Origin of the sequence: Rhizobium sp. RM, from assembly GCF_013390595.1 — a bacterium.
In the GTDB taxonomy this organism is placed as follows: Bacteria; Pseudomonadota; Alphaproteobacteria; order Rhizobiales; family Rhizobiaceae; genus Agrobacterium.
On record NZ_JACAWV010000008.1, the window covers coordinates 565,848 to 680,436 of the forward strand.

Annotated in this window: 107 protein-coding genes and 1 pseudogene (2 of these 108 only partly in view); 62 read left to right on the plus strand and 46 right to left on the minus strand. The window is 57.8% G+C overall.

The window, feature by feature from the left end; all coding sequences use genetic code 11:
• Positions 1-978, plus strand: the 3' portion of a protein-coding gene (gene glcF / locus HWX89_RS11695) for a glycolate oxidase subunit GlcF (protein ID WP_138794637.1). It extends 324 nt beyond the left edge of the window; the window shows 978 of its 1,302 coding nt (coding positions 325-1,302); its start codon lies off the left edge, out of view; the stop codon is at positions 976-978.
• A 229-nt stretch (positions 979-1,207) separates the two neighbouring features.
• Here glcF and HWX89_RS11700 read toward each other — a convergent pair whose 3' ends face one another.
• Positions 1,208-1,981 (minus strand): L,D-transpeptidase, encoded by a 774-nt coding sequence (locus HWX89_RS11700; RefSeq protein WP_138794638.1) that lies wholly within the window; start codon positions 1,979-1,981, stop codon positions 1,208-1,210.
• A 230-nt stretch (positions 1,982-2,211) separates the two neighbouring features.
• Here HWX89_RS11700 and HWX89_RS11705 point away from each other — a divergent pair, with 230 nt between their 5' ends.
• A complete protein-coding gene (locus HWX89_RS11705; RefSeq protein WP_138794639.1) occupies positions 2,212-2,841 on the plus strand; it encodes a DNA-3-methyladenine glycosylase I in 630 nt (209 codons plus the stop codon).
• A complete protein-coding gene (locus HWX89_RS11710; protein ID WP_138794640.1) occupies positions 2,838-3,281 on the plus strand; it encodes a hypothetical protein in 444 nt (147 codons plus the stop codon). The genes HWX89_RS11705 and HWX89_RS11710 overlap by 4 nt, the downstream gene beginning before the upstream one ends.
• A gap of 75 nt (positions 3,282-3,356) precedes the next feature.
• Here the strand turns inward: HWX89_RS11710 and HWX89_RS11715 are convergent, their stop codons facing one another.
• Positions 3,357-4,400 carry a YeiH family protein gene (locus tag HWX89_RS11715; RefSeq protein WP_138794641.1) on the minus strand — a complete coding sequence of 348 codons (1,044 nt, stop codon included), beginning with the start codon at positions 4,398-4,400 and terminating at the stop codon, positions 3,357-3,359.
• Between the two features lie 81 nt (positions 4,401-4,481).
• On the opposite strand from HWX89_RS11715, the gene HWX89_RS11720 reads away from it, so the two are divergent.
• A complete protein-coding gene (locus tag HWX89_RS11720) occupies positions 4,482-5,399 on the plus strand; it encodes a LysR substrate-binding domain-containing protein (RefSeq protein WP_138794642.1) in 918 nt (305 codons plus the stop codon).
• A gap of 42 nt (positions 5,400-5,441) precedes the next feature.
• On the opposite strand, the gene copM is transcribed toward HWX89_RS11720, so the two are convergent.
• The 4 genes from copM to HWX89_RS11740 all read right to left on the minus strand — a co-directional run bounded on the left by copM (position 5,442) and on the right by HWX89_RS11740 (position 7,386).
• On the minus strand, positions 5,442-5,819 hold the full coding sequence (copM, locus tag HWX89_RS11725) for a CopM family metallochaperone (protein WP_138794643.1): 378 nt from the start codon (positions 5,817-5,819) through the stop codon (positions 5,442-5,444).
• Positions 5,820-5,879: 60 nt separating this feature from the next.
• Positions 5,880-6,254, minus strand: coding sequence for a hypothetical protein (locus HWX89_RS11730; protein ID WP_138794644.1), 375 nt, complete (start codon positions 6,252-6,254; stop codon positions 5,880-5,882).
• A 42-nt stretch (positions 6,255-6,296) separates the two neighbouring features.
• Positions 6,297-7,061, minus strand: a complete 765-nt coding sequence (locus HWX89_RS11735) for a hypothetical protein (RefSeq protein WP_138794645.1) — start codon at positions 7,059-7,061, stop codon at positions 6,297-6,299.
• 79 nt (positions 7,062-7,140) lie between these two features.
• Complete coding sequence (locus HWX89_RS11740; RefSeq protein WP_138794646.1) at positions 7,141-7,386, minus strand: DUF2798 domain-containing protein; 246 nt, start codon at positions 7,384-7,386, stop codon at positions 7,141-7,143.
• A 242-nt stretch (positions 7,387-7,628) separates the two neighbouring features.
• Here HWX89_RS11740 and hisS point away from each other — a divergent pair, with 242 nt between their 5' ends.
• From hisS to hisG, 4 genes are read left to right on the plus strand one after another with little or no spacing between them, the layout of a single operon-like run.
• Positions 7,629-9,152 carry a histidine--tRNA ligase gene (gene hisS, locus HWX89_RS11745; protein WP_138794647.1) on the plus strand — a complete coding sequence of 508 codons (1,524 nt, stop codon included), beginning with the start codon at positions 7,629-7,631 and terminating at the stop codon, positions 9,150-9,152.
• Between the two features lie 4 nt (positions 9,153-9,156).
• Positions 9,157-9,525 carry a VOC family protein gene (locus HWX89_RS11750; RefSeq protein ID WP_138794648.1) on the plus strand — a complete coding sequence of 123 codons (369 nt, stop codon included), beginning with the start codon at positions 9,157-9,159 and terminating at the stop codon, positions 9,523-9,525.
• Between the two features lie 16 nt (positions 9,526-9,541).
• Positions 9,542-10,669: an ATP phosphoribosyltransferase regulatory subunit gene (locus HWX89_RS11755; RefSeq protein ID WP_138794649.1), complete on the plus strand. Its 1,128-nt coding sequence runs from the start codon at positions 9,542-9,544 to the stop codon at positions 10,667-10,669.
• Positions 10,666-11,364, plus strand: coding sequence for an ATP phosphoribosyltransferase (hisG, locus tag HWX89_RS11760; protein ID WP_138794650.1), 699 nt, complete (start codon positions 10,666-10,668; stop codon positions 11,362-11,364). Before HWX89_RS11755 ends, hisG begins: the two co-directional genes overlap by 4 nt.
• A gap of 118 nt (positions 11,365-11,482) precedes the next feature.
• On the opposite strand, the gene HWX89_RS11765 is transcribed toward hisG, so the two are convergent.
• The 5 genes from HWX89_RS11765 to HWX89_RS11785 form a co-directional block, all read right to left on the minus strand.
• Entirely contained in the window at positions 11,483-11,929 is a 447-nt protein-coding gene (locus tag HWX89_RS11765; protein WP_138794651.1) for a DoxX family protein, read from the minus strand.
• A 174-nt stretch (positions 11,930-12,103) separates the two neighbouring features.
• Positions 12,104-12,526 (minus strand): hypothetical protein, encoded by a 423-nt coding sequence (locus HWX89_RS11770; protein WP_138794652.1) that lies wholly within the window; start codon positions 12,524-12,526, stop codon positions 12,104-12,106.
• Between the two features lie 540 nt (positions 12,527-13,066).
• Positions 13,067-14,704 carry a chaperonin GroEL gene (gene groL, locus HWX89_RS11775; RefSeq protein WP_138794653.1) on the minus strand — a complete coding sequence of 546 codons (1,638 nt, stop codon included), beginning with the start codon at positions 14,702-14,704 and terminating at the stop codon, positions 13,067-13,069.
• Between the two features lie 75 nt (positions 14,705-14,779).
• Entirely contained in the window at positions 14,780-15,076 is a 297-nt protein-coding gene (gene groES / locus HWX89_RS11780; RefSeq protein WP_138794654.1) for a co-chaperone GroES, read from the minus strand.
• 205 nt (positions 15,077-15,281) lie between these two features.
• Positions 15,282-16,403, minus strand: coding sequence for an acyltransferase family protein (locus tag HWX89_RS11785; RefSeq protein ID WP_138794655.1), 1,122 nt, complete (start codon positions 16,401-16,403; stop codon positions 15,282-15,284).
• A 191-nt stretch (positions 16,404-16,594) separates the two neighbouring features.
• On the opposite strand from HWX89_RS11785, the gene HWX89_RS11790 reads away from it, so the two are divergent.
• The 4 genes and pseudogenes from HWX89_RS11790 to HWX89_RS11805 all read left to right on the plus strand — a co-directional run bounded on the left by HWX89_RS11790 (position 16,595) and on the right by HWX89_RS11805 (position 22,398).
• The gene (locus tag HWX89_RS11790; RefSeq protein ID WP_138794656.1) at positions 16,595-17,443 is read left to right on the plus strand and encodes a TIGR01459 family HAD-type hydrolase; all 849 of its coding nucleotides are present in this window, start codon (positions 16,595-16,597) and stop codon (positions 17,441-17,443) included.
• 12 nt (positions 17,444-17,455) lie between these two features.
• Positions 17,456-18,436 carry a bifunctional riboflavin kinase/FAD synthetase gene (locus HWX89_RS11795; RefSeq protein ID WP_138794657.1) on the plus strand — a complete coding sequence of 327 codons (981 nt, stop codon included), beginning with the start codon at positions 17,456-17,458 and terminating at the stop codon, positions 18,434-18,436.
• Between the two features lie 273 nt (positions 18,437-18,709).
• Complete coding sequence (ileS, locus tag HWX89_RS11800; protein WP_138794658.1) at positions 18,710-21,613, plus strand: isoleucine--tRNA ligase; 2,904 nt, start codon at positions 18,710-18,712, stop codon at positions 21,611-21,613.
• A 144-nt stretch (positions 21,614-21,757) separates the two neighbouring features.
• Positions 21,758-22,398, plus strand: a pseudogene (locus HWX89_RS11805) (hypothetical protein).
• Positions 22,399-22,512: 114 nt separating this feature from the next.
• Here HWX89_RS11805 and HWX89_RS11810 read toward each other — a convergent pair.
• Entirely contained in the window at positions 22,513-22,977 is a 465-nt protein-coding gene (locus tag HWX89_RS11810) for a nucleoside deaminase (RefSeq protein ID WP_138794659.1), read from the minus strand.
• A 71-nt stretch (positions 22,978-23,048) separates the two neighbouring features.
• Between HWX89_RS11810 and HWX89_RS11815 the strand changes: the two genes are divergently transcribed.
• The 3 genes from HWX89_RS11815 (at position 23,049) to HWX89_RS11825 (ending at position 26,513) form a co-directional block, all read left to right on the plus strand.
• Entirely contained in the window at positions 23,049-24,974 is a 1,926-nt protein-coding gene (locus HWX89_RS11815; protein WP_138794660.1) for a pseudouridine synthase, read from the plus strand.
• The gene (gene rsmD / locus HWX89_RS11820; RefSeq protein ID WP_138794661.1) at positions 24,955-25,512 is read left to right on the plus strand and encodes a 16S rRNA (guanine(966)-N(2))-methyltransferase RsmD; all 558 of its coding nucleotides are present in this window, start codon (positions 24,955-24,957) and stop codon (positions 25,510-25,512) included. Before HWX89_RS11815 ends, rsmD begins: the two co-directional genes overlap by 20 nt.
• Positions 25,513-25,598: 86 nt before the next feature.
• The gene (locus HWX89_RS11825) at positions 25,599-26,513 is read left to right on the plus strand and encodes a patatin-like phospholipase family protein (protein ID WP_138794662.1); all 915 of its coding nucleotides are present in this window, start codon (positions 25,599-25,601) and stop codon (positions 26,511-26,513) included.
• Positions 26,514-26,522: 9 nt separating this feature from the next.
• Here the strand turns inward: HWX89_RS11825 and HWX89_RS11830 are convergent, their stop codons facing one another.
• Positions 26,523-28,352, minus strand: a complete 1,830-nt coding sequence (locus tag HWX89_RS11830) for a monovalent cation:proton antiporter-2 (CPA2) family protein (protein ID WP_138794663.1) — start codon at positions 28,350-28,352, stop codon at positions 26,523-26,525.
• 115 nt (positions 28,353-28,467) lie between these two features.
• On the opposite strand from HWX89_RS11830, the gene HWX89_RS11835 reads away from it, so the two are divergent.
• The 6 genes from HWX89_RS11835 (at position 28,468) to lpxK (ending at position 34,443) form a co-directional block, all read left to right on the plus strand.
• Positions 28,468-29,814: a TldD/PmbA family protein gene (locus HWX89_RS11835; protein ID WP_138794955.1), complete on the plus strand. Its 1,347-nt coding sequence runs from the start codon at positions 28,468-28,470 to the stop codon at positions 29,812-29,814.
• A gap of 89 nt (positions 29,815-29,903) precedes the next feature.
• Positions 29,904-30,710 (plus strand): 3'(2'),5'-bisphosphate nucleotidase CysQ, encoded by an 807-nt coding sequence (locus HWX89_RS11840; protein WP_138794664.1) that lies wholly within the window; start codon positions 29,904-29,906, stop codon positions 30,708-30,710.
• Positions 30,711-30,771: 61 nt separating this feature from the next.
• Positions 30,772-31,011 carry a DUF4170 domain-containing protein gene (locus tag HWX89_RS11845; protein WP_138794665.1) on the plus strand — a complete coding sequence of 80 codons (240 nt, stop codon included), beginning with the start codon at positions 30,772-30,774 and terminating at the stop codon, positions 31,009-31,011.
• 211 nt (positions 31,012-31,222) lie between these two features.
• Positions 31,223-32,545: a lipid IV(A) 3-deoxy-D-manno-octulosonic acid transferase gene (gene waaA / locus HWX89_RS11850; RefSeq protein ID WP_138794666.1), complete on the plus strand. Its 1,323-nt coding sequence runs from the start codon at positions 31,223-31,225 to the stop codon at positions 32,543-32,545.
• A 5-nt stretch (positions 32,546-32,550) separates the two neighbouring features.
• The gene (locus HWX89_RS11855; RefSeq protein WP_246705135.1) at positions 32,551-33,288 is read left to right on the plus strand and encodes an HAD family hydrolase; all 738 of its coding nucleotides are present in this window, start codon (positions 32,551-32,553) and stop codon (positions 33,286-33,288) included.
• Between the two features lie 108 nt (positions 33,289-33,396).
• On the plus strand, positions 33,397-34,443 hold the full coding sequence (gene lpxK, locus HWX89_RS11860) for a tetraacyldisaccharide 4'-kinase (protein ID WP_138794668.1): 1,047 nt from the start codon (positions 33,397-33,399) through the stop codon (positions 34,441-34,443).
• Positions 34,444-34,468: 25 nt separating this feature from the next.
• On the opposite strand, the gene HWX89_RS11865 is transcribed toward lpxK, so the two are convergent.
• Both HWX89_RS11865 and mutL read right to left on the minus strand, forming a co-directional pair.
• Positions 34,469-34,690 (minus strand): DUF2093 domain-containing protein, encoded by a 222-nt coding sequence (locus HWX89_RS11865; RefSeq protein WP_138794669.1) that lies wholly within the window; start codon positions 34,688-34,690, stop codon positions 34,469-34,471.
• Positions 34,691-34,830: 140 nt separating this feature from the next.
• On the minus strand, positions 34,831-36,654 hold the full coding sequence (mutL, locus tag HWX89_RS11870) for a DNA mismatch repair endonuclease MutL (RefSeq protein WP_138794670.1): 1,824 nt from the start codon (positions 36,652-36,654) through the stop codon (positions 34,831-34,833).
• Between the two features lie 370 nt (positions 36,655-37,024).
• Here mutL and HWX89_RS11875 point away from each other — a divergent pair, with 370 nt between their 5' ends.
• Positions 37,025-38,659, plus strand: a complete 1,635-nt coding sequence (locus HWX89_RS11875) for a response regulator (protein ID WP_138794956.1) — start codon at positions 37,025-37,027, stop codon at positions 38,657-38,659.
• Positions 38,660-38,792: 133 nt separating this feature from the next.
• Positions 38,793-40,145 (plus strand): putative bifunctional diguanylate cyclase/phosphodiesterase, encoded by a 1,353-nt coding sequence (locus tag HWX89_RS11880; RefSeq protein WP_138794671.1) that lies wholly within the window; start codon positions 38,793-38,795, stop codon positions 40,143-40,145.
• A 113-nt stretch (positions 40,146-40,258) separates the two neighbouring features.
• Here HWX89_RS11880 and HWX89_RS11885 read toward each other — a convergent pair whose 3' ends face one another.
• Genes HWX89_RS11885 through HWX89_RS11900 form a run of 4 tightly spaced genes read right to left on the minus strand, consistent with a single transcriptional unit; the run spans position 40,259 to position 43,506 of the window.
• The gene (locus HWX89_RS11885) at positions 40,259-41,146 is read right to left on the minus strand and encodes an SMP-30/gluconolactonase/LRE family protein (RefSeq protein ID WP_138794672.1); all 888 of its coding nucleotides are present in this window, start codon (positions 41,144-41,146) and stop codon (positions 40,259-40,261) included.
• Positions 41,147-41,150: 4 nt separating this feature from the next.
• Complete coding sequence (locus tag HWX89_RS11890) at positions 41,151-41,780, minus strand: 2-dehydro-3-deoxy-6-phosphogalactonate aldolase (RefSeq protein WP_138794673.1); 630 nt, start codon at positions 41,778-41,780, stop codon at positions 41,151-41,153.
• Positions 41,781-41,791: 11 nt separating this feature from the next.
• Positions 41,792-42,706, minus strand: coding sequence for a 2-dehydro-3-deoxygalactonokinase (locus tag HWX89_RS11895; protein ID WP_138794674.1), 915 nt, complete (start codon positions 42,704-42,706; stop codon positions 41,792-41,794).
• On the minus strand, positions 42,706-43,506 hold the full coding sequence (locus HWX89_RS11900) for an SDR family NAD(P)-dependent oxidoreductase (protein WP_138794675.1): 801 nt from the start codon (positions 43,504-43,506) through the stop codon (positions 42,706-42,708). The genes HWX89_RS11895 and HWX89_RS11900 overlap by 1 nt, the downstream gene beginning before the upstream one ends.
• A gap of 80 nt (positions 43,507-43,586) precedes the next feature.
• Between HWX89_RS11900 and HWX89_RS11905 the strand changes: the two genes are divergently transcribed.
• From HWX89_RS11905 to HWX89_RS11960, 12 genes are all read left to right on the plus strand, one after another.
• On the plus strand, positions 43,587-44,414 hold the full coding sequence (locus HWX89_RS11905; RefSeq protein ID WP_246705136.1) for an IclR family transcriptional regulator: 828 nt from the start codon (positions 43,587-43,589) through the stop codon (positions 44,412-44,414).
• A 168-nt stretch (positions 44,415-44,582) separates the two neighbouring features.
• Positions 44,583-45,323: a helix-turn-helix transcriptional regulator gene (locus HWX89_RS11910; RefSeq protein ID WP_138794677.1), complete on the plus strand. Its 741-nt coding sequence runs from the start codon at positions 44,583-44,585 to the stop codon at positions 45,321-45,323.
• Positions 45,324-45,401: 78 nt separating this feature from the next.
• Positions 45,402-46,625: a CmpA/NrtA family ABC transporter substrate-binding protein gene (locus tag HWX89_RS11915; RefSeq protein WP_138794678.1), complete on the plus strand. Its 1,224-nt coding sequence runs from the start codon at positions 45,402-45,404 to the stop codon at positions 46,623-46,625.
• A 111-nt stretch (positions 46,626-46,736) separates the two neighbouring features.
• Entirely contained in the window at positions 46,737-47,870 is a 1,134-nt protein-coding gene (locus HWX89_RS11920) for an Mrp/NBP35 family ATP-binding protein (protein ID WP_138794679.1), read from the plus strand.
• A gap of 341 nt (positions 47,871-48,211) precedes the next feature.
• Complete coding sequence (locus tag HWX89_RS11925) at positions 48,212-49,189, plus strand: magnesium transporter CorA family protein (protein WP_138794680.1); 978 nt, start codon at positions 48,212-48,214, stop codon at positions 49,187-49,189.
• A gap of 15 nt (positions 49,190-49,204) precedes the next feature.
• Positions 49,205-51,124 (plus strand): potassium transporter Kup, encoded by a 1,920-nt coding sequence (locus HWX89_RS11930; RefSeq protein WP_138794681.1) that lies wholly within the window; start codon positions 49,205-49,207, stop codon positions 51,122-51,124.
• A gap of 146 nt (positions 51,125-51,270) precedes the next feature.
• A complete protein-coding gene (locus HWX89_RS11935; RefSeq protein WP_178340716.1) occupies positions 51,271-52,419 on the plus strand; it encodes a cell wall hydrolase in 1,149 nt (382 codons plus the stop codon).
• Positions 52,420-52,689: 270 nt separating this feature from the next.
• Positions 52,690-53,055 (plus strand): AtpZ/AtpI family protein, encoded by a 366-nt coding sequence (locus tag HWX89_RS11940; RefSeq protein ID WP_138794683.1) that lies wholly within the window; start codon positions 52,690-52,692, stop codon positions 53,053-53,055.
• A 64-nt stretch (positions 53,056-53,119) separates the two neighbouring features.
• Positions 53,120-53,869 (plus strand): F0F1 ATP synthase subunit A, encoded by a 750-nt coding sequence (locus HWX89_RS11945; RefSeq protein WP_138794684.1) that lies wholly within the window; start codon positions 53,120-53,122, stop codon positions 53,867-53,869.
• Between the two features lie 72 nt (positions 53,870-53,941).
• Complete coding sequence (locus tag HWX89_RS11950; protein WP_138794685.1) at positions 53,942-54,169, plus strand: F0F1 ATP synthase subunit C; 228 nt, start codon at positions 53,942-53,944, stop codon at positions 54,167-54,169.
• An 80-nt stretch (positions 54,170-54,249) separates the two neighbouring features.
• Positions 54,250-54,888: a F0F1 ATP synthase subunit B gene (locus tag HWX89_RS11955; RefSeq protein ID WP_138794686.1), complete on the plus strand. Its 639-nt coding sequence runs from the start codon at positions 54,250-54,252 to the stop codon at positions 54,886-54,888.
• 2 nt (positions 54,889-54,890) lie between these two features.
• On the plus strand, positions 54,891-55,376 hold the full coding sequence (locus HWX89_RS11960) for a F0F1 ATP synthase subunit B (protein WP_138794687.1): 486 nt from the start codon (positions 54,891-54,893) through the stop codon (positions 55,374-55,376).
• 254 nt (positions 55,377-55,630) lie between these two features.
• On the opposite strand, the gene rnhB is transcribed toward HWX89_RS11960, so the two are convergent.
• Together rnhB and HWX89_RS11970 are read right to left on the minus strand one after the other, a co-directional pair.
• On the minus strand, positions 55,631-56,284 hold the full coding sequence (gene rnhB, locus HWX89_RS11965) for a ribonuclease HII (RefSeq protein WP_138794957.1): 654 nt from the start codon (positions 56,282-56,284) through the stop codon (positions 55,631-55,633).
• Between the two features lie 303 nt (positions 56,285-56,587).
• Positions 56,588-57,745: a PA0069 family radical SAM protein gene (locus tag HWX89_RS11970; RefSeq protein WP_138794688.1), complete on the minus strand. Its 1,158-nt coding sequence runs from the start codon at positions 57,743-57,745 to the stop codon at positions 56,588-56,590.
• A 286-nt stretch (positions 57,746-58,031) separates the two neighbouring features.
• Here HWX89_RS11970 and HWX89_RS11975 point away from each other — a divergent pair, with 286 nt between their 5' ends.
• Entirely contained in the window at positions 58,032-58,550 is a 519-nt protein-coding gene (locus HWX89_RS11975; protein ID WP_138794689.1) for a glycosyl transferase, read from the plus strand.
• A 25-nt stretch (positions 58,551-58,575) separates the two neighbouring features.
• Here the strand turns inward: HWX89_RS11975 and moaB are convergent, their stop codons facing one another.
• From moaB to HWX89_RS11995, 4 genes are all read right to left on the minus strand, one after another.
• Entirely contained in the window at positions 58,576-59,115 is a 540-nt protein-coding gene (gene moaB / locus HWX89_RS11980) for a molybdenum cofactor biosynthesis protein B (RefSeq protein ID WP_138794690.1), read from the minus strand.
• A 27-nt stretch (positions 59,116-59,142) separates the two neighbouring features.
• A complete protein-coding gene (locus HWX89_RS11985; RefSeq protein WP_138794691.1) occupies positions 59,143-60,021 on the minus strand; it encodes a 4-(cytidine 5'-diphospho)-2-C-methyl-D-erythritol kinase in 879 nt (292 codons plus the stop codon).
• A 6-nt stretch (positions 60,022-60,027) separates the two neighbouring features.
• A complete protein-coding gene (locus HWX89_RS11990; protein WP_178340717.1) occupies positions 60,028-61,911 on the minus strand; it encodes a tetratricopeptide repeat protein in 1,884 nt (627 codons plus the stop codon).
• Positions 61,912-62,032: 121 nt separating this feature from the next.
• Positions 62,033-63,049: a polyprenyl synthetase family protein gene (locus HWX89_RS11995; RefSeq protein ID WP_138794693.1), complete on the minus strand. Its 1,017-nt coding sequence runs from the start codon at positions 63,047-63,049 to the stop codon at positions 62,033-62,035.
• A 121-nt stretch (positions 63,050-63,170) separates the two neighbouring features.
• Between HWX89_RS11995 and HWX89_RS12000 the strand changes: the two genes are divergently transcribed.
• The 11 genes from HWX89_RS12000 (at position 63,171) to HWX89_RS12050 (ending at position 73,563) form a co-directional block, all read left to right on the plus strand.
• Complete coding sequence (locus HWX89_RS12000) at positions 63,171-63,401, plus strand: putative signal transducing protein (RefSeq protein WP_138794694.1); 231 nt, start codon at positions 63,171-63,173, stop codon at positions 63,399-63,401.
• Between the two features lie 5 nt (positions 63,402-63,406).
• Positions 63,407-64,207, plus strand: coding sequence for a tRNA1(Val) (adenine(37)-N6)-methyltransferase (locus HWX89_RS12005; protein ID WP_138794958.1), 801 nt, complete (start codon positions 63,407-63,409; stop codon positions 64,205-64,207).
• Between the two features lie 89 nt (positions 64,208-64,296).
• Complete coding sequence (locus tag HWX89_RS12010; RefSeq protein ID WP_178340718.1) at positions 64,297-65,166, plus strand: S49 family peptidase; 870 nt, start codon at positions 64,297-64,299, stop codon at positions 65,164-65,166.
• Positions 65,167-65,191: 25 nt separating this feature from the next.
• Positions 65,192-65,386, plus strand: a complete 195-nt coding sequence (locus HWX89_RS12015) for an NfeD family protein (RefSeq protein ID WP_138794695.1) — start codon at positions 65,192-65,194, stop codon at positions 65,384-65,386.
• A 101-nt stretch (positions 65,387-65,487) separates the two neighbouring features.
• Complete coding sequence (locus tag HWX89_RS12020) at positions 65,488-66,444, plus strand: glycine--tRNA ligase subunit alpha (RefSeq protein ID WP_138794696.1); 957 nt, start codon at positions 65,488-65,490, stop codon at positions 66,442-66,444.
• An 84-nt stretch (positions 66,445-66,528) separates the two neighbouring features.
• Positions 66,529-67,080 carry a LemA family protein gene (locus HWX89_RS12025; RefSeq protein WP_082183756.1) on the plus strand — a complete coding sequence of 184 codons (552 nt, stop codon included), beginning with the start codon at positions 66,529-66,531 and terminating at the stop codon, positions 67,078-67,080.
• 51 nt (positions 67,081-67,131) lie between these two features.
• Entirely contained in the window at positions 67,132-68,409 is a 1,278-nt protein-coding gene (gene aroA, locus HWX89_RS12030; protein WP_138794697.1) for a 3-phosphoshikimate 1-carboxyvinyltransferase, read from the plus strand.
• Between the two features lie 24 nt (positions 68,410-68,433).
• Entirely contained in the window at positions 68,434-70,371 is a 1,938-nt protein-coding gene (locus tag HWX89_RS12035) for a DUF2207 domain-containing protein (RefSeq protein ID WP_138794698.1), read from the plus strand.
• A gap of 81 nt (positions 70,372-70,452) precedes the next feature.
• Positions 70,453-70,908: an endonuclease domain-containing protein gene (locus tag HWX89_RS12040; RefSeq protein ID WP_246705137.1), complete on the plus strand. Its 456-nt coding sequence runs from the start codon at positions 70,453-70,455 to the stop codon at positions 70,906-70,908.
• A 1-nt stretch (position 70,909) separates the two neighbouring features.
• On the plus strand, positions 70,910-73,063 hold the full coding sequence (gene glyS, locus HWX89_RS12045) for a glycine--tRNA ligase subunit beta (RefSeq protein ID WP_138794699.1): 2,154 nt from the start codon (positions 70,910-70,912) through the stop codon (positions 73,061-73,063).
• A gap of 14 nt (positions 73,064-73,077) precedes the next feature.
• The gene (locus tag HWX89_RS12050; RefSeq protein WP_138794700.1) at positions 73,078-73,563 is read left to right on the plus strand and encodes a 2-thiouracil desulfurase family protein; all 486 of its coding nucleotides are present in this window, start codon (positions 73,078-73,080) and stop codon (positions 73,561-73,563) included.
• Positions 73,564-73,613: 50 nt separating this feature from the next.
• Here the strand turns inward: HWX89_RS12050 and HWX89_RS12055 are convergent, their stop codons facing one another.
• From HWX89_RS12055 to purD, 3 genes are all read right to left on the minus strand, one after another.
• Positions 73,614-75,446: a methyl-accepting chemotaxis protein gene (locus HWX89_RS12055; RefSeq protein WP_138794701.1), complete on the minus strand. Its 1,833-nt coding sequence runs from the start codon at positions 75,444-75,446 to the stop codon at positions 73,614-73,616.
• 328 nt (positions 75,447-75,774) lie between these two features.
• Positions 75,775-76,257 (minus strand): plant virulence effector HPE1-like domain-containing protein, encoded by a 483-nt coding sequence (locus HWX89_RS12060; protein WP_138794702.1) that lies wholly within the window; start codon positions 76,255-76,257, stop codon positions 75,775-75,777.
• A 127-nt stretch (positions 76,258-76,384) separates the two neighbouring features.
• Positions 76,385-77,656 carry a phosphoribosylamine--glycine ligase gene (gene purD / locus HWX89_RS12065; protein WP_138794703.1) on the minus strand — a complete coding sequence of 424 codons (1,272 nt, stop codon included), beginning with the start codon at positions 77,654-77,656 and terminating at the stop codon, positions 76,385-76,387.
• 172 nt (positions 77,657-77,828) lie between these two features.
• Here purD and HWX89_RS12070 point away from each other — a divergent pair, with 172 nt between their 5' ends.
• The 4 genes from HWX89_RS12070 to ubiA all read left to right on the plus strand — a co-directional run bounded on the left by HWX89_RS12070 (position 77,829) and on the right by ubiA (position 83,574).
• Positions 77,829-80,141, plus strand: coding sequence for a Tex family protein (locus HWX89_RS12070; RefSeq protein ID WP_138794704.1), 2,313 nt, complete (start codon positions 77,829-77,831; stop codon positions 80,139-80,141).
• A 169-nt stretch (positions 80,142-80,310) separates the two neighbouring features.
• Positions 80,311-81,567, plus strand: a complete 1,257-nt coding sequence (locus tag HWX89_RS12075; RefSeq protein ID WP_138794705.1) for a cyclopropane fatty acid synthase — start codon at positions 80,311-80,313, stop codon at positions 81,565-81,567.
• Between the two features lie 108 nt (positions 81,568-81,675).
• Complete coding sequence (locus HWX89_RS12080; RefSeq protein ID WP_138794706.1) at positions 81,676-82,476, plus strand: MipA/OmpV family protein; 801 nt, start codon at positions 81,676-81,678, stop codon at positions 82,474-82,476.
• Positions 82,477-82,620: 144 nt separating this feature from the next.
• Complete coding sequence (ubiA, locus tag HWX89_RS12085) at positions 82,621-83,574, plus strand: 4-hydroxybenzoate octaprenyltransferase (RefSeq protein WP_138794707.1); 954 nt, start codon at positions 82,621-82,623, stop codon at positions 83,572-83,574.
• Between the two features lie 76 nt (positions 83,575-83,650).
• Here ubiA and HWX89_RS12090 read toward each other — a convergent pair whose 3' ends face one another.
• Positions 83,651-84,217 (minus strand): DUF6101 family protein, encoded by a 567-nt coding sequence (locus HWX89_RS12090; RefSeq protein ID WP_138794708.1) that lies wholly within the window; start codon positions 84,215-84,217, stop codon positions 83,651-83,653.
• A 304-nt stretch (positions 84,218-84,521) separates the two neighbouring features.
• Between HWX89_RS12090 and HWX89_RS12095 the strand changes: the two genes are divergently transcribed.
• Positions 84,522-86,957 (plus strand): DUF1217 domain-containing protein, encoded by a 2,436-nt coding sequence (locus tag HWX89_RS12095; protein ID WP_138794709.1) that lies wholly within the window; start codon positions 84,522-84,524, stop codon positions 86,955-86,957.
• 27 nt (positions 86,958-86,984) lie between these two features.
• Here HWX89_RS12095 and HWX89_RS12100 read toward each other — a convergent pair whose 3' ends face one another.
• The 3 genes from HWX89_RS12100 to HWX89_RS12110 form a co-directional block, all read right to left on the minus strand.
• Positions 86,985-88,418 carry an FAD-binding oxidoreductase gene (locus HWX89_RS12100; protein ID WP_138794710.1) on the minus strand — a complete coding sequence of 478 codons (1,434 nt, stop codon included), beginning with the start codon at positions 88,416-88,418 and terminating at the stop codon, positions 86,985-86,987.
• A gap of 33 nt (positions 88,419-88,451) precedes the next feature.
• Entirely contained in the window at positions 88,452-89,429 is a 978-nt protein-coding gene (locus tag HWX89_RS12105) for an L-threonylcarbamoyladenylate synthase (RefSeq protein ID WP_138794711.1), read from the minus strand.
• 77 nt (positions 89,430-89,506) lie between these two features.
• Positions 89,507-90,115 carry a DUF6656 family protein gene (locus HWX89_RS12110; RefSeq protein ID WP_138794712.1) on the minus strand — a complete coding sequence of 203 codons (609 nt, stop codon included), beginning with the start codon at positions 90,113-90,115 and terminating at the stop codon, positions 89,507-89,509.
• A 325-nt stretch (positions 90,116-90,440) separates the two neighbouring features.
• On the opposite strand from HWX89_RS12110, the gene HWX89_RS12115 reads away from it, so the two are divergent.
• The 4 genes from HWX89_RS12115 (at position 90,441) to HWX89_RS12130 (ending at position 94,105) form a co-directional block, all read left to right on the plus strand.
• Positions 90,441-91,685, plus strand: a complete 1,245-nt coding sequence (locus tag HWX89_RS12115; RefSeq protein ID WP_138794961.1) for an aromatic ring-hydroxylating oxygenase subunit alpha — start codon at positions 90,441-90,443, stop codon at positions 91,683-91,685.
• 7 nt (positions 91,686-91,692) lie between these two features.
• Positions 91,693-92,775, plus strand: coding sequence for an FAD-binding oxidoreductase (locus HWX89_RS12120; RefSeq protein WP_138794713.1), 1,083 nt, complete (start codon positions 91,693-91,695; stop codon positions 92,773-92,775).
• A 160-nt stretch (positions 92,776-92,935) separates the two neighbouring features.
• A complete protein-coding gene (locus tag HWX89_RS12125; protein ID WP_138794714.1) occupies positions 92,936-93,400 on the plus strand; it encodes a BA14K family protein in 465 nt (154 codons plus the stop codon).
• A gap of 213 nt (positions 93,401-93,613) precedes the next feature.
• The gene (locus tag HWX89_RS12130) at positions 93,614-94,105 is read left to right on the plus strand and encodes a BA14K family protein (RefSeq protein WP_138794715.1); all 492 of its coding nucleotides are present in this window, start codon (positions 93,614-93,616) and stop codon (positions 94,103-94,105) included.
• A 62-nt stretch (positions 94,106-94,167) separates the two neighbouring features.
• On the opposite strand, the gene HWX89_RS12135 is transcribed toward HWX89_RS12130, so the two are convergent.
• Complete coding sequence (locus tag HWX89_RS12135) at positions 94,168-95,163, minus strand: transporter (RefSeq protein WP_138794716.1); 996 nt, start codon at positions 95,161-95,163, stop codon at positions 94,168-94,170.
• Positions 95,164-95,418: 255 nt separating this feature from the next.
• Here HWX89_RS12135 and HWX89_RS12140 point away from each other — a divergent pair, with 255 nt between their 5' ends.
• The 3 genes from HWX89_RS12140 to HWX89_RS12150 all read left to right on the plus strand — a co-directional run bounded on the left by HWX89_RS12140 (position 95,419) and on the right by HWX89_RS12150 (position 98,387).
• Entirely contained in the window at positions 95,419-97,203 is a 1,785-nt protein-coding gene (locus HWX89_RS12140) for an acyl-CoA dehydrogenase (protein ID WP_138794717.1), read from the plus strand.
• 10 nt (positions 97,204-97,213) lie between these two features.
• Positions 97,214-97,972: a crotonase/enoyl-CoA hydratase family protein gene (locus HWX89_RS12145; RefSeq protein ID WP_138794718.1), complete on the plus strand. Its 759-nt coding sequence runs from the start codon at positions 97,214-97,216 to the stop codon at positions 97,970-97,972.
• Positions 97,973-98,063: 91 nt separating this feature from the next.
• Positions 98,064-98,387, plus strand: coding sequence for a hypothetical protein (locus tag HWX89_RS12150; protein ID WP_138794719.1), 324 nt, complete (start codon positions 98,064-98,066; stop codon positions 98,385-98,387).
• Positions 98,388-98,399: 12 nt separating this feature from the next.
• On the opposite strand, the gene HWX89_RS12155 is transcribed toward HWX89_RS12150, so the two are convergent.
• Positions 98,400-99,650, minus strand: a complete 1,251-nt coding sequence (locus tag HWX89_RS12155; protein ID WP_138794720.1) for a class I SAM-dependent RNA methyltransferase — start codon at positions 99,648-99,650, stop codon at positions 98,400-98,402.
• Positions 99,647-100,399 (minus strand): TlyA family RNA methyltransferase, encoded by a 753-nt coding sequence (locus tag HWX89_RS12160; RefSeq protein ID WP_138794721.1) that lies wholly within the window; start codon positions 100,397-100,399, stop codon positions 99,647-99,649. The genes HWX89_RS12155 and HWX89_RS12160 overlap by 4 nt, the downstream gene beginning before the upstream one ends.
• 269 nt (positions 100,400-100,668) lie before the next feature.
• Here HWX89_RS12160 and HWX89_RS12165 point away from each other — a divergent pair, with 269 nt between their 5' ends.
• Positions 100,669-102,687 carry a methyl-accepting chemotaxis protein gene (locus tag HWX89_RS12165; protein WP_138794722.1) on the plus strand — a complete coding sequence of 673 codons (2,019 nt, stop codon included), beginning with the start codon at positions 100,669-100,671 and terminating at the stop codon, positions 102,685-102,687.
• A gap of 93 nt (positions 102,688-102,780) precedes the next feature.
• On the opposite strand, the gene dxs is transcribed toward HWX89_RS12165, so the two are convergent.
• The 7 genes from dxs to HWX89_RS12200 form a co-directional block, all read right to left on the minus strand.
• A complete protein-coding gene (dxs, locus tag HWX89_RS12170) occupies positions 102,781-104,700 on the minus strand; it encodes a 1-deoxy-D-xylulose-5-phosphate synthase (protein WP_138794723.1) in 1,920 nt (639 codons plus the stop codon).
• Between the two features lie 92 nt (positions 104,701-104,792).
• Positions 104,793-105,716 carry a pirin family protein gene (locus HWX89_RS12175; protein ID WP_138794724.1) on the minus strand — a complete coding sequence of 308 codons (924 nt, stop codon included), beginning with the start codon at positions 105,714-105,716 and terminating at the stop codon, positions 104,793-104,795.
• A gap of 198 nt (positions 105,717-105,914) precedes the next feature.
• Complete coding sequence (locus HWX89_RS12180; protein WP_138794725.1) at positions 105,915-106,169, minus strand: exodeoxyribonuclease VII small subunit; 255 nt, start codon at positions 106,167-106,169, stop codon at positions 105,915-105,917.
• Positions 106,170-106,171: 2 nt separating this feature from the next.
• Positions 106,172-107,107, minus strand: coding sequence for a histone deacetylase family protein (locus HWX89_RS12185; protein WP_138794726.1), 936 nt, complete (start codon positions 107,105-107,107; stop codon positions 106,172-106,174).
• A gap of 25 nt (positions 107,108-107,132) precedes the next feature.
• Positions 107,133-107,696, minus strand: coding sequence for a biotin transporter BioY (locus HWX89_RS12190; RefSeq protein ID WP_138794727.1), 564 nt, complete (start codon positions 107,694-107,696; stop codon positions 107,133-107,135).
• A gap of 29 nt (positions 107,697-107,725) precedes the next feature.
• Positions 107,726-108,331 carry an energy-coupling factor transporter transmembrane component T family protein gene (locus HWX89_RS12195; protein WP_138794728.1) on the minus strand — a complete coding sequence of 202 codons (606 nt, stop codon included), beginning with the start codon at positions 108,329-108,331 and terminating at the stop codon, positions 107,726-107,728.
• Entirely contained in the window at positions 108,328-109,008 is a 681-nt protein-coding gene (locus tag HWX89_RS12200) for an energy-coupling factor ABC transporter ATP-binding protein (RefSeq protein WP_138794729.1), read from the minus strand. The genes HWX89_RS12195 and HWX89_RS12200 overlap by 4 nt, the downstream gene beginning before the upstream one ends.
• Positions 109,009-109,181: 173 nt before the next feature.
• On the opposite strand from HWX89_RS12200, the gene HWX89_RS12205 reads away from it, so the two are divergent.
• On the plus strand, positions 109,182-110,372 hold the full coding sequence (locus tag HWX89_RS12205) for a winged helix-turn-helix domain-containing protein (protein ID WP_138794730.1): 1,191 nt from the start codon (positions 109,182-109,184) through the stop codon (positions 110,370-110,372).
• A 78-nt stretch (positions 110,373-110,450) separates the two neighbouring features.
• On the opposite strand, the gene ribB is transcribed toward HWX89_RS12205, so the two are convergent.
• Positions 110,451-111,551 (minus strand): 3,4-dihydroxy-2-butanone-4-phosphate synthase, encoded by a 1,101-nt coding sequence (ribB, locus tag HWX89_RS12210; protein WP_138794731.1) that lies wholly within the window; start codon positions 111,549-111,551, stop codon positions 110,451-110,453.
• A 12-nt stretch (positions 111,552-111,563) separates the two neighbouring features.
• Positions 111,564-112,661 (minus strand): chorismate synthase, encoded by a 1,098-nt coding sequence (gene aroC, locus HWX89_RS12215; RefSeq protein ID WP_138794732.1) that lies wholly within the window; start codon positions 112,659-112,661, stop codon positions 111,564-111,566.
• Between the two features lie 455 nt (positions 112,662-113,116).
• Between aroC and HWX89_RS12220 the strand changes: the two genes are divergently transcribed.
• On the plus strand, positions 113,117-113,377 hold the full coding sequence (locus HWX89_RS12220) for a DUF1344 domain-containing protein (protein ID WP_178340720.1): 261 nt from the start codon (positions 113,117-113,119) through the stop codon (positions 113,375-113,377).
• A gap of 59 nt (positions 113,378-113,436) precedes the next feature.
• Here the strand turns inward: HWX89_RS12220 and HWX89_RS12225 are convergent, their stop codons facing one another.
• The gene (locus tag HWX89_RS12225; RefSeq protein WP_138794734.1) at positions 113,437-114,030 is read right to left on the minus strand and encodes a histidine phosphatase family protein; all 594 of its coding nucleotides are present in this window, start codon (positions 114,028-114,030) and stop codon (positions 113,437-113,439) included.
• 32 nt (positions 114,031-114,062) lie between these two features.
• Positions 114,063-114,589, minus strand: the 3' portion of a protein-coding gene (gene fabI / locus HWX89_RS12230) for an enoyl-ACP reductase FabI (RefSeq protein WP_138794735.1). 292 nt of this gene lie beyond the right edge of the window; 527 of the gene's 819 nt are visible here — the last part of the coding sequence; the start codon falls outside the window, past its right edge; its stop codon occupies positions 114,063-114,065.

The window sequence follows — 114,589 nt, forward strand, 5'->3', positions numbered from 1 at the left end:
CGACCTCTGGCCGATCGGCTGCTCCGCAGCCTGCTGGCTTTTGTCCTGCCTTACCCCGCACGGTTCCGGGCTGCCTTGCGTCTTGCCAATATGGCGCGACCCTTCGGGGCCTTGTTTGCAAAAACGCCTGCATTCAAACCGCTGGTATCGATGCTCGCGCTCGCACCGACGAAGGTGCCCCCGGTTTCTGCCTCCGTCAAACCGGGCACACGCGGCGCCGAAGGGACAAAGCGGGCGCGTGTCGCGATCCTAAGTGGTTGCGCACAGCCTGTGCTCGACCCCGCCATCAACGAGGCGACGATGCGCCTTTTGACGAGGTTCGGTGTGGAGGTCGTCGTTCCCAGGGGCGAAGGCTGTTGTGGTTCTCTGGTTCATCACATGGGGCGAGAAGAGCAGGCGCTCGCCGCCGCACGGCGCAATGTCGATGTGTGGACGCGAGAGATCGAGCAGGATGGCCTCGACGCCATCATCATCACGGCTTCCGGCTGTGGCACGACGATCAAGGATTACGGCCACATGCTGCGGCTTGATCCTGTCTATGCGGAAAAGGCGGCCCGCGTTTCATCGCTGGCCAAGGATATTACAGAATATCTGGCGACGCTCGAATTGCCTCAGCGTGACAGAAACGGACTGACAGTCGCCTACCATTCCGCCTGTTCCATGCAGCATGGCCAGAAGATCACCATGGCGCCGAAGCTCTTGCTGAAAGCCGCGGGCTTCACCGTTCGAGATCCGGCAGAAGGGCATCTCTGTTGCGGATCGGCCGGAACCTACAATATCATGCAGCCGGAAATCTCGGCCCAGTTGAAGGCGCGCAAGGTAAAGAATATCGAAGCAACGAAAGCCGATGTGATTGCCACCGGCAATATTGGCTGCATCACCCAGATCGCAACCGGAACCGACATGCCAATCCTGCACACGGCGCAATTGCTTGACTGGGCCTATGGCGGCCCCAGACCCGCAGAGCTTCCTGTCTAGACAGTGCAGACGGCTTTGCACGAAACGAAAAACGGGTGGCCAAAGACCACCCGTTTCAAGGCCGTTCCATCATCCCCCTGAGAGAGGTCTGGCGCCTGGCGTCCCCCGCCAAGTATTTTTCAGTGGTTTTTCCACCGTCCGTTGAACTGTAGCGTTCTGGTGCATCGTTTCAAGCGAACAGTGCGGTTTTGTACTGCCGCGCAGTTGCGGAATACTGTGACCGTTGCCGTCAGATCACAATCACCGTCGTCCCGACATTCACGCGCTCATAGAGATCGGTGACATCTTCGTTGCGCATGCGGATGCAGCCGGAGGAATTGTTGCTGCCAATCGTCCACGGCTGGTTGGTTCCGTGAATGCGATAAAGGGTAGAGCCGAGATACATGGCGCGCGCGCCCATCGGGTTTGCCGGGCCGCCCTCCATGAAGGCTGGCAGGTAATGTCCCTTGGCTGCTTCTCGCGTAATCATCTCTTTCGGTGGGGTCCAGCTTGGCCATTCGGCCTTGCGGGTCACCTTGTGCGTTCCTGCCCATTCGAATCCGGGTTTACCGACGCCGACACCGTAGCGGCGTGCCTTGCCGTCGGCCATGACAAGGTAAAGAAAGCGGTTCGGCGTATCGATGACGATTGTGCCGGGCTTTTCATTCGTTTCGTAATTCACGATCTGCGGCAGGAACTGCGGTGCAATCTGCGAGCGAACCGGTGCGTTGGGCCGCACGGCGGCTGCCTGCACCCGCGCGGGGCGCTGCGAGGTGACGCCGGAATTCGGGCGCTGCGGCATCGCGACCTGCTGCTGCCGATAGACCGGCTGTCGGGCGGCCGGCGGACGCGGATAAACAACGGGGCGGACATTGGCGCCACCGAGCTGCGTGACCCAGGGAGCGGAAAGATCAGGGCTCACAACAACAGGCGGACGCTCCCGATAACGGTCGTTGGCCATGGCGGCAGGGGCTGCGAACGCAGAAAACAGGCTCAACGCCATAAAAACGGATTTCATCGTCATCGGGTGGACTCTTTTTACATGACACCGCAAGAAGGGACACGGGAACCATAGGCCCGCATTTGCAGGATAGGTTCGCACCTTGGGACCAGCGAATGGTAAACACCCATTCATGAAAAGACGCAGTTTTAGCGAAAGCTGTCGTTAGGGTTAGCGCACGGTTTTGAAACATGGTGAATCAGTGGTAAGTGCCGAGCTGCCAGTCTTTGACTGTAATGGAAGGTAATCGCCGCATGAGCGAAACGGGACTTCAAACGGGTATGGACGGCAAGATCCGCTGTTCCTGGCAGCAGGGCCTTGAAGACTACAGCCGCTATCACGACGAGGAGTGGGGTTATCCCGTCACGGACGATCGGCGCCTCTTCGAGAAGATATGTCTAGAGGGCTTTCAGTCCGGTTTGTCCTGGCTGACGGTCTTGCGCAAGCGGGAGGCGTTTCGCTCTGCTTTTGCAGGCTTCGACTTCGACAAGGTGGCTGAGTTCGGTGATGCGGACATAGGACGCTGTCTCGCCGACAAAGGCATCATTCGTCATCGCGGCAAGATTGTATCGACAATCAACAACGCCCGTCGTGCCGTGGATTTGAAGCAGGAATTCGGAACGCTGGCGCGCTATTTCTGGGGTTTCGAACCGGCCGCCGCAGAAAGGCCGCAAAAGCTGGACTATGCCACTCTTCGGGCCAACCCGATCACGGCAGCATCGACTCGTCTTTCGAAGGACCTGAAGAAGCGCGGCTGGACCTTTGTCGGCCCGACGACGGTTTATGCGTTCATGCAAGCGATGGGCATGGTCAACGATCATATTGAAGGCTGTCATTGCCGGCAGCCGATCGAGGCGTTGCGACGGGAGTTTACGCGTCCATGAAGATATCGGCAGCTCTTCTGGCTTTTATGATGGTTGTTTCGGCACTGCCGGTTCAATCCTTTGCAGAAAGCCGCAACGTCGACGGTATCTGGCTGGACGATGGTGAGCGATTGAAGGACGTCGCAATGCCACAGACTGGCCCGTTGACGCTGGACGGGTGGACAAGGCGGGGGCGCGGGGAGGTGTACCGCATCAAGGTCAAAGCCGGACAAACGGTCAAGATCGAGCTTGCCTCATCCAGCGAGTTCGTGCTGATGGCGGTCTTCGATTTTTCGACACCGGAAGAGGATGCAATCTTCTTCAGCGATGCGGAAGGCAAAACAGCGGTTCTGACCCCGAAAACTGACACCGACTGGCTGATCCGCCCGACCCTTATTCTCGGTTCGTCGCGTCGTGGCCTTGGCGCTCATTACACATTGACGGTCAGCACGCAAAAATAAGGCTTTGGCCTTAAGCGTCCAAACAAAAACGGAGCAGTCAGTCCGCTCCGTCTGTCTTCTGTCGGTCCGTGGTTCTCAGGCAGTTTGCGTCAGTGCAATCAAGCCAAGGCTGAGTACGCCAAGCAGCACGAGCGACAGGCTGGCTGCGGCAATGACCCGGCCGCCTGCATGGCGAAGGCTGCGGATGTCAACCGATAGGCCAAGGGCAGCCATCGACATGATGGTCAACACGTTGGACAGTGTCGCGACCGGGCCGAGCAGAGCCTGTGGAATAAGGCCGAATGACCGAGCCATGATCATCAGCACGAAGCAGATGATGAACCACGGAACCATCTGCTGCAGCTTGAGACGTCCTGTACCCGACTGCCCATGGATGAGCGACAGCGTTGCAATAACCGGACCCAGCATCAGGACGCGGATAAGCTTGACGATCGTGCCCGTCTGCACGGCGACGGTGCCGAGCGGTGCCGTGGCAGCAAGAACCTGAGGAACCGCGTAGACAGTCAGGCCCGCAAAGATGCCGTACTGGGTGGCATCAAGGCCGAGAAGGCTTGGCAGAAATGGCATCAGCAACACGGCGGCAACGCCGAGAACCGCGGTGAAGGCGATGGAGGCTGCAACATCTTCAGGTTTTGCGCCGATGGCTGGTGCCGCCGCCGCGATGGCCGAGTTGCCACAGATCGAGTTGCCGCAGGCAATCAAAGTCGCCAGCTTAGGTGGCAACCCCAGCATGCGTCCGGCGAAATAGCTGACAACAAGCGAGAGAGCGACAATCAATGCGATGCCACCGATCAAAAGGCCGCCTGCGCCTTTCAGGATGGAGAGGCTGAGCGATGCCCCAAGAAGCGCCACCGCAATCTCGAGCAGCGTTTTTGCGCTGAACTTGATGCCGGCAGATGCGACGGCGGGCAGGGTTATCAAGGAGCGCAATGCCGTGCCGAACAGGATCGCCAGAACCAGATCGCCAAGCCAGGCATGACCGACCAGACGCGCCTGGAATGTCTCGGCCAGAATTGCAGCACAGCTTACGGCGGCGCACAGGAGAATGCCCGGCAGGAGCGGCGTCAAGCGGCGGAGAGAAACGTGAAAAGGCTGTGTGGCGGCGCGATGATGTTGCATGAGGCGACAATGCCGGATGGTGCTGTTTTATTCTATCAAATAATATGGCATAAATCGTTCGATTAAATCGAATGAAGAACCATGACCTTTGAGCAGTTGAGAATATTTGTCGCGGTTGCCGAGCGCGAGCACCTCACGAGAGCGGCAGAAGCCATCGGGCTCACCGCCTCCGCCGTCAGCTCCGCGATCAAGAATCTCGAGGCATTTTACAATGTGGAGCTGTTTCACCGGGTCGGGCGCAACATCGAATTGACCGAAAGCGGCCGGGTCTTTTTGGGCGAAGCGAAGGCGACGCTGGCCCGCGTTCGAAATGCCGAACTTATTTTGTCCGAGATGGGCGGTTTGACGCGTGGCGAAATCACCATCTGCGCCAGCCAGACAATTGCCAGCTATTGGCTGCCACCCATCCTGATGCAATTCAAGAAGCTCTATCCCGGTGTCACGTTGAAGCTCGATATCGGCAACACGAAAACGGTAACACAGGCGGTCCTAGAAGGTCTGGCAGAGGTTGGGTTTATTGAGGGCGTGATCGATGAGCCTGCCTTGCATGTCCAGCCCGTGGTTGCCGACAAGCTTTTGGTCGTGACCGGCTCTGCCCATCCCTTTGCCGATGGTCGCCACCTGACGGCGCTTGATATGCTTTACGGTACGGCTTGGGTGCTGCGCGAACAGGGGTCGGGAACCCGTTCAGCGTTTGAGTCCGCCGTGCGGCAGATGGGGGTCGATCCGGAGGATCTGACTGTCATGCTGGAACTGCCGTCCAACGAAGCGGTCGTGACAGCCGCACGTGCCGGTGGCGCTGCGACGGCCGTTTCCGCATCCGTCGCCTCGCTGTTCCTGCGACAGGGCATGCTTGCGCGCGCGGGTATCGATCTGCCGGCTCGCAACTTCGCGCTTTTACGTCACAAGGAACGGCATACCAGCCGTGCCGCCATGGAACTTGAGCGACTAAGCCGTGCTGCTTCGGAGGATTACAAGACGGGTCTTGCCGGTCTTTGAGGCAAATGAGGGAGCGCCGTCACCGGCGCTCCCGTTTTGAGCTTAATGGCCTTTGGACTTGAGCCAGGCTTTCATCATGGCGATTTCGCCTTCCTGCGCCTTGATGACCTCTTCCGCCAGTTTGCGGATTTCAGGGTCCTTGCCGTATTGCAATTGAACCTTGGCCATATCGATTGCACCCTGATGATGCGGGATCATGCCTCGCACGAAATCCACATCGGCGTTACCGGTGTAGTCCATGGACATATCGCCGTGCATCTTCTTGCTGGCTTCCATGAAAGCCTTGGTCGATCCGGTTTCTGTTGCTGCACCCTTCGACATGTCGTGTCCGGCATGACCGCTCGCATCCTGTGCGAGCAGGGGCATAGCGGTTGCTGCTACGGCAAAGGCGGCGCCGATGACTGTAAGTTTGATGGACATGAGGTATCCTTTCCGTGTCTCACGGAGTGTTTCGATAAGATTGAAGAAAAAACCGAAACGTCAGACGCGGGGCGGCGGAAGCGGCGGTGCGGGAACATTGCCAACGAAGGCGGTTCCAAGATCGGGATGCGGATAAGCGTAGAGCATTTTGCTCGCTTCGGCGAAGTCCACCTGCGGAATCACCACAACGCAGGCCGCGCAAAAGGCTGCATGGCCTATATTGCCGCGATGTGGGCAGGGATCGCCAATACTCACATGCTGTTGCAGCGCAGGTTTAACCGCGACGGGTTCATGGTGGCCGTGTCCATTCTTCTCCATCATCGATCCATGCGCTGTCTGTCCCATGGCAGGCAACACGCCCATAGATGCCTGCGCCGGCATGTAGGCGTAGAGCAGGCAGGAAAGAAGCATCAATGTGCGGATCAACAAACGCATGAGGACGAGTTTACAACCGCGATTGTGAAATAACAAAGGCGATCACGTCAGTTCTTTCGCTATGACGTGGTGAACGATGCGATAATCCTGGCTTTCTTCGCCGAAAGGCGCAAGCGACCAATCCCACGTGGCTGCCGGATTGGCAATTGCAACGCCGTGCAGCAGGTCATCCTGTTGCTGGACCGTTCCGTCCTTGCCTATCACCTCAAAGGCGGTATCGGTCAGAAGGCAGGTCTTGCAGGGAAGGCCTGAAAGTGCGTCGAGATGTGTTTCTACGAGCCTTGGCAGCAAGTTCTCAGGGACGTTTGCCGGGTTTTCGCGCTCCAGCCTGTTGCGGGCGCCGGTCGCGATCTGAGAAAGCAGATTGGCAGATACGACCAGGTCGAGATAAGGCACGCGTCTTATAAATTCGAGCGGCTCCGCTGTTCGACCGGCCAGGATCTCGTCGTAACCCGAGAGATCGCGGTTCGAAATGCGAACGTTTTTCTTGGCATTGGCCCGCATCTTGAACTGAACACTGGCAAGATGCACCAGATCGACAAGCACAACGGTATCGAACATTGCGACCAGTGGTTTGTAGGGTACATCCCGCAGCAAGCCTGAGCCGAGAACGACGGCGGTTCGTCGCTGTTTCAGTTTTCGCGCCGAGTGCAGGATGAATTGCTGGCTGTTTCGTTCATGCTCGGCCCAGTCCGAAGCGCAACGATTGGCTCGCGACCAGAGGTTCACGGAGTATCGCACATAGGGCCGAAAAGCCTTCGGTGTCATCGCACGGGTTGCGGCATACTGGAGGGCTTCGAGAATCATGATGCCTTTATCGTGATTTTGCAGGCGGACGGAGGGGGCATGTCGAGAATACCGCGCTCAAGCGGAGCGCGGTATCGCATCAGGCGCGATAAGGGGCAACAAGGAACCCGACGATCCTGCGCACCAGCGGCAAGACAAGAAGAAGCGTCGGGAACGCAACCACCCAGGAAAGCCCCCATGCGGACATCCATTCCCGAACTGAAAAATCGCTAAAGCCGACAGCCTTGAAGGTGGCGATCAGCGAGACAATGAAGGTCATGATGATGGACAAGATCAATGGCGTCAGGATCGCGGCATATTTTGCGGGCAAGCGTGACAGTTTCATAAAAGCTTCGCTTTCTGGAAAATCGTCTTCATGGACAGCACCTTTGTCAGCGCCCTCCGGACAGACGAAGGGTTAGGTGCGTTGCTTGACGTCAGACGCTTACGGTTGCGAGACGCAACGGATAAGCGACTAACAGATGGTCTGGTGGTTCGCAAGCGCGAAGGCTGCCTTTGCGGCTTGCCGCACAGGGCTTCATCCTCTAAGACACCGGCATAATTTCAGGAAAATATCGGACCGGCATCATGAGCGAAAAAGCAAAAAAGCCTCAGAAACTGAAAGCCCGCCTGCCGCGCGGCTTCGTGGATCGTTCGGCTGCCGATATCCATGCCACCAATGAGATGATCGAAAAAATCCGTAAGGTTTACGAACTGTACGGTTTCGATCCGGTGGAAACACCGCTGTTTGAATACACTGACGCGCTTGGCAAGTTTCTGCCCGATAGTGATCGCCCGAATGAAGGCGTGTTCTCTCTGCAGGACGATGATGAGCAGTGGATGAGCCTGCGTTACGATCTGACGGCCCCGCTTGCCCGTCACGTCGCCGAAAACTTCAACGAGATTCAGCTTCCCTATCGCACCTATCGTGCCGGTTACGTTTTCCGCAACGAAAAGCCGGGCCCCGGCCGCTTCCGCCAGTTCATGCAGTTCGATGCCGATACGGTCGGTGCGGCTGGCGTGCAGGCAGATGCCGAAATGTGCATGATGATGGCGGATACGCTGGAAGCGCTTGGTATCAAGCGCGGCGATTACGTTATTCGCGTCAACAATCGCAAAGTTCTGGATGGTGTCATGGAGGCCATTGGTCTCGGTGGCGATGAAAACGCTGTGCGCCGCCTCAATGTCCTGCGCGCCATCGACAAGCTCGACAAGTTTGGTCCCGAAGGCGTTCGTCTGCTGCTTGGTCCGGGTCGTAAAGACGAGTCCGGAGATTTTACCAAGGGCGCGGGTCTCGGCGATGAGCAGATCGAAAAGGTTCTGTTTTTTGTAGGTATCAAGGACTATGCAGTAAGCGCCGACGATCTCGCCAAGCTGGTTGCCGGTACGTCCAAGGGTGAAGAGGGCGTTGCGGAACTGAACATCATTGGCGCACTGGTATCAGGCGCCGGTTACGATGCAACGCGCATCAAGATCGATCCGTCCGTTGTCCGTGGTCTCGAATATTACACCGGCCCTGTCTACGAGGCTGAACTGACATTCGATGTCACCAATGAAAAAGGCGAAAAGGTCGTATTCGGCTCCGTCGGTGGTGGTGGCCGTTACGATGGCCTCGTTTCCCGCTTCATGGGTCAGCCCGTTCCCGCAACTGGTTTCTCCATCGGTGTGTCGCGTTTGATGACCGCTCTGAAGAACCTCGGAAAGCTCGGTGAGGCAAAGCCGCTCGCTCCGGTTCTCATTACCGTCATGGATGGTGACGTGGAAAGCATGGGACGTTACCAGCGCTTCACGCAGGCGCTGCGTGCCGAAGGTATCCGTGCCGAAATGTACCAGGGCAACTGGAAGAAGTTTGGCAATCAGCTGAAATATGCAGATCGTCTCGGGTCGCCAATTGCCATCATCCAGGGCGGCGACGAGCGTGCCGAAGGTGTGGTTCAGATCAAGGATCTGATCGAAGGCAAGCGGCTTTCCGGCGAGATCGAGGACAATGCCACATGGCGTGAGGCGCGTGTGGCGCAGATTACGGTGTCGGAAGCCGATCTGGTTGCGAAGGTTCGCGAAATTCTGGCGCATCAGGCAGAGGACGTTCGTCGCGCCGCCGAAGGGCAGTAATGGCATGGCTATACTCGCGCTCGATCACGTTCAACTGGCGATGCCGGCGGGCCGGGAACAAGAGGCGCGAGCCTTCTATGCCGGTCTGCTCGGACTTGCCGAGCAGACGAAACCAGCCAATCTGGTGAGACGAGGCGGTTGCTGGTTTGCCCTCGGGGCGGTGAAGGTTCACCTTGGCGTCGTGCAGGATTTCGTTTCGGCGGGTAAGGCCCATCCCGCCTTTATCGTCGATGATCTGACGAAACTTCGAAAAACACTTGAAACCGCAGGCTGCCATGTGGTTGAGGATGAGCCGTTGGAAGGGTATCACCGGTTCTATGTCCATGACCCCTTCGGTAACCGCATCGAAATGATGCAGCCGCTCGCACCGTGACGAAAAGTACCGTTTCATGCCCCTGATCGACATGCCGGAATTTACCGGAGAGCTTCTCGAAGAATTTGCCGCGCGCCGCACCAGTCGCGTGAACACGCCTGTTATTCAGCCGGCAGAGCCTTTCCTTGACATGGCTGGCGAGGATTTACGTCGCCGTATCTTCATGACGGAAAGCGAAACGGGCGAGAGCCTTTGCCTGCGGCCCGAATTCACCATTCCGGTCTGTCTGCGACATATTGAAACGGCGACCGGCACGCCGAAGCGATATTCCTATCTCGGCGAGGTGTTCCGTCAGCGTCGCGAAGGCTCGAACGAATTTTATCAGGCAGGGATCGAGGATCTCGGCGATCCGGATATTGCCGCCTCAGATGCCCGTGCCGTCAGCGATGCGACTGCCGTGTTGAAGCGACTGCTGCCCGGCCGCACTTTGACTGTTACTCTTGGAGACCAGCAGGTTTTTGAGGCCGTCGTTGCAGCGCTTGGTTTGCCGCTTGGTTGGCAAAAGCGCCTGGTACAGGCGTTTGGCGATATGGCGCAGCTTGAGGCGCTGCTCGACAGCTTGGTGCACCCCAAACCGATGACGGGACTTGATGCACGTGTCGCCGGTCTTCTCGCCACAGGTGAAGAAAAGGTGCTGGTCGATTACATCGACAGCGTCATGCAGGAAACCGGTTATTCGACCAACGCCAGCCGCTCGCCGCAGGAAATTGCCCGCCGCCTGCGCGAAAAACTGGCGCTTGCTGCGACCCGTCTGCCGGATGAAAGCTTTGGCCTGTTGAAACAGTTCCTGTCGCTGCAGGCACCTTTGCCGGAAGCCTCGAGGACGCTCGCCGATTTTGCCGAAAAAGCGAAACTGAAACTGGATGGTGCTCTGTCTGCATTCGACAAACGCGTTGCCGCACTCGCCAATGCAGGTGTAGCACTCGAGACGGTCACTTATCGCGCGGCATTCGGCCGCCCGCTTGATTATTATACCGGCCTCGTTTTCGAAGTGGTGGAAGCTGGCGGTGATAGTGTTCTGGCAGGCGGCGGTCGCTTTGACCGGCTGCTGACGCTTCTCGGCGCGAAAGAAAAAATACCGGCGGTTGGCTTTTCGCTATGGCTGGATCGCATCGAAGCGATACGCGGGAGTGACACGCTGTGATTACCATTGCACTGCCCTCGAAGGGCCGCATGAAAGAAGATGCCTCCGCTGTTCTGGAGCGCGCCGGGCTGAAGGTTGCAGCGATCGGCAACGACCGCTCCTATCGCGGCCGCGTTGAAGGTCGCGACGATATCGAGATTGCTTATCTGTCGGCTTCGGAGATCGCTCGCGAGATCGGCGCGGGTACGGTGGATTTCGGTGTGACCGGCGAAGATCTGGTGCGGGAAGGACTGACCAGTGCCGATGCGCAGGTCGAATTCTGCGCCCGCCTTGGTTTTGGTCATGCGGATGTCGTGGTTGCTGTTCCGGAAATCTGGCTCGATGTCGATAGCATGGCCGATCTCGGTGACGTTGCCTCGGAGTTTCGTGCGCGTCATGGCCGTAGACTGGCTATTGCCACAAAATACTGGCGGCTGACGCAGCAGTTCTTTTCGCGCCAGCACGGCATTCAACTGTATCGCATCGTCGAGAGCCTTGGCGCGACAGAAGGTGCTCCTGCTGCGGGTCAGGCGGATATCATCGTCGATATCACCTCGACCGGTTCGACGCTCAAAGCCAATCACCTGAAAATTCTCTCTGATGGCATCATCGTTCGCTCAGAGGCCTGTTTTGTCCGGGCCCGTAAACCGGAACACGACAACAACCCGGTGATCCTCGAGGTCGCAGAACGCGTAAGGTCGGCGCTGCAGGCCTGAGATATCGGGGAGGGGGCGCGATATTCTGAAAGCAGATTCAGGTCTCGTCTTCGCGACTTTGAAACATAAAAAAACCGCCGGATCGCTCCGGCGGTTTTTTGTTTAGGCTTCGCTTGTGTCAGGCGTGGGCAACCGCGGCGCCGCGCTTTGCATCGACCGAGTAGGCGCCAGCGCCAAAAGCGACGAGCAGAAGATAGGCACCGGCAAGCGTGATGTTCTTCATCAGCATGATGCCGTTAAGCGCGTTGATCCAGCCGAGTGCCGGGTCAGGCCAGCCAGGAACCGCAACGGTGCCGCTGTGGAAGACGAGGCCGGTGAACACGCAGAATACGGCAAGCGCGAGTGCAGCGACCTTGGTCTGGAAACCGACCAGAATAGCGAGACCGGCGACGAGTTCGAACAGGCCTGCAACATAGGCAAGCAGGGTCGCTGCAGGAAGACCGGCGCCGGTGATCATACCTGCTGTGCCGGACGGGTCGGTCAGCTTGCCGAAACCGGAATAGATAAAGATGAAGGAAAGCAGAATGCGGGCGATAAGAACGAGAACGTTCTGGCTGTTGGACATGGTTATCTCCAGTAATTGAGCGGCGCGTTTGCCGGGGCTGTATGGCGATGTCTGGAGATATTAATGACGCAAATAGCGCTTCGCAGAAAGATGAACAACGGAAGACAAATTGTCTTCATTGAGTGAACAATTGCCGCCCAAAAAAGCTGGCGCAGATTACTCGCCTTCCATTCTTCAGGCGGCGAAACGCATGTTTTCAAAACGCGGAAACAGGAAGAAGCCGGAAATCTGCCCATGCCGCCCTTCATCGAAGCCGGAGGATTCTCCCATGCAGATTACCGGCTGCTGAGCGGCAGCCGGCGTCAGCAGATTGGTGGAGAAGCAGAAGCGTGACGGTGCTGTCGATGCCTGCTCAAACAATTCCAGGACCTTTGCGTGGTGACTGCGATCGTAACAGCGAATGAGGGTCAGCAGGCCGCACTCACCATGCGGCAACCCGTGCATGAAACATGCGTGTTCGCCGAGCATGATGACGCCACTTGAGAGGTCACTGCTCCACGCTTCGGAAATGAAAAAATTGGACAGGCTTTGGCCCATGTCGGGCTGGTTTGTTGGAAACGCGGCAAGGGCGTCGTGGCGTCTTGATATCTTGAACAACTCGCTCCCCGCATGAATCCTGGTTCAGCTTCCGTCTGTCGGGACGTTTGACTGGGTTGAATCCGATGTCGCCGCATCCGCTTTCAGCCAATGTCTCCGTGGAGAAATATCCACGGCTCGATGGCACCGTTGCGGTTTTTATGCGGGCTGACTTATAGTTTCTTTTTCGTATACAACAACAACTTAATCGCGAAAAAATTTAGAATAACATGTATTTTTATATCAGATTTGCCAATTGCCATCAAAAACAATCAATATGTGACGGCATTCGATAGAAGTGAGCCGAAAATACCATGCAATGTGACGCGATTCGCGCGCTTAATGCGAGCATCACCTTCATTTAAAACAAAATGCGGTGCGTCAAGGCTCTCCATGTCTCAAAAAGAAACAATATAGAGCGCGTGTGGGTTTTACGCGGGATTTCGACCGTCAGGGCCAGATAAAGGTCGATCGAGTTGAGCGTCCTGCTTTAGCAGACGCAACAAAAAAAGGGCGATCCGAAGATCGCCCTTTCTTGAGACTGTCCGGAGACAGGACTTCTTAGAAGTCCATGCCGCCCATGCCGCCCATGCCGCCGCCTGGAAGCGCCGGAGCGTCCTTCTTCGGCAGTTCGGCAATCATGGCTTCCGTCGTGATCAGCAGCGAAGCAACCGATGCTGCGTTCTGCAGAGCGGTGCGAACAACCTTGACCGGGTCGACGATGCCGAGCTGGATCAGGTCGCCGTATTCGCCCGTCTGAGCGTTGTAGCCGTAGTTGTCTTCGTTCTTCTCGAGGATCTTGCCAACAACGATGGAGGCTTCGTCACCTGCGTTGTCAGCAATCTGGCGAACCAGAGCCTGAAGTGCACGGCGAACGATGTTGACGCCAGCTTCCTGATCGTCGTTTTCGCCCTTGACGGAGATCTTCGTGGAGGAACGCAGCAGGGCAACGCCGCCGCCCGGTACGATACCTTCCTGAACAGCAGCGCGCGTCGCGTTGAGAGCGTCGTCGATGCGGTCCTTCTTTTCCTTCACTTCAACTTCAGTCGAACCGCCAACGCGGATAACGGCAACGCCGCCAGCGAGCTTAGCAAGGCGTTCCTGCAGCTTTTCGCGGTCGTAGTCGGAAGAGGTTTCTTCGATCTGAGCCTTGATCTGGGCAACGCGACCTTCGATGTCGGACTTCTGGCCCGAACCGTCAACGATCGTGGTGTTTTCCTTGGAGATCGAAACCTTCTTCGCCTTGCCGAGCATGTCGAGCGTGACGTTTTCGAGCTTGATGCCGAGGTCTTCGGAGATCACGGTACCACCGGTCAGGATGGCGATGTCTTCGAGCATGGCCTTGCGGCGGTCGCCGAAGCCAGGAGCCTTGACAGCAGCGATCTTGAGGCCGCCACGCAGCTTGTTGACGACGAGCGTCGCAAGAGCTTCGCCTTCTACGTCTTCAGCGATGATGACGAGCGGCTTGCCGGTCTGAACGACAGCTTCGAGAACCGGCAGCATAGCCTGGAGGTTCGAGAGCTTCTTCTCGTGGAGCAGAATGTATGCGTCTTCGAGGTCCGCAATCATCTTTTCCGGGTTGGTAACGAAGTAAGGCGACAGGTAACCGCGGTCGAACTGCATGCCTTCAACGACTTCGAGTTCGGTTTCAGCGGTCTTGGCTTCTTCAACGGTGATGACGCCTTCGTTGCCAACCTTCTGCATTGCTTCAGCAATGTCGAGACCGATCTGACGCTCGCCGTTAGCAGAGATCGTGCCGACCTGTGCAACTTCTTCCGAGGTGTTGATCTTCTTGGCCTTTGCCTGCAGGTCCTTGACGACTTCTGCAACAGCGAGGTCGATACCGCGCTTCAGGTCCATCGGGTTCATGCCGGCAGCAACTGCCTTTGCACCTTCGCGAACGATGGCCTGTGCCAGAACGGTCGCGGTGGTGGTGCCGTCACCGGCGATGTCGTTGGTCTTGGAGGCAACTTCGCGAACGAGCTGTGCGCCCATGTTCTCGAACTTGTCTTCCAGTTCGATTTCCTTGGCGACGGAAACGCCGTCCTTGGTGATGCGCGGTGCGCCGAAGGACTTGTCGATAACGACGTTACGACCCTTCGGGCCGAGGGTGACCTTTACTGCGTCAGCGAGAATGTCGACGCCCTTGAGCATCTTTTCGCGTGCGCCGCGGCCGAATTTTACTTCTTTGGCTGCCATTGTTCAAAACTCCTGGTTTCGAATGACCGGAACGGTATCCGGCATAAATTTAAGGAAACGACGGGTTCGGCCAGATCAGCCGATGATGCCCATGATGTCGGATTCCTTCATGATCAGAAGGTCTTCGCCATTGAGCTTGACTTCGGTGCCGGACCACTTGCCGAACAGAACGCGGTCGCCAGCCTTGACGTCGAGAGCGACAACCTTGCCGGACTCGTCACGTGCGCCAGAACCGACAGCGACGATTTCGCCTTCCTGCGGCTTTTCCTTTGCGGTATCGGGAATGATGATGCCGCCCTTGGTCTTTTCTTCGGACTCAACGCGACGAACGACAACGCGGTCGTGCAGCGGGCGGAAATTGGTGCTTGTCATTGTCTAATCCCTCGATCAAATGACTTGGTGCGGTTTTGAACGCACATGATGGTTGTTAGCACTCACCTTGCTGGAGTGCCAGCCAAGCCGAGATAAGGAGGCCTTCTGTCCGAGTCAAGGACGGCCCCCCGGAAAAATTTCCTGCCTTATGGTTAGCAGCGCTTCATGACAGAAATTTCCGCTCGCAAAAGGTGATTTGTGCTCATCATTCGACAGTGTTCGAAGACCTCGCCCTGACATCTGTTGTGGTAACGGGCCGCATCTTGTGTGTCCTTGAGCGGTAAAATGGTGCTTCCACGTATTTCTGCGTCAGATAGGCGAAAGGGATGGCTGTGGCGAAGGTCAATGTTGCAAGCAGGGCAAAATAGGTCGCCTGATCGAGCCCCTGATTGTTCAAGACATACATCCAGCCATATAGCGGGATCATGTGCAGCAGGTAGAGTGGATAGGACACCGTTCCGAGAAACGTCATGGCCGGATGTTCGAGAAAACGTGTTACGGGCCCTTTCTGACGCTTCTTGTCGCGAACCATCAGTGCGCCGCCAAAAATGAAGATCCATGCGCCCATGGCAAGATCAAACCAGCCGACGACGGCTGCGAGCGGAATGACGATCAGCGGTGAAAGCAGCGGCTGATTTTTCCAGCGCATGTTCCAGAGATAGTAGCTGGCAATGCCGAGTGCGAAGTAGATTGCGTAGTTGGCAAGAATGGCAGCATTCGGCCAGCGTTTGAGATACCAAACGGCAACAACGGTAAAAACCGTAAAGGCGATCCGCAACGGCTTGCTTTGATGATGCAGGAACCAGAACACAATCGGCGCGATCACATAGAACTGGAACTCGGTTGAAATATTCCATGCCTGGCCGAGGAACGCGTAAGCGCCGAGCGGCAGCCAGCTATCTGGCACAACGCCATGCAGCATGGTGACATGGGCAAGGCTGTTCCACTCCCAATCCGCGAAGCTGTTGTTGAGGATGGCAATACGCCCGGCATTGCGGGCGCTCTGGAAATCGGCCTCGGTCAAGGCTTCATAGGCGATCCAGGCAAAGGCAATCGAAAGGACGAATGCAAAGATATAGGCTGGATAAATCCGCTTCAGGCGGCGGGATATGTAAGTCGTGTAGTCTTCAGAGAGCGACGACATCATCACGAAAATCACGAAGCCGCTCATGATGCAGAAAATCTGCACCCGGATTTTTTCGTTGATGAGCGGTTTGAAGACGCCCATCGCATCAGGATCGATCCCGGCTGCCGGCAAAAGATGGACAACCACGACCCATGCCGCCAGCAGTCCACGCAAGCCTTCGAGCTGATCTATTCGCTTCATGGCTCATCCTCCATATGAGCCAGCCCCGCGCACATAAAACCATCTCGATGCCGCGATCACAACATGTTGCATTGCAAAAAATCAAAATGCGGCTCTCGCGGCAGCGCACCGTAGGTATTCTTTTTTTCTTGCCATCGCTGCCGGGCTTTGCGATGTCAGCCCTGTCTCCTTCAGCATCTGGAAAGCGTATCATGGCCCATCGCATTGCAACCCTCGGCGAAATTACCGCGGAGTTTGACGTTGTTCTCTCCGACGTCTGGGGCGTTCTGCACAATGGCGTCGCGGCCTTTCCCGATGCGGCCAAAGCACTGCAAGCAGCCCGCGAGGCCGGCAAGACGGTGGTGCTGATTACCAACTCACCGCGTCCGGCCCCCGGTGTCATTACGCAGCTGCGTGCGCTTGGTGTATCGGATGAAGCCTATGATCGGATCATCACGTCTGGCGACGTTACGCGCGGCCTGATTGCTGAAGGCCCGGAAAAAGTGTTCCTGCTCGGTCCTGAGCGTGATCTGCCGCTGCTCGATGGTCTAACGGTTGAACGTGTCGGCGAAGCTGAGGCGCAATCGGTGGTCTGCACCGGATTTTTCGATGACGAGACGGAAACACCGGAAGATTACACCGACATGCTGAAGGGCTTTATCGCACGCAAGGTGCCAATGATTTGCGCGAACCCCGATCTGGTGGTCGAGCGCGGCGAGCGTATCATCCCCTGTGCCGGGGCGATGGCCGCCTATTACGAACAGCTTGGCGGCGAGGTCCGCATTGCCGGAAAACCGCATTCGCCGATCTATGATGCCTGCCTTGCCGCAGCCAAAGACGTTCGTGGTGATTTCGACAAGGCACGGGTGCTTGCCATTGGTGATGGCATGCCGACTGATGTGAAGGGTGCGATTTCGAGCGGTCTGGAGCTGCTCTATATCAGCGGCGGTATCCACGCCGCCGAATACACTCTGAACGGCCAGACAGATGAGGCATTGTTGAATGCCTATCTGAAAGGACAGGGTGCAGCACCCGGCTGGTGGATGCCGCGTCTGGCGTAAGGGTGGGCTGTCATGACCGTCTTTCATCGCAATGAGAAAAAAGAGCCACTGCCAGAAAATCTGCGTGGTGGCGTCATCGCCATCGGCAATTTCGACGGCGTGCATCGCGGTCATCGTGCCGTTCTGGATCGCGCGTTGGAGTTGGCGGAAGCGCGCGGTGTTCCGGCGCTTGTGTTGACATTCGAGCCGCATCCTCGTTCGGTGTTTCGTCCTGACACTCCGGTTTTCCGCCTGTCGCCAGCCCCTTTGAAGGCACGACTTCTGGAGGCGATCGGTTTCCAGTCCGTCATCGAATATCCTTTTGATCGTGAGTTTTCCGAACGGTCTGCCGACGAGTTTGTCAAATCCATCCTCGTCGACTGGCTGGGCGCCAGTGCAGTGGTGACCGGTTTTGACTTTCATTTCGGCAGGGGCCGGGAAGGTGGCCCGGCATTTTTGATGCAGGCCGGCAAACGTTATGGGTTCGACGTCACGTTGGTTGATGCCTTCCGGGATGAGGGAGCCGATGTCGTGTCGTCCAGCCGTATTCGTGATCTTCTGGCTGAGGGCGATGTCTCCAGTGCGGCGGGTCTGTTGGGATATCGCTTCACGGTCGAGGCCGAAGTCATCGGTGGTCAGAAGCTTGGTCGCACACTGGGTTTTCCGACGGCCAATATGTCGCTCCCTCCCGAAACTGAACTGAAGGCTGGCATCTATGCCGTTCGTTTCCGCCGGCCGGATGGAAGCCTTCATGATGGTGTCGCGAGCTTCGGTTATCGTCCGACGGTAACCGAAAACGGCGCTGCTCTGCTGGAAACCTATGTCTTCGACTTTTCCGGCGATCTCTATGGTGAAGTCTGTTCAGTGTCTTTTTTCGGCCATTTGCGCGACGAACTGAAGTTTGAAGGTCTGGAGCCACTCGTAGCCCAGATCAGGCAAGACGAGGAAGAAGCGAGAGCGCTGCTCGCGGGCGTTCGGCCTTTAACCGAGTTGGACGCGAAAATAGCCTTTTGACGTAGCAATTGCATGATTTGTCGGCGGCTGCGTCATACAAAGCCATGCAACATCATACAAACAACTTCCTTTTTGCCCGGAAAGGTCTTAAACAACCGGTCATGCACCAATATCGGTCGACGTTCATATCCCGAATTATTGGCCCGGCCTTCCGCCCGCTCTGAGAGCCGGAAGGTCCGGGATTTTGGTGCTTGTCAAAAGCACCCTCCGTTTTGCCCTCTTTGTAGTTAAGACGGCGCGGCCCTTCGGGGGCGCCGCGACAATGGTACGATCATGAACGACACCGCAGAAAAAATCGATTATTCCTCAACGCTTTACCTGCCGCAGACGGATTTCCCGATGCGTGCTGGTCTGCCGCAGAAAGAGCCGGAAACGGTCAAGCGTTGGCAAGAAATGGGCCTCTACAAGAAGCTGCGCGCTTCCGCCGCCGGCCGCGAGAAATTCGTGCTGCATGACGGCCCGCCCTATGCCAACGGCAACATCCATATCGGCCACGCGCTCAACAAGATCCTGAAGGATGTCATCACCCGCTCGTTCCAGATGCGCGGTTACGATTCCAATTACGTTCCGGGCTGGGATTGCCACGGTCTGCCGATCGAGTGGAAGATCGAGGAAGCATATCGCGCCAAGGGCAAGAACAAGGATGAGGTTCCGGTCAACGAATTCCGCAAGGAATGCCGTGAATTTGCCTCGGGCTGGATCAAGGTTCAGGCTGAGGAATTCAAGCGCCTCGGCATCGAGGGTGACTTCGACAACCCATACACGACGATGAACTTTCACGCTGAGGCTCGGATCGCCGGTGAATTGCTGAAAATCGCCAAGAGCGGTCAGCTTTATCGCGGCTCGAAGCCCGTCATGTGGTCTGTAGTCGAGCGTACCGCGCTGGCTGAGGCGGAAGTCGAATATGCAGACGTAGAGAGCGACATGATCTGGGTGAAATTCCCGATCCTGGATGGCGCTGCTGATCTCAAGGGTGATTTTGTCGTCATCTGGACGACCACGCCCTGGACCATCCCCGGCAACCGTGCCATCGCCTTTTCGTCGCGTGTCGAGTATGGCCTTTATGAAGTGACGGAAGCTGCCAACGATTTCGGTCCGCGGCCGGGTGAAAAGCTGATCTTCGCCAAGAAGCTGGCCGAAGAGGCTGCAACCAAGGCAAAGCTGACCTTCAAGCTGGTTCGTGACGTGAAAGCGGAAGAACTGGCCGCCATGACCTGCGCCCATCCGTTGGCGTCGCTTGGTTACGATTTCGCCGTGCCGTTGCTTGATGGCGACCATGTCACAGACGACGCCGGTACGGGCTTCGTCCACACTGCGCCGAGCCATGGTCGCGAAGACTTTGACGCATGGACCGGTCATCAGCGCGTCATCGAAGCGCGTGGCATCTCCTCCAAAATCCCGTTCCCGGTCGATGACGCCGGTTTCTATACCGAGGATGCTCCCGGTTTCGGCCCGTCCGCCGAAGGCGGTGCTGCCCGCGTTATGGATGACAACGGTAAGAAGGGCGATGCCAACGAGCGCGTCATCAAGGCGCTCATCGCGACCAACACACTGTTTGCGCGTGGCCGTCTGAAGCACAGCTATCCGCATAGCTGGCGCTCCAAGAAGCCTGTGATCTTCCGCAATACGCCGCAATGGTTTGTCTATATGGACAAGGAACTCGGCGACGGAACTACGCTCAGATCGCGCTCGCTTTCGGCCATTGACCAGACGCGCTTTGTGCCGGCTTCCGGACAGAACCGCCTGCGCGCCATGATCGAAGGTCGCCCGGACTGGGTTCTGTCGCGCCAGCGCACCTGGGGTGTGCCGATCGCTGTATTTGCCGACGAAAAGGGTGAAATCCTGGTCGACGACGCTGTCAACCAGCGCATCATCGATGCTTTCGAGGTCGAAGGTGCCGACGCATGGTTTGCAGAAGGCGCCAAGGAACGCTTCCTCGGCAATGACCACGACCATGCCAAGTGGCTGCAGGTCATGGACATTCTCGATGTCTGGTTCGACTCTGGCTCGACGCACACTTTCACGCTGGAAGATCGCCCGGACCTCAAGTGGCCGGCGGATGTCTATCTCGAAGGTTCTGACCAGCACCGCGGCTGGTTCCATTCGTCGCTGCTGGAAAGCTGCGCGACGCGTGGTCGTGCGCCTTACAACGCCGTTGTCACCCATGGTTTCACCATGGACGAGAAGGGCGAAAAGATGTCGAAGTCCAAGGGCAACGTCGTTTCGCCGCAGGAAGTGATGAAGGATGCCGGTGCCGACATTCTGCGCCTGTGGGTCATGACCACCGACTACTGGGATGACCAGCGCCTCGGCAAGGCCATCATCCAGACCAATGTCGACGCCTATCGCAAGCTGCGCAACACCATCCGCTGGATGCTCGGCACGCTTGCCCATTATGAAGGCGAAGAAATTGCTTACGCCGACCTGCCGGATCTGGAAAAGCTGGTGCTGCACCGCCTTTCCGAACTGGATCAGGTCGTGCGCGACGGTTACGACAGCTTCGAGTTCAAGAAGATTGCGCGTGCGCTTGTCGATTTTGCCAATGTCGAGCTTTCGGCCTTCTACTTCGACGTCCGCAAGGACACGCTCTATTGCGACGCGCCGTCGTCGCTGAAGCGCCGTGCGGCTCTGTCGGTCATCGCCAAGCTGTTCGATTGCCTCGTTGGCTGGCTTGCGCCGATGCTGCCCTTCACCACCGATGAAGCGTGGTTGTCGCGTTACCCGGATGCCGAATCCGTGCATCTCGTTCAATTCCCCTCCGTGCCTGCGGAATGGAAGAACGACGTGCTGGAAGCGAAGTGGGAAAAGATCCGCAAGGTTCGTACCGCTGTCACCGGCGCTTTGGAAATCGAACGCCGCGAAAAGCGTATCGGCTCGTCTCTCGAAGCGGCTCCAGTGGTCTACATCGCTGATGCTGAGCTTCTGGCCGCGCTCGAGGGCGAAGACTTCGCCGAAATCTGCATCACCTCGGCGATCTCTGTCGTCGCGGGTGAAGGCCCTGCCGATGCCTTCCGTCTGGCGGAAGTATCGAAGGTTGCGGTTGAGCAGAAGCTGGCGGAAGGCCGTAAATGCGCCCGTTCCTGGCGCATCACCACCGATGTCGGTGCCGATCCGCAATATCCGGATGTTTCGGCGCGTGATGCAGAGGCGCTGCGCGAGCTTGCCGCTCTCGCATGATGAAAATGGCCGGATGAATTGCGCTTTGCGTCTTCATCCGGTACATCTGCCTGAAAATGGCCGGATTTTCGCGGCAATGCGGGCTGCCGCGTGCTAGTGGACAAGTGGTCTGGCGAAACGGGACGGACGGCTGGAAGGGTTTCGATGAAGACGATGCAGGGTAACGGGCAGGGGTTTGGCATGTTGCGAACGATTGCAGGCATCACGGCTATGGGCATGTTGCTCGGCGCGTGCACCAGTCCGACTTACGGAACCGGCAAGTCTGCCGCAGAACAGCTCGTTGATGACCTTGGCAGCGCCACTTCCATCACTGGCGACCAGACCAAGCGCAACCTGAAGTACAATCCGCGTCCTGGTCTTGTCGTTCCTGCGCAGGCGCGTGCCGAACAGCTCGCTGAGCCGCAGCAGAATATGGCAAGCCGCGAGACCAACCCGCAATGGGTCGAATCGCCGGAAGAAACCCGCGAGCGTCTGCGCGATGAAGCTGACGCCAACAAGAATAACCCGAACTATCGTTCGCCGCTTCTGGCTGGCAACGGCACAAACGGCCAGATGACCGAGACCCAGAAGTGGGAAGCGTTCCGTCAGGCCAAGGCTGATGCCAAGGGTGGCTCTGTCGTTAATGCCCAGCGCAAATTCCTGACCGATCCTCCTGCGGAGTATCGCAGCGTACCGCAGGACCAGCTGACGGACCTCGGCGAGCCTGAGCAGAAGAAGGACAAGCGCCGAAGAAGGAAGCGGCAGTTGCCGGTTCCGGCAAGAGCTGGTGGAACCCCTTCCAGTAAGCTCTTAAGACCATGTGACGGAGCGCAGAATTGATGTCTTGCTCCGTCATGTCGAGTTCCAGGCTGAAAATGATGTGATGGATGTAAAGGCGGAAACGATGATCCGCCTATTTTTCAAATAGCGTCATCAATCCGTTTCTGCTGAAAGAATTGCCGTAAAATCTCGGCGCTTTCGCGTTCTGCGAGGCCTGAATAAACGTCCGGCGCATGGTGACACGTTGGCTGGTTGAAAAAGCGGACACCGCTGTCAACCGCACCGCCTTTGGGGTCTTCCGCGCCGTAGTACAGCCGTCGGATACGGGCAAAGGAGATCGCCGCAGCACACATGGTGCAGGGCTCCAGCGTAACGTAAAGGTCGGCACCCGGCAGGCGTTCCTGACCCAGCGCTTCGCAGGCCATGCGGATGACTGCGATTTCTGCGTGCGCTGTTGGATCGTTCAATGCGCGGGTCTGGTTGCCTGATCGGGCAATGACTTTGCCATCCAGGACCAGAACGGCGCCGATCGGAACCTCTTCACGTTCGGCTGCGGCACTGGCTTCTTCCAGTGCCAGTTCCATGAAATGCGTCCTTTCGGCCATTGCGTCTCAATTTCCTCTTAACCCTTGTGCTTGGACCTGATAGGACAGCCCAAACAACAGGCAAACAGCAAATGACTTTTAAAGACAAGCCGAAGCGTGACGGCGGCAAGACATTTAGCCGCGACAAGAAGCCGAAGAGCGCCGACAAGCCGGCCGTTCATCGGGAAAAGAAGCCGTCGGTGGCGAAAGCCGAGGCGGTTGAAGCCACTGCCGTTATTGGCGCGAAGCCGGAGCGTATCTCCAAGATCATGGCGCGCGCCGGTGTGGCGTCGCGTCGCGATGTCGAGCGGATGATCATGGAAGGTCGCGTGTCGCTGAATGGCGTCAAGCTAGACTCGCCGGTCGTCAATGCCACGCTGTCGGACAAGATCGAAGTCGACGGCATGCCGATTCGTGGCGCCGAGCGTACGCGTCTGTGGCTCTATCACAAGCCTGCCGGTCTGGTGACGACCAATTCCGATCCGGAAGGTCGCCCGACGGTCTTTGATAATCTGCCGGGTGAATTGCCGCGCGTTCTGTCCATCGGCCGTCTCGATATCAATACCGAAGGCCTGTTGCTTCTGACCAATGACGGCGGTCTTTCGCGCGTCCTGGAACTGCCGACCACCGGCTGGCTGCGCCGTTACCGCGTGCGCGCCCACGGCGAGGTCGATCAGGCTGCGCTCGACAAGCTGAAGGACGGTATTGCTGTAGACGGCGTCCTTTACGGCGCGATCGATGCGACGCTGGACCGTACGCAGGGCCATAACGTCTGGATCACCATGGGTCTTCGCGAAGGCAAGAACCGTGAAATCAAGAACGTGCTCGGCGCGATTGGCCTTGAGGTCAACCGCCTGATCCGCATTTCCTACGGTCCTTTCCAGCTTGGTGATCTGGCGGAAGGCAAGGTGCTGGAAGTGCGCGGCCGCATGTTGCGCGATCAGCTTGGCCCACGTCTCATCGAGCAGGCTGGTGCCAATTTCGATGCGCCGATCTATGATGTGCCTGTCGACGAAGAGGAAGAAAAGCCAGCCAAGTCCGAATGGGCTAAGAGCGATACGCGTGAAGGCAAGCCCCGTTTCGACAAGGGTGGCAAGCCTGAAGATCGCCGCGAACGCGCACTTGGCCGTCTGGACACGAAGCGCAGCGACAAGCCCGCTGGCAAGTTCGGTTCGAAGCCAGCCGGCAAGGGCCGCGACGATGACGAAGACGATCGCCGCAGCAATCGTCCCCCGTCGGGCAGCAGCCGTACCGCCAATGTCTGGATGGCTCCGGGCGCCAAGCCGACACGCGATGGCAAGGCGCGCAAATCTGTCCGCGCTGAGGCTGAAAGTCTGTTCAAGAAGCCATCCGCGCAGGCCGAAGCACGTCGCAATGTCGTGCGACATGCGGATGACGAGGGTGAATGGATACGCTCCGATTCCACGCGCGAAGAAGATCGCGGCCGTGGCGAGCGTCCTGCCCGTGGTGACAGAGGTTTTGGCGATCGCCCGGCGCGGCGCGAAAAACCTTTCGGAGACAAACCATTCCGTGATCGCCCCCGCGAAGAGGGCGACCGCTCGCGTGGGGAACGCCCGGCGCGCGGCGAAAGAAGCTTTGGCGACCGTCCTGCACGGGGTGAAAAGTCCTTTGGCGATCGGCCGTTCCGCGATCGTCCTCGCGAAGAGGGTGACCGCCCGCGTGGCGAGCGTCCGACTCGTGGCGAAAGAAGCTTTGGTGACCGTCCTGCACGGAGTGAGAAGCCCTTCGGTGACCGGCCGTTCCGCGACCGACCCCGTGAAGAAGGTGACCGTCCACGTGGCGACCGGCCCTTCGGTGACAAGCCCAGAGGTGGAAAACCCGGCGGTAAGCCAGCCTTCGGCAAGTCGGGTGAACGCGGTGAGCGCTCGGGTTTTTCGGGCAAGGGTAAAGGCGCTGGCGGCAAAGGCCCCGGCGGCGGCAAGCCGGGCGGCAAAGGTCGGGGTGGCAAACCTTCTGGTGGCAGGGGAATGACACGTAATGCGGATCGTAGGCGGTGAGTTCCGCGGCCGAAGCTTGGCCGCGCCGAAAACCAATTCCATTCGTCCAACCATCGACAGGACAAGGGAAAGCCTTTTTAATATTCTGAGCCATGCTTATCCGGAAAGTCTGGATGGTACGCGCGTTCTGGATGTTTTTGCCGGTACCGGCGCTGTTGGCCTCGAGGCTCTGTCGCGCGGCTGCCGTGTGGCGCTCTTCGTCGAGAACGGTGTTGAGGGCAGGGGCCTGCTCTGGGAAAACATCGATGCGCTTGGCCTGCACGGTCGTGCCCGCATTTTGCGGCGGGATGCGACCAAGCTTGGCGGTGTCAACAACATCGAACCGTTCGATGTGCTGTTCGCTGACCCACCCTATGGCCATGGCCATGGTGAAAAGGCTTTTTCTGCTGCGCATGCCGGCGGCTGGCTGGTGCCGGGCGCTCTTGCGATCCTGGAAGAGCGTGGCGATGTGGTCGTGACGGTCGAGCCGGTTTTCAAGCTGCTCGAAAGCCGAACCTTCGGCGATACCAAAATGCATTTTTACCGCTACGAACCCTGACAGGACGGTTTTTGCCGTCTTGCCATGGCTCTGTCGTGTTTGCGCAATAGGCAAACATCTCCTCTGGAGCGAAGGTGGTTACCGGTATGGAGCAAGGTGCATACGAAAACGTCGCGGCCGCAAACGGGGCCGCGGACAGCCGCAGTGATGACGGTGAACCAACGTTCGGTCTAGCCCTCGGCGGGGGCGGCGCACGCGGCATATGCCACATCAACGTCGTCGAGGCATTGGATGAACTTGGCATCCGACCGGTGATGATTTCCGGCTCTTCCATCGGCTCTATCATCGGCGCGGGCATGGCGGCCGGTATGACCGGGCGCGACATTCGCGACTACACACTTGAACTGATGGGCCGAAAGGGTTCGGTTGCCAACCGACTCTGGAGCCTTGGTCCGGCCTCGATGCGCCATGCGGTCGATGGCTTCCGCCTTGGCCAGTTCAACCTCGAACTCATTCTGCACGCCTTGATGCCGCAGGCCCTTCCCAAGAATTTTTCTGATTTCTCCATTCCGATGAAGGTCATGACGACCGACTACTACGCGCAGACGGAAGTGGTGGTCGAGAATGGTGAAGTGATCCAGGCGCTTGCGGCCTCAGCAGCGATCCCCGCCTTGTTCATGCCCGTGCGAATGAACGGGCGTATCATGATTGACGGTGGCATCTTCAATCCGGTTCCCTACGAGCATTTACTGGATCATGCCGATATCGTCATTGGTGTCGACGTGGTCGGTGGACCGGAAGGTGATGGCGCCACCATGCCGAACCGGCTCGACAGTCTGTTTGGCGCCAGCCAGTTGATGATGCAGGCTGCCATCGCCCTGAAACTTCGGCTCAGACCACCGCATATCTTCCTGCGCCCGCCGGTCAACCGGTTCAGGGTGCTGGACTTTCTCAAGGCCGATGAAGTTCTGGCGGCATCCGCCGCTATCAAGGATGATTTGAAGCGGCAGATCGAGATGCAGGTCGAACTGTTTCACCGGGGACGCGGCATCGAAGCATGAGGTCGGTGGTCAAGCGACGATCTCTGCATCTCCATCTTCCGGCTCGTCCTCCTCTTCGCGTTTTTCCACCTTGTTTTTCGGCTTCATCAACGGCTCAGGTTTGACCTCACGGACAGGCTTGTTGTGCAGCATCTGCCGGCCAGCGGCCAAGCCTTCAACGGCCTGTAACTGCAGCCGCTCCTCGTCGCGTTCACGTATATCGTCGGCAATCGAAATTGCGCGCTCGCTGTCCATATCCAACCCCTCCAGCATCCGTCGTCCGAAGACGAGGCCCGATTCCAGCGTTTCACGCAGTTCGTACTCGATGCCTTTTTTCCTGAGGTCGATTGAATGGATACGGTCATAGGATCGGGCAAAGATGCGCACGGACGGAAACTCCGACTGGATCATGTCGATGATCCGGTCCGTGGTTTCCTTTTTGTGGGTGCAGACGGCGACGATATCGGCGCGTTCGATGCCGGCGGCAATCAGAACGTCCTTGCGCGTACCGTCACCGAAGAAAATGCGGAAGCCGAAACGGGCTGCCTGACGCACACGATCGGCGGAGCTATCGATCACTGTGACGTCTCTCCCGCCTGCCAGAAGAATCTGTGATGCGATCTGGCCGAAACGCGAAAAGCCGATCATCAGAACATCGGCACCCGCGCCGTCGAAATCCTCTTCAAGCGCGTCTTCGTCCGCGTCTTCCGCGGTCAGACGGCGTGACACGACCGCGAGAAGCGGGGTCAAGGCCATTGATAACGTGACAATGGCAACCAGTATCGATGCTGTCGCCTGTGGGAACAGCCCGGACGCTGCGGCCGTGGTGAAGAGGACAAAACCAAATTCGCCACCTTGTGCCAGAAGCAGGGCGATACGGCTCGATGCATAACGCGACGAGCCTGCGATACGGCAGAGGGCGTGAATGAGTGTCGCCTTGACGAGCATCATCACCGGGACGGCAACTAGGATCAGGACGATGTGCTCATAGACGATGCGGATGTGCAGCGACATGCCGACCGCCATGAAGAACAGCGCCAGAAACAGGCCGCGAAACGGCTCGATATCGGCCTCAAGTTCGTGTCGATAGGACGATTCCGACAGCATCAGGCCCGCCAGCAGCGCCCCCATGCCCATGGAAAGACCGACCATTTCCATGATCGCTGCGGCACCGATGACCACAAAGAGTGCTGCGGCGATCATGACTTCGCGCGCTCCGGTCCGGGCAATGATCTGGAACATTGGGGTCAGCAGATAACGCCCCGCGAGAACCATGCCACCCACCGCCACGACCGAGGCGACAAGGTCCGAAACCATCGAGTCGGTCGGCACTTCTGGACGATTGGAAAGAATAGTGACGAGAGCAAGCAAGGGGACGATCGCGAGGTCCTGAAACAACAGGATCGAGAAAGAGCGATTGCCGTGTTTGGTATTCATGTCGCCATCATCGGCGAGGATTTGCAGCGCAAAGGCAGTTGAAGAAAGCGCAAGTCCGAAACCGGCCACAAGGCTACCTCGCCATTCGATCAACCCTGCCCACCAGGTAATTGCCGCAAGTGTACCCCCGGTAACAAGCACCTGTGCCAGCCCAAGACCCAGAATGTCGCGCCGCATCTGCCAGATGCGTGACGGCTTCAGTTCAAGGCCGATGATGAACAGCAGGAAAACGACGCCGAGTTCGGAAACGTTGAAGATGTCTTTCGCATCCGTCACCAGATGAAGAAATGGCCCGATGACGATACCCGCCACCAGATAGCCAAGGACGGTTCCAAGCCCGAGCTTGCGAAAAATGGAAGCTGCAATCACCGCACCGGCCAAAAGCAGCAGGGGTTCGGTAAAGAGAGCGTCGTGCTCGGTCATGGTGGCAGGCTTTCGAATATGAGGGTGAGATCGCCATTCGGGCAGAGAATGCGGCTTTCACCCTTGATGCGGGATTGTTGGCACAATAAATGGAACAGGAATGAAAGGCCAACTCATGTCTTCGGAAATCGATTCTTCTAAGCTTCTCGATCGTGCCAGCCAACTTGTCGACCTCGCCCGCGCCGCCGGTGCAGATGAGGCCGATGCTGTTGTGGTCCGGTCCCGTTCTCAGTCCATTGGTGTCCGGCTCGGAAAAGTGGAAAACACCGAGTCCTCTGAAAGCGATGATTTCTCGCTCCGTGTTTTTGTCGGTCGGCGCGTTGCAAGCGTGTCCGCCAATCCTGGTTTCGACCTGAAGACATTGGCGGAGAGAGCTGTCGCGATGGCGAAGGTTTCCCCTGAAGATCCCTACGCCTGCCTGGCGGACAAGGATCGGCTGGCAACGTGGTATGACGACCTCAAGCTTTTTGATCCCACTGAAGTTCCCACTGACAAGCTGAGCGAAGCTGCGCTTGCTGCGGAAGAAGCCGCTCTTGCGGTCAAGGGCGTCACCAATTCCTCCGGCGCTGGTGCGTCGAGCGGTATGGGCGGTCTTGTTCTCGTCACATCACATGGCTTTGCCGGCAGCTACATGGGCAGCCGCTTCAGTCGCTCCGTCAGCGTCATTGCAGGCGAAGGCACGAAGATGGAGCGTGATTACGACTTCGACAGCCGCCTCTATTACGCCGATCTGGACGCGGCCGAGCTCATCGGCCGTCGTGCCGGAGAAAAAGCAGTCGAGCGTGTCGGTCCACGTCAGGTCGACACCGGCAGCAACATGACGGTTGTTTTCGATCCGCGGATTGCCCGTGGGTTCGTTGGCGCCATTGCCGGTGCGATCAACGGTGCATCTGTTGCGCGCAAGACAAGTTTCCTGCGCGACAAGATGGGCCAGCAGGTGCTGAAAAGCGGACTTAACCTCACTGATGACCCGCAGATCGTGCGCGGTCCATCTTCCCGCCCTTTCGATGGGGAAGGGGTGAGGGGCGAACGCATGGTGATGATTGAGGACGGTGTGCTGAAGCACTGGTTCCTGTCAACCTCGGCGGCGCGTGAACTCGGTCTGGAAACCAATGGGCGCGGTGTTCGTGGCGGTACGTCGGTTTCGCCGGCATCAACCAACCTGGCGCTTGAGCCCGGCGATATTTCTCCCGAGGATTTGATCCGCCAGATCGGTACAGGCTTTTACGTCGCCGAACTCATCGGCCACGGCGCCAATATGCTGACCGGTGAATATAGCTGTGGCGCCAGCGGTTTCTGGATCGAGAACGGTGAAAAGTCCTTCCCCGTTTCGGAAGTGACGATCGCCTCGAACCTCAAGGACATGTTCATGCGGATAACGCCGGCGAACGACATCGATCGCAAATACGGCATTGCTGCTCCGACCCTTGCAATCGAAGGCATGACGATCGCGGGCAAGTGATCTCTACTGTCGATTGCTTTCGCCGGTGGTTCGTGTGCAAGTGCGAATGAGATAAGCGCGCGGTTTGCGCGCGCGGAAAAGACGGCACGATGAAAGATATGGCTGAAGCCCGCTGGGCTTCCGATTTGGCGCTTATTCTTGGAGCTGCGCGCAGAGCAGGGGAGACTGCGCTCGGTTTCTTCCGTAAGGACCCCGATGTCTGGTGGAAGAATGGTGGCCAATCCCCAGTCAGCGCTGCGGACTATGCAGCGAATGAAATCCTTGCAAACATCCTTCGCTCAGCCCGTCCCGACTACGGGTGGCTGTCGGAGGAGACCGACGACGATGCTGTTCGACTGACAAGAGACACCGTTTTCGTCATCGACCCAATCGATGGCACACGCGCGTTTATTGGCGGTCGCGATACATGGTGTGTCAGCGTCGCCGTCGTCCATCGCGGCAGACCTGTGGCCGCCGCGCTTGTTGCCCCGGCGCTTGCAGAAGAGTTCACTGCAGTCGAGGATGGTCCCGCGTTGAAGAATGGTCAACCCATTGCGGTGTCCAGCGGAAATGAGGGCATCCTGCATCTGGCTGCACCGGAAGACGTGATCGCTCATCTGTCTGCCGATGTCCGTGCCGGTGTGAAACGCATTCCGCATGTGCCGTCACTCGCCTACCGGTTGGCAATGGTGGCAGACGGCCGTATCGACGGAACACTGGTGAAGGCGAACTCGCACGAGTGGGATCTCGCAGCTGCGGACCTTATCCTCGACAGGGCGGGCGGGCAGCTCGTGGGCCTCGATGGAAAACCTCTGATGTATAATCGGGTGCAGGTTAACCACCCGGCATTGTGCGCCGCAGCAGAATATGCGCTTCCAGAGCTTTTGAAAGCATTTTCACATCTGTCCAACGGTTGACGTTTACCCGGAAATCCAGCAGATGAAGGGCTCTCTCAGACATATAGAAAGAGACAAAGAGATGACCGAAACCGGCAAACCGAAACAACTCCTGCACCTGGTGTTTGGTGGCGAACTCGAAAACCTTCAGGATGTTCAGTTCCGGGATTTGAACGCGCTCGATATCGTCGGCATCTACCCTGACTATGCAACGGCGCTGACAGCGTGGAAGTCCAAGGCTCAGTCGACCGTCGACAACGCTCATATGCGTTATTTTATCGTGCATATGCACCGTCTTCTCAATCCTGACGACAAAAAATAACTACTTTTGCCCTTGCGTTGTAATATTATCGGGAAACAGCACTTTCCCGATGATTCTTGCTCGCAGCATGCAAACAGGCGTCTGGGCGCGAAAAAGTGATCGTGCATACGCCTGCTGTGACAAAAAATGACGCAATTTGAGAAGTACTAGGCGGCGATAACTCGAATTACAGGGAAAAGGCATTGCGCGGAACGATCAAGGGCAGAATGTCATGAGCAGCCGTATCGCACGCTTCGCTCTTTCCGGTTACAGAATTGCCGGCATTGCCGCCTACCCTTTTGCCAAGCCCTATCTTTCTTATCGGGCAGCGAAGGGCAAGGAAGACAGGCGCCGCCGCCTCGAGCGGTTTGGCTACGCCAGCGCCGAACGTCCGCGCGGGCCGCTTGTCTGGTTCCACGCAGCAAGTGTTGGTGAAACGCTGGCACTCATTCCGCTGATCCGTGAAATCCGCAAGCGCGATATTTTCGTTCTGTTGACGACAGGCACGGTCACCTCCGCAGAGCTGACCCGTACTCGCCTCGGCGACGATGTGATCCATCAATATGTGCCGCTCGACATAAAGATCGCTGTCAATCGTTTCCTGACCTACTGGGCGCCCGATGCCGCCATCACGGCCGAGTCGGAAATCTGGCCTGTGACGATGATGGAACTGGAGCGTCGTCATATTCCGCAGATCAGGGTCAATGCACGCCTTTCGGACCGTTCGTTCGGTCGCTGGCGGAACCGCCAGGATATTGCGGAATCGCTGTTTTCCAAGCTTGCTCTGGTGGTTGCGCAATCTGACCTCGATGCAGAGCGGTTCCGCGATCTCGGTTCATGGCCCGTTGTCATTTCCGGTAACTTGAAAGGCGATACAGATCCGCCGCCGTGCGACGACACAGTGCTGGAGCGCTATCGCCAGCAAATCGGCAACCGCAAGACCTGGGCGGCGATTTCCACTTTTGACGGGGAAGAAAAGGCTGCTGCCACGGTGCATGCCGCGATCAAGTCCCGCAATGGCCAGTTGACGATCATCGTACCGCGTCATCCGGAACGCGGTGATGATGTGGAGGCGATGCTCAAGGGCATGGGGCTGACCGTCGCTCGCCGAAGCCGGGCTGACATCATCACCCCTGAAACAGATATTTTCCTGGGCGATTCCATTGGCGAGATGGGGCTTTATCTTCGCCTGACGGAGCTTGCCTTCGTTGGTCGCTCACTGACTGCCGAGGGTGGGCAGAACCCGCTGGAACCGGCGATGCTTGGCTGTGCCGTGCTTTCCGGCGCGCACGTGCAGAACTTCCGTGAAGCTTATCAGAAGCTCATCCGTGCCGGCGGGGCGCGCATCATTCGTGATGTCGAAATGCTGGCCAAGGCCGTGCACTATCTGCTGGTCAACGACAATGAGCGTTACAAGATGATAGATGCGGGCAACCGTGTCATTCAGGATATGCGTGGCGCACTGTCAGCCACCGTCAAGGCTCTTGAACCCTATATCAATCCTTTGACCGTCTCGGCCAAACTTCAGCCGCGCAGTGCGGTTGGCTCATGGTAACGGATATGCCCGACCAACAGGCACACTCAATCGCTGCTGTTCTGTTCGACAAGGACGGGACGTTGCTCGGTTATGATGCAAGCTGGGGCCCCGTCAATCGCGAGCTTGCGGCGATTGCAGCCAAAGGCGATCCAGATCTTGCCGATCGACTTCTCGCAGCCTGTGGCATGGACCCGGTGACGGGCCATGTCGTGGCGGACAGTCTTCTTGCGGCAGGCAATACGGCAGAGATTGCGGCCGGGCTGGTGGCGGCTGGTTCACCTTGCGATGAAGTGGAACTGACGACGCGGCTCGATCGGCTTTTTACCGAGGCTGCGGACAAGTCGGTTCCCGTGACTGATCTGAAGGGCTTTTTTACTCGCCTCAAGGCGCGCGGTTTCAAACTCGGCATCGCGTCCAGCGACAACGAAAGTTCGATACGCCGACTGGCGGAACGCTTTGGTTTCGAAACCTATATTGATTTCTTCGCCGGTTATGACAGCGGTTACGGCACAAAGCCGCAACCGGGCATGGTGCTTGGTTTTTGTAAGGCGACGGGCATTCCGCCTGAACAGATCGCTGTTGTCGGTGATAACAATCACGATCTGCACATGGCGAAAAATGCCGGTGCTGGCCTGCGCATTGCCGTTTTGACCGGGACCGGGTCGCGTGAAAGCCTGGGCAGGGACGCCCACTATTGTTTTGACGACATCACGTCGTTGGAAGACCTGTTGCCGGCACGCTCCGTTCTGGAAAGCGCCTGAAATTCCGGGTGCCGTTTTGCAATCCTTGGTTTTTTCTGGCACATACCACCTTTGATAAGACGGATTTCAAACCTCAAACCGCAGGATGTGCGGCGGGAGCGGGCATAGATGGTATCTGAAGCGCCGCCTTTCTGGTGGCAGAAGGCTGGGTGGCAGGCATGGGCGCTGTCGCCGTTTTCGCTTCTCTATGGCAAGATTGCCGGGCGCCGAATGCGCACCGCAAAACGAGCAAGCGTTCCTGTTCCCGTTATCTGCATCGGTAATTTTACGGTCGGTGGGGCTGGCAAGACACCCACGTCTATCGCGATCGCAAGAGCCGCGAAGGAAAAAGGGCTGAAGCCGGGCTTCCTGAGTCGCGGTTATGGCGGCTCGCTCGATGTCACGACACTGGTAGACCTTGGGCATCATCGCGCAGCTGCCGTCGGCGATGAACCCTTGCTCCTGGCACGCGAGGCGATGACGGTCATCTCCCGCAAACGGGTGGAAGGAGCCGAGAGGTTGGTGAAGGAGGGCGCTGACCTCATCATCATGGATGACGGCTTCCAAAGTGCGAGGTTGACGCTCGACTACGCGCTTGTCGTGATCGATACGATCAGAGGTGTCGGCAATGGCTACCTTGTTCCCAGCGGCCCGGTGCGCGCGCCCCTTGCTGAACAGATGCGGCACATGACCGGACTTCTGAAGGTCGGCAAGGGACACGCGGCCGACGCCATCGTTCGTGTCGCTGCAAAGGCCGCCAAGCCTGTTTTCGTCTCCAGCATCCAGCCGCGCGAACTATCCGAAATCGACGGAAAACGTGTCCTCGCCTATGCAGGCATTGCAGACCCCGCCAAGTTCTACAGGACCGTCGAAGACTTGGGTGGCGAGATCGTCCAGCAGCGATCGTTCCCGGACCATCATCACTTCAGCGATGATGAAATTGCCGATTTGCTGCTCGATGCGGGGAAGCAGGACTTGTTGCTTGTAACCACGGCTAAGGATGCAGTCCGTCTCAATGGCCATCACGGCCGGGCGGAGGAATTGCTCTGGAACAGTCTGGTGGTGGAAATCGACATGGTATTCGACGATCCGAATGCAGCTTCGACGATCATCGATCAGGCCATGGAACACTGCCGTCTTCGGCGTCTCAAAGAAAGTGCACATCCCGCCGCGTGAAAACCGCCGGGATGTGATTTTTGCATCATTTCGGCAGAGTACCGGCCTTCGTTTCTGCTTCCAGTGAAGCTGCCGCATCCACATAGGCTTCCTGCCGTGCAACACTCCAATAGCGCAGTTCGTCGAGCGGGATGATCTTGCCCGTTACGGCGCAGATGACGTGAGAGCCAGTCTGCACGATCCGGAAATCGCCATCGAGATAGTCGATGATCGCGGCGCGGTTTCCGCCTCCCTCAAATCTGTTCATCCGTTTTCGTCTCCTGCCATTTCCAATGAGTGCATCCAGGCCCAGACGGCGTAGCGTTTTTCTGAACAATCGGGATGCTCCAGTTCCTTCGAGTTATACCGCCCGGCATCCCATAATGCCAGACCGCGCTTGCCCTGGCATCAACTGCGCCCAAAGAGCCGCTCTATGTCGGAGAGCTTCAGTTCTATGTAGGTGGGGCGACCGTGATTGCATTGCCCGGACCCAGGTGTGTTTTCCATCTGCCGGAGCAGCGCATTCATTTCTTCAGGCCGCATGCGACGCCCCGAACGTACCGAACCATGGCAGGCCATTGTCGCGGCGACGTATTCAAGTTTGTTGGCAAGCGAGGATGCGGCGTCCCACTCGGCAATTTCATCCGCCAATTGTCGGATAAGACCCTGTACGTTGACTTCGCCCAGCATCGCCGGCGTTTCTCGAACCGCAACCGCGCCGGGACCGAACCGCTCGACCACAAGTCCTAACGCATCGAAACCACCAGCATGTTCCATCAACCTGTCGCAGTCTTCCTCGGGCAGGTCGATGATCTCGGGGATCAGCAAGACCTGCGAGGAGGGGCGTTTGGCGTGCAGGGCATTCCGCATCTCCTCGAACACCAACCGCTCATGTGCGGCATGCTGATCGACGATCACCAGGCCATCGTCGGTCTGGGCGACGATGTAGTTCTCGTGAAGCTGTGCCCGTGCGGCGCCGAGCGGATAGCGCAGTGGTTCAGGTGATGGTGTCTGCGTTGGCTCGTTGTAAGGCTCAGCGATCTCCGCCCGAGCCGTCGGCATGGTGATGTCGGTAAACCGTGACTGCGCCGGTTCGGCGAACTGCATCTCGCCGGAATATGCAAGCGGCCGGGAAGGTGAGGTTGCGGGGGACCAGGCGGGTGACGGGAACGGGCGCACAGTGGATGGGCTATAACCAGGGCGAAAGGCATTCATCATCTGGCTTGCGCCTGTGGTCGCAGCCCTGTCGCCATCGCGCGTCAGGGCCTGGCGGATCGCTCCGATGATAAGGCCGCGGATCAGGCCGGGGTCGCGGAAGCGGACATCGGATTTGGCTGGATGAACGTTGACGTCCACCAATGCGGGATCGAGCGTCAGTGACAGTACCGCGACCGGGTAGCGTCCATGCGGCACGGTTTCCGCGTAAGCTGCGCGAATGGCGGAAAGGAGCAGTTTGTCCTGCACCGGGCGGCCATTGACGAACACATATTGATGCGCTGAGTTGCCGCGGTTGAAGGTGGGTACCCCGGCAAAGCCGGTCAGTGTCACATCCTCGCGCTCGGCATCGATTTCAATGGCGTTGTCCTTGAATTCCGCGCCGAGAATCTGCGCCATACGGGCAAGGTGATCATCACCGGTGGCGGGGATCTCTAATGTCGAGCGGTCGGTGCCGGAAAGCGCGAAGCGGATATGCGGAAAAGCAATGGCCATGCGCTTGACGACTTCGGTGATCGCGGCAGCCTCGGCCCGTTCCGTCTTGAGAAACTTCAGTCGGGCTGGGGTCGCAAAAAACAGGTCACGGACCTCGACGATCGTTCCGGCGTTTGCCGCAGCCGGACGGACTTCGGAGACCTTGCCGCCGCTGACGGAAATCACCGAGCCTTGTGCCGCACCCTGCCGGCGGCTGGTGATCGAGAGTTTGGCCACCGATCCGATGGAAGGCAAAGCTTCACCACGAAAGCCGAGAGTGTGGATATCGTCCAGCGTGTCGGAAATTTTCGAGGTGCAATGCCGCCGCACCGCAAGCTCCAGATCCTCGGGGGTCATGCCTGAACCATTGTCAGTCACACGCACAAGACCCTTGCCACCACCCGCCGTGGCGATTTCGATACGCGTCGCACCTGCGTCGATGGCGTTTTCGACCAGCTCCTTGGTCGCGCTCGAAGGGCGCTCGATGACCTCGCCGGCGGCGATCTGGTTGATGAGGGTTTCGGAAAGTAGTTTGATGACCATGATGGCTATTTTCGCGGATTCGCAGGACGTTCGGAAGTAAAATCGGTTTCTGGCGGAAATATGCACAGTTTTGCGCCTTGGCACGGCTTCCGGCATTGCAGTTTTGCAACGTTAATCGCCCTTTAATCGGCGGGCGTTATGGTCGGCCGACTTGAAATGAACGCGCGAATGAGGTCTTCCTTACTGGAAGGTGCGACGGCGAAACGGGTAGCCGTCATCTTTTCCTCAAGACTGCTTCAAGCGGCAAACCCTGATGTTTCTTTGTCCGGAATCTCATGATTCCAACAGATGCATAAGCCTGAATGAGAAAACAGGTGGGGGTTTACTGGTGAGCGATTTGGCGCCTTCCGGCGCGGGCATTTATACAGCGATGCTTGATGCTCTTTGCGACGCGCTTGGCGCGGCGGTTGTCGTCTATGACGGCAATGATCGCATCGTTTTTGCCAGTCGCAAGATTCTGTCGATTTTTCCTCTTCGCGAGGAAGCAATTTCTCACGGCGCCCGCCTGCGCGATTATCTCGGCGCTCTCTACGATTGTTGCCTCGAAGACACCGGAAATCCGGCGGTAATGACCGGACGGCTCGGGCGCGAGGAATGGATTGGCGAGCGTCTGGCGCTGCACTGGCGCGAAAGGTCTGAAAAGACGGAGCGACACAAGGGTGAACGCTGGCTGCGTTTCGTCATGAACAGGTTGCCATCAGGCCTCGGCATCAGTGTTGTTGCGGATATTTCCGAGCAGAAAAAACGTGAAGAGCAGTGGCGACTTGACCTTGAACGGGCGCAATTGGTTGAGGATATTCTCGACAATCTGCCGTTCTCGATCATCGTCAAAGACCGCAACGCCGCTTATGTCGCCGTCAACAAGGCAGCTTGTGCTTTGCTTGAAACCAACGCCGAAACCATCCTTGGGCGCACAGTTTTCGATCTCCATTCCCGCAATCTTGCCGAACGGATCGATATTGCGGATCGACAGGTTATCGACAACGGCACATCAACTGTCCTGCCGGAGCGAGTGACACGTCTCAACGGCGAGGAAATATTGGCGATCACCCGCAAACAGCGGGTAGGTCGGCTGGGGCGCTATTTTCTGGTCACGACGATGGAAGATATTACTGCGCTTGCCACAAGGGACGAGCACGGTACGCCCGTTATACCCACACTCGAACATCTCTCCTTTGTGACGTCCACCTTCGGGAAGGCCAGGGAAGAGATGAGGGCCTCCAACCTGGACCAAAGTGGCCTGAAAGGGAAAGCAGTTCTTCTCGTGACTGCCAATCCATCCTTTGCAAAGGTCGCCGGCCAAAAGCTCATCGATTACCAGGTTGAACACGCCGTCGTTACGAGCGAGGAAGAGCAACGCGACTTCATTGATATTGCCCGCTCTGCCGGTGTGACAATCGATATCGTTGTTGTTGACAACCAGATGAGTGTTGCGTGCCTCGATCATGCCGCCGCTGGGAACCTTCCCGTTCTCGCCATCGATGAAGATCAGATCGCCGCAACCTTGTTGCACAAGCTGATCTCGGCTTTGGAAACATCCGAGCGCAGCGCAGACGATGACAACGACCAGTGGGAAATTGTCACCGAGGAAACACCTGTGGTTCTCGAGCGCGGCGGTCCCGGCGATGTCCTGCTTGTCGAAGACAACAAGGTCAATCAGATCGTCTTTTCTCAGATCCTTGAAGGATTGGGCCTTGGCTGGCGGCTTGCGACCTCCGGTGAGGAAGCGTTGCGGCTTTTTGCCGAACAACGTCCTTCCGTTGTGCTTCTCGACACCACGCTTGTGGATATAGACGGTTTTGAGGTCGCTCGTCGAATGCGGGGGCTGGAAGAGGAAGCGCCTGTTCCCATCGTTGGCGTCATCACCCACGCCTTTGAAGGCGATCGGGACAAATGTCTGGCAGCGGGCATGGACGACATGCTGCTGAAACCTGTCAGCCCCGATATGGTAGAGGGCATTTTCCAGCGGATTTTTGGAAAGAGGGATGCTCGGGAGCGCGCCTGATCAATCCCGTGACTGATGATATTCAGCGCCGATGAGTGGTAGGTTTTGTCCATTACACCAATGGAGATATGGTTTTTTTAATACTTGCCCTGCATTGTGAGCGCGGTCGACAGGCGATTTACAGGGAAGAGGCATGAAACGGGCAGAACCGCACATGTTGCAGGTCAGCCAGAACGAGTTGCAAGCCATGGCGTATAGCGATCCGCTGACGGGGCTTGGCAACCGCTATCGCCTGCGTGACAAGGTTCGCATGCTCGCCAGCGAACGTTCCAGCGACCCCGCACCATTTACAGTTGGCATCGCCAACATCGACGGCTTCAAGCCGATCAACGATCTCTTCGGCGCACAAGCCGGCGACGAAATTCTCTGTCAGGTCGCACATCGCCTGAAAGCCTGCATTCCCGACGGCGCTGTTGTCACACGCCACGATGGCGATGAGTTTGCTTTCGTTCTGCCGTTGGTTTTCGAGCGAACCGGTGCCGAGCGCATCGGCAACATGATCAAGGACGTGCTGTCGGCGCCCTACGATCTGGGCGACCGCAATGTACGGCTTTCCTCGTCCTTCGGTTTTGCGATCTATCCCTTCGCCGGCAATGAATTCGAAGATCTTCTGAAAAGCGCCGAAACCGCGCTCTACCGTTCCAAGCGACGCGGTCGTGGCCAGATTACCGTCTATTCGCGCGAAATTGCGCAGGAGATGAAGCGGGCGACGCAGCTTGAGCAGGCGTTGAGAAACGCCATCATTGCCGATGCCATCGACGTCCATTTTCAGCCGATCGTCAGGCTTGAGGAAGCGAAAGTCGTCGGTTTCGAGGCGCTTGCCCGCTGGAATGATCCCGATCTCGGTTTCGTTTCGCCGGCTGTCTTCGTGCCACTTGCCGAAGAGAGAGGGTTTATCGATGCCTTGTCGGAAACCTTGCTGAGAAAGGCTGCGGAAGCGGCACTGTTCTGGCCCCGCGAGTTGTTTCTCTCCTTCAACCTGTCATCAGCACAGTTGATGGACCCCGGCACTGCCGACAACATCCTGTCCATTCTGGCTCGGGTCGGCCTCGATCCGCACCGCGTCGAGCTGGAAATCACCGAAACGGCCGTGATGACATCGGCGGACACCGCCCAGCGGATCATCAGCGATTTGCAGGCCGCCGGTGTGCGCATCTCTCTCGATGATTTCGGTACGGGCCAGTCGAGCCTTGGGCGACTGCGTGATTTTACCTTTGACAAGGTGAAGATTGATCGGGCGTTCGTCTCCCGCATAAGCACCGATCGTCCCTCGGAGCACATCATCAAGGCGATTGTCGCCATGTGCGAAGGGCTTGATCTGGAGGTTGTGGCTGAAGGGATCGAGGAACGGGTGGAAGAGGAAAAGCTGCGCGCCCTCGGCTGTGCCATGGGGCAGGGATATTTCTACGGCCGGCCGGCCGATGCTGCCGCCACCCAGCGTTACCTCCACGAGAACTACCGCGAAATGTCGACGGATATGCCCTGACGATGTCTATGGGCTGACCGCACAAGATCATGCGATGTCCCAAAACGAAGCCCCGAAACGGTGCGAACCATTTCGGGGCTTTTCTGATAGTTCGACGTGAAGATCAAACGTCGTCAAAGACGGTAGGCCGGCTCAAAAGTGCCCTGGACGTCGATGCCCAGCTCAAAGGTCTGTCCATGCGATGGATTGGCGGCGATCGCCACATCATCCAGATGTTCGCGCGCGGACGTGACGAGAAGACGCGATGCGTCGGGACCGATAAAGGCCGGGCAGGTTGTCTGTCCTGCCGGGATCATGTAGCGCTCTACGTGGTTTCCCTGCGGGTCGTAACGATCCACGGCCCCGATGCCCCAACGTGCATTCCAGATATGGCCTTGCGCATCGCACACCGACCCATCGATACCCCCGGGTACGCCGGATGAATCGACGAATACCGTCGACGGGCCAACCGGCAGGCCGGTTTGAGGGTCAAGCGGCACCTTCATCAGTTTGTTGACTTTGGTGTCGGTGTAATATCCGGTTTCGCCGCCCGGCGAAAAGCAGATCGAATTGGGGATGCTGATCTCGGGAAACAGCTTCGTCACATGGCCTTTGGCGACGTGATAGACACTGCCCGCGCCGGTCTCCGCCGTTCGGCCCATAGTCCCGATCCATAGGGCACCGGACGGATGGATCCGCCCATCATTTGAGCGGTTGCCGGGAAGATCCGTTTCAAGTTCTGCGTGAAGGGAAAGAACGCCGGTTGCGGTATCGCGAATGAACAGGCCATCGTCGGATGCGATGAGTTGCTTGTCATCGTTGATCTTCGCAAGTGCGCTTCCCATGAAGGGCAGGGCATGCACGGTTTTGCGACCGGACGCGAGGTGCAGTTCGTGCAGCTCGCGTTCGAGAATGTTGAACCACCAGGCTGTGCCCGTAACGGGATCATAGGTCGGTCCTTCGCCGAGCGTCAGCGCTGCATCATCAAGCACGGTTCCGGCGAAGGCGTGGGTCGTTGTCATCGCACTATCCTCCGATGGCGGCATCGTAAGCAGCAAGGGTCACGACCGCACGCTCACGGACCTCTGCTGCCGTCATGCCGGGCTTGTAAAGGCTGGTTCCGAGACCAAAGGCGGTGATGCCTGCACTGGTGTATTCGGAGAAGTTCTTGTCTGAAACGCCACCCACAGCGGCAATGACCAGATCCTTCGGCAAAATTGTGCGGATGGCATTGATGCCGGACGGACCAATAATGCTGGCCGGGAAGAATTTCAGACCCGTTGCGCCAGCCTTGGCGGCAACGAGAGCTTCGGTCGGCGTCAGGACACCGGGCATCGTCACCATGCCCTTTACCCGGGCAGCGACGATGACATCAGGGTCCGCATTCGGGCTGACCACAAGTTTGCCGCCGGCCGCATCGAGTTGTTCAACTTCTTCGGTCGTCAGTACGGTGCCGGCACCGATCAGGCAGTCGGCCGGTGCCATTTTCGCGGCGATTTCGATGGAGCGGAACGGCTCTGGCGAATTCAGCGGAATTTCGATGGCGCGAAAACCGGTTTCGATCAGGGCGCCTACGACGCCTTCCGTTTCCTCAGGCTTGAGGCCGCGTAGAATCGCGATCAACGGGTATTTGATGGAAGGAAAGGGGATACGCATGATAGTCGTCCTTATGCCCAGATGGCGTTTGCGGCGGCGAGCAATCCGCGCCGTACGGCCTCGTCTGCGTCGATGACCGTATAGGGAATGGAGAGCGCTCTGAAGGCGCCCTCATAGAGAGTGGAAAGTGGCCCGGAACCGATCAAGACAACCGGCGTATCTTTCGAGGCGATGGAGTGCGCGCCGGAAATCTCGAGGCCGATCATGATGCCGGAGAGCTTGGCTTTTGCGTCCGTCGCCGAAAGTCCATGCAGCAGCTGGCCAGAGCGGAGGGTGAACAGCCGGTTGGTCGCCATCTGCGGGCGCTCGTATATATCAGCCACCGCTGCCTTGAATGCCGCGTGGTCGCCGGTGAAGCCTTCCGCTTCCGCCAGTGCATGCGACAGGATCGTCTGCTTGGAGATGACGTCGAACAGCTCACCGGTCATGAAAGTTGCAAACCCCGTGACCTGTTCACCACTGACAGTTACCCACTTGGAATGCGTTCCGGGCATGCAGACCAGTTTTTCGCCTCCGCCGGCTGAGGTCAGTGCACCCAGCAATTGGGTTTCTTCGCCACGAATGACATCGGGCGCGGTAGCTGCACGCTGGGCGAGACCCGGCAAAATGCGAACGTCACGTTCCTGCCCCGGTACACGCACTGCCCCATTCATCACGGAGGAAAGGGTGGCGGGCACGTCGATGTAGCCGGCTTCAACCCAGCCCTGGCGTGCGCCGGCCATGCCGCAGACGAGAACCGGAAGGCCTGCTGGGGCCTGAATGGCATCGAGATGGGTTTGCAGCACCTCCGCGAAACCGGTACGCATGGCGGTCGTCATGCCTTCCGCGCTGCGTCTTTCGGCAAGCACCTCGCCCGATCGGCTCATCAGCCAGAGCCGGAAACTGGTTGTTCCCCAGTCGACGGCGATAAAAGCGGGTTCGGACATTATAAAAGGCCTCCGTCTACAATAATGGATTGCGCCGTGATGGCGCGTGATGTCGATGATGCGAGAAACAGGCACGGGCCCGCGAGATCGTCTGCCAGAAGCGTTCGCTTCAGACACTGACGTTGTGTCGTCGTGGCAATGGAATCATCGGTAAGCCAGAGTTCCTTTTGCCGTTCGGTCACGATCATGCCCGGCAAGAGTGCATTGACGCGGATGTTTTCCGGGCCAAGTCGCCCTGCAAGGCTCTTCGTCAGTCCGATGATGCCGGCTTTTGCCGTTGCGTAGGAGGGCAGGTCTCCCATATTGAGAAGGAAGGAGATCGATGAAAAATTGATGATCGAGGCTTCGCCGGCTTGTCGCAGAAAAGGCAGAGCAGCCTGAGTGACGAAGAACATCTGCTTCAGATTGACCGACTGGTTGTTGTCCCAATAGCTTTCCGTGACGGTGTCGATGTCGTGGCGGTCATCCCAGGCGGCATTGTTGATAAGTACCTTGATTCCGTCCGTCGCTCGGGCAGCGTCCTTCACTACGTCGCCAATCTCCGATGTTTTACGCAGATCGGCGTTGAAAAATCGCACGGGATTCCGGGTCGTTGCCGAAAGTCTCTCTGCAAGGGCTCTGCTTGGCTCTTCGGCAATGTCTATGAATGATACTCTTGCACCTTGAACCGCAAAGGCCTCTACGAGCGCTGCGCCAATGCCTGAGCCGCCTCCCGTAATCAGGACGCCCTCGTCCTGGAGATCCGGAAACTTGGCTTCGATCATAATATCGTCTCGTGGGTTTGCACTTGCTTGTTCCATTATTTGGAACTAGATTTTATTAAATGGAATTATTCTCTTGGCTTCGAATGGATGTCAAGGCAGATAACGGCGGATATATCATGGCCAATGGCGACAGGCAGAGCGCCTCTTCGGACGTCAATTCCCGTGAGGACAGCACGACAGGCACACTGGGAAAGGCCATTTCTCTCTTAGAACTGGTTGCGATTGCTGAAAAGCCGATGCGTTTCACCGATATCGTCGAAGCGTCCGGTCAGCCGCGTGGGACGGTTCACCGCCAGTTGACGCATCTCGTTGCTGAGGGTTTGATCGAACAGTCTACCGATCAGACCTATGCCGTTGGCTTGAGGCTTCTGCGATTTGCAGCGCGGGCATGGAGTGGAAACGATCTTCGCAGTGTCGCTACCTCTCATCTGACAGCCCTGCACGAAGCAACAGGAGAATCTGTTCATCTTGGCGTTCTGTACGGCGGGGAGGTCACCTATCTCGACAAGATCGAGGGGAAGCATGCCCTTCGAATGCATTCGCAGGTCGGCAATTCGTCTCCGGCCTATTGTACCGGAGTTGGCAAGGCAGCCTTGTCGCTCCTGTCCGATCTCGAAGTCAGGACTATTGCGGCAAATCTGAATTTCCATCGCTTTACGGAAAACACTCTTCTCGACGCCGAAGCACTTCTTGCTGAAATATCTGCAATCCGTAACACTGGGTATGGTTTTGATCGACAGGAGCACGAAGTCGGCATTCACTGCGTCGCCGCGCCGATTAAGGCGACAGGGCGCAACTTTCAGGCGGCGGTGTCTGTGACGGGACCCGCCTACCGCATTAGCCTGGAACAATTGACGTTGTGGGGAACTCTTGTTGGCGAAACCGCCGAAAAAATAGCGCTGGAGCTACGTTACAGGCTGCCGCCTGTTGCGGGGTCCCATTGAAGATACGGGGAAGAACCCTTAGGCGGAAAGTTCTTCCTTTTGTGCATATATGATTAAATATTCAACTTTTGTTTGCATGAATCGTTTTGGTGAGTAAATTTCACAACAATCGCCATGCGAAATTTTAAACTTCGCTACGGCCTCTCCCATTTTCGAAGAATCGCTTTGATGCAGAATATGAAGACGACCGCCGTTCCGACGTTTGGTGTTGATTGCGTTCGAGAGATCGCAGGTCTCAACACGCAATTCGATATTTTCCGGTTTCTGAAACGCCTAACGGAGGCGTGGGAGTTCAAGGCCTTCATGGTTCTGGACCTGTCGGCGGAAATCACCAGCGAACTGTCGCAACACACCATCATCACCAGCTGGCCGGCAGAACTCCTGCAACGCTATGACGAAGAAGGGCTGTTGCAGAAGAGCAAGGTTATGGCGCACCTGCGCAAAACCACCACACCTTTTGACGTCTCCGTTGATTTCCTTTCCAAGGGAACGGATACAACCGCCAAGAAAACGCTCATCGGCCTCTTCGAGAGGTTCGAAATGGTCAACTCCGTCTGGTTTCCGGTGCACGACGTGACGGCATATCGGGGCGCGGTTTCCTTTTCGGGGAACAAAACTTCCTTGGGCCAGGGGCAGATTGCCGAACTCTTTTACATAGCGACGCATATATTCGCGCGTCTTTCGGAAATTCGGCGCCAGGATCTGCGTGTTCCCGAAACCTTAAGCGAGAGGGAAATCGACTGCCTGAATTGGACGGCGGCCGGCAAGACAAGCGCTGAAATCGCCGAGATCATGATGTTGTCGGAGCACACCATCAATCATTATCTGAACCGGGCGACGAAGAAACTCGACACCGTCAACCGCACGCAGGCAGTAGCAAAGGCTTTACGTGTTGGCCTGATAAAATAACGAAATCGCTATTTTATCATTGTGATAAACCCTTTCGTGGGCGATCCTCTTTTCGAATCACCGGAAAGGAGAAATCGTTTGCCGGAAAAGCGTAAGGTAAAAGCGGGATTTTCTCCTACCGTCGATTGCGCTGTGCTGGTCGTTGCTGCCGAAAAGGGTTTTGCTGCCGATGAAGGGGTGGTGCTGGAGCTTGTCCGCAAGAAAACTGCGCGCGCTGTCATCGGCGCGCTGAGCGAAAACGAAGTAGAGATTGCCCACCTGCCGGCGCCCGTTCCTGTTGGTTCCGCAGTCGGGCTCGATGATGTGCCTGATGGTGTCATCGGAATTTTTACGCTGGCCCTTGGTGGCTCGGCGATTACTGTTTCCCACGAATTCTATGATGAACTGTATCGCGAAGGGCTGAAACTGCCTGACCCTGCCGCGTTCGGCCGAGCCGTGGCGCGTGTCTGCGGTGCGCGCAGAGCATCCGGCGAAAATCCGCCCGTCTTTGCCATGGAGAGCATTGTCTCGACGCCTTTCTATGTGTTGCGATATCTTCTGGGGAGTTGCGGTGTCCTGCTCGGACGCGACATGGAAATTGTCGAAGCGGCGCCGGACGTGCTGCCGGCATTGATCGAGGGCGGCAAAGTCGACGCCATTTACACGGCCGAGCCAGCGGGAAGCGCGGTTGTGCTGACGGGCGCGGGGCGGATCGTCACGACAGGAGCCCTTATCTGGCAAAATGCACCGGAAAAATTGCTGGCTACGAAGCGACAATGGGCAGATGAGAACGCGGATCTGCTGGAAGGATTGCTGCGGGCTCTCTATCGGGCCGGAGAATGGTGTACGAACCAGGCCAATATCGAAGAACTGGCCGGTATCCTGGCAGCGCCGCATTATCTGCAGACCAACGGCGAATTTCTGCTGCCTGCCTTGACGGGATACATCTCAACTTCCGTGCGTGATATGCAGCGGCATCCCGAATTCTTCGTCACAAGCGCAAAGGCCGCCAACTTTCCCTGGCAGAGCCAGGCGCTGTGGTTCTTCAGTCAGATGCTGCGCTGGGGTGAGATTGCCGGGAACTTGCGCCACGATGCGAAAATTGTTGAAGCCGCGCAAAATGCTTACAGGCCGGACATCTACCGCAAGGCAATGAAGCCGCTTTTTGTGCCGGTGCCGGGTGCGAACCTCAAGCTCGAAGGCACGTTGAAACATCCCGTCTATGTCGGAGCATCGCGCACCGGTCTTGTGCTCGGCCCCGACTGTTTCTTCGACGGCCGTGTTTTCGACCCGGAAACGCTTGAGATGGACGACGAAATCTGAAAGCCGACAGATCATGGTGCTTTGACATTGTCGGAGCGCTTCGGCTTGTCTATGGGTGGCGTGAAGACGCATCCCGCGTTTCTGCGGATGACGCAGTGGAGTACGAAGCACATGGCAGAGGTCAGCAAGCATCAGGTCGAAAAAGCGCTGGAGGCAATCGTCTATCCCGGCAGCGGCAAAAGCATTGTGAGCCTTGGCATGGTGTCTGAGATATTCATTGCCGACGCGAAGGCTTATTTTTCGATCACGGTCCCGGCGGACAAGGCCTCGGAGATGGAGCCGCTGAGGCTTGCGGCCGAACAGGCTGCAAAGAGCGTCCCTGGCATCGCTGGTGCGGTCGTCGCCCTGACTGCTGATCGCAAACCCGGTCAGCAACAGGCGGCCCGCCCGGCCGCCGCAACCGGTCGCGCGCCTGCCCAGACCCAGGCACCACGCGGTACGAAGGTCGGCGTTCCCGGTATCGGTGCCATCATCGCGGTCGCGTCGGGCAAGGGTGGCGTTGGCAAATCCACCACGGCGGTCAATCTGGCGCTTGGACTTCAGGCGATAGGCCTGCGAGTCGGCATTCTCGATGCCGACATCTATGGGCCGTCACTGCCCCGGCTTTTGAAAATTTCGGGTAAGCCCGAGCAACTTGAAGGCCGGATCATCGTTCCGATGGAAAATTACGGCCTCAAGGTCATGTCCATGGGGTTCCTCGTTGATGAGGAAGCGGCCATGATCTGGCGCGGCCCGATGGTGCAATCCGCCCTGATGCAGATGCTGCGCGAGGTTGCCTGGGGGGAGCTGGATGTTCTGGTCCTGGACATGCCGCCCGGCACGGGCGATGCGCAACTGACCATTGCCCAACAGGTTCCTCTGGCGGGTGCCGTGATCGTTTCTACCCCGCAGGATCTCGCCCTGATCGATGCGCGCAAGGGTATCACCATGTTCCGAAAGGTCGAGGTGCCGCTGCTCGGTATCGTCGAAAACATGAGTTACTTCATCGCTCCTGACACAGGAGCGCGCTACGATATTTTCGGTCACGGCGGCGCCAAGGCGGAAGCTGAACGCATCGGTGTGCCGTTCCTCGGAGAGGTGCCGCTGACCATCGGCATTCGAGAGATGTCGGATGCTGGCACGCCTGTTGTCGCTGCGGAGCCGAATGGTCCGCAGGCGCAGATTTATCGCGAAATCGCCGAAAAGGTTTGGGCGAGAATTGGTGCGGGAGAACGAAAAGCCGCGCCGAGAATAGTCTTCGAATAAGACAAAAGTCTATGTCGCGGCGTGCTGTTGCGACAATGGCTGTTTTAAATAATCCGGTTAAAACAGCCTGTTAAATGGACGTTGTTCGAAACTGATACGCCCGTCATGACGTTTATGCAGGGAGCTGTCGGCACGTTTGAAAAAATAGTGCTTGATTCCGTGTGGCATAGGGCGCATACGCCAGCGCCGTTTGGCTCATGGATCGTCTGAAGGCAGGCGAGACACAAAATCTGAAGCGTTGAATGTTTCTCTGAAGGAGACATTCCACGGTTTGCCGATAGCGAGTTGGATGTGTTAAGCAGCACTGCGGTCGTAGCGCGAACGCAGACCGGAGAAACGGATTGATAAAAGCCTATCGCGCCAATTGCGAGGCAATCGACCTGTCGCCAGACGATGGGATCGAACAGATTCCGACCGATATCGTGTGGATCGATCTCGTCAATCCTGACAGGGCGGAGGAGAAGCGTGTCGAAAGTCTGCTTGGCCTCGATCTGCCGACCCGTGAGGATCTCAAGGACATCGAGCCTTCCAGCCGGCTTTACACGGAAGGCGGCAATGTCTTCATGACCGCCTCGCTGGTCTGGAAGGTCGATTCGGAAGATCCGCGCCTGACGGATGTCGCCTTCATCCTGGCTGGTGAACGTCTCGTCACGATCCGTTATGCCGAACCGAAATCCTTCAACCTGTTCATTTCCGCGATCACCCGCGTACCGCACGACATGCGCAGTGGAACCGCGCTCTTGTTGAAGCTGCTGGAAACCATTGTCGATCGCACGGCTGAAATTCTGGAAAATTCTGTGGTCGGCATCGACAACCTGGCTGCGGATATTCTCGGCAGCCAGTCGCGCAACAAGCGCAAGGCACCACGATATCTCGAAGATCGTCTCGCCAATATCGCGTCCTATCACCGCCTGATCTCGAAGGTTCGTGACAGTCTGACCTCGTTGGCGCGCATGCAGACGTTTCTGCACACGACGGTTCAGATTCAGAAGGACAAGGAAGCCAGGGAACTTGGCAAGTTGATCGTGCGCGATATCCAGTCGCTTTCGGAACACGCCTCCTTCATTTCCGGCAACCTGACGTTTCTGCTGGATGCGTCGCTCGGCATCATCAATGTCGAGCAGAATGCCATCATCAAGATTTTCTCCATCGCCTCGGTGGTCTTTTTACCGCCCACGCTCGTGGCGTCGGTCTATGGTATGAACTTTGAGATCATGCCGGAGTTGAAATGGGCGATCGGTTATCCGGTTGCGCTGTTCATCATGGTGATGTCGGCAATCATTCCGTTTCTTTTTTTTCGTTGGAAGGGCTGGCTCTAAAGGGTCAGGATCATCATGTCGCAAGTCTTCGACAAAGACTCTACCGAAAAACCCGAGGCGGGTGAGGACCATGCAAACAAGGGCCTCTATGCGGCCATTCTGGGCTCCATCGGCGTTGTTTATGGTGATATCGGTACAAGCCCGCTTTATGCCTTCCGCGAAGCGCTGCGCCCTATTTCCCATGACGGCGTGACCACCGACGAAGTCATTGGTCTCACCTCTCTGATGATCTGGGCTTTGACGATCATCGTGACGTTCAAATATATCAGCCTTCTTTTGCGCGCCGACAACGACGGTGAGGGTGGTACGCTCTCGCTCCTTGCCCTGTTGATGAAAACCGCAGGCACGCATCGTAGCGTCCTCATTTTTCTCGGCCTGATCGGCGCGGCGCTGTTTCTAGGCGACGCGATGATCACGCCAGCGCTTTCCGTGCTCTCTGCTGTTGAGGGCCTGAAGCTCGTTACGCCGGCCATGGATGAGTTCATCATCCCGATCTCTGTCGGCATTCTGATTGGTCTCTTTGCCATCCAGTCGCACGGTACGGGAACGGTCGCGAAATTCTTCGGTCCGATTACGGCAATCTGGTTCATCGTCATGGGTGGCATCGGTTTTGTTCACATCGCCGACGATTTCAATATTCTTTACGCATTCAACCCTTGGAACGCTGTCACGTTTTTGGCCAATGAGGGCTTTTACGGCATCGTCGTTCTGGGCGCGGTTTTCCTGACGATCACCGGTGCTGAAGCGCTTTATGCCGACCTCGGCCATTTTGGTCGCCGCCCCATTCAATGGGCGTGGTTCTGCCTGGTGTTTCCGGCTTTGACGCTGAATTATCTCGGTCAGGGTGCGCTGGTCCTCAAGGACCCGGCCGCAATGTTCAATCCGTTCTATCTGATGTTCCCTCAATGGGCGATTTTGCCGGCTGTCATTCTGGCGACGGCGGCGACGATCATCGCCAGCCAGGCGGTCATTACAGGCGCATTTTCTCTTGTTCGACAGGCCATCCATCTTGGCTATCTGCCGCGCATGGAAATTCTCTTCACCTCGGAAACTAATACAGGGCAGATTTATCTGCCGGCCGTGAACACGGTTCTGCTGTTTGGCGTCGTTGCCCTGGTTCTGACATTCAAAAGCTCAGATGCACTTGCGACCGCTTACGGTATCTCCGTGACCGGTGCGATGGTTGTGACAAGCCTTATGTTTTTTGAGTTCGTTCGTAAGCGTTGGCAGTGGCCGCTTTATCTCGCCGTCGGCGTGCTGGCGCCACTTCTCGCGCTCGAGCTCGTCTTCCTGGGTGCCAACCTCCTCAAGATTCACGATGGTGGTTACGTGCCAGTCCTGCTGGCGATTGCCTTTACGGTGATCATGACAACCTGGCAGCGTGGCTCGAAGATCCTGTTTGCCAAGACCCGCCGCACCGATGTGCCGTTGAAGGCGTTCATTGCGTCGGTAGAGAAAGAAAGCGCCCACGCTCCGGTTCGGGTACCCGGCACAGCGATCTTCCTTACGGGCGATCCGGAAACCGCACCGGCTGCGTTGCTGCACAATCTCAAGCACAATCACGTTCTGCACGACAAGAACGTCATCCTGACGATCCGCACCGAGGATCAGCCGCGCGTTCATCCCGAAGACCGTTATACGTTGACGAAGATGAGCGAACGTTTCGTGGTGGTTGAACTGCATTTTGGCTTCATGGAAACGCAGAACGTCACCCAGGGTCTCGGTTATCTCAGGCGTACCGGCTACAAGTTCGACATCATGTCGACCTCGTTTTATCTCGGCCGTAGAAAGCTTGTGCCGGACCCGAAGTCGGGCATGCCGGGTTGGCAAAACCGCCTGTTCATTGCGCTTGCCGAAACGGCGGCCGACCCTTCGGATTACTTCCGTCTTCCGGCCAACCGCGTTGTGGAACTGGGCTCTCACGTCGTCATCTGACTATTAGAAACTGGTTACACATTAACGTGAAGCCGTATCCGTCTCCGGCGTTAACCAACCATCAAGGTTAATAAGAGATTCTCGAACGCATGTAACAAGTGTCGTTGCCTGTGTTCGGAGTGCGGGTTTTGCGTTCGAAAAGTGTCATGCGTCGTCGGTCCTTTGCGTCCGTTGAAAAATGGGCTTCGCCCGTGGTGTTCGGCCTGGCCGCCTGGCTGGCCTTTCCATCATTCGCCGCGCGAGCGGATCTGGCCTCAATGCTGGCGGGGCTGGACAGGGGAGGCGAACAATGGCGGATGGTGCTGACCAACTCACCGGCAGGTTCAGTTCATGACGCCTCGCTTGCATTTGACGAGGCCAAGGACACAACCCTCTCAGGCAGTGGCATGACCTTGCCGGATGGCCGAAAGGTTGCTTTCGTCACCAACAAGAAGGGTGAGGAAACGTCGCCGGACAGCGACCGCGTCAATCGCGCGGCAAAAAAGGGCCGGGTGGTCGCCACCGAAATCATGCAGCCGCCCAAAGCATTCACTGCCGGTTCCGTTCTACAGCGCACCAGCATGTTGGATATCGAGCCGTTGAAACGCAAGGACCGCGCCGGTTTCGTGAAATCGAAACGCAGCAAGGACGTGGAACTGGCGTCTTTCTATTTCCGCCGTGAGGAAAAGAAGGCTGACAGATCAGTCTCTCCAATGCTGGCTGAACTGGTGACAAATCGCACGCCGGATATTCTTGCCACCGCTTATGCACCGGCCGAGCCGGATTTTGCCCGAGAGTCGCCGTTTGATGCGATTCTCAAGAAGCCGGATGCGGGTCGCTTTGTGCCCAAAATCGGTGAAGGCGATCACGCCTGGGCCGCGACGGCTCTCCCAGCCGACGTCTTTTCCGCTGCTGAACAGCAGTGCCTTGCGTCCGGCATCTATTTCGAGGCCCGAGGCGAGTCCGTCAAAGGTCAGGCGGCAGTGGCGCAGGTTATCCTGAACCGTGTGCGTAACCCCGCTTATCCCAAGACTATTTGTGGTGTTGTTTATCAGAACCAGGATTGGCGCAATCGCTGCCAGTTTTCCTTTGCCTGTGACAACATCAGGGACCGCGTCAACTCGCAGCGCCACTGGAAGATGGCGCGTGAGGTTGCGATGGCGACAACGTCCGGCAAGATCTGGCTGACCGAAGTGGGCTCAGCGACCCATTACCATGCGGTTTACGTGCGTCCCGCCTGGGGCAAGACGATGAAAAAAGTCGGGAGAATCGGTTTGCACGTCTTCTACCGGACGTATGGCGGCGGCTGGAGCTGATAAGCACCCGAAATTGTCGCATTTTTCGTGTCAAAAATGCCGATTCCCGCGACAAACATCACCTGCAAATGCCGATTTTGGCGCAAGTCATTGTTTTTCAATGATTAATTTGTGCTGAATCAAGCGGTGTCAGTGCCTTGACTACAGAAGCCCCTAAAACTATGTTGCGGCCGACTTCAGAGCGGGCTGGAACAGGCTTAATCCGTCACCGTTTACAACTCCAAAGGGTTCTGGCATGGCTGGAACGGAGGAAATGGGCAGGATTTCGAGATGACTAGCAACCGTAACGATAGTCTGGACGAGCGCCGCAAGCGCCTAGCCGATGAACTGGCGAAGGTGAAGGCGGAGGATGAGGCGGAAGAGAGGGCGGAGCGCAACGCAGCCGAAAGCCGAAAGGGCTTTGCGACGGCGATCAAGCTTTCCTCTGAGTTCATTTCGGCCATCTTGGTCGGCGCTATGCTGGGTTATCTTCTGGACTATTTTGCCGGCACGTCGCCGTGGGGGATGATCGTTCTTCTTCTTCTCGGTTTCTGCGCAGGCGTACTGAATGTGTTGCGCGCAGCAGGCATGGTGGCAAAGCCGCCATTGCTGGAGAAGGCGGACAAAAAGGACGAGGGTGGAAAGCACGGTCTGTGACCAGCTTTTCGGATAATTGAGAGATGGTGCCGCTACGCGCGGCGACAGGTAAAGAGGGCAGCCGGTGGCAAACGATCCGACCCATCAGTTCTTGGTGCAGCCGATCATTCCGATCGAAATCGGTGGAGTCGATTTTTCGTTCACCAATGCGTCGCTTTTCATGGTCGCGACCGTCGCAGCCGCTTCAGGCTTCCTGTATTTCGCAACGTCGACGCGCGGTCTGATCCCGACCCGTATGCAGTCCGTCGCGGAAATGTCTTACGAATTCATCGCTTCGATGTTGCGTGAAGGCGCAGGCAAGAAGGGAATGGTTTTCTTCCCCTTCGTGTTCTCGCTGTTCATGTTCGTGCTGACCGCGAACCTTCTCGGCATGTTCCCGTATTTCTTCACGGTTACCAGCCAGATCATCGTTACCTTCGCGCTTGCCTGCCTGGTTATCGGCACGGTCATTGTCTACGGTTTCTACAAGCACGGCCTCCATTTCCTCGGCGTTTTCGCGCCGTCTGGTGTTCCGGCAGCACTCTTGCCGCTTGTTTCGGCAATTGAAGTGATTTCGTTCCTGTCCCGTCCGATCAGCCTCTCCGTTCGTCTCTTCGCGAACATGCTGGCCGGCCACATCACACTTAAAGTCTTCGCAGGCTTCGTTGCATCCATGAGCGCGCTCGGCGCGATCGGTGTCGGTGGCGCAATCCTGCCTCTTCTCATGACGGTCGCCATGACCGCTCTAGAATTTCTCGTTGCCTTCCTGCAAGCCTACGTCTTCGCGGTACTGACATGCATGTACCTGAACGACGCCGTGCACGGTGGTCACTGAGAAGTAAAGTCGCTGGCCCCGGCAATCGGGTGTCAAAAACAGCCGCAAACAACCATTTCGAAGGAGTCTCACATGGAAGCGGAAGCAGCAAAGTTCATCGGCGCAGGTCTCGCATGCCTCGGCATGGCTGGTACGTCTCTCGCACTCGGCCGTATCTTCGGTGATTACCTGTCCGGCGCACTGCGCAACCCGTCTGCTGCTGACAGCCAGTTCGGCCGTCTGGTATTCGGCTTCGCCGTTACGGAAGCTCTGGGCATCTTCTCGCTGCTCGTTGCTCTCCTTCTCCTGTTCGCTGTCTAATATCGGCATCAGGTTTGGATCACGGCTCGCAGATCAGCGTGCCGTGATCCTTCGCATTTGCAGTACCCCTGGAGGTGAGCATGTTCGTGACCGAGGCTTTTGCCCAGTCAGCACCGGCGTCTACTGAAACGACGACGCAAACACCGGCTGCAGGCCACGCAGCCCCGGAAGCAACGCATACGGAAACCGGCGTGGCGCATGGCGCCGAACACGGATCCGGCGTATTTCCGCCGTTCGACCAGTCGACATATGCATCCCAGCTTCTATGGCTGGCCATTACGTTCGGCCTTTTCTACGTGCTCATGCAAAAGGTCATCGTACCGCGCGTCGGCAGCATCCTCGAAGATCGCCACGGGCGCATCGCACAGGATCTCGACGAAGCGGCCCGGCTGAAGTCGGAAGCCGACGCAGCCGTCGAAACCTATGAAAAAGAACTTGCTGCTGCACGTGCAAAGGCGAGCTCTATCGGTTCTGCTGCTCGCGACGCCGCAAAGGCGAAAGCGGACGCTGACCGTGTTGCAATCGAGGCAGACCTTGCGGACAAGCTCGCAGCCGCTGAAAAGCGTATTGCCAGCATCAAGGAACAGGCTTTTGCCGACGTCGGTAATATTGCCGAAGAAACCGCGACCGCGATCGTTGACCAACTGGTTGGCGCCAAGGTCAAGGACACAGACGTTAAGGCTGCTGTTGCTGCCGCTTCGGAAGTGAAGGGAGTCTGATCATGGCGTTTGATGCATCATTTTTCGCTCTCGTCGGTCTCGTTCTCTTCTTCGTGCTGATTGCCTACCTCAAGGTTCCGGGCATGCTGGCGAAGTCGCTCGACGAGCGCGCGCAGAACATCACTGAGGAACTGGCGGAAGCCAAGCGCCTGCGTGAAGAGGCTCAGCATCTGCTGGCCGAGTACCAGCGCAAGCGTAAGGAAGCTGAAGCCGAAGCTGCTGGCATTGTTGCCGCGGCTGAGCGTGAAGCGGCTGCTCTGACGGCTGAGGCCAAGGCAAAGACGGAAGAATTCGTCGCACGCCGTACGGCTCTTTCCGAGCAGAAGATCAAGCAGGCCGAAGAAGACGCCATTGGCGCCGTTCGCTCTGCTGCTGTCGACATCGCGATTGCGGCGTCCGAGAAGCTGATTGCCGACAAGACGACGGCTGCTGCGAAAGCAAAGCTTTTTACCGCCACCATCGGCGAAGTGAAGTCGAAGCTGAACTAAGTTTCCTTCAGTTGTAATTAAAAGAACCCCTCCGGCTTGCCGCGAGGGGTTTTTTGTTTCGTGTATTGGCTGCGCCAGCATTCGCGACCGTCCATAATCAAGCGAATTGCGGCGAGCGGTCACCTGTTTTCGTTACGAAGACGTGCCCTCACGCTTCGCCGCTCTGGGCCATAAAAATGCCGCGGTCATTCGATGAAGGCATCCCTCAAAAGGAGAGTCCAATGATCTGCCGGCGGGAACATCTGCGGTCTTGCTTAGTCCTGGCGCAGTGGCCGGAAGCTCATGCGATGCAATGGGCAGGGGCCATGATCGTCAATGGCGCGCAGATGGGCTGCTGTGCCATAGCCCGCATGCCCCTCGAAGCCATAGGCGGGGTGCACCTGCGCGGCACGCTCCATCATCCTGTCCCTTGTGACCTTGGCAATAATCGACGCTGCGGCAATCGATAGCGAACGGCTGTCGCCTTTAATGACAGCCTTTGACTGGCAGGCGATGCCGGGGGGCATATCGCGTCCATCTGCCAAAACGAGAGATGGCGACACGGGAAGACCGAGCACGGCGCGTCGCATCGCGTCAAGGCTGGCGCGCAGGATGTTCATGTCATCGATCAGTGCTGGACCGGAGGAAGCGATGGAAACAAGCGAAGTTTCCATGATTTGTTTGAACAGCGCTTCTCGTTTTGCCTTGGAAAGCTTTTTTGAATCGTTGAGACCAGACGGAATATTGTCGGGGTCGAGAATAACGGCGGCTGCGACAACCGGGCCCGCAAGTGGTCCGCGCCCGGCCTCATCAGTCCCGGCAACGGGCCACAATCCGCCAGCCTTCGCCTCCAGTTCCAGGGAAAAATCCGGACCAGTGTCGAGCAGGTCGAAAAGAGCGGGAGAATCGGATGCGGTGCGGCGTTTCATGCGGCAGAAACTGGCACACACACCCGATCTCCTGCAAGCCCCCGGAAAGCGAGCGATGGGAAACAACCGGCCGATCAAGGGGCGTGGCGGGCTGCATCCACAGGTCTTCATGACCGTGATCCTCCAATGGGGCGGCAGGAGGAGTGATCGCACGCGAGGCGGCGGTTCCGGGGACATTATGACCGGCGCACCAGGGAAAACGCGTCGGACATTTCATTCAGCGTGTCGTGCAAAAGCATTGAGCGATTCAACGCTGACGACATGCGCGAAAACAGGCATCTGACGCGGGATATCCCGCGCAGGTCAAAGTAGAGAAAGCTGTACGCCGGAACCCCCCGGCGGTTTGAACAGATCGTCTCGGAGAAGAATGCCGCGACGCACCAGTCCGAGCCGCTTCGTTGCCATTTCGAACCGGCGTCCGATCTGCCAGGCGTAGGGACCTGCGCCCTTCATGCGCTTGCCGAACTCGGCGTCGTAATCCTTGCCGTCGCGCATGGAGCGAACGAGTGACATCACATGCCGGTAGCGGTCAGGATAATTCCGTAGCAGCCAGTCGCGAAACAACGGGCTGACTTCCAGTGGCAAACGCAACAACACGTAAGACGCCTCCGTGGCACCAGCGGCTTTGCCGGCTTCCAGTATCCGCTCGATCTCGTGGTCGTTGAGGGCAGGGATAACAGGCGCCATCATCACGGCTGAGGGAATGCCTGCGTCCGTCAAAGTCTTGATCGCCTCAAGCCGTTTTGCCGGTGTCGAGGCGCGTGGTTCCATCGTGCGCGCCAGCTTGCGGTCAAGTGTGGTAACCGAGATGCCGACCTTGACGAGCCCCTTACTCGCCAGGGGAGCGAGGATATCGATATCCCGTGTAATCAGCGCGGATTTGGTAACGATGGCGACGGGATGATCCGCCTCTGCGAGAACCTCGAGAATCTGGCGCATGATGCGCCATTCGCGCTCGATTGGCTGATAGGGGTCGGTATTGGTGCCGATGGCGATGACACGTGGCTTGTAGCCGGGCTTTCCGAGTTCTCTTTCAAGCAGCTTTGCCGCATCTGGCTTGGCAAACAGTTTCGATTCAAAATCCAATCCGGCAGACAGCCCCATATAGCTGTGTGTCGGGCGAGCAAAACAATAGATGCAGCCGTGTTCGCAGCCGCGGTAGGGATTGATGGAACGATCAAAAGGAATGTCCGGTGACTCGTTACGGGTGATGATAGAGCGTGGCTTTTCGACCTGCACTTCGGTGCGGAACTCCGGCATGTCTTCAAGCGTCTGCCAGCCATCGTCGAACACTTCATGCTGCAATTGCTCGAAGCGCCCACCTGGATTGATGCCGGCAGCACGTCCGCGCCGGCGGTCGATCTCGATGCGCAAGCCCGATGCGTCGGCCATCGCATTGGCAATATCCTGCGTATGGCCAGGCTGAAAGGCAGCCTCGCCCGAAAGCATATGGTCTCTCATCTGGGTGCTCCTTAGAGCGCATGTGCCGAAAAGGCCCATGAAACGCCCTAAACCGTTCCTCGCCGGACAGCGACTTCATCGCCTCTCCGAATGATTAAATTCCTACTGCAAAAAAAAGAACAATACAAGAACAAAATATCGTTGATCGCATATCATGCTCGCCGGTTGTGATGCCACGCGGGCAAATATGGCGTCGCCATCGGGCGTTAATTTTAATGGAAGAGATCCTGTTTTCGAAATGCTGGCGCAGTGGCAATTTATTGTGCGATGCGTTAAAGCTATGCACATGTTGACAGTCATTATGGAATGCCGGGATCAGGAACCGGAACTGGCGCACACGCTTTCAGCGCTGGTGACCGGCGCTGTTGAAGGGCTGGTAAGCGATGTGGTGATCCTGGATCACGGTTCGCGCGATGGATCGTCGCGCGTGGCCGATGCCGCTGGCTGCCGTTTTTATGTGCAGTGGGACATCGATGACGTCATGCGCTCTGTCCGCGGCGAGTGGATTTTACTGGTGGAGCCGGGGGCACGTCCACAGACCGGTTGGATCGAAGATATTCTCGAATATGTCTCTATCAACAAGTCGCCAGCACGGTTTTCGCCGTCCCGACATTACAAACGCTCGTTCTTCAGTCGCATAGCGCGGCGTCAGCCGCCTTTGGAATATGGCTATCTCATGCCGAAGAAGCACGCCATGACGATTGCCAAACCCGGCATGAACCTGTCGCAGCTCGTACACGCGCAAAAGCCACGCCGCCTGACAGCGGAACTCATACCATCCTGGGTCTTGAGCGCTGCGCGCTAATTGACGAAGAGATCGCTAATGGCGGTTACGATTTGCCGCGTTTGAGATGTTCATCCAGTCGCGGCATGATTTCCACGAAATTGCATGGCATGTGTCGGTAGTCGAGCTGCGCCTTGATGATGCCGTCCCAGGCGTCTTTGCAGGCGCCGGGCGAACCGGGCAAAACGAAGATGAAGGTGGCATTGGCGACCCCTCCCGTTGCCCTGGACTGGATGGTCGAGGTTCCGATCTTGTCGTAGGAAATGCGGTGGAACACTTCGGAGAAACCGTCCATCCGTTTTTCGAACAGGGGTTCCAGAGCCTCCGGCGTGACGTCGCGCCCGGTAAAGCCCGTGCCACCCGTGGTGATGACGACATCCACGTCGTCCGAAAGCGTCCAGTCGCGTACGGTTTCAAAAATCGCTGACTTGTCGTCCGGCACGATGGCGCGTGCAAAGAGCCGATGACCGGCCTCGGTGATCCGCGCTGCAAGTGTGTCGCCCGACTTGTCGTTTTCCAGCGTCCGCGTGTCAGAAACAGTCAGAACCGCGATGCCGACAGGAATGAAAGGTCTTTCGTTTGTCATGGCATCGTCCTCATTATGGATTGATCGTCAAATCGTTTGCGTGACCTGAAAATACCAGTCCGGTTTCTGGTTCCTAAGGGATACTTCGGCTGCCTTGGCTGCATCAAGAGACTGAAAAAGGCCAAAGCAGGTCGCGCCGGAACCGGACATGCGGACGATTGTGGCGTCGTGCTGCGCGAGCAAGGCTGAAATCTCCGAGATTTCCGGCAAGAGGGCTTTGGCTGGTGCTTCAAGATCGTTGCGGCTCTCCGCAACGAATGTCAGCCAATCTGCCTGTGGCTTTGCAGGCAGGGCAGGGTTGCTCTTGTTTTCTAACCGTCGGAAAATGTCCGGTGTCGAAACAGCCATCAACGGGTTGGCGAGTACCAGAAAAAGCTTTGGAAGATCGGTGATCACCTCGATTTCTTCGCCGATGCCGCGGGCAATCAGCGACTGGCTTTTAAGGCACATCGGGACATCGGCACCCAGCCGCAAAGCAATCTTTTCAAGCGATGCCGGATCGATTTTTGCATTCCAGTGTCGCAACAGACCGCGCAAGGTCGCAGCTGCATCTGCGGAACCTCCGCCGATACCGGAAGCCACAGGCAGATTCTTTTCAAGATGAATTTCGACGGGTCGTATGTCGATGCCCGTAAGAGTCTCGCGTAGCAGGTCGCGTGCACGGGTAACGAGGTTGTTGTTACCGTCGCCAGCGCGAAGAACCTCGCCAAACGGACCGGAAATCGAAAAATTGTCCTCTTTCGCATCACGGATGCGAATCACATCGCCTGCTTCGGTGAAGGTCACCAGCGTTTCCAGAAGATGATAACCATCGGCCCGTTGGCCGGTCACATGCAGGGCGAGATTGATCTTGGCCGGAGCGGTTTCGATTGTCTCGACCGCTCCGGAAACGTCATTCGCTTGCATGCCGCGTCAGGATTTCTTGTCCGGATTTGCAGCGGGCGAAGGTGGGGCTGGCGGCGGCGGCGCAGCTTCCTTCTTTGCCGTGTTTTCGGCGTCCTTCTCCAGCGGCGGCAGACCGTTGGCGATCTTTTCCTGGACCTTGGCCTTGTCCACGTCGTCACTGTCGCCGATCAGCGCGCGGTTCCACTGATATACGGCCTCGATCTTGCGGCCAACGCGCCAATAGGCGTCGCCAAGGTGGTCGTTGATGGTTGGGTCGCCGGCCTTGAGTTCGATCGCCCGCTCCAGCTCGGTGACCGCCTCATCAAAGGCTCCGAGGCGATAATGCGCCCAGCCAAGTGAATCGACGATATAGCCATCGTTCGGACGAAGCTCGACAGCGCGGCGGATCATGTCCATGCCTTCATCGAGATTGACGTTCCGGTCTACCCAGGAATAACCAAGGTAATTGAGAACTTGCGGCTGCTCGGGGTTGAGCTCAAGCGCGCGTTTGAAATTCGGCTCTGCCTTGTCCCATTCCTTCAGGCGTTCGTAAGCGATGCCACGCTGGAAGAACACGGACCAGTCGGACTTCTGTGGCACGGAACCGATGATCTCGATGGCCTTGTCATAGTTTTCCGCCATGGCCTTGTAGTCCTTGGCATCGGAAAGCACGCTGCCATAGGCGAGATAGGAGCGGATATCTTTGGGGTCGGAATCGAGCAGCGACTTCAGGTGCTGGCGTGCTTCGTCAACCTTGCCGGTCTGGGCAAGCGTCAAGCCGAGCTGCAATTCGGAGATGCGATGCATCGGCGAATCCTTCGGCACCTCGCGGTAGAAGGCAATCGCCCGTTCCGGTTGCTTCTGTGCTTCAGAAAGGCCGCCGAGCAGGATCAGCGTATCGGCACTGTTGGGGTCGAGACCACGCGACGTCTGCAGATAGAGCGTCACGATTTCTTCTGCACCCTCACGGTTGAGCGCGCCGGCAATCGAGAACATGACCGATGCGGCACCCTCGACGGCGTTGGTCACCTGCTGGGTCGGCTTTTCGCCTTTCTCGATCGATTCGCGCAGTGCTTTCAGCGGCGCGTAGTTCGGTGCGAATGTATCGCCAACAGCGATGGCGTCGAGCGCCTTCTGCTTGTTACCGGCTGTCGCCTCGAGACGAGCCAGGGCCATTACGGCACGCATATAGGTGTCGGATGCCGTGGCACCACCCTCGCGGTCGGTCACGGCTTCGTTCAGGCTCTTGCGCGCTGCGTCGATGTTCCCGGCAACCAGCGCAATCGCACCGGCATTGTATTTCTGGAAGATCGAAATCCAGCCTGGGCCCTTCATGTTGTTGACGAGCGCCAGTGCCTCCTTCGGCTTGCCGGAGCCGGCACGCGCCCATGCGCTCAACAGCGTGTTGACCATACGGTCCAGATCGTTCGGGCCGGTATATTTCAGGATCTTCTCGGCCTTCGCGAATTCCTTGTCTTTGATCGCATCAAGAGCCCGTACGATGGTCGTCACGCGCTCAACCGAGGCGTCCTCTTTCAGCGTGTCGGCGATTTTTGCGCCAGCCTCGAAGTTGCCGCTCAGCAGTTCGGCAATCATCAGCCGTTGGCGAATTTCGGAATTGGCGGGATCGTATTCCAGCGCCTTTTTGTAAAGCGAGATTGCCGTTGCATAGTCCTGATCGACGTCGGCTGTGCGCGCGGCAAGAAAGGCGCCAGAGAAGGTATTCACTTTGCCCGGATCGAAGGTAACGGTCTTTTCTTCCGGTTTCGTCTCTGCGAAGCCGGGTGTTGCACCTGCCCCAATGGTGAGAGCGGCGATAAGAGCCGCGCTGCAAAGAAGACGGAATGCTGGTTTGCGCCGCATGAGGGAACCTTTGCCTTTGTGCAGAAGCACGGAAAAATCAGTTTCCATTGTTTGGTCACGACAGAATGGCTTTTTTGGAGCAGGCCCGCAAGAAATTATGGCCGATTAGCTCTGTCGAAAGCGCCAGACGGGTGAAGGTGTCACCCGCCTTTCAAGGTCGCGGCTGAGATCAGTTCAAACGCTCGATGCAGAAGTCGATGACTTCCAGAAGCGCATTTTTCCAAGGGCTTTGCGGCAACGGAGCAAGCGCGTCACGGGCAATGGTCCCATAGTGGTTGGCGCGGCTGATCGTGTCGCCGAGGCCATTATATTTGGTGATAAGGCCCAGAGCTTTTTCGAGGTTTTCGTCGCTGCTCTCGCCTTTTTCGATCGCCGCGCGCCAGAAAGCCCGCTCATCTTCGGTACCGCGACGATAGGACAGGATAACCGGCAGGGTGATCTTGCCTTCGCGGAAATCGTCACCGGTGTTCTTGCCGAGGTCAGCGGACTTGCCGCCGTAGTCCAGCACGTCGTCGACAAGCTGGAACGCAAGTCCAAGGTTCATGCCGTAGGACTTCAGCGCGCTGCGGCTTGCCTTGTCCGTTTTGGCGACGATCGGACCCACTTCGGCCGCAGCGGCAAACAGAGCTGCCGTCTTGGCGCGAATCACCTGAAGATAATCGTCTTCGGTTGTTTCCATGTTCTTGGCGACAGAGAGCTGCAGAACCTCACCTTCGGCGATCACGGAAGCGGCAGTGGAGAGAACATCCAGCGCTTCCAGCGAGCCGACATCGACCATCATGCGAAACGCCTGGCCGAGCAGGAAGTCGCCGACTAGAACGCTTGCCTGGTTGCCCCAGATCGTGCGCGCGGTGGATTTGCCACGGCGCAGGTCACTTTCATCCACGACGTCATCGTGCAGAAGCGTTGCCGTGTGCATGAATTCGACGCTGGTTGCCAGCTTGATGTGATGATCGCCCTCGTAACCGAACATCGAGGCGGAAGCCAATGTCAGCATCGGGCGCAGGCGCTTTCCGCCGGAGGAGATGAGATGGTTGGCGACTTCCGGAATCATCTGGACATCGGAGCCAGCTCTGGAAAGGATAAGCTGGTTCACCCGTTCCATGTCAGGGCGGGTCAGATCGACAAGCGGCTTGACGGATGCGAGTTTGTTTTTGCTTTCTTCAAGCGGTATGACGACGCCCAAGGGACCGGACTCCTGTTCGAATTTGTATTCGACAATAAAAACTGGCGCTTGTCGCGGCAAGGGGCGAATTGCCGCGAGCCATTCAAAAAGATGGGAATTCAGGAATTAAGCAGGGTTATCCATGAAAGAATTGATCCGTACCAACGATGCCGTGCTGTTGTCCTTCGCTGAAAGTCTGATGAAGGATGCAGGTATTCATTGCTTGATTGCCGACCAGACGATGAGTGTTCTTGAGGGATCACTCGGGTTGCTGCCCCGCCGGTTTCTGGTGGAAGAGGACCGCGCCGATGAGGCGCGCCAGATTTTCGTGGATGCCGGCCTTGGCGACGAGTTGCGGGAAGAGAAGGCGTGACAGGCGTGTCAGGCGAGAAATCCGAGACACTCGACGCTTTTCACCGTGGCCGCTTTCATGTTCTCCAGCCAAAGGGCAGGGGCCATCGGGCCGGCATGGACGCAATGCTCCTTGCCTCGTTGGTCGCCGATGGAAAGCCGTGTCGCGTGGCTGATCTTGGTGCAGGTGCGGGGGCTGCCGGCATGGCGGTTGCCGCGCGGCTGGAAAAGGCCGAAGTAACGCTGTTCGAGCGTTCACCTGAAATGGCCGAGTTTGCACGCCGCAGCCTGGCCCTGGCGGAAAACGCGGCATTTTCCGCGCGCGTCTCCGTGCAGGAGGCGGATGTTACCTTGCGGGCCAAAGCCCGTGCGGAAGCTGGCCTGCTGAGCGAGCATTTCGACCACGTCATCATGAACCCGCCTTACAACGATGCCGGCGACCGGAAGACGCCGGATGCGCTGAAGGCTGAAGCGCATGCCATGACGGAAGGACTGTTCGAAGACTGGATCAGAACGGCCGGTGCGATTACGGTGTCGGGTGGGCAGCTTTCGCTTATTTCCCGGCCGCAGTCGGTGGCCGAGATCATTGCCGCCTGCGGACGCCGGTTCGGCGGCATGGAGATCACCCTCATTCATCCCCGCCCGGGAGAAGATGCCGTCCGCATGCTGGTCACAGCCATAAAGGGGTCTCGGGCGCGACTGTCCTTTCGGGCGCCACTTGTCATGCATCAGGAGGATAACCACGCCTTCACATCCGTCGTAGATGACCTGAATAACGGCCGTATCGCTTATGTCCGCAACATCAACACAATGGGTCGCAACAGATAAATATCGCAAACCCACTGCGTTAGAACCATTGTGTTTTCCGGCGCGATACATACATCGGTTCGGAACAGAGTGGTTTGAGTGAGGATTTAATGGCCGGTTTTCTGAAGCGTCTGGTGCCGAAGCGGTTTCGCAAGCAGGAGACGGTTATTCCCGTGGTGCGCATGCATGGTGCGATCATGGCCGGTGGCAGCCAGTTCCGGCCTGCTCTCAACCTCGCGTCCTACGCGCCGCTTCTGGACAAGGCGTTTTCCATGAAGGACGCGCCTGTTGTCGCCATCTCGCTCAACTCGCCGGGCGGTTCGCCGGTGCAGTCGCGTATGATCTACAATCGCATCCGCCAGCTTGCCGAGGAAAAGAACAAGAAGGTTCTGATCTTCGTCGAGGACGTCGCGGCCTCCGGCGGTTACATGATTGCGCTGGCTGGTGATGAGATCATCGCCGATCCGACATCCATTGTTGGCTCCATCGGCGTGGTGTCCGGCGGCTTCGGTTTTCCCGATATGCTGAAGAAGATCGGTATCGAGCGACGCGTTTACACGGCCGGTGAAAACAAGGTCATCCTCGATCCGTTCCAGCCTGAAAAGGAAGGCGATATCGAGTATCTGAAGTCACTTCAGGTCGAAATCCACAATGTTTTCATCGATATGGTGAAGATGCGTCGTGGCGCAAAGCTGAAAGATGAGCCGACGATTTTCTCAGGACTGTTCTGGACAGGTATGCGTGGCCTTGATCTCGGCCTTATCGACGGGCTCGGCGACATGAAGGATGTCCTGCGCCGCCGTTACGGCGACAAGGTGAAGCTGCAGCTCATTTCCGGTGCCCGTTCCCTGTTCGGCAAAAAAGTGCCGGGCGTTGATGCCGCTCTTGGCATGAATGCCGAACGTCTCGCCGCAGGTGCGGTGTCGGGGCTTGCCGAGGTCGCCGAAGAAAAGGCATTGTGGTCCCGTTACGGCCTATGATGTTTCGGGAATAAAGCTTTTTCTGATGGCACAGCTCATTACAATTTTCATTCTGGTGGTTGGGGCCATCATTCTCTATCGCCGCTTCGTCAGCGACGCGCAAAAGCTGACGGCGAAGTCCCGTCAGCGCGAAAAAGAACGCGAAACCGGAGCGATCGGTACGCTCGTCAAGGACCCTGAAACCGGCGAATACCGTGTGAAACGAGAAGACGAGCCGTAAGCGGGCACCAAGGTGCATAAATCCTTGACCCCTTGGCTTTGGCATGGCACCTGTCCGCATCCGAAGTAAGTCAATGCTTACTTACCCTTTTTAGAGCTGCGATGACTGCAATGACCGATGTTCCAGACCATATGAACCCCAAGCGTTCTTTTCAGGCGCTGATCCTGACGCTGCATAACTACTGGGCCGACAAGGGCTGCGCGGTTCTGCAGCCTTACGATATGGAAGTGGGCGCCGGTACATTCCATCCTGCAACGACGCTGCGCGCGCTCGGACCGAAGCCGTGGAAGGCAGCCTACGTGCAGCCATCGCGGCGCCCGTCTGACGGTCGTTACGGTGAAAACCCGAACCGTCTGCAGCATTATTATCAGTATCAGGTGATCCTGAAGCCGAACCCGTCCAACCTCCAGGAACTCTATCTCGGTTCGCTGAAGGCCATCGGCCTTGATCCGCTGCTGCACGATGTGCGTTTTGTCGAAGACGATTGGGAAAGCCCGACGCTGGGTGCCTGGGGGCTGGGTTGGGAATGCTGGTGCGACGGCATGGAAGTGTCGCAGTTCACCTACTTCCAGCAGGTGTGCGGTATCGAATGCTCCCCGGTTGCCGGAGAACTGACCTACGGTCTGGAGCGTCTGGCGATGTATGTTCAGGGCGTTGATAACGTCTATGACCTGAACTTCAATGGCCGCGAGGGCGACGAGAAGATCTCCTATGGCGATGTCTTCCTCCAGGCGGAGCAGGAGTATTCGCGGCACAACTTCGAATTCGCCGATACGGCCATGCTGTATCGTCACTTCATCGACGCGGAAAAGGAATGCCAGGCCCTGCTCGCTGCCGGTGCACCGGGCGATTCCGGTGCTCTGCACAAATGCGTTCTGCCTGCCTATGACCAGTGCATCAAGGCAAGCCATGTCTTCAACCTGCTCGATGCGCGCGGCGTGATTTCGGTGACTGAACGTCAGAGCTACATTCTGCGGGTGCGGACGCTGGCAAAGGCATGCGGCGAAGCTTTCCTGCTGACGGATGCAGGTGGTGCGAACTGGAACAAGGCCGCCTGAGGATTTATGATCGTCAGGTGATGACGGCGGTTCAGACACGCACTATCGTGTCACCCGCCAAGGTTTCATGAGGGGGGATCTGAAATGTTCATCACGTTGGCAATCATCGCGGCGATCGCGCTCTATGTGGTCTTCATCTATAACGGCCTCGTCAAGGCGCGGCAGATGAAGGAAGAGGCTTGGTCCGGCATCGACGTGCAGTTGAAGCGCCGCGCTGACCTGATCCCCAACCTGATCGAGACTGTCAAAGGTTACGCCGCGCATGAAAAGAGCACCTTCGAAGAGGTGATCGCCATGCGCAACCGCGCACAGGCCGTGCCGGCTGGCGATGTGGAAGGCCGCGCCCAGGCGGAAGGCCTGCTGTCGCAGGCCCTTGGCAAACTCTTTGCTCTGGCGGAAGCCTATCCCGATCTCAAGGCCAACACCAACTTTCTGGAATTGCAGCGCTCGCTTGAGACCATCGAGGGCGAAATCCAGATGTCGCGCCGTTATTACAACGGTGCCGCACGCGATCTGAACGTGAAGGTGGAGAGCTTCCCCTCCAATCTGGTGGCTGGACAGTTCGGCTTTGCAAAAGCCCCTTACTTCGAAATTGAAAACCCGGCCGACCGTGCCGTGCCCACCGTAAAATTCTGACCTTTCCGCCCGTTCTCATCGCGCGGCAGAACCAATGCAGAAAAAAGACCCATGATTGAATTGACCATCACACCGCCCGGCCATCCGCTTTCCGGCAGGGTAGAGCCGCCCGGCTCGAAATCGATCACCAACCGCGCGCTTCTGCTTGCCGGTCTAGCGAAAGGCAAAAGCCGTCTCACCGGTGCCCTGAAAAGCGACGATACGCTTTACATGGCGGAAGCGCTGCGGGCGATGGGCGTCAAAGTCACTGAACCTGATGCGACGACCTTTGTGGTGGAGAGTACAGGTGTTCTCCAGCAGCCGGAGAAACCGCTGTTTCTCGGAAACGCCGGTACGGCCACGCGCTTTCTCACCGCCGCTGCGGCGCTTGTGAACGGGGCCGTCATCGTTGACGGCGACGAACACATGCGCAAACGGCCGATCATGCCGCTGGTTGATGCGTTACGGTCCCTCGGTATCGAGGCGGATGCGCCAACCGGCTGCCCGCCGGTGACGGTGTGTGGCAAGGGCAACGGCTTCCCGAAGGAAAGCGTCACCATCGACGCCAATCTCTCCAGCCAGTATGTCTCGGCGCTTTTGATGGCTGCCGCCTGCGGCGACAAGCCTGTCGACATTATTCTGGCCGGTGAAGAAATCGGTGCGAAGGGTTATATCGACCTGACCACCGCTGCCATGGAAGCTTTTGGCGGCAAGGTTGAACGGGTCAGCAATGCCATATGGCGCGTGCATCCGACGGGTTACAAGGCCACCGATTTTCACATCGAACCGGATGCCTCCGCTGCGACCTATCTCTGGGGCGCCGAACTGCTGACCGGTGGCAGGATCGATATCGGAACGCCGGCCGAAAAGTTCACGCAGCCGGACGCCAAGGCCTATGACGTCATGGCACAGTTCCCGAACCTGCCGGCCGAAATCGACGGCTCCCAGATGCAGGACGCTATCCCGACCATCGCTGTTCTGGCTGCATTCAACGAAACGCCGGTGCGTTTCGTCGGTATTGCCAACCTGCGCGTCAAGGAGTGCGACCGTATCCGTGCCGTCTCGCTCGGGCTCAATGAAATTCGGCAGGGACTGGCGCATGAAGAAGGCGACGACCTGATCGTGCACGCCGATCCGGCGCTGGCAGGCCAGACAGTCAAGGCTTCTATCGATACCTTTGCCGATCACCGCATCGCCATGAGCTTCGCACTGGCAGCATTGAAGATCGGCGGTATCGCCATTCAGAACCCGGCCTGCGTGGGTAAGACTTATCCGGGCTACTGGAAGGCGCTCGCCTCGCTTGGCGTCGATTATAGCGAAAAGGACAGCGCTGCCGAACCGCAGCATTAAATTGGTTTAAGGAGGGTCGCCCCGTTGAAGATCGTCGCCGCAAGACTTCTCGCGCTGTTCGTCTTCCTCGGCGTGGCCTTTCCCGCCTTTGCCGAAGAATTCATTCGCTCCTATCACTCTGTCGTGGAAATCGCCGGGAACGGCGGGCTGACGGTTACCGAAACCATCACGGCCCGTGCGGAAGGTCAGAACATCAAACGCGGAATTTTTCGCGATTTCCCGCTTTATGCGCTGGATGCGAACAACCGGCGCACCAAGGTGGATTTCAACGTTGTGTCCGTCGAGCGTGACGGGGCGCCGGAAAACTGGCGCACCGAAAACATCGATGGCGGTATCCGTATCTACACCGGCAGCGCTGACCGATTTCTGGCGACCGGCGAACATATCTTCCAGATCACCTACACGACCGCACGGCAAATCCGTTATTTCGATGACTACGACGAACTGACCTGGAATGTCACCGGCAATGGCTGGCAGTTTCCGATGGGTGAAATATCCGCAACCATTGTTCTGCCGGATGGGGTGCGTGCGACCGATACCGCCGTCTTTACCGGCGCTTACGGCGAAAAGGGCTCAGATGCCCGTGTTCTGAACGAAGGAAACGAGGTGTTCTTCGCCTCTTCGCGTCCGTTCTCGGTCGGTGAAGGCATGACCATCGCAGTTAAGTTGCCGAAGGGCGCAATCGCTGCCCCCGATTCTTCGCAGGAAGCGGGCTGGTGGCTGCGCGACAATCTGGCGATCCTGCTTTCGGGCGGTGGGTTGTTGGCCGTCCTGCTCTATTATCTGCGGGCCTGGTTCGCCGTCGGGCGTGATCCGGCCAAGGGTGTTATCGTTCCACGCTGGGATGCTCCGGATGGGCTTTCGCCCGCACTGGTCAATTACGTCGACAACAAGGGCTTCTCCGGCGCGGGCTGGACGGCGCTTTCGGCATCCGCCCTTGATCTTGCGGTCAAGGGCTATGTGGTTCTCGAAGACCTGAAGACGTCCATCGTCATTCGCCGGACTGAGAAACAGCAGGGTGGGGAGTTGCCTATAGGGCAGAAGACGCTGCTCTCTTCCATCGGCGGACCGGGTACAACGCTGACCATCGACAAGGCGCATGGCACGCAAGTCGAGACCGTTGGAAAACAGTTTCGCGCGGCCATCGAAAAGGAACATCGCGGCAAATACTACAAGAGCAATGCTGGCTACACGATATTCGGCATCATTCTCAGCATCGTCATTGTCGTCACGACATTGGTGTTTGGGGAACTTGATGAAAGTGCCATCGCCGCTGTCCTGGTATTCGGTTTCTTTGCGTTTTTTTTCAGCATTCTGTCGATTGGTATCGGCAGGCAGTTTTCGCGGGGCGCACCGTTGCGCAAACGGATCGGTGGCATCGTCATGCTGGCTTTCGCCGGTTTTGTCGCCTTCTCTGCCATCGGCGGTATCGCCACGCAGGTGCTGCTGGATGTGACACATGACACGAAGTCGCTGGCGCTTGCCGCGATGGGTGGCATCGTGCTTGTGAACGCTCTTTTCCTGTTCCTGATGGGAGCACCCACGCCGCTCGGCCGCAAGCTGATGGATGGCATAGAAGGGCTGCGCACCTATCTGACGCTCGCCGAAAAGGACCGGATGAACCTGCGCGAAGCGCCAACGATGTCACCGCAGCATTTCGAAACTCTGTTACCCTATGCGGTGGCGCTCGGTGTCGAAAAGCCATGGAGCCGCACGTTCGAAACATGGCTTGCAACTGCTGCGGCCGGTGCGGCTGTGGCGAGCTATGCGCCCGGCTGGTACGCCGGGGGGCATTACGGCAGTTTCGGCGATCGGATTGGTGGCTTCTCCTCGTCGATGGCAAACACCATCGCCTCCACCATCCCGCAGCCGGTCAGCTCTTCCGGCTCCAGCTTTTCCGGTGGTGGCGGAGGTGGTTTTTCCGGTTCCGGCGGCGGCGGTGGCGGTGGTGGAGGGTGGTAACGCCAAGCCGCTGTTCACCTCCCCCTTGAGGGGAGGTCGTCGCGCAAGCGACGGGTGGGGCTGGTAAAAGGGGAGGGCTCGTTGGTCCGTCAATTATCGCCGCTTGATCGCTTCAAAAAAGCGAACGCACGCCGTCTTCGCCTTGAGATGACAGATGCAGAACGGTATTTGTGGTCTCATCTCTGGCGTATTCCGGTTGAGCATACACATTTTCGCAGGCAAGTACCGATTGGGCCTTACTTTGCTGACTTCGCCTGCCATAAATTTCGTCTTGTCATTGAACTCTATGGAAGTCAGCACGCTGAAGAGCGCGCCAGACGCTATGATGAAAAACGAACGGACTTTCTGCGAAGTGCAGGTTACCGTGTGGTTCGTTTCTGGAACCATGACGTGCTGAAAGAGCTGGAATCGGTGCTGGATACGATATTTGCAATTGTGCAAGAGCAGCAAATTTTGCTAGCAGAGGCCAGTCTAATTCACCCCACCCCGGCACAAAGTGCCGACCCTCCCCCTGAAGGGGAGGGTGAGGAAAACTGATATGCCCGATCTTCTGCTAGAACTCCGCTCCGAGGAAATCCCGGCCCGCATGCAGCGCAAAGCTGCCGGCGATCTGAAGAAACTCGTCACCGATGCGCTGGTGGAAGCGGGTCTGACCTATGAGGGTGCGCGTGAATACTGGACGCCGCGCCGTCTGACGCTGGATATTCGTGGCCTGAACGCCCGCTCTGCCGATGTGCGCGAGGAGAAAAAGGGGCCGCGAACCGACGCCAACGAAAAGGCGATCGAGGGCTTTTTACGTGGTGCGGGTCTCAGCGACATTTCGCAGGCGCAGGTCGTTTCTGATCCGAAGAAGGGCGATTTTTACATCGCGATCATCAATAAACCGGGTCGGCCTGCCGAAGATATCATCGCCGAGGTGATGCCAGGTATCATCCGTTCATTCCCCTGGCCGAAGTCGATGCGCTCCGGATCGGCTTCCATGCCGAAAGGCTCCAGCTACGGCGGAGTCGAGGGCAAAGGATCGGAAAGCCTGCGCTGGGTTCGCCCGCTGCAGTCCATCGTCTGCATGTTCGGCCCCGAACATGACGAGACGCAGGTTATCCCGTTTGCGATCGACGGCATTGTCGCCGGCAACGTGACCTATGGTCATCGCTTCCATGCGCCTGGCCCAATCACCGTGCGCCGCTTCGAGGATTATGTTGCAAGCCTCGAAAAGGCCAAGGTCGTTCTGGACGCGGAACGCCGCAAGGATATCATTCTGCACGACGCCAAGGATCTGGCTTTCGCCAATGGCCTGGAACTGGTGGAAGACGAGGGCCTGCTGGAAGAGGTCTCTGGTCTCGTTGAATGGCCGCAGGTGCTGATCGGCACCTTCGAGGAAGATTACCTGCAGATCCCGGCAGAAATTATCCGCCTGACGATCAAGACCAACCAGAAGTGTTTCGTAACCCGTCCGCAGGGTGCGACCGAAGGGCTCTCCAACCGTTTCATTCTGGTGTCGAACATTGAAGCCATCGATGGCGGCAAGGAAATCATCCACGGCAATGGCAAGGTCGTGCGCGCCCGTCTTTCAGACGCCAAGCATTTCTGGACCCGCGACCAAGGTGACCTGCCGGACCTCGATACGCTCAAGGATTCCGCTGCCAAGTTCGGTCTCGATCTCAAGAAGCCGCTCGATCAGCGTATGGCCAAACTCGACGCGCTCAACGTTACTTTTCATGCCAAGCTCGGTTCGCAGGGGGAACGCGTTGCGCGTATTCGCGGTCTGGCCAAGCAGCTTGCGCAGATCGTTGGTGCCGATGCCGCGCTCGTGGACCGTGCTGTCGTTCTTGCAAAAGCAGATCTGCGCACGGAGGCTGTCGGTGAGTTCCCTGAACTTCAGGGCTTGATGGGCCGAAAATACGCAACCCTGCAGGGTGAGGACGAGAGCGTCGCCACGGCAATTGAAGATCACTACAAGCCGCAGGGTCCGTCGGACCGGGTACCGCAGGATAAGGTGGCGATCGCAGTCGCTCTGGCAGACAAGCTGGACACGCTGGTCGGCTTCTGGGCAATCGATGAGAAGCCGACGGGTTCGAAGGACCCCTATGCACTTCGTCGTGCCGCCTTGGGCGTCGTGCGCATCATCTTGGAGCGCAACGTCAGGCTGCCGCTGTTGAGCGTCGTCAAGGATGCGGATCTTCTGACGTTCTTCCATGATCGTCTGAAAGTCTACCTCCGTGATCTCGGCGCACGTTACGACCTGATCGAAGCGGTGCTGACGCCGGAGTCCGATGATCTGCTGATGGTTGCCCGCCGTGTCGAGGCGCTGACGGCTTTCATTACCGGCGAGGATGGCAAGAACCTGTTGGCAGGCACCAAGCGCGCCACGCAGCTTCTCGCCGCCGAGGAGAAGAAAGGCACCGTGGTTGCCGATGGCGTGGCGGAAGAGCTTCTGAAGCTCGATGCCGAAAAGGCGCTTTACGCGGCGATAAAGTCTGCGTCCGCCGATGCCGCCAAGGCAGTTGCGGGTGAAGACTTCCGCTCGGCCATGCAGGCCCTTTCGACGCTACGCGCTCCCGTTGACAAGTTCTTCGAAGATGTTCTGGTCAACGATGAAGATGCGGCCATCCGTGCCAACCGTCTGGCGTTGCTCAAGGCCATCCGCGAAGCCACCGGCACGGTTGCCGACTTCTCCAAGATCACGGGTTAAGGCAGAACGCGCTGATGGTGGGAAAAATCCTCATCAGCGCCTGCCTGCTCGGCCATGCCGTACGTTATGACGGCAAGGGAAAGCCCCTTTCTCATCCCGCGATCGAGCGATGGAAAGACGAGGGCAGGCTGGTAACAATCTGCCCGGAAATGGCAGGAGGCATGCCAGTACCAAGACCACCCGCTGAAATCGAAAACGGCGCGTCCGGCCTTGATGTGCTGGAGGGCCGTGCCCGTGTGCTGGAAGTTACCGGCGGAGATGTGACCGACGCATTTATCGCCGGTGCCAGAAAGGCGCTGGCATTTGCACAGCAGAACGATTGTACGCATGCGCTGCTGATAGATGGCAGCCCATCCTGCGGCTCGCTGGCCATCTATGACGGTTCGTTTTCAGGCCGCAAACACGTTGGTAACGGCGTAACCGCAGCGCTTTTGCAAAAATCTGGCATCGCCGTTTTTTCCCATGTCGACGTCGACACGCTGGAGGCTCTGACAAAATAAAAACGCCGGGAAAGACCCCGGCGTTTCTGTTTGTCATTACGTCGCTTGTGTCAGCTTGCCATGCGCATCTGCTGCGCCATGCCATAGAGCTGGTTGCCCGACGCGCCGGACGAGACGCGGAAGCTGCGGATCAGGTTCAGCAGTTCTTCAGTGTCGACAGCCAACGCTTCCGCCGACGCTGTGGTTTCTTCCGCCATTGCCGCATTGTGCTGGGTGGCAACGTCGAGCTGGTTGAGCGACGAGGAGATGGAGCGCAGTGTCGTATCCTGCTCTGCCGCGGAGTGGGCGATCTTGCTGACAATATCGTTTGCCGAGCGGATCTGGTCCGAAATTCGCTTCAGCGCATCGCCGGCCTCGCCGACGAGGCGAACGCCGTTTTCAACCTGGCCGGACGAGCGGGCGATCTGATCCTTGATCTCCTTTGCGGCCGCCGCCGACTTCTGCGCCAGTTCACGCACTTCCTGTGCAACGACAGCAAAGCCTTTGCCAGCTTCGCCGGCACGGGCCGCCTCCACGCCAGCATTCAAGGCCAGAAGGTTGGTCTGGAAGGCGATGTCATCGATCACGCCGATGATCTTGGAGATTTCCGATGAGGATTGTTCGATGCCGCTCATGGCACTGATGGCTTCTGCCACCACGCGGTCGCTGCGGATCGCTTCGGAGCTGACGGAGGTGACGCGCTGGGCTGCATCGGCTGCACCTTCAGCGGTCTGGCGCACGGCAACCGTCAATTCGTCGAGTGCAGCCGACGTTTCCTCAAGATTGGCTGCCTGACGTTCGGTGCGTTGAGACAGCTCGTTGGAAGCTTTGCGGATTTCTTCCTTGGAACCACCAATGTCGATGCTCTTGGCGTTCACCTTGGCCATGGCGGCGTCGAGATGTGTCAAAGCCTCGTTGAAATTGTCGCGCAGCGCCGCATAGCGGCTGCCGAGGTCGCGACAGCGCACGGTCAGATCGCCGGATGCCAGCTTCTCCAGTGCTTCGCCGATGGTGGAAACAACCCGGGCCTGAAGTTCGGCTTCGTCGCGTTGCATGTCGAGATTGGTCTGTCGTTCGCTGTCGAGTTGCTGTTGCTGCTCTTCCTGGCGGCGCTGCATGGCATGCCGCTCGCGAACCTTTTCCTGAAGCGAGGCGGTGGCCTTTGCCATCATGCCCACTTCATTTGTCAGGCCCGTATGCGGAATGGTCATCGAGACATTTTCATTGGCAACTTCGCCAAGCGCACGGTGAATATCGCCGAGCGGCTTGGAGATGCCACGGATGACATAGAACGCTGCGGCCAGTGCCAGAGCGAAGATTACCGCACCGATGGAGAGGGCCTTGAGAACTTCTGTGCGAACCTGCGCGGTCAGATCGTCGATGTAAACACCGGTGACGACAACGACCTGCCAGGGTTCGAAGGCCAGCGCGTAGGAGCTTTTTGCAAAGTCGTCGCCTTCCATGCCGGGCTTTGGACCGTAGAAATCGGTCTGCCCACCGCCATTGCGGCCAAGACGCACGAGTTCGTCGCGGTAGGCGTAGCCGTTGCTGTCCGGTTTACCCTTATAGCTCTCACCGACGCGCTTGGCGTCGGGGTGGAACTTCATGGTCACATCATAGTCGTAACCGAAGAAGTAGCCATCCGGTGTGAATTTCATCGCGCTGACGGTGGCGAAGGCCTGTTTCATCGCGTCGTCGCGCGTCAGCGTACCGGCTTTTTCCTTGTCCTGGAAAGACTGAAGGACGGAAATGGCTGACTGAACCTGCGTGCGCAACATGCCGTAACGCTCGTTATAGATCGCGTCGGTGGCTGACTTGAGCTGGTAGTAGGTCGCTACGGTAAAGGCAGCCATCAAGGCTACTACCAGAACGATGAGTTGCCGGGAAATCGAGAGGTTTTTCATGGGCGCTCACAAGCGTTAGCGACGTCGCAGCCTGACAGGCCGTACGCGGATGAAAATTCGGGAGAAGGAAATGGCGCGTGATGCGCTTGCTGAGCGGACTGAATGGCGGGAGCGTATTTCAGGCCTTCATGATGTGCTGCATCGCACAACGCTTCTACATAGCGGCCAGAAATTTGAATAAATATTTAATCATCACGTCATTCCACGCGCATTCGCGCAAAATGGGTGTGAGAAATAGAAAAATATACTATTTAATGCTACTCTCGGTAGTGCGGTTTAGGCGGAAGCAGTCTTGCGTTTTATCAATGCCCGCCTTTTGTGAAATCACTCACTCTGTGCGCAGTTTGAAATCCGAGAAATCTGTACCGCCTGAAGCGACACCCGCTTTGATGGCGCCGGTCGTTGCCGATGCATCAATGCCAACAGGTCCGGTGGCGGCGGTCTCTGGCGCGCTGGTGGCGGGCGCTGCACTCCCATGGCCTGCGATTGCAGTGCCAGCATCCTCCAGCGGCAGCCAGGCGGGATTTTTTGTTACGAATGTCACGGGTGCTCCGCCAAGCCATGCCTCGGTACGGATCATTTCCTTGTGGCCGTTAATTTCGCGCATTTCAGTCTGCTGCGTTCCTGGCGCAATCGACGGGATGGCGTAGGTGTCAGGCCTGGTGCGCTCTTTCAACGGTGGGCAACTGACGCATTTCATGGGCGTGAAGCTGCCGTTGCTGACCTGCGCGCCATCGACATATTCGATGGACGATGCCATTGCCGACCCGCTGGTCAGCGCTATGATCGCTGTCACAAGAGCACGATGCATGGAAAAGCCCCCGAAGTTCAGGCGGTCGAAGCCGCCATATGCCTTCCGAGACCTTATCGGAGTTTCGTTTCCATCCGGTCAGTAAACTTGGTAAAAATTGAACGAATGGCCAAACGCGTGAAGCGGTTCAGGCTTTTTCGCGTGCTACGGCCTGCCAGCCAATATCGCGACGGCAAAAACCGTTGTCCCATTTCACATCGTCCACAAGCGCATAGGCGCGCGTCTGTGCTTCCGTCACGGTCTCGCCAAACGCAGTGGCGTTTAGAACGCGTCCACCAGTTGCAACCAGCTTGCCGTCTTTCAACGCCGTGCCGGCATGGAACACCTTGGCGTCGGCGCTTGCATCCGGAATATGCGCGATCGGCGTATTCTTGTCGTAGGAACCTGGATAGCCCTTCGATGCGAGAACGACAGTCAGCGCGGCGTCGTCTCGCCATTCTGCCGTCACCTGATCAAGCGTGCCCGTCGCTGTGGCGTACAGGATCGGCAACAGATCGCTTTTCAAGCGCATCATCAGCACCTGGCATTCGGGATCGCCGAAGCGCACGTTGTACTCGATCAGCTCCGGACCCTTTTGGGTAATCATCAGGCCCGCAAAGAAGACGCCGGAGAAAGGATGGCCGTCTTTTGCCATGCCCTTGATGGTTGGCTCGATGATCTCCTTCATGGTGCGCTCCACCATGGCAGGCGTCATCACGGGGGCAGGGGAGTAAGCGCCCATGCCGCCGGTGTTGGGGCCGGTGTCGCCGTCACCGACACGTTTGTGATCCTGCGCGGTTGCAAGCGCGAGCGCCGTCTTGCCGTCGGAAAGGCAGAAGAAGCTTGCCTCTTCGCCGTCCAGGAAAGCTTCCACAACGACTTCCGCACCGGCGGAGCCGAAGGCGCCGTCAAAACAATCGTCGATGGCGGCAAGAGCTTCCGCCTCGTTCATGGCAACAGTTACACCCTTGCCTGCTGCCAGGCCGTCAGCCTTGATGACGATGGGGGCTCCCTGTTCACGCACATAGGCCTTGGCCGGCTCTGCGGACTTGAAGCGCTGGTAAGCGCCGGTCGGGATGTCGTAGCGGGCGCAGAGGTCTTTGGTGAATCCCTTGGAGCCTTCCAGCTGGGCTGCAGCCTTTGAAGGGCCGAAGGTGGCAATTCCCGCTGCGCGCAGATCGTCCGCGAGGCCGGCGACGAGCGGTGCCTCGGGGCCAACCACGACGAAATCCAGTGCCTTTTCTTTTGCGAAGGCGATGATGGCGGCGTGATCTTCGACATCAAGCGAAACAAGTGTCGCATGGTCGGCAATGCCAGGGTTGCCCGGCGCGGCGTAAAACTCTTCGAGCAGGGGAGATTGGGCGATTTTCCATGCAAGCGCATGTTCGCGTCCGCCAGAACCGATCAACAGAACTTTCATGGTCAATACCCCTGTAATCTCGTTTCTGCGGCGTTAAGGGCAGGGGCATCAAAGGTCAAGCGTAAAGCGGACGCGAATGCCTGCCTTTCCTGTGGAATCGCCGTAATGGCATGTTGTCATGCCACAATCAGCCTCTATGTTCAGCCCGATTTCAAACAGTCCAGAGAAGAACATGTCCGCAGACAATGCCCGCCTTTCCACATTGATTGCCACCGAAATCAACGCTCGCGCCGAGCAGGTTAAGGCGGCGATAGGATTGCTGGACGAGGGAGCGACGGTTCCCTTCATCGCCCGTTACCGCAAGGAGGTGACGGGTGGCCTGGATGACACGCAGCTTCGTGTCTTGGCGGAACGGCTCTCTTACCTGCGTGAACTCAATGCGCGCCGCAGCTCAATCGTTGAATCCATCAACGGTCAGGGCAAGATGACGGACGAGTTGATGGTGAAGATCATGCAGGCAGCCACCAAGGCTGAACTGGAAGACCTTTACCTTCCCTACAAGCCGAAGCGCCGCACCCGTGCTGAAATTGCCCGCGAACGCGGTCTTGGCCCCTTGGCTGAGGCCATTTGGGACAACCGTGGGGCCGATCCGTCCAAGCTGGCGGAAAGCTATGTTCGGGGCGAGGTCGCCGATGTGAAGGCGGCACTCGAGGGAGCTCGCGATATCGTCGCTGAAGCGATGACGGAAAATGCCGATCTGTTGAAACGCCTGCGCGACTATATGCGCCAGGGCGCCATGCTGCGCGCCAGGGTGGTCGATGGCAAACAGGCGGCTGGCGAGAAATTCTCCGATTACTTCGAGCATAATGAAAAATGGGCGACAGCTCCCGGCCATCGCGCGCTTGCCATGCTGCGCGGTTGGAACGAGGAAGTGCTGACCCTGACCATCGATGTCGATGCGGATGATCCTTCACCGGTCAAGCCCGCGCAGCGCACCATTGCCAGCAGCTTCGATATTCGCAATGCAGGTCCGGCCGATGCCTGGCTGATGGAGGTGGCCGGCTGGACTTGGCGCGTGAAGCTTTCCATGTCGCTGTCGCTCGATCTGATGCGCGAGTTGCGTGAACGCGCAGAAGAAGAAGCAATCCATGTCTTCGCGCGCAACCTCAAGGATTTGTTGCTGGCTGCACCCGCCGGCTCGCGCGCAACAATGGGTCTCGATCCGGGCATTCGCACCGGCGTCAAGGTGGCGATCGTGGATGGTACCGGCAAATTGCTCGACACCACGACGGTTTACCCCTTTCCGCCGAAGAACGATATCCGTGGCACGCAGTCGGAGCTCGCAAGCCTTATCCGTAAACACGGCGTGGAACTGATTGCTATCGGCAATGGCACCGGTAGCCGTGAGACGGAAAAGCTGGTGGCGGATATGCTGGCGCAACTGACCGGGCCAAAGCCAACCAAGGTCATCGTGTCGGAGGCTGGAGCTTCGGTCTATTCGGCATCGGAACGCGCCGCGAACGAGTTCCCCAACCTCGATGTATCGTTGCGTGGTGCCGTCTCCATCGCACGTCGTCTGCAGGACCCATTGGCGGAACTCGTCAAGATCGAGCCCAAATCCATCGGTGTCGGCCAGTATCAGCATGATGTCGATCAGGGCAAGCTGTCCCGTTCGCTTGATGCGGTGGTAGAAGATGCCGTGAACGCCGTCGGCGTCGATCTTAACACCGCGTCTGCGCCTTTATTGTCGCGGGTGTCCGGTCTTGGTGCGTCGATTGCCGATGCTATTGTCCTGCACCGCGATCAGGTCGGGCCTTTCTCCAGCCGCAAGGAGCTTTTGAAGGTTCCGCGTCTCGGCCAGCGCACCTTCGAACAATGCGCGGGCTTCCTGCGTATCCCGAATGGCAAGGAGCCTCTGGATGCGTCGTCCGTTCACCCTGAAGCTTATGGTGTGGCCAAGAAGATTGTTGCGGCCTGCGGCCGCGACCTGCGCACGCTGATGGGGGACAGTGCCACCTTGAAGGCGCTCGATCCGAAGCAGTTCATCGACGAGCAATTTGGTCTGCCGACGGTCAAGGACATCATTGCCGAACTGGAAAAGCCTGGCCGTGACCCGCGTCCAAGCTTCAAGACGGCAACCTTTGCTGAAGGCGTGGACGAAATCACCGACCTCAAGCCGGGCATGTTGCTGGAAGGTACGGTCACGAACGTTGCCGCCTTTGGGGCCTTCGTCGATATCGGTGTGCACCAGGACGGGCTTGTCCACGTTTCGCAACTGGCCGATCGTTTCGTGAAGGACCCGCATGAGGTGGTTAAGGCGGGTGACGTGGTCAAGGTGCGAGTCGTTGAAGTGGATGTGAAGCGTAAGCGCATCGGCCTCACTATGCGCAAGGACGGTGGCGAGGCCGCCCCCCAGTCGATGCGTGAGAAGGGCAATGCGAACGCGATGCGCCATGCCAACGCCAAGCCACAGGGGCGCAACGAAGGGTCGCAATCCGGCGGCGCTTTGGCGGCTGCCCTGGCAGAGGCGATGAAGCGCCGATAACTCAAGGTTGAAATGTTGATGGAATGAAATGCCCTCGCCGTTTTCTGCGGCGGGGGCATTTTCTTATGAAATCGTTCAATTTTTTTGAAAAACAACTATCTTGAAAGTCTCGATGAAAGGAATACGGTCAGGAAAAATTGATAAGCGAGACTTAGCAATTGGGGGTGTCATGGCGTTGTCTCTGCATGCTCTGCTTGAAAAGATTATCAAGATCGGCGATCTCCTCGTAACCTCGCCGACCGGAAGTTACAGCTACGGCGACGGTTCAGGACGAAAGGTGATCCTGAACTTCTCCGATGAGGCCGCAACCCAGGAGATTGCCGCCGATCCCGCCTTGAAACTCGCGGAAGTTTTCATGGAAGGGCGAATGACGGTCGCGCAAGGCGATATCTACGACTTCCTGGCACTGGTCAAAAGCAACACATTGAGCGAGGCGTTGTCCTTCGGCATGATCTGGCGCGGTGTTGCCCGCATCATCGCATCGCGTGTCAAGATGCACCTGCCGGTCAACCACAACAGGAGCAATGTCTCCCATCACTACGACCTGTCGGCCAAGCTTTTCGATTTGTTTCTGGACGAGGACTGGCAATATTCCTGCGCCTATTTCAATCCGCCGGGGATCAGTCTTGAAGAGGCGCAGCGCGCCAAGAAGCGGCACATTGCAGCCAAGTTGATGACCGAACCCGGTCAGAAAGTGCTGGAGATCGGCTCCGGCTGGGGCGGCATGGCCATGTATATCGCCGAAAGCGCAGGTGCAGACGTCACCGGTATTACGCTCAGTGAAGAGCAATTGCGCGTGTCGCGCGACAGGGCGCAAAAGCGCGGTCTTGCAGACAAGGTCCGCTTCGAGTTGCAGGATTACCGTTATCTGCCGGCATCGAAGAAGTTTGATCGTATCGTTTCAGTGGGCATGTTCGAACACGTCGGGCCGACCCATTATCGCGACTATTTCGAAAAGGTTGCGGAAGTGCTGGACGACGATGGCGTGATGGTGCTGCATTCCATCGGTCAGCCGTATCCGGGGCTGGCGACGAATCCCTTCATCGAGAAGTACATTTTCCCCGGCGGATATATTCCGTCGCTGGCTGAGGTGTTGCCGGCGATTGAAAAGGCGCGATTGCTGGTGAAAGATATCGAAATCCTGCCCATGCACTATGCCCATACACTCAGGCACTGGCGGGAACGTTTCGTCGCGCGCAGGGAGGAGGCAATTTCTCTCTACGACGAACGCTTTTTCCGGATGTGGGAGTTTTATCTCGCTGGCTCGGAAATGGCTTTCAGCCATGAGAACTTTCACATTTTCCAGATCCAGCTTGCGAAGTCGCGCGATGCCGTGCCGCACAGCCGCGATTACATCCAGGCCAACGAAGCAAGGCTGCTCGAATTTGAAAAAAACCGACCGCCGCTGGAAAAGGTCACGTTCTGAGAAGGCAAGGCACGAGGCGAGCTTTTTCGTGCTGGTTAATGGAATGGAAACAGAATCCCTCTAATTCTGCGGGTCTCCTGTCTGTATTGCGTTTCTGGGGACCTTTCCATGTTCAAGCCATCAGTGGCCGTCGCCGCTTGTGTTCTATCGTTTTTTGCCGTCGGCAATGCCCAAGCCGAAGGCTGGTTTTCCGGCGACTGGTATCTGAAACTCGGCGGTGCCGGATTTACGGCGCCGAAGTATCAGGGCGATAACAAGAACGAATTCGGTTTTTCGCCGATCATCTCTCTCGGCCGCGCCGGGCAGGGAGCACGTTTCACTTCTCGCAACGACAGCGCGTCGATTTCGCTGCTGGACAACGGCCCTATCAGCGCAGGTCTTGCCGGACGTCTGATCTCACCGCGTGATGATGGCGATTCTGCCGATCTCAAGGGCATGCGGCGCATCAAGCGCGGCGGCGAGCTTGGCGGTTTCGCCGAAGCCTATCCGACAGACTGGCTGCGCATCCGCGGCGAAGCGCGTCAGGGTATTCGCAGCCACAGTGGCGTTGTTGCCGACCTTTCTGCCGACGTTTTCACTGATCTCGCGCCCGGCATCCAGATTTCTGCCGGTCCGCGCGCAACATGGGTCAGCAAGAAGTACAATGAGCGGTATTACGGCGTCACCGCCGAACAGACGGCAGCCGGTGCGCCTTCGCCCTACAGCCCAAATGGCGGTCTGCATTCCGTTGGTGTCGGTGCGGCAATCACCTGGAAGGTCACAGAGAATGCCGAAGTCGGCTCCTTTGCCGAATATCGTCGTTTGACCGGCGATGCTGCCGACAGCACGTTGGTCAGCGAGCGCGGGTCGCGCAACCAGTTTATCGTTGGTGTTCAGGCAAGCTACAAGTTCGGCTTCTCGCTGCCCTGATCCGACGACATCATTGTTATTCAAAAGGCTCCGCAGCGTTCAGCGCTGCGGAGCCTTTCTTTTTCCGCCTAGCACACCATTGTTCGGGCTCTGCTGCATCTGAAAAAGATTCCGCTTTTCGGGCCGATGCTGTAGAACCGATCCATGGTTCATCACAGCGATTTGTCAGGCCGCGTTTCGGACGCGCCATCCAACAATTGGGTTTACCGGATCTTGCCGCGAACCCTCTGGCCCTATGCGCAATTGGCACGGTGGGATCGTCCCATCGGCTGGCAACTTCTGATGTGGCCATGCTTCTGGTCAGCCGCGCTCGCGGCCAATGTTGCGGCGCAGACCGGAACCTTTTCCTGGGGCACGTTGCTTTATCATCTCGCCCTGTTCTTCATCGGTTCGGTCGCGATGCGCGGGGCTGGCTGCACCTACAATGATCTGGTCGACCACAAGATCGATATGGCTGTGGCGCGTACCCGTTCTAGACCGTTACCATCAGGCCGGGTCAGCCGGATGCAGGCCAAGGTCTTCATCGTGCTGCAGGCGCTGGCGGGGCTGGTTGTGCTCCTTCAGTTCAACACATTCGCCATTGCTGCAGGCCTGTTTTCCCTCGTCTTCGTGATGATTTATCCCTTCGCCAAGCGCTTCACCAACTGGCCGCAATTCTTCCTTGGTCTGGCGTTCAGTTGGGGTGCGTTGATGGGGTGGGCCGGACAATTCGCCTCGCTCGACTGGCCGCCTGTGCTGCTTTATGTCGGCGCCATTGTCTGGACGATCGGTTATGACACAATTTATGCGCATCAGGACAAGGAAGACGACACCGCTGTCGGCATCGGCTCAACGGCGTTGTTGTTCGGGGACAGGACACATGGCTGGCTGGTCTTTCTTTATGGCACAGCCCTTGTCTGCCTCTTTTTGTCGTTCTGGATGGCCGGCGTTAACATCCTCGCTTTCAGCGGACTTGCCGTCGCTGCGCTGATGTTGTTCCGACAGGTATGGGTACTGGATATCGACAACGTGGCACAGTGCCTGTCGCTGTTCAAATCCAACAATCGCGTCGGCGCGCTGGTTTTTGCCGGCCTTGTCCTGCCGCTTCTTCTGGCCTGACACGCAATCTATTGCCCAAACAAAAAGCCCGGCCGCGTTATCCGCGCCGGGCTGTTGTCCTCCTAGAAACTGGAGCTTAGTTGCGAGCGATGATTTCCTTGCCCTCGATCTTCATGCGCATGCCGAGCGATCCGGTCGAGCGGCGTACGAGGAAGCGTGGGCGACGCTCTGCAAAGTAGGAGTGGCGGCGACGGGGACGGGCGTTTTTCGTCCGGACCTTGCCAAGATGTTCTTCCAGGGGACGGGCAACGCCATCGGCTTCAACCATCAGCATGGGAATACGATAGGCTTCCGACCAGCTGCGCCAATCGGCAGCGATATCGCAGAGGTCGTGCGCCACCAGCAAGGGGATGCACAGATCGGGATCGTCGTGGTGAAGTTCCAGCGTGACTGTAACTTGACCGTCGCCATGGTCGATGGCGCGGGCGGCAACGCCCTTGAATGCGCGGGCCGGTAGGGCGAAAGACAGTGGCAGGCCACTGGAGGAAAGCGTCTTGCGCATGACCGCGCCGCGCTCATCGAGCGTTACAGCGACATCGGCCGAGCCTTGTCCCTTGCCATAGGTGACCTGTTGCGGAAACCGCGCGGGATCGACTCTCAGTGTGGCGACGGCCCAGTCGGGCTTAAGAACGGTCTTGGTCATGTTTATTCTACCCTTGTTTTACCTGAGAGCCGGTTTCCGGTCTTCTCATCGGGACTTTTTCGTCCTCTGATATGGTCAAGATAGACCGCCGCTGTTCGAGACTGCTTAAAAATCGCGGTTAAGAAAACTTTGCATTCCCAAATGGTTAGCAAAACGCACCAAGGCATGGTTTCGAACGGGTAAAGCAAATCGAGACAATGCGGCTTTTTCAGCGCGCAGGACTGGATCAAGCTACGGGCAAGGCGAAGCCTGCATGGTGCCATCGGGCTTGCCCTGCGCATGCAGCACTTTCTGGAGTTTTTCGATGGTATCGACCTATCTCAGCTACGACCTTATCAATCGCGATATGAAGGCGAGTCTTTCACGCGTGTCGCAGCAGGCGATGATCGAACGGCAGACGAATTACTACAAGGAAAACATCGGCAAGGTCACAAGTGTCGATGAATTTCTCGATGACTATCAGCTGTATTCCTACGCCATGGATGCCTTCGGTCTGGGCGAAATGACCTATGCCAAGGCCTTCATGAAAAAGGTTCTGGAAAGCGATCTGAACGACGACAACAGCTTCGCCAACAAGTTGACCGATGAGCGTTACCGAGACTTTGCCGCTGCATTCAACTTTACGCAATCGACGGCTTCCGTGCAGTCCGATGCGCAGCTGGACAAGCTGATCGGCCTATATGACACATCGATTTCGGATCTGGACAACAGCCTTTCCGAGGAGACCCGTTATTACAAGTCGATGATGGGAACGGTGACGAATGTCGATCAGGTCCTGCGCAACGATAGACTTCGCGCTTACGTCTTCCAGGTTTTTGATATCGACGAAGCGACCTATTCTTACTCTCATATCAAGGGTCTGATGACGAGCGACGTCGATGATCCCGACAGCTATCTCAATCAGAAATACGATGCTGCCTATTCGGATGCCGTCACAAAATTGACCACCAAGAGTAACATCGAACTGCATGCCCAGGTGACGTCCCGAATTGAAGCAATCGATACGGAGTTGCAGGACGCGACGTTGACGACCGAAGAGCGGGCCGCGCTTGAGGAAGAGAAAACCACCCGTCAGGATCAGCTAACCCAGCTCGAATCAGTTCTGCCGCCGCAGGACGAATGGGAGACGACGCTTGCTGCAATCAAGGCGGAACAGTCGAAACTGAATAGCATCGTCACGCAATACAACAATATGGCGAAGCTCGCCGAGGCCTTCGAATTCAACAATGACGGCACGGTTGCTGCGGGTGGCGCGCAGACCGCTGAAAACCTCAGCAGCTTGGTGGACACCTATCTGACCAGCGCGCCGCGTGTGACGCCCACAGTCGCCACGCTGAACCGTGACTACTTCGAATCCAAGATCGGCTCGATCACCTCGGTTGATGAGCTTGTCGCGGACACCAGGATGTTGGCCTACATCAGGACGGCTTTCGATCTCAACGATATGACGATCGTTACCGCCACGATCAAAAACATTCTGACGAGCGACCTGAGTGATCCAGACAATTACATCGCGAAGATCGGCAAGAATGACGAGCGCTACCTTGCGCTCAGGAACGCCTTCAATTTCCAGACGGATGGCACGCTCGCCGCAGGCGATGTTCCCCAGTCTGTGACGCAGACGGCAGCCACCACCAACGGCTACATGGTCCATTATAACGACAAGGACGATGAAGCGGACGTAAAGGCTCTCAACCTGTTCAAGAGCGATATTGCGAGCGTGACATCGGTCAAGGATTTCCTCAACAGCAGCGCAGTTTACGATTACGCCCTCAAGGCCGTTGGTCTTGACCCAGATACGGTCCGGCCTGCCGACATTCGCAAGGTGCTGACAAGCGATCTGCAGGACAAGAAGAGTTATGTCTATACGCTCAAGGACGAGCGTTATGTAAAGCTGGCGGAACTGTTCAATTTCAAATCGGATGGGACTGTCGGCTCTCCGGTGATGGCCCAGTCTCAGATTGAAATGCAGACCATGTCCGCCGACTATATCACGAAGAAGTCCACTTTCGGGACGGAAGCGGACAAGACAGCGGCGACAAAAGAGACGGAATATTTCACTGATGAAATGCAGAAAATTAAAACGCTCGATGAGTTTCTCGCAAATGACCGGCTGACGAAGCTCGCGATGGAATCGCTTGGCATCGATCCTGAAAGCGTGACGAAAGAACAACTGGAAAAGATGTTCACGTCCGATCTCGATGATCCGGACAGCTATCTCAACAAGGAAATGGACCCGGTCTTCCGCCGTCTTGTGACAGCCTTCAACTTCGATACTGAGGGCAACCTGTTGCGTGAGGACCGCAGTTCGATCCAGACGCGCCGCGGACTTTACGAGACGCTCGACAACTACCTGCAGCAAACGCTCGAAACGCAGGCGGGTGAAGACAATGCCGGTGTGCGACTGGCGCTTTATTTCCAGCGCATTGCCGCCGATACCACGTCCTATTATTCGATCCTGGCGGACACCGCGCTTCAGGAATTTGTAAACACCACCTTCGGCATTCCCGACGAGATGGCGAATGCAGACGTGGATACGCAGGTCACGATGATGAAGAAGTACTTCGACATCGAGGACTTCCAGGACCCGGATCAGGTCAAGAAACTGATTTCCCGCTTCACCGTCATGTACGACAGCGAACAGAATACCAGCGATCCGATCCTGACGCTGTTCAGTGGCGGTTCGGTCGGTATCAGCGCCGACACGCTGCTCGCGGTTGCCACCCTGAGAGGCAGGTAAGCCAGGCAATAATCCGGTTTTGGCCGCTTACCTGGCGGCCAGAACCTTGCCGGGGTTCATGATGCCTGCCGGATCGAACGCGAACTTGATGCGCCGCATCAGATCCATTTCAATGCCGGGACGGATCGAGGCAAGTTCATCACGCTTCAATTGTCCGATGCCATGTTCTGCCGAGATCGAGCCATTCAGCGACAGAACGATGCCGTGAACGATTTCGTTCATCTCATGCCAGCGGTTGAGGAACTCGGCCTTGTCAGCTCCAACCGGCTGAGAAATGTTGTAGTGAATGTTGCCATCACCGAGATGACCAAAAGCGCAGATGCGTGCTCCTGGTATGGCTGCCATGACAGCCTCTCCGGCTGTCGTCATGAAGTCCGGGATTTTGGAAACCGGCACGGAAACATCGTGCTTGATCGATCCACCTTCGGGTTTTTGCGCATCCGACATGCTTTCGCGCATGTGCCACAGGGCCTGTCTTTGCGCCTCGGATGATGCAATCACCGCATCCTGAACCAGTCCGGCCTCAAAACCCTGCTCAAGCAGCGTCTGCATCATCGTCTCCGCCGTATCGGCCGAATCCGAGGTGGAAATATCAATCAGCGTGTACCATTCATGGGCGCTTTCCAGCGGATCGCGAACGCCAGGAATATGTTTGGCAGTAAATTCCACGCCAATGCGCGGCATCAACTCAAAACCGGTCAGGGCCGTGCCGCACAGATTGGACGCCATTTCGAAAAGCTTGAGCGCGTCTTCGGTGGATTGCAGACCGGCAAACGCCACCTGATGACCGAGCGGTGTGGGGAAAAGCCTGAGAACCGCACCAGTGATGACACCGAGCGTACCTTCCGATCCGATGAACAGATCGCGCAGATCGTAGCCTGTATTGTCCTTCTTCAACCGACGAAGGCCATTCCAGATTTCACCGGTCGGCAAAACGACCTCCAGCCCGAGGCAGAGGTTGCGCATGTTGCCATAAGCCAGAACCGCTGTACCGCCGGCATTGGTCGCCAGATTGCCCCCGATCCGGCACGACCCCTGCGAGCCAAGCGAAAGCGGGAAGATGCGGTTGACCTTTTCCGCGGCTTTGTGAATTTCCTCCAGAATGCAGCCGGCATCGGCGACAATGACATTGGCAACCGGATCGATGTCGCGAATACGGTTCATCCGCTCAAGAGACAGGATGATGTCGGTTCCGTCTTCTCGCGGTGTCTGTCCGCCAACCAGTCCCGTGTTGCCGGTCTGCGGGACGATTGGCGTACCCGTCTCGCTCGCCAGTTTCATGATGGCGGCCACTTCCTCCGTCGAGCCCGGCTTCAACAGGAGCGGCGACGCACCGTGATAGAGGCCTCGGTTTTCCACAAGACGCGGCGCAATTTCCGCTTCGTCGCGGATTGCGTTCTTTTCTCCGACAATGGCGATGAAACGGTCGAGGACGGCATTGGAGAGGGCAGAAGCGGTCATTGGCGTCTCTTTGGGATTGGTGGCTGGGGAGGGTTATGGTCTGGGGGCGGCGGCCCGTGAAAGGCGGTCATTGATCGCCTCACCAAGACCGTTGTTGGGGATGGTCGTAACGGCAATGCTGTCAGCGCCACTCGCATCGGCCGCTTTAAGATAGTCGAAAAGATTGGCCGCCGCTTCGGCCAGATCGCCGGACGGGCTGAGGTCAAGGACGATCCGCGCCTTATCCTCGCCATTGACGGCATGGCCTCCGAAACGGATCAGCGCCTCGTCTGGGGTGACGGATAATGCGCCGAGCCTGACGGCTGCCCCTGGGGCGTAGTGGGATGCAAGCATACCGGGCGCCTCGATCGCTGCGGACGCTTGCCCGGGGCGCTCAAGTTCGGCTCCGGCGACACGTTCGATGTCCTCGGTAACGACGCCTCCGGGACGAAGCAGCCTGATCCGGCCATCCGCCTCCACTTTGACAATCGTGGATTCGACACCGACGGCAGCCGCGCCGCCATCGAGAATGAGATTGATCTTGCTACCAAGATCGGCTTCGACATGTGCTGCACTTGTCGGGCTGATCTTGCCGGAACTGTTGGCGCTTGGCGCCGCCAGAGGTCTGTCGAAATGGCGTATCAGGTCACCGGCAAAACCCTGCGGTACACGCACGCCGACCGTATCGAGACCGGCGGTTGCCAGAGAGTGGATGCCGCTTGCCTGTTTCAGTGGCAGAACCAGCGTCAGCGGTCCTGGCCAGAAGGCTTCGGCGAGTTTGCGGGACGTGACGTCGAAGATTGCGTAACGTTCGGCCATGGCAATGTCGGCCATGTGGCAGATCAGTGGGTTGAATTGCGGTCGCCCCTTGGTCTCATAAATCCGTGCAATCGCGGCGGGATTGGTGGCATCGGCGGCAAGGCCGTAGACTGTTTCCGTGGGCAGTGCGATGGGCATGCCGAGGGAAAGTTCTGCGACAGCTTCTTTGAGTGCTGTCTCCCGCTGGTGTTCGATATCGATGTGACGCGCCATGTCCATACCTTTCACGGCGGTCAATAGCGTATTTAAGGCAGGTATGGAAAGCGCTATCGCGGCTTTAAGGTCAGACCCTAGATCGCATTGATGATTTTGCGCATGTCATCCGACCGCGCGCCCAGCATCAGGACGTTTTTCAAGGCGATTTTAGGGTCATGGGTCTGGAACAGCAGGCCGTCGCGATGGAACGACTTGTTGATCGTTACGCTGCGATCCGGAAGTACGTCCATTGCAATGGCGAAGTACATGCGGGAATAACGCGCATCGATATTTTCGAAGAAATTGTCTGAGCCACTGAGTTCCGCAAAGAAATTGGCGAAATAGAACGACCAGAGCACATGGCGTTGCGCATCGAAACTGGTTTTCGATGCGGTGACGTGACAGTAGCCGAGATGTGGTCGGTCATCGAGAAGATGATGGAACACCATCTTGGGGAAGCGAATGGAATGGTGAAAGGCATTGAGACGGCTGTGCGTCGCGTCTGCGGCGGCTTCCAGCTTGCGCCCGGTTATTTCAGCCACTTCAGTATGGCTGTAATAGGTCCGCTCTTTGGGCAGCCAGCGTTCTTCATAGCGGCTGATGCGTCCCGTACGGAGAAATTCTGAATGTGCGGTCTTCGACCGTACCGGCGTTGTCGCGCGTTTGCTTGCATCAAAGTAGCGTATGCGTGTTGCCTTCTCCACGGACCATACCCTCGTTGCCGCCAATATCCCACTGTAAATTGGGGGATATTAATAGTCCGTTTCGGGGCAGGTGTCGTTTTTTAACGCTGAAAAGTCGCTTCGTGTGCCATATTGCGACGTGTTTGCCGATCGGAATACCTGTCGGATTTCGCTGATAAATGGGCGCGCGACGACCAATATTCGATGTCGCAATTTGTCGCCAATGCGGAAGCCAATGTCGCTGTCTGCGCTCCTGCAAATCTCTACCGGTGTTTAGATGCTTGGCATGTTCCCGCAGCCCGAATTTGCAGATGTCGGGCAGGGTGGATCGATCGAGGATGTGGCCATGGAATTGCGTGATACCGTTTTGCGCCAGCTTAAGAACCGTCGTGAGGGTTTCAGTCTCGAACAGCCCTTCTATACGGACCCGGACTATTTCAAGCTGGACATGGAAACGATCTGGTACCGCGACTGGCTGTTCGTCGCCCATGATTGCGAAGTACCAAAGCCTGGCACTTACGTTACGGTGCAGATCGGCGCCTATTCGGTCATTGTCGTGCGTGGTCGCGATGGCGCAATTCGCGCCTTCCACAACTCCTGCCGTCATCGCGGTTCGCGCGTCTGCACGTCTCACAAGGGGCAGTCGGCCCGTCTGGTCTGTCCTTATCACCAGTGGACTTACGATCTGGATGGCAAGCTGCTCTTTGCCCGCCACATGGGTGAGGATTTCGACAAGGGCGAATTTGGCCTGAAGCCCGTCGCCTGCGAAAGCGTCGCGGGTTACGTGTTCATCTGTCTCGGCGCACAGCCGGCGGATTTCTCACCGGTCAGGGCCGAGGTGGAGGCCTACATGGCGCCGCACCGCATCCAGGAAGCGAAGGTTGCGCACGAAAGCACGATCATCGAAAAGGGCAACTGGAAGCTTGTCTGGGAAAACAACCGTGAGTGCTACCACTGCGCGGCCAACCATCCCGAACTCTGCCGCACCTATCCGGAAAATCCAAGTGTGACGGGGACCGATGGCGGTGCAAGCGACCCTGAGATCGGCGGTCATTGGGCACGCTGCGAAGCCGCTGGTCTGCCGAGCCGCTTCAAGATCGACCCGAAGGGGCAGTTCCGCGTTGCCCGCATGCCGCTGATTGGCGAAGCGGAAAGCTATACAATGTCGGGAAAGCGCGCTGTGAGGCGCCAGCTTTCTGATGATGTGACGATCAGCCATATCGGCGCATTGCTTCTGTTCCATTACCCGACGACCTGGAACCATTTTCTGGGCGATCACTCCATTTCCTTCCGCGTGTTGCCGCTCAGCGCCGAAGAAACCATGGTCACCACCAAATGGCTGGTTCACAAGGATGCGGTGGAAGGTGTCGATTACGATCTCGAAGAACTGACGCATGTCTGGAACGAGACCAACGATCAGGACCGCCGCATCGTTGAGGAAAATGCGTTCGGCATCCGCTCGCCCGCCTATGAACCTGGCCCTTACTCTATGGAGGATGAAGGCGGTGTGATGCAGTTCGTCAACTGGTATGCCGACTTCATGGTCGACCGGCTGTCCGGCGACAAGGCAAGGCTTTCTGCAGTCGCGTGATCCGAAGATGAACATGGCCGTAAGTTACAAGCACATCGATGAAATGAAGCCGTGGAGCGACAAGCTCCACCTCCTGGAGTGCGTTTCGGTGACGCCGGAAACGCCTGATGTAATGACGTTCCTGTTCCGCTCGGAGGACGAGAACTGGTTCCGGTATTTGCCCGGCCAGTTCGTCACCCTGGAGCTTCCGGTCGGGTCTGAGCCGCTGTTTCGCACCTACACATTGTCATCCAGTCCCTCGCGGCCTTACTCTCTTTCGGTGACAGTGAAGGCACAGGCCAACAGTATCGGCACGCGCTGGATGTTCGAAAACTTGCGTCCAGGCATGAAAATCAGGGCGCTCGGACCGCTCGGCGATTTTTCTTACGTTCGTCACCCCGGAGAGAAGTATCTCTTCGTCTCGGCCGGGTCGGGCGTAACGCCGATGATGTCGATGGTGCGCGACATGAGCGATCGTGCACCGCAAAGCGATATCGCCTTCATCAACTGCTCCCGTTCGCCTTCGGATATCGTTTTCCGTCACGAACTCGAATATCTGGCGCGCTTCATGCCGAAGTTGTCGCTAGGCTTCATTGTCGAGGGCTGCGGAAGAACCGATTTGTGGTCGGGTCTCAAGGGCATGATCGACAAAGCGAAGATCGCATTGCTTGCGCCGGATTTCATGGACCGCACCGTATTCTGTTGTGGCCCGGAACCATTCATGGCGGCTGTGCGCTCGATGCTGGAGGCATCGGGTTTCGACATGAGCCGTTACCATCAGGAAAGCTTTGCCCCTGCTGCTCCGGTCTTCGTCGGTGAGAGCGCCGTCATCGATGCGGATGGCGAGGCAATGGCAAGTGTCGGCTTCACGCTGTCGGGCAAGGAAGCGCCATGCCAGCCGGGCCAGACGATCTTGATGACGGCCCGTGCTGCTGGAGTGCGTATCGGCGCTGCCTGCGAATCCGGCATCTGTGGCACCTGCCGCGTGCTCAAACTCTCGGGCGAAGTTGAGATGAGCCACAATGGCGGAATTCTCGATGAGGAGATCGAAGAAGGCTACATTCTTGCCTGTTGCTCACGTCCCTTGACCGATGTGAAGGTCGAAGCGTGATGTCATCCTCCATCACGTTGTGATGGAACTAATTTTCCCCTTTTGCGTTAGCTGCGTATCGGGTTCTTTTCGGGTTTCACGGGGCTGACCGTTATCGCCGACTAGAATGGACGATAACCGGCGTGCAGAGCAGCGCGCGACAGCAAATGGAGGAAACACCATGCTGAATTTCCGGACAACGAGCGTTGCCACAGCGCTCGTCGTGTTCCTGACAAGTTTTACACCTTCGCAGGCATTCCAGGTTCCGGTCCCGACACCGAAGCCGGTTTCGACTGCGTCGGATATTGTCGTGCCGGTCCAGTATCGTGAATGGGATAGGAGAAGGCCACCAGGCGATCGTATGTACCGTCCGCGTCCGCCCCGTGACGGCTATTATAATGGCCATCGCGGCTACAGGGATCGCCGCCCCGGTTACCGTTATCACAACGGCTATTGGTTCCCGCTGGCAGCCTTTGCGGCTGGCGCCATCATCGGCGGCGCGGTGGCACAGCCGTCACGTCCCGCCTACGGTGGCAGCCATGTCGAATGGTGCCAGAACCGTTGGCGTTCGTACCGTGCTTACGACAACACCTATCAGCCGAACAGTGGTCCGCGACGCATTTGCGTTTCTCCTTACAGCCGCTGACGGTTGTGTTCGAAAACCCGGATCATTTCCGGGTTTTCGGCCCTTAGGGGCAGATCTGGTAAACGACACGTGATTGCAGCGTTAATGCTGGGTTCAGGCGAAAACTCATAGCCTGAGACATGTAAAAGCCGCGCCAGGGCTGAAAATTGGCCAAAATGGAGAAAACCAGATTCACAATACGGCCTAGTGACCGTCGTGAATGGAGGAAGTCAGATGAAAAGCTATGTTAAGACTATCTTTGCTGCTGGTCTTTCTGCGATCATGGTTGCAGGCGCTATCGTTCCGGCGCAGGCCCTGCCATTGACCATGGCGCCGAAGAGCGTCGAAACGGCAGGCAGCGATGTGGTGAACGTGCAGTACTATCGTGACCGCTACGAGCGCCGTGGCTGGTATAACGGCCATCGCGGTTATCGCGATTACCGTCCGGGTTACCGCCATCGCGACGGTTACTGGTTCCCGCTTGCAGCCTTCGCAACGGGAGCGATTATCGGCGGTGCGCTGTCTCAGCCACGCGAAGTTTATCGCCCGGTACCGGAATACCGTCCGCGTCCAGTCTATCGCGAATATCGTCCGGTCTATCGCGGTGGCATGAGCCGCGCGCACGTGAACTGGTGCTATGGCCGTTATCGTTCCTACGATGCCGGTAGCAACACGTTCCAGCCATATAATGGTCCGCGCCAGCCCTGCTATTCGCCTTACGGCTGATCGCATAAGCGCTCAGATTGACAGGAAAGCCGCCCCGCCCGGGCGGCTTTTATTTTGGCCGATCAGAGAATGCGTGCCCGTTTCAGCACGAACCAGGCGAGCGCAACCGAGATGACGATGAACAGGCTCGCTGACAACGTTCCTCCTGTGCCAACCGTAAACGGCAATTCATCCGTATTCATGCCGAAGAAACCCGTCACAAGCGACGGCGGCAGAAGAAATGCGGTCATCAGGGAGAGAATGTAAAGGTGGCGGTTGGTCTCGGACGAGAGTTTGGAATCGATTTCCTCGTGCAGCAGACGGGCTCGTTCCTGCAAGGCGTAGACATCGTGGTCCACTGCCTCAAGACGTCCCATCAGGCGTGAAGCAACATCCTCGAAGCCATCCGGCATCTCGTCTTCATCCACGGCCGATGCGCGTCGCATCAATGTCAGCACTGTGCGAAGGTGGCGGTGCAACCGGACGACCGTGCGACGGAGCGGCGCAAGGCGACGCCGTTCGTCGCGTGTCTCGCTGTCGTAAACGAGATCCTCGATCGTGTTGAGTTGCTCCGTGGTTTCCATCACCAGGCTGATGAGCGAACGTTGAAATTCCGCGACCAGACCCTCAAAGACATGTGATGGCGTCGTGTAGCGGTTGGCGTTCTTATCAATTGCCGCTTTCAAGCGATCCACCGAGCGCAGCGGTTGAAGGCGCGTGGTGATAATGAAGCGATCACTGACCGCAAAGTGCAGCCATCCGAAGTCACGCGTTTCTTGATCGAAATCGCGCTGGAAATCGACCAGCGTACCGTAGAGCGACTTTTCGTCGACGGTGATGGACGGATGCGTCTCATGGGTGGTGAGAGTCGCACGCGCGGTCGGATCGAGACCGGGGATCGTTTCTAGAAAGCCTGCCACGCGCTGGTCTGCCAGATTGAGATGCAGCCAGAAAAACCCACCACAATCGACCATTTCGTTGAAACCGGCATCTGGCGCCAGCCGCCGGCAGGGCGCTTTTCCAGGCTGGAAGTGATAGGCCCAGACAAGGCCGGGGATAATGGGTGTTACGAGATCCATCGTGGCAGTCCTGACCGGCTGGATGGGAGGAGGGGAAGCATCCGTCGTTTCGGAATGAAACGGCGGCGGCAGCGCGGCACTTTTTTGAGGGCCGGTCCCGCGTGGTTTCGACCCAGGCCGCATGCAGAGCAAATTCATGTGACAGTTTCATAACGGTGACGGTCATGGCTGGCGGGAATTTTCAAATTGACGTTTACGTAAAAATAATTTAGCCCGAAAACAGCATAGTACGGAACAGCTTCGGGAGGAGGCAGGATGTATACCGCGCCGGTAGACGACATTGCGTTCACGCTCAAACATGTCGCGGGCCTTTCAGATGCGCTGGCGAGCGCCGCGCTGGGTGACCTTGACGAAGATGTGGTGGATGCCATCCTGCACGAGGCGGGTCGTTTTGCGACGGACCAGGTTGCACCGCTTGCCGACATCGGTGACCGTCAGGGCGCCCGGCTTGTGGATGGCAAGGTCAGCACACCGGATGGCTGGGCCGATCTGTATCGCCGCTGGGCGGAAGCGGGCTGGAACAGCCTGACGGCGCCGGAAGAGTTTGGCGGCCAGAACCTGCCGCACATGCTGAACGTCGCTGCCCTCGAAATGTGGAACTCCGGTTCCATGGCCTTTGCGCTGGCGCCCACATTGACCATGGGCGCAGTCGAGGCCCTGGTGGCGCATGGCAGCAATGACCTTAAGCGCGCCTATCTTCCCAAACTCGTTTCCGGAGAATGGACCGGAACCATGAACCTGACCGAGCCCCACGCCGGCTCGGATCTCGGGGCGCTGAAAGCGCGTGCCGAACGTAAGGCCGACGGCACTTACAGGATTTTCGGCCAGAAGATTTTCATTACATGGGGCGAGCACGACGCGGCGGACAACATCATCCATCTCGTTCTCGCGCGCCTACCCGATGCGCCGGCCGGAACCCGCGGCATTTCGCTGTTCCTTGTTCCTAAATTCCTCCTTGATGACAACGGTCGTCCTGACGGCAGAAATGACGTGTTCTGCCATTCGCTGGAACACAAGCTGGGTATCCACGGTTCGCCAACCTGCACGATGATTTTCGGTGACGGCAAGTTCGGAGAGGAAAAAGGCGCGCTCGGCTGGCTGGTTGGTGAGGAGAACAAGGGCCTCGCCTGCATGTTCACGATGATGAACAATGCCCGCCTTGCTGTTGGAATGCAGGGCGTGGCAATCTGCGAGGCAGCCACTCAGAAGGCGATTGCCTATGCCAGGGAACGTACGCAGGGCAAGGCGCCGGGCTGGCAGGGTTCCGGCATGAGCCCGATCATCGAACATCCCGATATCGCCAGAACGCTTCTGACGATGAAGGCGCTGACGCAGGGTTCGCGGGCGATTTCCTTCAGTTGTGCGCACGCCATCGACATGGCGCATGCCGCTGAAAACGATGTGGATCGCAATCACTGGCAGGAGCGTGCTGCCCTGTTGACCCCGATCGCCAAGTCCTTTTCCACTGATGCGGGCGTTGATGTCGCTTCTCTGGGCATTCAGGTGCACGGCGGTATGGGCTTCATCGAGGAAACTGGTGCAGCCCGTTACCTGCGCGACGCGCGCATCGCACCGATCTATGAGGGCACCAACGGCATCCAGGCAATCGACCTCGTCATGCGTAAGCTGCCCTTGTCCGGCGGCGCGCAGGTGCGCGGCTTCATTCAGGAACTCAAGGAGATCGCCGCGCGTCTTTCCGCCTCCAACCGGGACGATCTCGGCAACACGGCGACCTATCTGGAGACGAGCCTTAACGATCTCGAAACAGTCACGGATTGGCTGCAGGAGCGCATCAAGAGTGGCGAAACCGATATCGCCCTTGCTGGTGCAACCCCCTATCAGCGGCTCTTTGGCCTCACGTTGACCGGTGCCTACCTTGCCAAGGGTGCGCTTGCTTCCGTGGATGATGGCAAGGGTGCGCATCGTGCATTGTTGTGCCGTTTTGCTGCGGAAAACCTGCTTGCTGAAACGGCGGCACTCAAGGATCGCGTCATGAGCGGCGCAGCAAGTCTTGCAGCGGCGCGTGCCGTGCTCGGTTGAGGAGAACTGGATGTCTGACGTTCATATTCTTGTCGAACGGATCGCCCATGCGCCGGAAGTTCTGGCCATTCGGTTCAACCGGCCTGAAAAGAAAAACGCCATTACCGACGCCATGTATCGCCGCATGGCAGAAGCCCTTGTTGCAGCCAACAATGACCCGGAAACACGCGTCGTTGCGTTTCTCGGCACGGAAGGCTGCTTTTCTGCCGGGAATGACATGGCCGATTTTCTGGCCTTCGCGATGGCCGGTGGCAAGGGCAAACTCGCTGTTCTGGATTTCCTGACGGCGCTGGCAACCTTTGAGAAACCGCTGGTTTCGGGCGTGGATGGACTTGCAATCGGTATTGGCACGACGCTGCATCTGCATTGCGATATGACGGTTGCCTCCAGCCGCAGCCTGTTCAAGACGCCCTTCGTTGATCTGGCGCTGGTGCCGGAAGCCGCTTCCAGCCTGCTTGCGCCACGCATCATGGGCCATCAGCGCGCTTTCGCCTTGCTCGCGATGGGAGAAGGTTTTTCTGCCGAGCAGGCATCTGCCGCCGGGCTGGTCTGGAAGGTCACGGAACCGGAACACGTCGAGACTGAGACGCTGGCAATCGCCATGCGTCTTGCGGCCAAACCGCCGGAAGCGCTGAAAATCGCTCGGGATCTGCTGCGCGGCAAGTCGGACGACGTGTTGGCCCGCATAGAAGACGAGGCGCGGCATTTTGTGGCGCGTTTGCAGAGCGCGGAAGCTAGAGCGGCCTTCGAAGCATTCATGCGCCGTTAAGCGTGCCCGAGGGAATTTCCGGTTATTAAGGAACTCGGCAATATCTGCCGGGTTAGATCGCGAAATCCGCCATCAGCCGAAAGCCGAGCCCATGCGAAAAACTGTCTTCGCCGCGATTGCCATGATCCTGTCGACCTGCGTGGCACAGGCGGCCGCCGTGTCTCCACAAATGTCATATCCGCTTGGGCAGGACATCATTCTCGCGCAATCGGTCGTCACGCAGGATGGCCAGAACTTTTATTCCGGCAACAACCGTCAGCGTCAGCAGCGTGCACGCTTCGTCTGCGTCATCACGCCGCCTGACAGTGCCAATCGCAACCGGCCATATGTCTGCCCGGTCCAGCAGGGGCGGGTGGGTGGACGTTGCCGCTGCTCCGGCGTGGTGGGCAACGGCAACATCGATACTGCCTGGTAAACAGTCTGGAGACTATTTCTCCAGTGTCGCAACCGCTTCCACATGCGGAGACCATAGGAACTGGTCGACAGGTGTGACGCGGGTCAGGCGATAGCCGCCTTCCATCAGGATGGAGATATCGCGTGCGAGCGTCAGCGGATTGCAGCTCACGGCGACGATCTTCTTGACGGTACTGCGTGCAAGTTCCTTGCACTGAAATTCCGCGCCCGCGCGTGGTGGATCAAACACCACCGCATCGTAATTCTTCAATTCACTCGTCATCAGCGGACGGCGGAAAAGATCGCGCTTTTCCACGCTGACCGGTTTCAGGCCTTGCGTGTTGCGGGCCGCGAAATCGAGTGCCTTGAGCGGCTTGTCCTCGGCTTCCACCGCATGCACTTTACCGATGCGGGCAAGCCTAAGGGCAAACGTTCCGGTACCGGCAAAAAGATCGGCGATGCGCTTCGACTTGCCGATATGGGCGAGAACGAGTTCAGCCATGGCGTCTTCGGCCTCTTTCGTGGCCTGGGTGAAGCTGCCAGCCGGTGGTGATACCGAAACGCCACCGAAATCCAGCAACGGCTTCTGCGGTTCGATGAGGATTTCACCGGAAAGCGAGACACGCGCGATGCCGCGCATGGAAAGCACTGTCTCTGTAAGGGTGCGGCGCTGCTTGTCGCTGACAGACTTGATCCCCTCAATGGAGATATCGAGGCCGGACAGTATTTCCAGCACTGTCATGCGGAACGGTTCCGTATTCGAAGGCAAGGTAATGCCGATGGCGCGCAGCGCGTCGAGCCGGGACACGATGCCCGGCGACATGACGGGACATTCCTCGATGGCGACGATGTGGTGGCTGTTTGCCTGGCTGAAACCCAGCAGCAAGCCCTTTTCCGTCTTGCGGGCGGCGAACACCGCACGGCGGCGCTCACCGGGGCGACAGATCACGAGATCGCCGATCTCGGGCGTCAGGCCTTTCGATTTCAGGGCGGAAACGACCAGATCGCGTTTGAAAGCGCGATAGGCATCTTCCGACAGATGCTGAAGCGAGCAGCCGCCACACGTACCATTCTTGCCATCGGGGCCAAAATGCCGACAGGCTGGCTCACGGCGTTCCGGCGAGGCCTCTGCAATCGACATCACGGTACCCTGGTCTTTGACCCGTGCGATGGCGACAGTTTCGCCCGGCAAGGCGAACGGCACGTAGACCGTGCCGTCGGGACAGTGCGCGATGCCGTCGCCCTGAGCGCCGAGGCTTTTGATTGTGACCGTCTGCGTACTCATGGCTTTTCGCCTCCGAGAAGAAATTCGATATTGCCGTCTCCACCGGAAATCGGCGAGGGGATAAGGCCAAGACTTTTCCAGCCCATGTCCTCTACCAGCCAGCGCTCCAGCTCGGCTGCAACGGCCGGTGCCGTCTCCGGCTCCTTGAGAAGCCCTGCCTTGCTGATGGCATCCCGGCCAGCTTCGAACTGCGGCTTGACCAGAAGTGCGGCAAAACAACCCGGAGCGGCAAGCTGTAATGCCGGTGCGAGCGCGAGCTTGAGCGAAATGAAGGAGACGTCGGAGACGATGAAGCTGATGTCTCTGTCGTCGATATCGTCGCCGGTCAGATAACGGGCGTTCAGTCCCTCGAGATTGGTCACACGCGGATCGTTTTCAACGCGGGGATGCATCTGCCCGTGACCGACATCGATCGCTGTCACGTGCTCTGCGCCGCGCTGCAACAGCACTTCTGTGAAGCCCCCGGTTGAGGCTCCGACATCCAGACATTCGCAGCCGGATGGGTCGAGCTTGAAATGATCGAGAGCTGCGACGAGTTTGAGGGCCGCACGCGAGACATAATCCTGCGCGGGGTCGCTGATGGCGATGTCGGCGTCCGCGGCAACGGAGGCGCTCGGTTTGGTGACGATCTTGCCATTGACGCTGACGGTGCCACGGCTAACGGCATCCCGCGCCCGCGATCGGCTGGCGAAGTGGCCCAGCGACACGAGAAGCTGGTCAAGTCGTTCATTTTCAGATGTTTTGGACATGGAAAACGTCAATGACTGCCAAAAGTCGCGGATGCAAGCGATTTATCATTTTGAGCGGTCCAGCGTCGCTCAAGTGCGTGCGCCAAGGTGTTATACATCACAACCAATTAATTCAATTTAAAGGCTTGTCGTGCACTGTCCGGGCAACGGTCTGTGCGGCCACTGGAACTGCCATGAAGGCACCTTCTCCAAATTCCTGAATTGTGGCCGTTGCGGCTTCCACGCCTGCGCTTGGGCGTGCCTGCGGCGGTGCGCTGAGAGAGCCTGCGATGTCGCTGAAAAACCTCCCGATCAACATAAAACTTATTGCCACGTTCTTCGCCTTGATGAGCGTCTGTCTCCTCGCTTCCGCAGTCGTCTTCTGGCAGACCCTGGGCAGCGAGCGGGTTGCGATTGAAAACAACAGAACCAACGACATCATTCAGTCGGTGAACGCTGCCAAGGCGGCGATGCTGGAACAGGCCGTCAACCAGCGCGGCTTTCTGCTGTTCCGCAGCGACAGCACCTACAACGACGTTTTCGCCCAGCGTGAGTTGATGCTGAAGAAGCTTGCAGAGGCACGCACACTTGCTGCCGACAAGCCGGAAATTCTCAAAGCCATCGACGAGATGCAGGCGACGGCAACCGTGTTCTTCAAGGAGCTGGCGGAGCCGCAGATCGCGGCGCGCAAGACCACGGAAGCACCGATTTCCGAAATCATCGAAATCGGCCGCAACCAGGCCAAGGGCCAGCTCGACGGTTTCCGCGCCGCGGCTGCCAAGATCAATGATCAGCTTGAGGGCTTGTCCAGCACCTATTCTCAGGAACAGGCCGAGGCGGCCGACAATCTGAAATTCGCGCTGCTCGGTGGCGGTGCTGTGGCCGGTCTGTTGGCCGTGGGCCTGATCTGGGCGCTGTCGCGGGCAATCGTCACGCCAATCGTCGGCATGACGGCAGCGATGAGCAGGCTGGCGGAAGGCGATCTTGCTACGGAAGTTCCGGCCGTCGACCGCCAGGACGAAGTGGGCAAGATGGCAAAGGCCGTACTTGTCTTCAAGGAAGCCGGGCTTGAGAAATCCCGCCTTTCCGGCGAAGCCGAGCGCATGCGCTCCGTCACCGAGAACGAACGCCGCAGAAACGAAGAAGAAAAGGCGCGTGACGAGGCTGCCAACACTTTCGCACGTGATGAGCTTGGCAAGGGACTGGCCGCTCTTGCCGATGGCGATCTCGCTTACCGGATCGAAGCGCCGTTCGTACCGGCAATTGAACCGATCCGCCACGACTTCAACAATGCCGTCGCGAAACTCCAGCAGGCTCTGCGCACGGTTGGCGAAAATGCAGCAGCCATCAATGCGGGTGCTTCCGAGATGCTGTCGGCTGCCGATGATCTGTCGCGCCGCACCGAACAGCAGGCCGCCTCCATCGAGGAAACGGCAGCCGCGCTGGAAGAGGTAACGACCACGGTTCGCGATTCCGCCAAGGGCGCGGAAGAAGCCGGCAACCTGGTCCAGCGCGCTCGCGCCGGTGCTGAAAAGTCCGGTGTTGTTGTCCGCAAGGCAGTGGCCGCAATGAAGGAAATCGAAAAGTCCTCCGGCGAGATTGGCAACATCATCGGCGTGATCGATGATATCGCCTTCCAGACCAACCTCCTGGCGCTCAATGCCGGTGTTGAAGCTGCCCGTGCGGGGGAAGCAGGCAAGGGCTTTGCAGTTGTTGCTCAGGAAGTGCGCGAACTGGCGCAACGTTCCGCCAATGCCGCCAAGGAAATCAAGAGCCTGATTGGTGCATCCAGCCAGCAGGTCGAAAACGGCGTCAATCTCGTCGATGAAACCGGCAAGGCGCTGGAGCGCATTGTTGCCGAGGTCGAAGAGATCAATGCTCACGTCAGCTCCATTGTTACGGCTGCACGTGAACAGTCGACCGGTTTGCAGGAAATCAACACGGCCGTGAACACCATGGATCAGGGCACCCAGCAGAATGCTGCGATGGTTGAGCAGCAGACGGCGGCAAGCCATGCACTTGCCCGTGAAGCCGAAGCCCTGAACGGTCTGCTGGGTCAGTTCCGCATGGGCGGAATGGGCGGCGCGACCGCAACCCGCACCGCATCGGCACCGCGCTCTTCCGCGCAGCCAGCCTTCCAGCCGGCAGCAGCGCCGATGAAGAAAGCCGCTCCGATCAAGGCAGCATCGGCTGCAGCGCGCCCGGTGGCCTCTCCGGCCCGGGCACTTGGCCAGAGCCTTGCGCGTGCTTTCGGCGCCAAGCAGGACGCGGCTGTTTCGGCCAAGGAACAGGACTGGACGGAGTTCTGAGACACTCCGAGAAAGATCGCTAGATCACAAAAAACCTCCGCGAAGCTCTCTTCGCGGAGGTTTTTTCATTTTCGGCCGAGTGGCGAAGCTTGCTTATCCCGCAAACCCGACATCGATCCGGCGTTGGCCAAGTGCGTTGAAGACCGTCGAGACGATCCCTGCGCGGTCGAGGCCAGCGTCGGCATACATGGTTTCCGGCTTGGCCTGCTCGACCCACAGATCGGGAAGGGTCAATGTTCGCACCTTTGGCCCGTGATCGAGCAATCCAGCGGACGCCATGAAATGCAGAACATGGGCACCGAAACCGCCGACAGAACCTTCTTCGATTGTGACAAGAACCTCGTGATGCGCCGCAAGCTGGCGGATCAGATCAAGATCGAGCGGCTTGGCAAAGCGCGCATCGGCCACCGTCGTGGAAAGGCCCGCGGCATCGAGATCTTCCGCCGCGGCAAGGCATTCGGCAAGACGCGTACCGAAGGAGAGCAGGGCGACCTTGGTACCCTCCTTGATGATCCGGCCTTTGCCGATTTCAAGGATCTGGCCACGTGTCGGCATTTCGATGCCGACACCTTCGCCACGTGGATAACGGAAGGAGATTGGACCCTCGTCATAGGCTGCTGCGGTGCGGACCATGTGCTTCAGTTCGGCTTCGTCGGATGCCGCCATCACCACCATGCCGGGCAGGGTGGCAAGGAAGGTCGTATCGAACGAGCCTGCGTGGGTCGGACCGTCCGCGCCAACGAAACCGGCACGGTCGATCGGGAAACGAACTGGCAGATTCTGGATCGCCACGTCATGCACGACCTGATCGTATCCGCGTTGCAGGAAGGTCGAATACAGCGCGCAGAACGGTTTGTAGCCGTCTGCGGCGAGGCCCGCAGCAAAGGTGACAGCATGTTGTTCGGCAATGCCGACGTCGAAGGTGCGCGCCGGGAAAAGTTCGGCAAGCTTGTCCAGCCCGGTGCCGTTCGGCATGGCGGCGGTCACGCCGACGATCTTCTCGTCAAGTGTGGCTTCCTGCACGAGAGCTTCGGCAAAAACGCTGGTGTAGCTCGGTGCGTTCGGCTTGGCTTTCGCTTGCGCGCCGGTGATGACATCAAACTTGTTGACACCGTGATATTTATCGGCCGCCGCTTCGGCAGGAGCGTAACCCTTGCCTTTCTGCGTCACAACATGAATGAGGACAGGACCTTTCTGGTTGTCGCGCACGTTGCGCAGAACCGGAAGCAGGTGCTCGAAAGAGTGACCGTCGATTGGGCCGATATGGTAGAAGCCCAATTCCTCGAACAATGTGCCGCCGGTCACGTAACCGCGTGCGTGGGTCACCGCGCGGGTAATGGCACGGTCCACCGTCTTGCCGAGATAAGCGGTCAGTTTCTTGCCGAAATCACGGAAACCCATGTAGGTCCGGCCAGAGGCGAGGCGGGCGAGATAGGCACTCATCGCTCCCGTAGGTGGTGCGATCGACATGTCGTTGTCGTTCAGAATGACGATCAGCCGCGCATCGAGCGCACCAGCATTGTTCAGCGCTTCGAATGCCATGCCCGCCGACATGGAGCCATCGCCGATCACCGCGATAACCTTGCGGTCGCTCTTGTCCAGTCCGGCTGCAACAGCCATGCCAAGACCGGCAGAGATCGACGTAGAGGAATGGCCAGCGCCGAAATCGTCGTATTCGCTTTCAGCACGACGGGTAAACCCTGACAGGCCGCCTTCCTGACGCAGCGTGCGAATGCGATCGCGTCGTCCGGTCAGGATCTTGTGCGGGTAACACTGATGCCCGACATCAAAGATCAGCCGATCTTCGGGCGTGTTGAAGACCTTGTGGATGGCAATCGTCAATTCCACCACGCCGAGACCCGCGCCCAGATGCCCGCCTGTCTTCGACACGGCATCGATCATCTCGTCGCGCAATTCCCTGGCCAGCTGCGGCAGGTCGCGATCGTCGACGTCCTTGAGGTCGGATGGGAGTTTCACCCGGTCAAGCAATGGTGTCTCTGGCATTCCGGTCAATCGTTCGGCCTTTTCTCGTCATCGGCAAAGCGCGCCTTCCTCCGTTTCCCGAGTAGCGTTCAGCTCTGCATGTCGTTCACTTCTATCGAATTTCAACCCTCGGGCAAAGGGACAAACTCTTCTTCGTCGCCCGGAACGATATCGAAGCGTCCGGTTCTCCACTCCTGTTTGGCTTGCTCTATGCGTTCTTTTGATGACGAAACGAAATTCCACCAGATGTATCGGCGTGAATTCAGTGCCTCGCCACCGAAGATCATGATGTGACAGCCGGTTGCTCCGCCCTGCAGCGTGATGTCGTCGCCGGGGCGGAAGACCAGGAGCTGATCGGCTGCGAAGACATCACCCGCGACCTCGAGCGAACCGGAAAGAATGTAGATCGCGCGTTCTTCATGGTCGGCGGAAAATGGGAATTTGACGCCCGGTTCGAGATTGAGGTCCACATAGAGCGTATCCGTAAATGCCGAGACGGGAGAGGACAGTCCCTTGAAATTGCCAATCACGACGCGTCCGGAAACACCTTTCGTATCGATCAGAGGCATCGCCTCCTTGCCGGTATGGGCAAAGGTCGGTGCGATCTCTTCCATCTGATCAGGCAATGCCAGCCAGGTCTGCAGGCCGGACATCGAAAGCGGATGGCCGCGCAGATTTTCCGGTGTCCGTTCCGAATGCACGATGCCGCGCCCGGCGGTCATCAGATTGATGTCTCCTGGCCGGATGACAAGCTCCGTACCGAGGCTGTCACGATGCTTGATTTCACCGTCGAAGAGATAGGTGACGGTGGAAAGGCCGATATGCGGATGTGGTTTGACGTCGAGCGCTTCGCCGGCTTTCAGGATTGCCGGGCCCATGCGGTCAAAAAAGATGAACGGGCCAACAAGCCGTCGCTGCCGTGTTGGCAGGGCGCGACGCACAGCGAAGCCACCAATGTCGCTGGAACGCGGAATGATGAGATTTTCGATGGCATCACAGGCGAAGGCATCGCCCGCGGCAGGATCATTTCCGGGAAAGAAGGACATCAACACTCTCCAAAGTCGATCTCGGCAGAGTAGCACAAAGCCGCGCCCTTGGCAGATCGCGATAGTAAACAGTGCGTCAGTCTTTTTGCCTCAACCGCCTGAGCGCTCAACCATCAAAGCGGCCGCAACGCTCGGATCGGTAGACCATTGGTTGCTAGTTCGGCAATTCTGATATGATTGCCGAACTCAAGCTATGTATTATTCGCCGTCGAGAGGTTCGACGCCCTGCGGTCTGCCGGCGCGGTCAAGGCGGATTTTTTCGATACGCTTCTCGGCTGCGTTCAAAAGCGTTTCGCAGTGTTTTTTCAGGGCTTCGCCACGCTCGTAGATGGCGATGGATTCGTCCAGAGCCACGTCGCCGCGCTCCAGCCTTGCGACAATGCTTTCCAGCTCGGCGACAGCTTTTTCGAAAGAATAACCGCTGACGTCGGCTGTGTTGGCATTTTCCGTCATATTCAACCCTTCATCATTCTCAAGATATGCATGGCTGCCGATTCCGCCAGCCCTTCCAGATCATAACCACCTTCGAGCAGGCTGACGACCCGGTTTGACGCGTATTTGTCGGCCATTTCCAGAAGACGACCCGTCGCCCAGTCGAAATCCTCGCCGACGAGATTGATGTGCGCCAGCGGGTCGCGGTGATGCGCGTCGAAACCGGCGGAAATGATGATCAGGTCAGGCGAAAAGTCGGTAATTGCTGGCAGGACTCGCGACTTGAATGCCTCGCGAAAATGGTCACTGCCGGTATTCGGCGAAAGGGGCGCGTTGACGACGTTGTTCTTGACGCCGGTTTCGTTCTTGTCGCCACTCCATGGATAAAGCGGCATCTGGTGCGTGGAGCAGAACAGCACCGATGTGTCGTTCCAGAAAATGTCCTGCGTGCCGTTGCCGTGGTGGACGTCCCAGTCAACAATGGCGACACGTTCGGCGCCATGAACCTTTTGTGCATGGCGGGCGGCAATGGCGGCGTTGTTGAAAAGGCAGAAGCCCATCGCCTTCGCGGTTTCGGCATGATGGCCAGGCGGGCGGGCAGCGACGAAAACATTGTCGGCCTTGCCGGAAAAAACATCATCCACACCGGCCATCGCAGCGCCAATTCCGGTCAGCGCCGCCTGTAGGCTTTTCGGCGAAGCATAGGTGTCGGCTTCGATACGGTTGAGCTCTCCATCTTCTTCCGGAATGCTGCGCATCACGGAAAGCAGATGCTCTTCGGGATGCGCCAACAGCACGACATCTTCATTCGCCTGCGGTGCCTGCTTGCGCTCCAGCCTTTCGAAATTGGGATGCTCGAGGGCAATATTCAGGGAGCGCAGGCGATCAGGCCGCTCGGGATGGCCTTCAGGCACGATGTGTTCGAGAAAAATCGGATGTTCGTAGAGGCGCGTCGTCATTCTTTCCCTCCCGGAAAACGATTTGTCAGGCGCGTTGTGGCAGGAGCGGGTAACCGGCCATGACGGCACGGCCTGTCAGAGCTGCCAGCAGCGCCTTCAACGCGTCACCGGGAATGAAGGCCATCGAACCGAGAAACGCCTTGGTAAAGCCCATGCCGGTGACCAGAGCCAGATATGTGATGCCGAAAGCATAGAGGACGACAACGCCGCCAATCAGGCTGGCAACAAAAAAGCCTGCGCCCTGTGCCAGCGCCGACTGATTGCGGTTTACCAGCTTTTCCGAAAGATAGCCGGTGACGAACACCGCGGCGATCCAGCCGATCAGGAAGCCGGTCGTTGGCGTGGTGAAGATAGACAGGCCGCCGCGCCCGCCGGAAAGAACCGGAAGACCGATGGCGGCAATGAGAATGGTCAGAAGCACGGCCAGCGTGCCGCGTTTTGCACCGAGCACCACGCCCGCCAGCATCACACCGAGAGACTGTGCCGTTATCGGGACTGGAATGAAGCCGAGCGTAATGGGCGGCAACAGCCCAAGCGCAATAATGATGGCGGCAAACAGCGAGATCAGCACGAGGTCACGGGTTTTCATGGCAGCGGTTCCTGATGATTGTCAGGCTGTCAGCTTTGGCCTCTGAAACCGCGCGCGTCAATGGCGTCGGCAATCGCGTCCGCATCCTTCAACGTTATAATGATGACAGGAACGATGATTGTACCGGGTTTGGCCGGCACGCCGCGCGCCCGGTGCGCATCCTTCACCGCATGATAACGGTTGACGATTTCCGGCACGAAACGCACCACGAGCCCGACGGCAAGGCCAATGTCGGCGGCTCGGGCAAGTCCAAGTTTTTCAAGCGGTTTTGCCGCCAGAGTTATCTCGTCCATAAACTGCGAAATGCTGACAGTGATGGTGATCGCCGTGGCGAGAAAAGCAAGCGAGGTCAATCGCAGCAGCGCAATCGTAGCATCATTTGCAGAAACAAAGGCGTAGCTGAAAGCGGCAACCAGAAGAATTGTCAGCATCACCGGACGAAGCCGGAAGGCGATATCCTTGAGGGGTAAGCGTGTCTGCTGCAGAACGACAGCGGCGACGATAACGGCCGCTGAGAGCAGCACGAGGTCACGCGTCAGGAACAACGCGACGCTGAAAGCGGCAAGCGCGACGAGCTTGATGCGCGGAGAAAGTCGGTGAAGCCAGCCAGATCCCTCAACGTGCAGCGATTTCATGATGCGGCCACCTGCAGATAGCGGTCGATCGCTTCTTCGGGTGCCGCATCGGCCACCAGCGATCCCTGATGGAACACCAGCACCCGGTCGAAATTTGCCAGTAGCGGTAGATCGTGGGTGATAACGATCAGATCCTGCGACAGCGACGCCATTGTCTTTTCGACAATGGTGCGGTTTTTCAGGTCGAGCTGATTGGTCGGCTCATCGAGGATCAGCACTTTCGGCTCCGTGACGAGAAGCGCAGCAAGGGCCGAAAGCTGCAACTCGCCGCCGGACAGTTCGTGGGCACGTCTGTCTTCGAGATGGGCAATGCCAAGATTGGTAAGGACTGTTTTTACTCGTCCCTCTGTTTCCGCTTTGCCAAGGCCAAGCCGCTTCAGGCCGAAGGCGATATCCTCGCGCACGATGGGCAGAATGATCTGGTTATGTGGGTTTTGAAAAATGAACCCGACAGTCCTGAGTACGGCCTCTGCGTCCCTCACGGTATCGAGGCGGTTGACTGTGACTTTACCGCTTGTCGGTTTGTTGAGGCCGTTGATGAGGCGGGCGAATGTCGTCTTGCCCGAACCGTTGAGACCAACGACGCCGATACGCCGTTCCGTGAGTATCAGCGACAGGGGGAGCAAGATGTGTCGGCTTTCGATGGTCACGCCGGCTGCTTCGAAACGAATGTCCAAGGTGCTGATGTCCTTACGAACGGAATGCGAAAACGGGGAACATTTCGCATGAGGTTCCGCTCAAATCATAATCGAGATCGGTTCGGGTTCTATAACCTCTCATCAAAAGAAGTGAAACAAGGAACAAAAAAAGAACATTGCAATCGCCGTAAAGCCGTCCTACCGTCAGCACCATGGCGATTCAGATATCGAATGAAGCAGCAAGACGGATTTTCCTGGCGCGGCAGGGGCTTTGCTCACCGCCTGGAAGAGCGCTTTCGAAGGATGGGCTGCTTCAGCTCATCACGGATATCGGCTTCGTGCAGGTCGATAGTATCGGTACTGTCGAGCGTGCTCACCACCAGATCATCTTCTCCCGAAATCAGACCTACAAGCGCGAGCATCTGACCGCGTTGCTGGAAAAGGATCGGGCGCTTTTCGAACATTGGACGCATGATGCGTCCATTCTGCCGACGGCATTTTATCCCTATTGGAAACATCGCTTCCGCCGCCGCGAGCCGATCATCCAAGAACGTTGGCGCAAGTGGCACGGCGAAGGGTTCGATGCCGCGTTTGGCGATACGCTCGAGCGTATTTCGGCGGGCGGCCCGGTCATGGCACGAGAGCTGAAGGAAGACGGGCATCAGTCCGGAGGCTGGTGGAACTGGCACCCCTCCAAGACGGCGCTCGAATATCTGTGGCATACCGGCAAGCTTGCGATTTCGGGGCGGGTGAACTTTCAGAAAGTGTACGACCTGGCCGAGCGCGTCATTCCTCTCGAACATCACGAGGCGGAAATAGAGCATGAAGCCTTTGTTGATTGGGCCTGCCGGGAGGCGCTGGGCAGGCTCGGCTTTGCGACGCATGGCGAAATTGCCGCATTTTTCGATATCGTTACCCCGCAGGAAGCGAAGGATTGGGTTACCAGCCATCGCGATGAATTGAGCGAAGTCTTGGTCGGTGCGAATGATGGCAGCAGTGCTCGCCAGTCTTACGCATTTGCGGATTTCAGCGCCGATGTTTCAGGTCAGCCGGAGCCGTCCTCCCGGGTTCGTGTTCTCAGTCCTTTTGACCCGTTGCTGCGCGACCGAAATCGAACCGAACGGCTGTTCGGGTTTTATTACCGCATTGAGGTTTTCGTACCGGAGCCGAAGCGGCAATACGGCTATTACGTTTTTCCGCTTCTCGAAGGCGATCGCCTGATCGGCCGTATCGACATGAAAGCGGACCGCAAGGGGGGAACGCTGGACGTGCGCAAGCTGTGGCTTGAAGCTGGTGTACGCGGCTCCGCCGGGCGCCTGGAAAAGCTGGATGCTGAGCTTGCCCGTCTTGCCCGTTTCACAGGGGTCGAGCGCGTGAATTACCTCGACGGTTGGCGGGACTAGAATTGCTGTTGTTCATGTTTGTGTTTCCATCCTCTCGGGCCTGAAACGCCGAGAGGATGGGCATTGTGTTGCTCAGGATCAGCAGATTTCCGTTGCGGAAATTTTGATGCCGAAGCCTTCCAGACCCACATAGTGACGCTCGCGGGTCGTCATCAGCTTGATTGAGCTGATGCCGAGATCCTTGAGAATTTGCGCGCCAAGGCCGATTTCCAGCCATTCGTTTTCGCGTGAACGTGCCTGCGCATGCGCCTCTTCGGGATCACGCGCCTTGCGGCGGCCAGGCACCTGACCGACACCAACCGAACCTTCGCGCAGGTAGATGATCACGCCGCGACCTTCTTCGGCGATCTTCTGCATGTAGTGGCGTACCGGCTGGCGACTGCCGAAAATGTCGTCGGCAACATTTTCCGGATGCAGGCGAACGGGAATGTCGATGCCGTCACGGATGTCACCGAAAATGACGGCCATATGCTGCATCGGGTCCCAAGGCAGGGAATAGGTTTGCGCCTTGGCGGGACCGAACGGGGTCTCGACGGTGAAAGACGATTCCATTTCCACCAGCGTTTCCTTGCGCTGGCGATAGGCGATCAGATCGGCAACCGATACCTGCTTCAGACCGTGGGTTTCCGCAAAGGCGGAAACCTGTGGACCACGCGTAACCGTTCCATCGTCATTGACGAGTTCGCAGATCACGCCGATCGGCGGCAGTCCTGCGAGCCTGCAGAGGTCGACGGCGGCTTCCGTATGGCCAGACCGCATCAGCACGCCGCCTTCGCGGGAGATGAGCGGGAAAATATGCCCGGGGCGGGTAAAGTCAGCCGGGCCGACATTCGGATTGGCGAGGTTGCGAACCGTCAGCGTGCGGTCTTCCGCAGAAATGCCGGTTGTCGTGCCGTGCTTGAAATCGACCGTGACGGTGAACGCCGTTGTGTGGGCGCTGTCGTTTTCCGCCACCATGGCATTAAGGTTCAGCCGCTTGGCTTCTTCGCGCGGCATTGGCGCGCAGACGATGCCGGAGGTGTGGCGGACGATGAAGGCCATTTTTTCCGGCGTGCAGTGAACCGCCGCGATAATCAGGTCGCCTTCGTTTTCGCGATCGTCATCATCCGTGACGACGACGAGTTCACCGGCTTCAAATGCGCGGATAGCCTCAACGACGCGCTTCTGGTCATATGCCATTTCGGGTGTTCCTCATTTCAGCCGGCCGGTCTGACCGCGATCTCTCAAATAATGGTCGGCAACAGTGCAGGCGATCATCGCCTCGCCGATCGGAACGGCGCGAATGCCGACGCAAGGGTCGTGGCGACCCTTGGTGCGGACATCGACGTTCTTGCCATCGGCATCGATGGACTGACGCTCAGTCAGGATCGACGACGTGGGCTTGATCGCAAATCGCGCAATCACCGGCTCGCCCGTCGCAATGCCGCCGAGAATGCCACCGGCATGGTTGGACAAGAACAAAGGTTTACCGTCATTGCCCATGCGCATTTCATCGGCGTTTTCTTCACCGGAAAGCTCTGCAGAGGCAAAACCTTCGCCAATCTCGACACCCTTGACGGCGTTGATCGACATCAGATTTGAGGCGATGTCCTGATCGAGCTTTGCGTAAATCGGCGCGCCAATGCCAGCAGGAACGCCCTCGGCGACCACTTCAATGACGGCGCCGATTGAAGAACCTGCCTTGCGAATGCCGTCAAGATACTCTTCCCAGACGGGAACCATCGCGGCATCCGGGCAGAAGAATGGGTTTTGGTCGACCTGGTCCCAGTCCCAGTTGTCGCGGTTGATCTTGTGTTTACCGATCTGAACCAGCGCACCTCGGACATTCAGGCTTGGTACGACCTTGCGGGCAATGGCGCCTGCGGCAACGCGCGCAGCCGTCTCGCGGGCCGAAGAGCGGCCACCGCCACGATAGTCGCGAATGCCGTATTTGAGGTCATAGGTGAAATCGGCGTGGCCGGGGCGGAAGCGACGGGCAATCTCGCCGTAGTCCTTCGAGCGCTGGTCAGTGTTTTCGATCAGCATCGAGATCGGCGTGCCGGTGGTGATCAGCGTTTCGCCGTCCTCATCCAGCATCACACCCGACAGAACCTTGACGATATCGTCTTCGCGGCGCTGGGTGACGAAGCGGCTTTGACCGGGTTTTCTCTTGTCCATCCAGTGCTGCACTTCGGCAAGCGTAAAGCGAATGCCAGGCGGGCAGCCATCTACCACGCAGCCCAATGCAGGACCGTGGCTTTCTCCCCAGGTGGTAACGCGAAAAAGATGACCGAAGCTATTATGCGACATACTGCTACAGACCAGAAAAAACAGGGCACACCTGCGGGCAGGGGGCCGTTGGAAACAAGCGGACCTGTCATAGTGGAAAATCGGAATAAGGCAAAAGCCTTTCTTTCGATCAGCGTCGATGATCCGGTGACGCAGTGTTCATGGTTGTTCGGCGTTCGAAAAAAAGCGGCCTCATAGCCTTGTCGCCAATGACCTTGAGAGGGCGATTCGATGTTCTTCACGCGGAGCGTGGTCATGAAACAAATATGAAAGGAGCGTCCTTTTTGATGAATACTGCAGGTTTTCCCACGTTGCTGGAAAATGCGGTGTAAAATTTCCTAACGGCTTGATCGTTCCGCGAAATCCGTTCATCAATTGGGCCGAAAATGTCATGGTTGCGGGCAACTTCCGCCACATTCGAAAGGCACTTCTTCATGCATCAAAAGTTTTCACGCAAATCCACGAAAGCTAGATCGATGCGTTTGATGATTGCCGCCCTTCTGGCCACCGCCAACCTGCTGGCCCCGATCAACGGGTACACCCAGAGTGTCGACGTGGAAGGCACGATCAGCAAGATCGACGTCAACGCGCTGACCATCACGCTTAACGACGGAAAAACCTACCGTGTGCCTGAGGAGTTCAACTTCGAAGGTTTGAAGGCGGGTGTGAAAGTCGTGGTTTTCTACACGGAAGTGGATGGAAAGCGCGTCGTCGATGACATGGACGTGCTGCAATAAGATGATCTGCAGTCATTCCGGTGCGTCGCCGGAATGACATGGGGCGTTGTCCCGTTAGGTCAGGAAATCCATTCCGCGAAGTTCTTGTCTATCTCGACCTTCATGATGCGGTCCTGCGGGATTTGCGTCGTTGACGCTTCGTGCTTGTCCATGCCGGAAATCAGACGGAAGATCGAGCGAATGACGCCGCCATGGCAGACGCAGACCGTCTGTCTGTCGATCGATGACAGCCATGCGCCTATCCGCCATGAGAGAATTTCGTAGCTTTCCGCATCCTGACCCGGCGGGATGAAGTCCCACTTGTTGGCCTTGCGCTCCCTTACCCGCTCCGGAAAACTCTGTTTGAGCTCAGGCAGGGTGTGGCCTTCCCAGTCGCCGAATGACAATTCGACCAGTCGGTCGTCGGTGCGATAGGCGAGGGGATCAAGACCCATGGCGCCGCGCATCAGTTCCATCGTTTCGCGTGTACGCCCGAGTGGGCTTGCGACATAATCGAAATCGCCGGCGGTGGCGCCGAGGATACGCGACAGCGTCTTGCCGTTTCCGACCGCCTGCGAGCGGCCGAAATCATTGAGCGGGACATCTTTCTGTCCCTGAAGTCGGCGTACCGCATTCCAGTCTGTCTGTCCGTGCCGGATCACATAGACGAGCAAAGCGGTACCCCTGTTTCAGAAATGTCCTAAGGTCAGTCCTTGACCACGGAAATGTCAGGCGCGTCGACAGCCTTCATGCCAATGGTATGGTAACCGGAATCCACGTGATGAATTTCCCCGGTAACGCCGGTTGACAGGTCGGACAGCAGATAGAGTGCCGATTTGCCGACTTCCTCGATCGAGACCGTGCGCTTCAGCGGCGCATTGTACTCGTTCCACTTCAGAATGTAGCGGAAATCGCCGATACCGGAGGCGGCAAGCGTCTTGATCGGGCCGGCAGAAACGGCATTCACGCGAATGCCGCGGTTGCCGAGGTCGACGGCGAGGTAACGTACGCTCGCCTCGAGTGCAGCCTTGGCAACGCCCATGACGTTGTAGTTCGGCATGACCTTCTCAGCGCCATAATAGGTCAGCGTGATGATCGATCCACCATCGTTCATCACCGGCTCGGCACGCTTTGCAACTGCGGCCAGCGAGAAGACGGAGATATCCATGGTACGGTTGAAGTTGTCGCGGCTGGTATCGAGGTAGCGGCCGGTCAACTCGTCCTTGTCGGAGA

Bases quoted from the DNA above. Each gene is read 5' to 3' on its own strand.
- HWX89_RS11765 (WP_138794651.1), bottom strand. From the start codon at position 11,929: ATGTCCAACAGCCAGAACGTTCTCGTTCTTATCGCCCGCATTCTGCTT.
- lpxK (WP_138794668.1), top strand. From the start codon at position 33,397: ATGGTATCTGAAGCGCCGCCTTTCTGGTGGCAGAAGGCTGGGTGGCAG.
- HWX89_RS11710 (WP_138794640.1), top strand. From the start codon at position 2,838: ATGAAGATATCGGCAGCTCTTCTGGCTTTTATGATGGTTGTTTCGGCA.
- HWX89_RS12120 (WP_138794713.1), top strand. From the start codon at position 91,693: ATGAACATGGCCGTAAGTTACAAGCACATCGATGAAATGAAGCCGTGG.
- rsmD (WP_138794661.1), top strand. From the start codon at position 24,955: ATGCGGATCGTAGGCGGTGAGTTCCGCGGCCGAAGCTTGGCCGCGCCG.
- HWX89_RS11895 (WP_138794674.1), bottom strand. From the start codon at position 42,706: ATGTCCGAACCCGCTTTTATCGCCGTCGACTGGGGAACAACCAGTTTC.
- HWX89_RS12205 (WP_138794730.1), top strand. From the start codon at position 109,182: ATGGCGATTCAGATATCGAATGAAGCAGCAAGACGGATTTTCCTGGCG.
- HWX89_RS11855 (WP_246705135.1), top strand. From the start codon at position 32,551: ATGCCCGACCAACAGGCACACTCAATCGCTGCTGTTCTGTTCGACAAG.
- HWX89_RS12220 (WP_178340720.1), top strand. From the start codon at position 113,117: ATGCGTTTGATGATTGCCGCCCTTCTGGCCACCGCCAACCTGCTGGCC.
- HWX89_RS11730 (WP_138794644.1), bottom strand. From the start codon at position 6,254: ATGCGTTTGTTGATCCGCACATTGATGCTTCTTTCCTGCCTGCTCTAC.
- HWX89_RS11955 (WP_138794686.1), top strand. From the start codon at position 54,250: ATGTTCGTGACCGAGGCTTTTGCCCAGTCAGCACCGGCGTCTACTGAA.
- aroC (WP_138794732.1), bottom strand. From the start codon at position 112,661: ATGTCGCATAATAGCTTCGGTCATCTTTTTCGCGTTACCACCTGGGGA.
- ribB (WP_138794731.1), bottom strand. From the start codon at position 111,551: ATGGCATATGACCAGAAGCGCGTCGTTGAGGCTATCCGCGCATTTGAA.
- rnhB (WP_138794957.1), bottom strand. From the start codon at position 56,284: ATGAAACGCCGCACCGCATCCGATTCTCCCGCTCTTTTCGACCTGCTC.
- moaB (WP_138794690.1), bottom strand. From the start codon at position 59,115: ATGACAAACGAAAGACCTTTCATTCCTGTCGGCATCGCGGTTCTGACT.
- HWX89_RS12150 (WP_138794719.1), top strand. From the start codon at position 98,064: ATGCGAAAAACTGTCTTCGCCGCGATTGCCATGATCCTGTCGACCTGC.
- HWX89_RS11880 (WP_138794671.1), top strand. From the start codon at position 38,793: ATGAAACGGGCAGAACCGCACATGTTGCAGGTCAGCCAGAACGAGTTG.
- copM (WP_138794643.1), bottom strand. From the start codon at position 5,819: ATGTCCATCAAACTTACAGTCATCGGCGCCGCCTTTGCCGTAGCAGCA.
- HWX89_RS12015 (WP_138794695.1), top strand. From the start codon at position 65,192: ATGGCACAGCTCATTACAATTTTCATTCTGGTGGTTGGGGCCATCATT.
- HWX89_RS11840 (WP_138794664.1), top strand. From the start codon at position 29,904: ATGAAAGATATGGCTGAAGCCCGCTGGGCTTCCGATTTGGCGCTTATT.
- ileS (WP_138794658.1), top strand. From the start codon at position 18,710: ATGAACGACACCGCAGAAAAAATCGATTATTCCTCAACGCTTTACCTG.
- groL (WP_138794653.1), bottom strand. From the start codon at position 14,704: ATGGCAGCCAAAGAAGTAAAATTCGGCCGCGGCGCACGCGAAAAGATG.
- HWX89_RS12135 (WP_138794716.1), bottom strand. From the start codon at position 95,163: ATGGATCTCGTAACACCCATTATCCCCGGCCTTGTCTGGGCCTATCAC.
- HWX89_RS11830 (WP_138794663.1), bottom strand. From the start codon at position 28,352: ATGACCGAGCACGACGCTCTCTTTACCGAACCCCTGCTGCTTTTGGCC.
- HWX89_RS11815 (WP_138794660.1), top strand. From the start codon at position 23,049: ATGACTTTTAAAGACAAGCCGAAGCGTGACGGCGGCAAGACATTTAGC.
- HWX89_RS11735 (WP_138794645.1), bottom strand. From the start codon at position 7,061: ATGATTCTCGAAGCCCTCCAGTATGCCGCAACCCGTGCGATGACACCG.
- HWX89_RS11790 (WP_138794656.1), top strand. From the start codon at position 16,595: ATGGCCCATCGCATTGCAACCCTCGGCGAAATTACCGCGGAGTTTGAC.
- HWX89_RS11755 (WP_138794649.1), top strand. From the start codon at position 9,542: ATGCCCCTGATCGACATGCCGGAATTTACCGGAGAGCTTCTCGAAGAA.
- glyS (WP_138794699.1), top strand. From the start codon at position 70,910: ATGCCCGATCTTCTGCTAGAACTCCGCTCCGAGGAAATCCCGGCCCGC.
- HWX89_RS11970 (WP_138794688.1), bottom strand. From the start codon at position 57,745: ATGAGAGACCATATGCTTTCGGGCGAGGCTGCCTTTCAGCCTGGCCAT.
- HWX89_RS12125 (WP_138794714.1), top strand. From the start codon at position 92,936: ATGCTGAATTTCCGGACAACGAGCGTTGCCACAGCGCTCGTCGTGTTC.
- HWX89_RS12160 (WP_138794721.1), bottom strand. From the start codon at position 100,399: ATGTCCAAAACATCTGAAAATGAACGACTTGACCAGCTTCTCGTGTCG.
- HWX89_RS11750 (WP_138794648.1), top strand. From the start codon at position 9,157: ATGGCTATACTCGCGCTCGATCACGTTCAACTGGCGATGCCGGCGGGC.
- HWX89_RS11740 (WP_138794646.1), bottom strand. From the start codon at position 7,386: ATGAAACTGTCACGCTTGCCCGCAAAATATGCCGCGATCCTGACGCCA.
- HWX89_RS11890 (WP_138794673.1), bottom strand. From the start codon at position 41,780: ATGCGTATCCCCTTTCCTTCCATCAAATACCCGTTGATCGCGATTCTA.
- HWX89_RS12095 (WP_138794709.1), top strand. From the start codon at position 84,522: ATGGTATCGACCTATCTCAGCTACGACCTTATCAATCGCGATATGAAG.
- HWX89_RS11885 (WP_138794672.1), bottom strand. From the start codon at position 41,146: ATGACAACGACCCACGCCTTCGCCGGAACCGTGCTTGATGATGCAGCG.
- HWX89_RS11975 (WP_138794689.1), top strand. From the start codon at position 58,032: ATGTTGACAGTCATTATGGAATGCCGGGATCAGGAACCGGAACTGGCG.
- HWX89_RS12075 (WP_138794705.1), top strand. From the start codon at position 80,311: ATGGCGTTGTCTCTGCATGCTCTGCTTGAAAAGATTATCAAGATCGGC.
- groES (WP_138794654.1), bottom strand. From the start codon at position 15,076: ATGACAAGCACCAATTTCCGCCCGCTGCACGACCGCGTTGTCGTTCGT.
- HWX89_RS12080 (WP_138794706.1), top strand. From the start codon at position 81,676: ATGTTCAAGCCATCAGTGGCCGTCGCCGCTTGTGTTCTATCGTTTTTT.
- HWX89_RS11810 (WP_138794659.1), bottom strand. From the start codon at position 22,977: ATGGCCGAAAGGACGCATTTCATGGAACTGGCACTGGAAGAAGCCAGT.
- HWX89_RS12185 (WP_138794726.1), bottom strand. From the start codon at position 107,107: ATGACGACGCGCCTCTACGAACATCCGATTTTTCTCGAACACATCGTG.
- HWX89_RS11875 (WP_138794956.1), top strand. From the start codon at position 37,025: ATGCTTGATGCTCTTTGCGACGCGCTTGGCGCGGCGGTTGTCGTCTAT.
- HWX89_RS11835 (WP_138794955.1), top strand. From the start codon at position 28,468: ATGTCTTCGGAAATCGATTCTTCTAAGCTTCTCGATCGTGCCAGCCAA.
- HWX89_RS11985 (WP_138794691.1), bottom strand. From the start codon at position 60,021: ATGCAAGCGAATGACGTTTCCGGAGCGGTCGAGACAATCGAAACCGCT.
- waaA (WP_138794666.1), top strand. From the start codon at position 31,223: ATGAGCAGCCGTATCGCACGCTTCGCTCTTTCCGGTTACAGAATTGCC.
- HWX89_RS12060 (WP_138794702.1), bottom strand. From the start codon at position 76,257: ATGCATCGTGCTCTTGTGACAGCGATCATAGCGCTGACCAGCGGGTCG.
- HWX89_RS12050 (WP_138794700.1), top strand. From the start codon at position 73,078: ATGGTGGGAAAAATCCTCATCAGCGCCTGCCTGCTCGGCCATGCCGTA.
- HWX89_RS12140 (WP_138794717.1), top strand. From the start codon at position 95,419: ATGTATACCGCGCCGGTAGACGACATTGCGTTCACGCTCAAACATGTC.
- aroA (WP_138794697.1), top strand. From the start codon at position 67,132: ATGATTGAATTGACCATCACACCGCCCGGCCATCCGCTTTCCGGCAGG.
- HWX89_RS12165 (WP_138794722.1), top strand. From the start codon at position 100,669: ATGTCGCTGAAAAACCTCCCGATCAACATAAAACTTATTGCCACGTTC.
- HWX89_RS12155 (WP_138794720.1), bottom strand. From the start codon at position 99,650: ATGAGTACGCAGACGGTCACAATCAAAAGCCTCGGCGCTCAGGGCGAC.
- hisS (WP_138794647.1), top strand. From the start codon at position 7,629: ATGAGCGAAAAAGCAAAAAAGCCTCAGAAACTGAAAGCCCGCCTGCCG.
- HWX89_RS11715 (WP_138794641.1), bottom strand. From the start codon at position 4,400: ATGCAACATCATCGCGCCGCCACACAGCCTTTTCACGTTTCTCTCCGC.
- HWX89_RS11940 (WP_138794683.1), top strand. From the start codon at position 52,690: ATGACTAGCAACCGTAACGATAGTCTGGACGAGCGCCGCAAGCGCCTA.
- purD (WP_138794703.1), bottom strand. From the start codon at position 77,656: ATGAAAGTTCTGTTGATCGGTTCTGGCGGACGCGAACATGCGCTTGCA.
- HWX89_RS11825 (WP_138794662.1), top strand. From the start codon at position 25,599: ATGGAGCAAGGTGCATACGAAAACGTCGCGGCCGCAAACGGGGCCGCG.
- HWX89_RS12175 (WP_138794724.1), bottom strand. From the start codon at position 105,716: ATGTCCTTCTTTCCCGGAAATGATCCTGCCGCGGGCGATGCCTTCGCC.
- HWX89_RS11960 (WP_138794687.1), top strand. From the start codon at position 54,891: ATGGCGTTTGATGCATCATTTTTCGCTCTCGTCGGTCTCGTTCTCTTC.
- HWX89_RS12025 (WP_082183756.1), top strand. From the start codon at position 66,529: ATGTTCATCACGTTGGCAATCATCGCGGCGATCGCGCTCTATGTGGTC.
- HWX89_RS12070 (WP_138794704.1), top strand. From the start codon at position 77,829: ATGTCCGCAGACAATGCCCGCCTTTCCACATTGATTGCCACCGAAATC.
- HWX89_RS12105 (WP_138794711.1), bottom strand. From the start codon at position 89,429: ATGGCGCGTCACATCGATATCGAACACCAGCGGGAGACAGCACTCAAA.
- HWX89_RS12195 (WP_138794728.1), bottom strand. From the start codon at position 108,331: ATGAAATCGCTGCACGTTGAGGGATCTGGCTGGCTTCACCGACTTTCT.
- HWX89_RS11700 (WP_138794638.1), bottom strand. From the start codon at position 1,981: ATGACGATGAAATCCGTTTTTATGGCGTTGAGCCTGTTTTCTGCGTTC.
- ubiA (WP_138794707.1), top strand. From the start codon at position 82,621: ATGGTTCATCACAGCGATTTGTCAGGCCGCGTTTCGGACGCGCCATCC.
- HWX89_RS12100 (WP_138794710.1), bottom strand. From the start codon at position 88,418: ATGACCGCTTCTGCCCTCTCCAATGCCGTCCTCGACCGTTTCATCGCC.
- HWX89_RS11705 (WP_138794639.1), top strand. From the start codon at position 2,212: ATGAGCGAAACGGGACTTCAAACGGGTATGGACGGCAAGATCCGCTGT.
- HWX89_RS12000 (WP_138794694.1), top strand. From the start codon at position 63,171: ATGAAAGAATTGATCCGTACCAACGATGCCGTGCTGTTGTCCTTCGCT.
- HWX89_RS12145 (WP_138794718.1), top strand. From the start codon at position 97,214: ATGTCTGACGTTCATATTCTTGTCGAACGGATCGCCCATGCGCCGGAA.
- HWX89_RS11910 (WP_138794677.1), top strand. From the start codon at position 44,583: ATGCAGAATATGAAGACGACCGCCGTTCCGACGTTTGGTGTTGATTGC.
- HWX89_RS11930 (WP_138794681.1), top strand. From the start codon at position 49,205: ATGTCGCAAGTCTTCGACAAAGACTCTACCGAAAAACCCGAGGCGGGT.
- HWX89_RS11795 (WP_138794657.1), top strand. From the start codon at position 17,456: ATGACCGTCTTTCATCGCAATGAGAAAAAAGAGCCACTGCCAGAAAAT.
- HWX89_RS11935 (WP_178340716.1), top strand. From the start codon at position 51,271: ATGCGTCGTCGGTCCTTTGCGTCCGTTGAAAAATGGGCTTCGCCCGTG.
- HWX89_RS11905 (WP_246705136.1), top strand. From the start codon at position 43,587: ATGGCCAATGGCGACAGGCAGAGCGCCTCTTCGGACGTCAATTCCCGT.
- HWX89_RS12020 (WP_138794696.1), top strand. From the start codon at position 65,488: ATGACTGCAATGACCGATGTTCCAGACCATATGAACCCCAAGCGTTCT.
- HWX89_RS12055 (WP_138794701.1), bottom strand. From the start codon at position 75,446: ATGAAAAACCTCTCGATTTCCCGGCAACTCATCGTTCTGGTAGTAGCC.
- HWX89_RS11950 (WP_138794685.1), top strand. From the start codon at position 53,942: ATGGAAGCGGAAGCAGCAAAGTTCATCGGCGCAGGTCTCGCATGCCTC.
- HWX89_RS12010 (WP_178340718.1), top strand. From the start codon at position 64,297: ATGGCCGGTTTTCTGAAGCGTCTGGTGCCGAAGCGGTTTCGCAAGCAG.
- HWX89_RS11920 (WP_138794679.1), top strand. From the start codon at position 46,737: ATGGCAGAGGTCAGCAAGCATCAGGTCGAAAAAGCGCTGGAGGCAATC.
- HWX89_RS12180 (WP_138794725.1), bottom strand. From the start codon at position 106,169: ATGACGGAAAATGCCAACACAGCCGACGTCAGCGGTTATTCTTTCGAA.
- HWX89_RS11900 (WP_138794675.1), bottom strand. From the start codon at position 43,506: ATGGAACAAGCAAGTGCAAACCCACGAGACGATATTATGATCGAAGCC.
- HWX89_RS12115 (WP_138794961.1), top strand. From the start codon at position 90,441: ATGGAATTGCGTGATACCGTTTTGCGCCAGCTTAAGAACCGTCGTGAG.
- HWX89_RS12130 (WP_138794715.1), top strand. From the start codon at position 93,614: ATGAAAAGCTATGTTAAGACTATCTTTGCTGCTGGTCTTTCTGCGATC.
- HWX89_RS11990 (WP_178340717.1), bottom strand. From the start codon at position 61,911: ATGGAAACTGATTTTTCCGTGCTTCTGCACAAAGGCAAAGGTTCCCTC.
- HWX89_RS11720 (WP_138794642.1), top strand. From the start codon at position 4,482: ATGACCTTTGAGCAGTTGAGAATATTTGTCGCGGTTGCCGAGCGCGAG.
- mutL (WP_138794670.1), bottom strand. From the start codon at position 36,654: ATGGTCATCAAACTACTTTCCGAAACCCTCATCAACCAGATCGCCGCC.
- HWX89_RS12190 (WP_138794727.1), bottom strand. From the start codon at position 107,696: ATGAAAACCCGTGACCTCGTGCTGATCTCGCTGTTTGCCGCCATCATT.
- HWX89_RS11865 (WP_138794669.1), bottom strand. From the start codon at position 34,690: ATGAACAGATTTGAGGGAGGCGGAAACCGCGCCGCGATCATCGACTAT.
- HWX89_RS11845 (WP_138794665.1), top strand. From the start codon at position 30,772: ATGACCGAAACCGGCAAACCGAAACAACTCCTGCACCTGGTGTTTGGT.
- HWX89_RS12090 (WP_138794708.1), bottom strand. From the start codon at position 84,217: ATGACCAAGACCGTTCTTAAGCCCGACTGGGCCGTCGCCACACTGAGA.
- HWX89_RS11785 (WP_138794655.1), bottom strand. From the start codon at position 16,403: ATGAAGCGAATAGATCAGCTCGAAGGCTTGCGTGGACTGCTGGCGGCA.